Origin of the sequence: Streptacidiphilus sp. MAP12-16, assembly GCF_041262165.1 — a bacterium.
Taxonomy (GTDB): Bacteria; Actinomycetota; Actinomycetes; order Streptomycetales; family Streptomycetaceae; genus Streptacidiphilus.
Genome location: NZ_JBGCBY010000002.1, coordinates 171,835 through 287,177, shown reverse-complemented (window position 1 = coordinate 287,177; position 115,343 = coordinate 171,835). Strand labels below are relative to the sequence as shown.

The 115,343-nt window shown below is 69.5% G+C and carries 97 protein-coding genes and 1 pseudogene (2 of these 98 only partly in view); 39 read left to right on the top strand and 59 right to left on the bottom strand.

The window, feature by feature from the left end; genetic code table 11:
* Window positions 1–761, bottom strand: partial view of a DUF1996 domain-containing protein gene (locus ABIA33_RS03285; RefSeq protein ID WP_370076703.1) — the 5' portion only. It extends 214 nt beyond the left edge of the window; the window shows 761 of its 975 coding nt (coding positions 1–761); the start codon lies at window positions 759–761; its stop codon lies beyond the left edge, outside the window.
* A gap of 180 nt (window positions 762–941) precedes the next feature.
* On the opposite strand from ABIA33_RS03285, the gene ABIA33_RS03280 reads away from it, so the two are divergent.
* The 7 genes from ABIA33_RS03280 to ABIA33_RS03250 all read left to right on the top strand — a co-directional run bounded on the left by ABIA33_RS03280 (window position 942) and on the right by ABIA33_RS03250 (window position 7,700).
* Window positions 942–1,955: an Rv2578c family radical SAM protein gene (locus ABIA33_RS03280; RefSeq protein WP_370076701.1), complete on the top strand. Its 1,014-nt coding sequence runs from the start codon at window positions 942–944 to the stop codon at window positions 1,953–1,955.
* Window positions 1,956–2,000: 45 nt separating this feature from the next.
* Window positions 2,001–4,070 carry a SpoIIE family protein phosphatase gene (locus ABIA33_RS03275; RefSeq protein WP_370076699.1) on the top strand — a complete coding sequence of 690 codons (2,070 nt, stop codon included), beginning with the start codon at window positions 2,001–2,003 and terminating at the stop codon, window positions 4,068–4,070.
* Window positions 4,071–4,358: 288 nt separating this feature from the next.
* The gene (locus tag ABIA33_RS03270; protein ID WP_370076697.1) at window positions 4,359–4,985 is read left to right on the top strand and encodes a TetR/AcrR family transcriptional regulator; all 627 of its coding nucleotides are present in this window, start codon (window positions 4,359–4,361) and stop codon (window positions 4,983–4,985) included.
* A complete protein-coding gene (locus ABIA33_RS03265) occupies window positions 4,982–5,704 on the top strand; it encodes a VC0807 family protein (protein ID WP_370076695.1) in 723 nt (240 codons plus the stop codon). Before ABIA33_RS03270 ends, ABIA33_RS03265 begins: the two co-directional genes overlap by 4 nt.
* 80 nt (window positions 5,705–5,784) lie before the next feature.
* Window positions 5,785–6,156, top strand: a complete 372-nt coding sequence (locus tag ABIA33_RS03260) for a hypothetical protein (protein ID WP_370076693.1) — start codon at window positions 5,785–5,787, stop codon at window positions 6,154–6,156.
* A 90-nt stretch (window positions 6,157–6,246) separates the two neighbouring features.
* A complete protein-coding gene (locus tag ABIA33_RS03255; RefSeq protein ID WP_370076691.1) occupies window positions 6,247–6,891 on the top strand; it encodes an ABC transporter ATP-binding protein in 645 nt (214 codons plus the stop codon).
* Window positions 6,892–6,902: 11 nt separating this feature from the next.
* A complete protein-coding gene (locus ABIA33_RS03250; RefSeq protein ID WP_370076689.1) occupies window positions 6,903–7,700 on the top strand; it encodes an ABC transporter permease in 798 nt (265 codons plus the stop codon).
* A gap of 56 nt (window positions 7,701–7,756) precedes the next feature.
* Here the strand turns inward: ABIA33_RS03250 and ABIA33_RS03245 are convergent, their stop codons facing one another.
* On the bottom strand, window positions 7,757–9,220 hold the full coding sequence (locus ABIA33_RS03245) for an FAD-dependent monooxygenase (protein ID WP_370076687.1): 1,464 nt from the start codon (window positions 9,218–9,220) through the stop codon (window positions 7,757–7,759).
* A 277-nt stretch (window positions 9,221–9,497) separates the two neighbouring features.
* Here ABIA33_RS03245 and ABIA33_RS03240 point away from each other — a divergent pair, with 277 nt between their 5' ends.
* On the top strand, window positions 9,498–10,298 hold the full coding sequence (locus ABIA33_RS03240) for an SDR family NAD(P)-dependent oxidoreductase (RefSeq protein ID WP_370076685.1): 801 nt from the start codon (window positions 9,498–9,500) through the stop codon (window positions 10,296–10,298).
* Window positions 10,299–10,465: 167 nt separating this feature from the next.
* On the opposite strand, the gene poxB is transcribed toward ABIA33_RS03240, so the two are convergent.
* The 4 genes from poxB to ABIA33_RS03220 form a co-directional block, all read right to left on the bottom strand.
* Window positions 10,466–12,202 (bottom strand): ubiquinone-dependent pyruvate dehydrogenase, encoded by a 1,737-nt coding sequence (poxB, locus tag ABIA33_RS03235; protein ID WP_370076684.1) that lies wholly within the window; start codon window positions 12,200–12,202, stop codon window positions 10,466–10,468.
* Window positions 12,203–12,333: 131 nt separating this feature from the next.
* Entirely contained in the window at window positions 12,334–13,089 is a 756-nt protein-coding gene (locus tag ABIA33_RS03230) for an NADPH-dependent F420 reductase (RefSeq protein WP_370076681.1), read from the bottom strand.
* Window positions 13,082–14,185 carry an LLM class flavin-dependent oxidoreductase gene (locus tag ABIA33_RS03225; RefSeq protein ID WP_370076679.1) on the bottom strand — a complete coding sequence of 368 codons (1,104 nt, stop codon included), beginning with the start codon at window positions 14,183–14,185 and terminating at the stop codon, window positions 13,082–13,084. Before ABIA33_RS03225 ends, ABIA33_RS03230 begins: the two co-directional genes overlap by 8 nt.
* 63 nt (window positions 14,186–14,248) lie before the next feature.
* Window positions 14,249–14,884, bottom strand: coding sequence for an FMN-dependent NADH-azoreductase (locus tag ABIA33_RS03220; protein ID WP_370076677.1), 636 nt, complete (start codon window positions 14,882–14,884; stop codon window positions 14,249–14,251).
* 125 nt (window positions 14,885–15,009) lie between these two features.
* Between ABIA33_RS03220 and ABIA33_RS03215 the strand changes: the two genes are divergently transcribed.
* The 3 genes from ABIA33_RS03215 to ABIA33_RS03205 all read left to right on the top strand — a co-directional run bounded on the left by ABIA33_RS03215 (window position 15,010) and on the right by ABIA33_RS03205 (window position 17,034).
* Window positions 15,010–15,624: a TetR/AcrR family transcriptional regulator gene (locus tag ABIA33_RS03215; protein ID WP_370076674.1), complete on the top strand. Its 615-nt coding sequence runs from the start codon at window positions 15,010–15,012 to the stop codon at window positions 15,622–15,624.
* Between the two features lie 59 nt (window positions 15,625–15,683).
* Entirely contained in the window at window positions 15,684–16,253 is a 570-nt protein-coding gene (locus ABIA33_RS03210; RefSeq protein WP_370076672.1) for a GNAT family N-acetyltransferase, read from the top strand.
* Window positions 16,254–16,395: 142 nt separating this feature from the next.
* Window positions 16,396–17,034, top strand: coding sequence for a TetR/AcrR family transcriptional regulator (locus tag ABIA33_RS03205; protein WP_370076670.1), 639 nt, complete (start codon window positions 16,396–16,398; stop codon window positions 17,032–17,034).
* 11 nt (window positions 17,035–17,045) lie between these two features.
* On the opposite strand, the gene ABIA33_RS03200 is transcribed toward ABIA33_RS03205, so the two are convergent.
* Window positions 17,046–17,840 carry a hypothetical protein gene (locus ABIA33_RS03200; RefSeq protein ID WP_370076668.1) on the bottom strand — a complete coding sequence of 265 codons (795 nt, stop codon included), beginning with the start codon at window positions 17,838–17,840 and terminating at the stop codon, window positions 17,046–17,048.
* Between the two features lie 210 nt (window positions 17,841–18,050).
* Here ABIA33_RS03200 and ABIA33_RS03195 point away from each other — a divergent pair, with 210 nt between their 5' ends.
* Entirely contained in the window at window positions 18,051–18,782 is a 732-nt protein-coding gene (locus tag ABIA33_RS03195; protein ID WP_370076666.1) for a hypothetical protein, read from the top strand.
* A 571-nt stretch (window positions 18,783–19,353) separates the two neighbouring features.
* Window positions 19,354–20,577, top strand: coding sequence for a hypothetical protein (locus tag ABIA33_RS03190; protein ID WP_370076664.1), 1,224 nt, complete (start codon window positions 19,354–19,356; stop codon window positions 20,575–20,577).
* 62 nt (window positions 20,578–20,639) lie between these two features.
* Here the strand turns inward: ABIA33_RS03190 and ABIA33_RS03185 are convergent, their stop codons facing one another.
* Window positions 20,640–21,116, bottom strand: coding sequence for an Lrp/AsnC family transcriptional regulator (locus ABIA33_RS03185; RefSeq protein WP_370076662.1), 477 nt, complete (start codon window positions 21,114–21,116; stop codon window positions 20,640–20,642).
* A 174-nt stretch (window positions 21,117–21,290) separates the two neighbouring features.
* Between ABIA33_RS03185 and ABIA33_RS03180 the strand changes: the two genes are divergently transcribed.
* Window positions 21,291–22,568: an ArgE/DapE family deacylase gene (locus ABIA33_RS03180; protein ID WP_370076660.1), complete on the top strand. Its 1,278-nt coding sequence runs from the start codon at window positions 21,291–21,293 to the stop codon at window positions 22,566–22,568.
* A gap of 49 nt (window positions 22,569–22,617) precedes the next feature.
* Here ABIA33_RS03180 and ABIA33_RS03175 read toward each other — a convergent pair whose 3' ends face one another.
* A complete protein-coding gene (locus tag ABIA33_RS03175; RefSeq protein WP_370076658.1) occupies window positions 22,618–24,282 on the bottom strand; it encodes an FAD-binding oxidoreductase in 1,665 nt (554 codons plus the stop codon).
* A 358-nt stretch (window positions 24,283–24,640) separates the two neighbouring features.
* Window positions 24,641–25,282, bottom strand: a complete 642-nt coding sequence (locus tag ABIA33_RS03170; protein ID WP_370076656.1) for a TetR/AcrR family transcriptional regulator — start codon at window positions 25,280–25,282, stop codon at window positions 24,641–24,643.
* Window positions 25,283–25,385: 103 nt separating this feature from the next.
* Here ABIA33_RS03170 and ABIA33_RS03165 point away from each other — a divergent pair, with 103 nt between their 5' ends.
* The gene (locus tag ABIA33_RS03165) at window positions 25,386–26,087 is read left to right on the top strand and encodes an SDR family oxidoreductase (RefSeq protein ID WP_370076654.1); all 702 of its coding nucleotides are present in this window, start codon (window positions 25,386–25,388) and stop codon (window positions 26,085–26,087) included.
* Window positions 26,088–26,134: 47 nt separating this feature from the next.
* On the opposite strand, the gene ABIA33_RS03160 is transcribed toward ABIA33_RS03165, so the two are convergent.
* The gene (locus ABIA33_RS03160; RefSeq protein ID WP_370076652.1) at window positions 26,135–26,893 is read right to left on the bottom strand and encodes a GntR family transcriptional regulator; all 759 of its coding nucleotides are present in this window, start codon (window positions 26,891–26,893) and stop codon (window positions 26,135–26,137) included.
* 203 nt (window positions 26,894–27,096) lie between these two features.
* Here ABIA33_RS03160 and ABIA33_RS03155 point away from each other — a divergent pair, with 203 nt between their 5' ends.
* The gene (locus tag ABIA33_RS03155; RefSeq protein ID WP_370076650.1) at window positions 27,097–28,191 is read left to right on the top strand and encodes an SIS domain-containing protein; all 1,095 of its coding nucleotides are present in this window, start codon (window positions 27,097–27,099) and stop codon (window positions 28,189–28,191) included.
* A gap of 56 nt (window positions 28,192–28,247) precedes the next feature.
* On the opposite strand, the gene ABIA33_RS03150 is transcribed toward ABIA33_RS03155, so the two are convergent.
* A complete protein-coding gene (locus ABIA33_RS03150; protein ID WP_370076648.1) occupies window positions 28,248–29,399 on the bottom strand; it encodes an ROK family transcriptional regulator in 1,152 nt (383 codons plus the stop codon).
* Between the two features lie 322 nt (window positions 29,400–29,721).
* Here ABIA33_RS03150 and ABIA33_RS03145 point away from each other — a divergent pair, with 322 nt between their 5' ends.
* The 7 genes from ABIA33_RS03145 (at window position 29,722) to ABIA33_RS03115 (ending at window position 37,935) form a co-directional block, all read left to right on the top strand.
* Window positions 29,722–30,648: an N-acetylglucosamine kinase gene (locus ABIA33_RS03145; protein WP_370076646.1), complete on the top strand. Its 927-nt coding sequence runs from the start codon at window positions 29,722–29,724 to the stop codon at window positions 30,646–30,648.
* On the top strand, window positions 30,645–31,985 hold the full coding sequence (locus ABIA33_RS03140) for an extracellular solute-binding protein (protein ID WP_370076644.1): 1,341 nt from the start codon (window positions 30,645–30,647) through the stop codon (window positions 31,983–31,985). Before ABIA33_RS03145 ends, ABIA33_RS03140 begins: the two co-directional genes overlap by 4 nt.
* A 2-nt stretch (window positions 31,986–31,987) precedes the next feature.
* Window positions 31,988–32,941, top strand: a complete 954-nt coding sequence (locus ABIA33_RS03135; RefSeq protein ID WP_370076642.1) for a carbohydrate ABC transporter permease — start codon at window positions 31,988–31,990, stop codon at window positions 32,939–32,941.
* Window positions 32,938–33,783, top strand: coding sequence for a carbohydrate ABC transporter permease (locus ABIA33_RS03130; RefSeq protein ID WP_370076640.1), 846 nt, complete (start codon window positions 32,938–32,940; stop codon window positions 33,781–33,783). The genes ABIA33_RS03135 and ABIA33_RS03130 overlap by 4 nt, the downstream gene beginning before the upstream one ends.
* Window positions 33,784–33,900: 117 nt before the next feature.
* Entirely contained in the window at window positions 33,901–35,361 is a 1,461-nt protein-coding gene (locus ABIA33_RS03125; RefSeq protein ID WP_370076638.1) for an aldehyde dehydrogenase family protein, read from the top strand.
* A 26-nt stretch (window positions 35,362–35,387) separates the two neighbouring features.
* Entirely contained in the window at window positions 35,388–37,361 is a 1,974-nt protein-coding gene (locus ABIA33_RS03120; RefSeq protein WP_370076636.1) for a primary-amine oxidase, read from the top strand.
* Between the two features lie 58 nt (window positions 37,362–37,419).
* On the top strand, window positions 37,420–37,935 hold the full coding sequence (locus ABIA33_RS03115; RefSeq protein WP_370076634.1) for a hypothetical protein: 516 nt from the start codon (window positions 37,420–37,422) through the stop codon (window positions 37,933–37,935).
* 48 nt (window positions 37,936–37,983) lie between these two features.
* Here the strand turns inward: ABIA33_RS03115 and ABIA33_RS03110 are convergent, their stop codons facing one another.
* Window positions 37,984–40,266 (bottom strand): ricin-type beta-trefoil lectin domain protein, encoded by a 2,283-nt coding sequence (locus ABIA33_RS03110; protein WP_370076632.1) that lies wholly within the window; start codon window positions 40,264–40,266, stop codon window positions 37,984–37,986.
* A 338-nt stretch (window positions 40,267–40,604) separates the two neighbouring features.
* Between ABIA33_RS03110 and ABIA33_RS03105 the strand changes: the two genes are divergently transcribed.
* Window positions 40,605–40,904, top strand: coding sequence for a hypothetical protein (locus ABIA33_RS03105; protein WP_370076630.1), 300 nt, complete (start codon window positions 40,605–40,607; stop codon window positions 40,902–40,904).
* A 21-nt stretch (window positions 40,905–40,925) separates the two neighbouring features.
* Here the strand turns inward: ABIA33_RS03105 and ABIA33_RS03100 are convergent, their stop codons facing one another.
* The 7 genes from ABIA33_RS03100 to ABIA33_RS03070 form a co-directional block, all read right to left on the bottom strand.
* On the bottom strand, window positions 40,926–41,840 hold the full coding sequence (locus ABIA33_RS03100; RefSeq protein WP_370076628.1) for a carbohydrate ABC transporter permease: 915 nt from the start codon (window positions 41,838–41,840) through the stop codon (window positions 40,926–40,928).
* Window positions 41,837–42,763, bottom strand: coding sequence for a carbohydrate ABC transporter permease (locus tag ABIA33_RS03095; protein WP_370076626.1), 927 nt, complete (start codon window positions 42,761–42,763; stop codon window positions 41,837–41,839). Before ABIA33_RS03095 ends, ABIA33_RS03100 begins: the two co-directional genes overlap by 4 nt.
* A complete protein-coding gene (locus ABIA33_RS03090) occupies window positions 42,760–44,145 on the bottom strand; it encodes an ABC transporter substrate-binding protein (RefSeq protein ID WP_370076623.1) in 1,386 nt (461 codons plus the stop codon). Before ABIA33_RS03090 ends, ABIA33_RS03095 begins: the two co-directional genes overlap by 4 nt.
* Before the next feature lie 55 nt (window positions 44,146–44,200).
* Window positions 44,201–45,301 (bottom strand): enolase C-terminal domain-like protein, encoded by a 1,101-nt coding sequence (locus ABIA33_RS03085; protein WP_370076621.1) that lies wholly within the window; start codon window positions 45,299–45,301, stop codon window positions 44,201–44,203.
* A gap of 48 nt (window positions 45,302–45,349) precedes the next feature.
* Entirely contained in the window at window positions 45,350–48,397 is a 3,048-nt protein-coding gene (locus ABIA33_RS03080) for a discoidin domain-containing protein (RefSeq protein WP_370076917.1), read from the bottom strand.
* 370 nt (window positions 48,398–48,767) lie between these two features.
* Window positions 48,768–49,604: a FadR/GntR family transcriptional regulator gene (locus ABIA33_RS03075; protein WP_370076619.1), complete on the bottom strand. Its 837-nt coding sequence runs from the start codon at window positions 49,602–49,604 to the stop codon at window positions 48,768–48,770.
* Between the two features lie 295 nt (window positions 49,605–49,899).
* Window positions 49,900–53,844 carry a Pls/PosA family non-ribosomal peptide synthetase gene (locus ABIA33_RS03070; protein ID WP_370076617.1) on the bottom strand — a complete coding sequence of 1,315 codons (3,945 nt, stop codon included), beginning with the start codon at window positions 53,842–53,844 and terminating at the stop codon, window positions 49,900–49,902.
* Window positions 53,845–54,767: 923 nt separating this feature from the next.
* On the opposite strand from ABIA33_RS03070, the gene ABIA33_RS03065 reads away from it, so the two are divergent.
* Window positions 54,768–55,874, top strand: a complete 1,107-nt coding sequence (locus tag ABIA33_RS03065; protein WP_370076615.1) for a ricin-type beta-trefoil lectin domain protein — start codon at window positions 54,768–54,770, stop codon at window positions 55,872–55,874.
* 226 nt (window positions 55,875–56,100) lie between these two features.
* Window positions 56,101–59,319 (top strand): glycoside hydrolase family 3 C-terminal domain-containing protein, encoded by a 3,219-nt coding sequence (locus tag ABIA33_RS03060; RefSeq protein WP_370076613.1) that lies wholly within the window; start codon window positions 56,101–56,103, stop codon window positions 59,317–59,319.
* Between the two features lie 88 nt (window positions 59,320–59,407).
* Here ABIA33_RS03060 and ABIA33_RS03055 read toward each other — a convergent pair whose 3' ends face one another.
* From ABIA33_RS03055 to ABIA33_RS03040, 4 genes are all read right to left on the bottom strand, one after another.
* Window positions 59,408–59,968 (bottom strand): isochorismatase family protein, encoded by a 561-nt coding sequence (locus ABIA33_RS03055; RefSeq protein ID WP_370076611.1) that lies wholly within the window; start codon window positions 59,966–59,968, stop codon window positions 59,408–59,410.
* Window positions 59,969–59,999: 31 nt separating this feature from the next.
* Window positions 60,000–60,284 (bottom strand): hypothetical protein, encoded by a 285-nt coding sequence (locus tag ABIA33_RS03050; RefSeq protein ID WP_370076609.1) that lies wholly within the window; start codon window positions 60,282–60,284, stop codon window positions 60,000–60,002.
* Between the two features lie 42 nt (window positions 60,285–60,326).
* Window positions 60,327–60,560 (bottom strand): hypothetical protein, encoded by a 234-nt coding sequence (locus tag ABIA33_RS03045; RefSeq protein ID WP_370076607.1) that lies wholly within the window; start codon window positions 60,558–60,560, stop codon window positions 60,327–60,329.
* A 316-nt stretch (window positions 60,561–60,876) separates the two neighbouring features.
* On the bottom strand, window positions 60,877–61,080 hold the full coding sequence (locus tag ABIA33_RS03040) for a hypothetical protein (protein WP_370076605.1): 204 nt from the start codon (window positions 61,078–61,080) through the stop codon (window positions 60,877–60,879).
* Between the two features lie 310 nt (window positions 61,081–61,390).
* Between ABIA33_RS03040 and ABIA33_RS03035 the strand changes: the two genes are divergently transcribed.
* Window positions 61,391–61,825, top strand: a complete 435-nt coding sequence (locus ABIA33_RS03035) for a cupin domain-containing protein (RefSeq protein ID WP_370076603.1) — start codon at window positions 61,391–61,393, stop codon at window positions 61,823–61,825.
* Between the two features lie 102 nt (window positions 61,826–61,927).
* Here the strand turns inward: ABIA33_RS03035 and ABIA33_RS03030 are convergent, their stop codons facing one another.
* The 3 genes from ABIA33_RS03030 to ABIA33_RS03020 form a co-directional block, all read right to left on the bottom strand.
* The gene (locus ABIA33_RS03030) at window positions 61,928–62,143 is read right to left on the bottom strand and encodes a hypothetical protein (protein WP_370076601.1); all 216 of its coding nucleotides are present in this window, start codon (window positions 62,141–62,143) and stop codon (window positions 61,928–61,930) included.
* Window positions 62,144–62,299: 156 nt separating this feature from the next.
* Window positions 62,300–62,581, bottom strand: a complete 282-nt coding sequence (locus ABIA33_RS03025; RefSeq protein ID WP_370076599.1) for a hypothetical protein — start codon at window positions 62,579–62,581, stop codon at window positions 62,300–62,302.
* 214 nt (window positions 62,582–62,795) lie between these two features.
* Window positions 62,796–63,542, bottom strand: coding sequence for an IclR family transcriptional regulator (locus tag ABIA33_RS03020; protein ID WP_370076597.1), 747 nt, complete (start codon window positions 63,540–63,542; stop codon window positions 62,796–62,798).
* A gap of 383 nt (window positions 63,543–63,925) precedes the next feature.
* Between ABIA33_RS03020 and ABIA33_RS03015 the strand changes: the two genes are divergently transcribed.
* Window positions 63,926–65,359, top strand: a complete 1,434-nt coding sequence (locus tag ABIA33_RS03015) for a GntP family permease (protein ID WP_370076595.1) — start codon at window positions 63,926–63,928, stop codon at window positions 65,357–65,359.
* Between the two features lie 171 nt (window positions 65,360–65,530).
* Here ABIA33_RS03015 and ABIA33_RS03010 read toward each other — a convergent pair whose 3' ends face one another.
* Both ABIA33_RS03010 and ABIA33_RS03005 read right to left on the bottom strand, forming a co-directional pair.
* Window positions 65,531–67,312 carry an ABC transporter ATP-binding protein gene (locus tag ABIA33_RS03010; protein WP_370076593.1) on the bottom strand — a complete coding sequence of 594 codons (1,782 nt, stop codon included), beginning with the start codon at window positions 67,310–67,312 and terminating at the stop codon, window positions 65,531–65,533.
* The gene (locus tag ABIA33_RS03005; RefSeq protein ID WP_370076591.1) at window positions 67,309–69,195 is read right to left on the bottom strand and encodes an ABC transporter transmembrane domain-containing protein; all 1,887 of its coding nucleotides are present in this window, start codon (window positions 69,193–69,195) and stop codon (window positions 67,309–67,311) included. Before ABIA33_RS03005 ends, ABIA33_RS03010 begins: the two co-directional genes overlap by 4 nt.
* Window positions 69,196–69,722: 527 nt before the next feature.
* Here ABIA33_RS03005 and ABIA33_RS03000 point away from each other — a divergent pair.
* Complete coding sequence (locus tag ABIA33_RS03000) at window positions 69,723–70,499, top strand: class I SAM-dependent methyltransferase (RefSeq protein ID WP_370076589.1); 777 nt, start codon at window positions 69,723–69,725, stop codon at window positions 70,497–70,499.
* Between the two features lie 292 nt (window positions 70,500–70,791).
* Window positions 70,792–72,039: a cation:proton antiporter gene (locus ABIA33_RS02995; protein ID WP_370076587.1), complete on the top strand. Its 1,248-nt coding sequence runs from the start codon at window positions 70,792–70,794 to the stop codon at window positions 72,037–72,039.
* Window positions 72,040–72,111: 72 nt separating this feature from the next.
* Here the strand turns inward: ABIA33_RS02995 and ABIA33_RS02990 are convergent, their stop codons facing one another.
* On the bottom strand, window positions 72,112–72,498 hold the full coding sequence (locus tag ABIA33_RS02990) for a MerR family transcriptional regulator (RefSeq protein WP_370076585.1): 387 nt from the start codon (window positions 72,496–72,498) through the stop codon (window positions 72,112–72,114).
* 109 nt (window positions 72,499–72,607) lie between these two features.
* Between ABIA33_RS02990 and ABIA33_RS02985 the strand changes: the two genes are divergently transcribed.
* A complete protein-coding gene (locus ABIA33_RS02985) occupies window positions 72,608–73,678 on the top strand; it encodes an alkene reductase (protein WP_370076583.1) in 1,071 nt (356 codons plus the stop codon).
* 279 nt (window positions 73,679–73,957) lie between these two features.
* Here ABIA33_RS02985 and ABIA33_RS02980 read toward each other — a convergent pair whose 3' ends face one another.
* From ABIA33_RS02980 to ABIA33_RS02965, 4 genes are all read right to left on the bottom strand, one after another.
* The gene (locus ABIA33_RS02980) at window positions 73,958–74,212 is read right to left on the bottom strand and encodes a Smr/MutS family protein (RefSeq protein WP_370076581.1); all 255 of its coding nucleotides are present in this window, start codon (window positions 74,210–74,212) and stop codon (window positions 73,958–73,960) included.
* Window positions 74,213–74,424: 212 nt separating this feature from the next.
* Window positions 74,425–75,051, bottom strand: a complete 627-nt coding sequence (locus tag ABIA33_RS02975; RefSeq protein WP_370076579.1) for a hypothetical protein — start codon at window positions 75,049–75,051, stop codon at window positions 74,425–74,427.
* 418 nt (window positions 75,052–75,469) lie between these two features.
* Entirely contained in the window at window positions 75,470–77,182 is a 1,713-nt protein-coding gene (locus tag ABIA33_RS02970; protein ID WP_370076577.1) for an NAD-dependent malic enzyme, read from the bottom strand.
* A gap of 167 nt (window positions 77,183–77,349) precedes the next feature.
* Complete coding sequence (locus ABIA33_RS02965; protein WP_370076575.1) at window positions 77,350–79,341, bottom strand: hypothetical protein; 1,992 nt, start codon at window positions 79,339–79,341, stop codon at window positions 77,350–77,352.
* 409 nt (window positions 79,342–79,750) lie between these two features.
* Between ABIA33_RS02965 and ABIA33_RS02960 the strand changes: the two genes are divergently transcribed.
* On the top strand, window positions 79,751–80,353 hold the full coding sequence (locus ABIA33_RS02960) for a GNAT family N-acetyltransferase (protein ID WP_370076573.1): 603 nt from the start codon (window positions 79,751–79,753) through the stop codon (window positions 80,351–80,353).
* 140 nt (window positions 80,354–80,493) lie between these two features.
* Here the strand turns inward: ABIA33_RS02960 and ABIA33_RS02955 are convergent, their stop codons facing one another.
* Window positions 80,494–80,949 (bottom strand): hypothetical protein, encoded by a 456-nt coding sequence (locus tag ABIA33_RS02955; protein ID WP_370076571.1) that lies wholly within the window; start codon window positions 80,947–80,949, stop codon window positions 80,494–80,496.
* A gap of 315 nt (window positions 80,950–81,264) precedes the next feature.
* Between ABIA33_RS02955 and ABIA33_RS02950 the strand changes: the two genes are divergently transcribed.
* Complete coding sequence (locus ABIA33_RS02950; protein WP_370076569.1) at window positions 81,265–81,387, top strand: hypothetical protein; 123 nt, start codon at window positions 81,265–81,267, stop codon at window positions 81,385–81,387.
* A 13-nt stretch (window positions 81,388–81,400) separates the two neighbouring features.
* On the opposite strand, the gene rho is transcribed toward ABIA33_RS02950, so the two are convergent.
* From rho to ABIA33_RS02925, 5 genes and pseudogenes are all read right to left on the bottom strand, one after another.
* A complete protein-coding gene (gene rho / locus ABIA33_RS02945) occupies window positions 81,401–83,197 on the bottom strand; it encodes a transcription termination factor Rho (RefSeq protein WP_370076567.1) in 1,797 nt (598 codons plus the stop codon).
* Window positions 83,198–83,675: 478 nt separating this feature from the next.
* Entirely contained in the window at window positions 83,676–84,014 is a 339-nt protein-coding gene (locus tag ABIA33_RS02940; protein WP_370076565.1) for an RNA polymerase-binding protein RbpA, read from the bottom strand.
* A 444-nt stretch (window positions 84,015–84,458) separates the two neighbouring features.
* Window positions 84,459–84,863 (bottom strand): annotated as a pseudogene (locus tag ABIA33_RS02935) (transcriptional regulator); the annotation flags it as partial.
* Window positions 84,864–85,033: 170 nt separating this feature from the next.
* Complete coding sequence (locus ABIA33_RS02930; RefSeq protein WP_370076563.1) at window positions 85,034–87,598, bottom strand: discoidin domain-containing protein; 2,565 nt, start codon at window positions 87,596–87,598, stop codon at window positions 85,034–85,036.
* Window positions 87,599–88,367: 769 nt separating this feature from the next.
* Window positions 88,368–88,871 (bottom strand): MarR family winged helix-turn-helix transcriptional regulator, encoded by a 504-nt coding sequence (locus tag ABIA33_RS02925; RefSeq protein ID WP_370076561.1) that lies wholly within the window; start codon window positions 88,869–88,871, stop codon window positions 88,368–88,370.
* A gap of 91 nt (window positions 88,872–88,962) precedes the next feature.
* On the opposite strand from ABIA33_RS02925, the gene ABIA33_RS02920 reads away from it, so the two are divergent.
* Window positions 88,963–90,459 (top strand): MFS transporter, encoded by a 1,497-nt coding sequence (locus ABIA33_RS02920; protein WP_370076559.1) that lies wholly within the window; start codon window positions 88,963–88,965, stop codon window positions 90,457–90,459.
* Between the two features lie 194 nt (window positions 90,460–90,653).
* Here ABIA33_RS02920 and ABIA33_RS02915 read toward each other — a convergent pair whose 3' ends face one another.
* Both ABIA33_RS02915 and ABIA33_RS02910 read right to left on the bottom strand, forming a co-directional pair.
* Window positions 90,654–91,298, bottom strand: coding sequence for a LuxR C-terminal-related transcriptional regulator (locus ABIA33_RS02915; RefSeq protein WP_370076557.1), 645 nt, complete (start codon window positions 91,296–91,298; stop codon window positions 90,654–90,656).
* Window positions 91,286–92,437, bottom strand: a complete 1,152-nt coding sequence (locus ABIA33_RS02910; RefSeq protein WP_370076555.1) for a histidine kinase — start codon at window positions 92,435–92,437, stop codon at window positions 91,286–91,288. Before ABIA33_RS02910 ends, ABIA33_RS02915 begins: the two co-directional genes overlap by 13 nt.
* Before the next feature lie 170 nt (window positions 92,438–92,607).
* Here ABIA33_RS02910 and ABIA33_RS02905 point away from each other — a divergent pair, with 170 nt between their 5' ends.
* The gene (locus tag ABIA33_RS02905; RefSeq protein WP_370076553.1) at window positions 92,608–92,808 is read left to right on the top strand and encodes a hypothetical protein; all 201 of its coding nucleotides are present in this window, start codon (window positions 92,608–92,610) and stop codon (window positions 92,806–92,808) included.
* 94 nt (window positions 92,809–92,902) lie between these two features.
* Here the strand turns inward: ABIA33_RS02905 and ABIA33_RS02900 are convergent, their stop codons facing one another.
* Window positions 92,903–94,696, bottom strand: coding sequence for an adenylyl cyclase (locus ABIA33_RS02900; protein ID WP_370076551.1), 1,794 nt, complete (start codon window positions 94,694–94,696; stop codon window positions 92,903–92,905).
* Window positions 94,697–95,032: 336 nt separating this feature from the next.
* On the opposite strand from ABIA33_RS02900, the gene ABIA33_RS02895 reads away from it, so the two are divergent.
* A complete protein-coding gene (locus ABIA33_RS02895; RefSeq protein ID WP_370076549.1) occupies window positions 95,033–95,671 on the top strand; it encodes a hypothetical protein in 639 nt (212 codons plus the stop codon).
* 44 nt (window positions 95,672–95,715) lie between these two features.
* Here the strand turns inward: ABIA33_RS02895 and ABIA33_RS02890 are convergent, their stop codons facing one another.
* The 13 genes from ABIA33_RS02890 to ABIA33_RS02830 all read right to left on the bottom strand — a co-directional run bounded on the left by ABIA33_RS02890 (window position 95,716) and on the right by ABIA33_RS02830 (window position 109,018).
* The gene (locus ABIA33_RS02890; RefSeq protein WP_370076547.1) at window positions 95,716–96,087 is read right to left on the bottom strand and encodes a hypothetical protein; all 372 of its coding nucleotides are present in this window, start codon (window positions 96,085–96,087) and stop codon (window positions 95,716–95,718) included.
* Window positions 96,088–96,134: 47 nt separating this feature from the next.
* Window positions 96,135–96,968, bottom strand: coding sequence for a M55 family metallopeptidase (locus tag ABIA33_RS02885; RefSeq protein ID WP_370076545.1), 834 nt, complete (start codon window positions 96,966–96,968; stop codon window positions 96,135–96,137).
* A gap of 88 nt (window positions 96,969–97,056) precedes the next feature.
* Window positions 97,057–98,163 carry an ABC transporter ATP-binding protein gene (locus ABIA33_RS02880; protein ID WP_370076543.1) on the bottom strand — a complete coding sequence of 369 codons (1,107 nt, stop codon included), beginning with the start codon at window positions 98,161–98,163 and terminating at the stop codon, window positions 97,057–97,059.
* A complete protein-coding gene (locus ABIA33_RS02875) occupies window positions 98,124–99,146 on the bottom strand; it encodes an ABC transporter ATP-binding protein (protein ID WP_370076541.1) in 1,023 nt (340 codons plus the stop codon). The genes ABIA33_RS02880 and ABIA33_RS02875 overlap by 40 nt, the downstream gene beginning before the upstream one ends.
* Window positions 99,143–100,087 (bottom strand): ABC transporter permease, encoded by a 945-nt coding sequence (locus ABIA33_RS02870; RefSeq protein WP_370076539.1) that lies wholly within the window; start codon window positions 100,085–100,087, stop codon window positions 99,143–99,145. Before ABIA33_RS02870 ends, ABIA33_RS02875 begins: the two co-directional genes overlap by 4 nt.
* On the bottom strand, window positions 100,084–101,121 hold the full coding sequence (locus ABIA33_RS02865) for an ABC transporter permease (RefSeq protein ID WP_370076537.1): 1,038 nt from the start codon (window positions 101,119–101,121) through the stop codon (window positions 100,084–100,086). Before ABIA33_RS02865 ends, ABIA33_RS02870 begins: the two co-directional genes overlap by 4 nt.
* A 10-nt stretch (window positions 101,122–101,131) precedes the next feature.
* A complete protein-coding gene (locus ABIA33_RS02860; RefSeq protein WP_370076535.1) occupies window positions 101,132–102,982 on the bottom strand; it encodes an ABC transporter substrate-binding protein in 1,851 nt (616 codons plus the stop codon).
* A 296-nt stretch (window positions 102,983–103,278) separates the two neighbouring features.
* On the bottom strand, window positions 103,279–103,719 hold the full coding sequence (locus ABIA33_RS02855) for an OsmC family protein (RefSeq protein ID WP_370076532.1): 441 nt from the start codon (window positions 103,717–103,719) through the stop codon (window positions 103,279–103,281).
* A gap of 134 nt (window positions 103,720–103,853) precedes the next feature.
* Complete coding sequence (locus ABIA33_RS02850) at window positions 103,854–105,401, bottom strand: sigma-70 family RNA polymerase sigma factor (RefSeq protein ID WP_370076530.1); 1,548 nt, start codon at window positions 105,399–105,401, stop codon at window positions 103,854–103,856.
* A gap of 85 nt (window positions 105,402–105,486) precedes the next feature.
* Window positions 105,487–106,311 carry an alpha/beta fold hydrolase gene (locus tag ABIA33_RS02845; protein WP_370076528.1) on the bottom strand — a complete coding sequence of 275 codons (825 nt, stop codon included), beginning with the start codon at window positions 106,309–106,311 and terminating at the stop codon, window positions 105,487–105,489.
* A 129-nt stretch (window positions 106,312–106,440) separates the two neighbouring features.
* On the bottom strand, window positions 106,441–107,187 hold the full coding sequence (locus ABIA33_RS02840) for an SOS response-associated peptidase (protein ID WP_370076526.1): 747 nt from the start codon (window positions 107,185–107,187) through the stop codon (window positions 106,441–106,443).
* A 107-nt stretch (window positions 107,188–107,294) separates the two neighbouring features.
* Window positions 107,295–108,626, bottom strand: coding sequence for an RNA polymerase sigma factor (locus tag ABIA33_RS02835; RefSeq protein ID WP_370076915.1), 1,332 nt, complete (start codon window positions 108,624–108,626; stop codon window positions 107,295–107,297).
* Window positions 108,599–109,018, bottom strand: coding sequence for a YciI family protein (locus ABIA33_RS02830; protein WP_370076524.1), 420 nt, complete (start codon window positions 109,016–109,018; stop codon window positions 108,599–108,601). Before ABIA33_RS02830 ends, ABIA33_RS02835 begins: the two co-directional genes overlap by 28 nt.
* A 391-nt stretch (window positions 109,019–109,409) precedes the next feature.
* Here ABIA33_RS02830 and ABIA33_RS02825 point away from each other — a divergent pair, with 391 nt between their 5' ends.
* From ABIA33_RS02825 to ABIA33_RS02815, 3 genes are all read left to right on the top strand, one after another.
* Complete coding sequence (locus tag ABIA33_RS02825) at window positions 109,410–110,243, top strand: aldo/keto reductase (protein ID WP_370076522.1); 834 nt, start codon at window positions 109,410–109,412, stop codon at window positions 110,241–110,243.
* Window positions 110,244–110,617: 374 nt separating this feature from the next.
* Window positions 110,618–111,133, top strand: coding sequence for a SigE family RNA polymerase sigma factor (locus tag ABIA33_RS02820; protein WP_370076520.1), 516 nt, complete (start codon window positions 110,618–110,620; stop codon window positions 111,131–111,133).
* Window positions 111,134–111,183: 50 nt separating this feature from the next.
* Window positions 111,184–112,377, top strand: a complete 1,194-nt coding sequence (locus ABIA33_RS02815; RefSeq protein WP_370076518.1) for a hypothetical protein — start codon at window positions 111,184–111,186, stop codon at window positions 112,375–112,377.
* 257 nt (window positions 112,378–112,634) lie between these two features.
* Here the strand turns inward: ABIA33_RS02815 and ABIA33_RS02810 are convergent, their stop codons facing one another.
* The 3 genes from ABIA33_RS02810 to ABIA33_RS02800 all read right to left on the bottom strand — a co-directional run.
* Entirely contained in the window at window positions 112,635–113,315 is a 681-nt protein-coding gene (locus ABIA33_RS02810) for a hypothetical protein (RefSeq protein WP_370076516.1), read from the bottom strand.
* A gap of 395 nt (window positions 113,316–113,710) precedes the next feature.
* Complete coding sequence (locus ABIA33_RS02805) at window positions 113,711–114,781, bottom strand: hypothetical protein (RefSeq protein ID WP_370076514.1); 1,071 nt, start codon at window positions 114,779–114,781, stop codon at window positions 113,711–113,713.
* Window positions 114,782–114,933: 152 nt separating this feature from the next.
* On the bottom strand, window positions 114,934–115,343 hold the end of the coding sequence (locus ABIA33_RS02800) for a glycoside hydrolase family 19 protein (RefSeq protein WP_370076512.1). 673 nt of this gene lie beyond the right edge of the window; only the last 410 of its 1,083 coding nucleotides appear in the window; the start codon falls outside the window, past its right edge; its stop codon occupies window positions 114,934–114,936.

The following is a 115,343-nucleotide window of genomic DNA, read 5'->3' as shown; positions in this document are numbered from 1 at the left end:
GCCGGGAAGACCACATGGGCACGGTGGTCGGGGCTGTCGGTGGAGCGCCCGTCCCAGCAGCTGGGGAAATCCAGGGTGCGCGTCAGGCTGCTGCCGCTCGGGCAGAGCGGGTAGCGGCCGGTGACGCGCCCTGGGAAACCGGCGCAGCCCCACTCGGCCCTGGCGTTCGTTCCGCCGTCGGTCGCCGCCACCGGGTCACCCGTCAGCAGGCGGAGGAAGCGGGGCATGGGGACGACCTCGCTCACCGGATTGCCCAGGAACTCCACCTGCACGGCGGCCGGGGTGAGGATCTCTCCGACGTTGTGGTGGACGCCGCCACCCACGGACGAGGTGTCGGTGCCGGGCCGGTCCGTCCGGCGCAGCACCGGCCAGTAGAAGGTGGAGCGGTCCCCGTCCGTGCAGGTGGTACCGGCAGCGGCCAGAGTGGCGTCGGTCGACACGGCGGTGGTGGACAGGTTGCCCACGTAGTCGTGCACATGATGCGCGCCGCCCACGACTCCCGGCGAGATCACCACGTTGTCCGCGTTGCGGTGCAGGCCGTTCTCGTTGCGCCCGCAGTCCTCGGCGTACGAGCCGGTGGATGCGCCAGGCCCGAAAGCGGGGGCGGGCGGCGCGGCAGGAACGGAGGCGATCGCGACGTAGTCGGCGGAGATGTCCGCACTCCGACGCACCGTGAGACCGCCGGCCCCGGAGGTGAGGTGGAACGCCGCCAGCCCCAGACCCAGGACCAGGGAGAGCAGGATGCCCAGCGGAAGGATCACCTTCCCGAACTGTCGGTCACCGTGTCGGGCACCCATGAGCACGAGCAGAGTCTCTCAAGACTGCACAACATGTCCAAGTCCGATCCGGCCAGGACGGCTCGCGGGCACCTGCATCGACGCATATTCGATTATGTGTTCTATTATAGTTGCTGGTACTGGCCACGAACACCGGGAGGCAGCATGCGCTGGGCGAACCTGGGCTCTGACCAGGGCACCGCCGCGCTCTTCGGCGTGGACGTGGTGTCGCGAACGTTCGATACCCCCGAGTTCAGCGGGATCACCTTCCACGAGGTGCGCGCCCGGTCCATCGTGAACCGCGTCCCGAGCGCCTCGCAGGTGCCCTTCTCCTGGACCATCAACCCCTACCGCGGCTGCAGTCACGCCTGCGTCTACTGCTTCGCCCGCAACACGCACAGCTACCTGGACCTGGACACCGGCCACGACTTCGACACCCAGATTGTGGTCAAGGTGAACGCGCCCGAACTCCTGCGCCGCGAACTCACCGCACCCCGCTGGCAGGGCGGCCACATAGCCATGGGCACCAATGTCGACTGCTACCAGCGCGCCGAGGGCCGCTACCGGCTCATGCCAGGCATCATCAGCGCACTGCGCGACTACGCCAACCCCTTCTCCATCCTCACCAAAGGCACCCTGATCCTGCGCGACCTGCCGCTGCTGGCGCAGGCAGCGGCGGTGACAGAGGTACGCACCGCAGTCTCGGTGGGGTTCACCGATCCGCAGCTGTGGCATGACGTCGAGCCGGGCACTCCCGCGCCCCGGGCTCGGCTGGACGCCTGCCGAACACTCAATGCGAGCGGGATCCCGTGCGGGGTGCTGATGGCTCCGGTGCTGCCCTTCCTGTCCGACACACCGGAGCAGTTGGATGCGACGGTGCGCGCCATCGCGACCTCCGGCGCGACGTCGGTGACACCGCTGGTGCTGAACCTGCGGCCGGGGGCCCGGGAGTGGTACTTCTCCTGGCTCGCCCGCCGGCACCCGCACCTGGTCCCCCGCTACGAGCGCCTGTACCACCACAGTGCCTACGCACCCACCTGGTACCAGCAGCGGGTCACCCGCCAGGTGCGCGAACTGTCAGCCGCCCACGGGTTGGCGCCGATGCTGAGCGAAACCCCCTCCCCGCGTCCGGTACCCGAGCCGGCCGCGCCCACGCCGACTCAGCTGTCCTTGCTGTGAGTACGCCGATTTGTTGGCCGGCAGGGGTGGAGTCATGCTGATCCCATGGACCCGAGCGGCGGGGACGAAGACGATCACGCCCTGGTGGAGTGGGCGTTCCGCCAGGCCTCCATGTCGATATCGGTCTTCGACGTCGAACAGCGGTACCTGCGGCTGAACGACATGGCCTGCGAGGTGATGGGGGTCGGCGAGGGGGTTCTGCGCGGACGGATCTTCCCCGCAGGCGTCCCGGAGGACGTAAGCCAGCTGGGCACTCTGCGGGCGCTGCGCGACGTGGCTGCGACGGGCAAGCCGGTGCACTACGAGAGCTACACCCGCGCGCCCTCCGGAATCCGCGAGCACGCCTGGAACCTGGAGATGTGGCCGATACGGGATCCGACCGGAATGGTGTGCGCGGTCGGGATGGCCGCGTTCGACAGCAGCGAGCAGCACTGGGCACGCCAACGTCTGGCCGTGCTGGACGAGGCAGCGGTCTCGATCGGCACGACCCTGGACCTGGGCCGAACCGCGCAGGAACTCGCCGAGCTCGTCGTCCCGCGATTCGCCGACTTCACCAGCGTCGACCTGCTCGAGGGGGTGATGCGTGGCGAGGAGCCCGCGACCGACCCTCTGGACGCGACGGTCGTACTGCGCCGGGTGGCGCATCTGTCGACCGTGGAGGGGACCCCGGAGGCCGTCATCGGCCTCGGCGCCAGCGACACCTACCCGCCCTACTCGCCACCCGCCCGGGCCCTGCATTCAGGACGGGCGGTACTCAGCGGAAGCGGGGACCCGGACTTCGATCGGTGGATGGCGAGCGCGCCGGCCCGGGCGGAGAAGATCCGCGGCTTCACCGTCACCTCCCTGATGGCAGTGCCGCTGATCGCCCGCGGCACCACGCTCGGCGTCGCGGTGCTGCTGCGCACCCGGCCGGACGCTTTCAACGAGGACGACTTCACCCTGGCGAAGGAGCTCACCAGCCGCGCCGCCGTCTGCGTCGACAACGCCCGCCGCTACACCCGCGAGCGCATCACCGCGCTCACCCTGCAGGAAAGCCTGCTGCCGCACGGCCCCACCCGGCAGTCCGCAGTCGAGGTCGCCTGCCGCTACCTGCCGACCGACTCGCTGGCCGGCATCGGCGGGGACTGGTTCGACATCATCCCGCTCTCGGGTGCCCGGGTCGCCCTCGTGGTCGGTGACGTGGTCGGGCACGGCCTCCACGCGTCCGCGAACATGGGCAGGCTCCGCACCGCGGTGCACACGCTCGCCGACGTCGACCTGCCCCCGGACGAACTCCTGGCCCACCTCGACGATCTGGTCGTGCGGCTCGGCGGCGACGCGGAGAGCGGCGACCAGGTCGGCAGTGGCGAGACGGGCGCGAGCTGCCTGTACGCCGTCTACGACCCGGCGTCGCAGATGCTGACCGTCGCCAGCGCCGGCCATCCGCCTCCCGTCCTGGTGCTGCCCGACGGCACCACCGACGTCGTCGACATCACACCTGGGCCGGTGTTGGGCGTGGGTGGACTGCCCTTCGAAACCACAGAGCTCCAACTGCCCGAGGGCAGTCTTGTCGCGCTCTATTCGGACGGTCTGGTCGCGGCCACGGATCGCGACCCGGACCTCGGGATCGCCCGGCTGCGCCAGGCGCTCACCGGCCCCCGCGCCTCGCTGGAGGCCCACTGCGACCAGGTGCTCGCAGCTCTGCTCCCGGAACACCCCGCCGACGACGTCGCACTGGTGCTGGCGCGCACCGCGGCGCTGGACTCCGACCACGTCCGGGTCTGGGACCTGGCCCCCGACTTCGCCGGTGTCGCCGAGGCCCGCAGGAACGCCGCCGCCCAGCTCGACGCCTGGGGCCTGACCGAGATCGCCTTCGTCACCGAACTGGTCGTCAGCGAGCTGGTCACCAACGCGATCCGCTACGGCGCCGAGCCCATCCAACTCCGGCTCATCTACGACCGCTCGCTCATCTGCGAGGTCTCGGACGGCAACTCCACCTCCCCGCACCTGCGCCGCGCCCGGGTCTTCGACGAGGGCGGCCGGGGCCTGCTCCTGGTCGCCCAGCTCACCAACCGCTGGGGTACCCGCCATACCGCGACCGGCAAGACGATCTGGACCGAGCAGACTCCGAACTAGGGTCTGTCCGGCCGATCTTCGCCGCTGCGGGCACCAGCGGCTCCGCCGCGGGGCGCTGCCTCGCAAGGCGGCGGAGCGCCCTTCGTAGCGGAGCTACCAGGGCGGTGCGCCAACGCGGCGAGGTGCCGTCACGCGGCGGAGCCGCGTGGCGTCACACTGCGGCGGTGGGCGCCCGCGAAGATCGGCCGGACAGACCCTGGGCCGGGCTGTGGCGATGTTCACCCGTTTCATCGGTGCGAGCCGACTTGCTCCTTGCATGTGCTTACCTGACCGACGCATAATTTACTCATGCGAGTAACCCAGCAGGGCGGCGTACCGCGCCGATCGCTCACGGCGACCGCGCGACGTGCGCAGATCATGGCCGCCACCATCGACACGATCGCCGAACTCGGCTACAGCCAGGCGTCGTTCGCACGCATCGCCGAGCGGGCAGGCCTGTCCAGTACGCGACTGATCTCGTACCACTTCGCCGGCAAGTCCGAGCTCATCGGCGCGGTCGTCGCCGACACGTACACCACCATGGGCCGGTTCATGGCCGAGCGCATGGCGGACCGGACCGACGCGCGCGGTGCCCTGCGCGCCTACATCAGCGGCGTGGTGGAGTTCATCGCGACCCATCCCGCCCAGATGAAGGCGCTGATGGCGATCTTCCTCGACTTCCGCGACGACGAGGGCGGCCGCTCCTACGACGCGGGCACCGAGCAGGACGTGCTCGGACACCTGCAGGGCATCCTGCGCGCCGGGCAACGAGGCGGCGAGTTCCGCGACTTCGACACCTACGTGATGGCCGCGACCATCCAGCGCTCCGTCGACGGGCTGCCGTTCATGCTGCAGAGCCGTCCCGACCTCGACCTCGCCGCCTACGGCGAGGAGCTTGTCACGCTGTTCGACCGGGCCACCCGGAGCGAGCGGTGAACGCGCCGCGCCGCGAGCGGCCCCAACGCGGGGGGCGCGGCTACACGGCCGTGAACCTGCTGGTCGACCTGGTGGTGCCGGTCGGGCTGTACTACGGGCTGCGCGCGGCGGGCATGGGCATCTACCTCACGCTGGTCATCTCCTCCGCGGTGCCGGCGGCGGCCGCCGGCTACCGACTGCTGCGCGAGCGCCGCGTCGACGGGCTCGCCGTGTACACCCTGACCATCATGCTGCTGGGCACCGCCGTTTCCCTGCTGACCGGCAGTACCCGCTTCCTGCTGGCGAAGGAGGGCTGGCTCACGGGGGTCAGCGCGCTGTGGTTCCTCGTCTCGGTCAGGGCGGAGCGGCCGCTGGCGTTCCTGTTCAGCCGCCCCTTGCTGCAGAACCACCCGCGCATGCCCCGCGAGTCCTGGGACGTGCTCTGGGAGCGGCTGCCCGGGTTCCGCCGGATCTGGAGGATCTCCTCGGTGCTGTGGGGCGTCGGGCTGCTGGCCGACTCAGTGGTCCGGGTCGTGATGGCCTACACCCTCTCCCCTGACCTGGTTCCCGGGCTGGGCAGCGCCCTGTACGGCGTCACCTCTCTCGTCCTCGTCGCGGTCACGAACATCTACTACCTCGTGGTCGGGCTCTACGACCGGCGGTCCGCGCTGTACGCGCCGCTCGCCGCCACCGCGCAGGGCCCGGACGCGCCCCTGGTCCTGCCACCGGGCCGTTCCTGACCGGCCCCCGGTGGACGCGTTTCCCGCGATGGCGTCTGGTTGGCCTACCGTCGGTGTACCGCATCGAGAGGGGGAACCGAATGCCATCCCACCGCCCGGCCACCGCACTGGTAGCGCTCCCGCTGATTCTGCTGGCGGGCTGCGCCGCCGGCGGCAGCCCGAGGAGCACCGCCGCCGACCCGGTCGGCGACTGCGCCGTCTCGGTGGCGTACTGGACCCGCCAACTGCTCTCCCCCGGCGGCGATGAGGGCCTCGACTACCAGGAGATGGGCCTCTCCGACGGCGAGTACACGATCGTCCGCGCGCTGGTCCCGACCACCCGCCCGGTCGCCCTCAGCAAGGGCCTCCAAGCCGCTCAGAGCTTCGCCCTCGACCAGGCCCGCCCCCGCTGCCGCGCCTACCTCGCCGCCCTGCCCACGGCCTCCGCGACCCTCAACGGCTGGGCCCCGTAGCCTCACCCGATCAAGTGACGCGGGCGTCGGCAACGCTACGGCCGGCCTCCAGGCTCGTTAGGGCAGGCATGGCTCTGGAGGCGGTGGAGGATGCCGGAGAACGACCCTGTTCTGCGCATGCGTGACGTGCACAAGAGCTACCGGCGGCGCCCGGTGCTGCGCGGAGCGAGCCTGGATCTGTCCGCCGGTCGCCTGGTCGGCATCGTCGGGGAGAACGGCTCCGGAAAGAGCACGCTGCTACGGATCCTGGTGGGCGAACTGGCCTCGGACAGCGGGAGGGTCGAGTGCCGAGGACAGCTGGGCTACTGCCCGCAGAACGCGGTCCTGCACCAAGCCTTCACCGTCGACCAGCATCTGCGCTACTTCCAGGTCGCCTACGGCCTTGCCGGCCTGGACCGGGCGTTGGAGCTGCTGGAGACGCTCCGCTTCTCCAGGTACCGGCACGCCCGTCTGGGAACGCTCAGCGGCGGAACGCGACAGAAACTGAACCTGACCGTCGCCCTCATGCACGACCCCCAGGTACTCCTTCTGGACGAGCCGTACCAGGGGTTCGACTGGGAGATGTACCTGCGCTTCTGGGAGGTCGCCGAAGAGTTGCGTGACCGCGGCCGCTCGGTGCTGGTGGTCTCCCACCTGGCCTATGACACCGAACGCCTGGACGCGGTGTACCGATTGGACGGCGGGACGCTGAAGGCGGAGCCGGTCGGCGTCGACGCCCGTACGGGTGGCGCATGAGGCGGGGTTGGTTGTGCTTCGGCACCGCGCTGCGCTTCGCGCTCCTCGAGCAACTGCGCAACCGCCTGGCACTGGTGCTGGTGGTCTTCTTCGTCCCGTTGTGGCTCTCGCTGGCCTACAACGTGACCGCTCAGACCCCGGTGCGCTTCTTCGTGCGAGCGGCCGACCGCAGCATGACCCTCGACGGGAACGTCCTCACTCAGCTCTCGGGTGCATTGCACGCCCTGGCACTGATCGTCGGCTTCATGATGTTCCTCGCCACCTCCCAGTCCGCCGACTTTGACCACCGGCTGGTGATGGCCGGCTATCCGCGACTGTGCCTGGTGCTGGCCAAGTACACCGCGCTGCTGGCCACCGCGGCTGCGGTCGCCGCCTACGCCACCGCGTGGGTGCGGGCGTTCTGGCAGCCCGAGGAAACGGGCCTGCTCGCCGCCGCGTTGTTCGTCGGTGCGCTGATCTACGGAGGCGTCGGCATCATGCTCGCCGCCGTGCTGCGCAGCGAGCTCGCCGGGATGTTCCTGGTCATCATGGTCAGCTTCATCGACGTGGGCGTGCAGAACCCGATCGCCAACCCGGTGGCCGACAGCCCCGCCCTGCGTTACCTGCCGACCTACGGTGCGATGCAGTCCGCCGTCACCGCTGCGGGGCTGCACCTGCTGCCCTGGCGCTTCCTCGCCCTGGGCCTGTGCTGGGCGGTGGGCACGGCCGCGGTCGGCACGGGCGCATTCGCCGTACGCACCCGACGCCGCACCGGCGTCGACGACACAGGGACCCGCCATCGGACTCCGGCTGCCCGGCGAAACGTCTGACGGCCGGCCGGAGTCCGATGCGCGTAGCTGACGCACCCCAGGGCCGCCGAGGCCGGTCAGGGCCCTGCCTCACTTCTGGATCTCGGTGTCAGCCCGCACAACGCCAGCTCCGCGGTGGTGATCGGCGCCCCGGCTCGCGCCGCCACCCGTCCCGGGCCACGTAGTACGCGGAGCACCACTTCGGGCCTGACCATGGTGGTCATCGGGGCGGACAGCGTGGTGACATCCATCAGAGCCCGCGTCACCACGGGGTTCGTCGTGGCGACCAGCCTGAGCCGCTGGAAGTAGCCGCGCAGCAACTGGGCGGCGACCGACGGCCGCGCGCCGATGGCGCCGGGGAAGTTGATGTCCTCGCCCGTGGCCAGATCCCAGGCGCCTCCGGCCGCACGACCGATCGACTGCTGGACGCGCCGGGCCAGGCCCGGGGACCCCAGGTCCCGCTCCCGCAGGACCTCGCGCAGCGCGGCGGCGCTCTGGGCGGCCACGGACATGCCCTGCCCGTACACCGGGTTGTAGGTGGCGACGGCATCGCCCATGGAGATGAACCCGTCCGGCCAGGAAGGCAGGCGCTCGAAGAAACGGCGGCGGTTGACGGTGCTGCGGGTGAAGTGAACCTCGGTGAGGGGCTCCGCGCGAGCGATCAGGTCGGCGACGATCTGATCGCCGAGGCCGCGCGCGAACGGTTCGAAGTCCGCAGGGTTCCGCGTGGGTTCACCCCCGCGGGTTCCGGAGAGGGTGACCAGCCAGCGGCCGTTCTCGATCGGGACCAGCGTCGCGCCCTGCCCCGGGCGGGGCGTGGCGGAATGGGGAAGGACGCTGACGAGCGGGAAATCCTCGGTGCCGGAGGGCGCCCGGAAGACCTGGCTGGCGTAGACCGTCCCCGAGTCGACGGTCTCCTCCGAGACGGCAGGCAGTCCGAGTTCCGTCAGCCGGCGTGCGGCCTGGGAGCCCCGACCCGAGGCGTCGACGACGAGATCTGCTTCGAGCCGCTCAGAGCCGTCCGCCCCCTGCCTGCGGACCCGTACGCCGGTGACCCGGCCCGGGTCGCCGAGGAGCGCGACGGCTTCGGTCCCCTCGGACAGCGTGATACGAGGGCGGGCCAGCACCTGTCCGCGGACGACCAGATCGAGCAGATCGCGGGTGCACGCCATGGCGAACTGCATCTCGGGCCAGCGGGGCATCCAGCCGACCTGCGTCAGCACCACCATGCCTGTCGGCAGTGCGATCCGATGCGCACCCGCGCCCGCCCAACGCTCGATGATGCCGGGCAGAAGCGTCTCGACAGCCCGCGCGCCACCGGACATCAACAGGTGGGCGTGGCGGGCCTGCGGCAGCCCCTTGCGCGGCCGGGCCTGGTCAGGCAGCAGGTCCCGATCGACGACCACCACTTCGTCGGCATGGTCCGTGAGCACGGCTGCGGCCAGTATTCCGGCCATGCCGCCGCCCAGCACCACCGCCCGGCGGGGCCGGGAGGCGCGGCCGGTGCGTTCGGCGGCGCCGCTGCTGTTCGTCTCGCTCATGACCCGCTCTCTCCACAGCTGGAATCTCTTACGGACGGTCGTGCCCAGGACCGGCTCAGCTCCCCACGGCATCGGCCCGCGGGCCACCGTTCGTTGATTGCCTCATGCCTGGTCCAACGACGAGCTTTTCCCAATGGTGCGGGTGAGTTTGCAGACGAACCACTCGACCTGGCGGCGGCCGAGGGCGGACACGCGTTCCTCCGGTACACCTGCCCGTGCCTCTCGGCGCGGACACATCCGCTTTCCCTGACGCCTGCTTTCGGGTGAGGCTGTGCCCATGGACATGAGTTCGGAGCAAGGGGTACAGGTTCCGGTCGCTGTGGTGACCGGTGCCGCGCAGGGCATCGGCCGCCAGATCGCCGAGGCTCTCGCTGGTGAGGGCTACGCGCTGGTCCTGGCCGACATCAAGGAACCGGTGGAGACGCTGGCGGCCGTGCGGGGCATGGGGGCGGAGTCGGTCGCGGTGGTCGGCGACATCGCCTCGGAGGCCTACGCGGATGCGCTCGCCGAGGGAGTGCACAAGCAGTTCGGCCGGGTCGACGTCCTGGTCAACAACGCGGGCGTCTCGCTGCTGACCCCGGCCGAGGCGACCTCCGTCGAGCAGTGGCGGCGAGTCCTGGAGGTCAACCTCACCGGCCCGTTCCTGCTCTGCCGGGCCCTGGGGAGGATGATGCTCGAGGCGGGCAGTGGCTCGATCGTCAACATCGCTTCGATCGCGGGGCTGCACGGGGTCGCCGACCGGGCCGCGTACAACGCGAGCAAGCACGGCCTGATCGGTCTCACCCGGACCCTGGCCGCGGAGTGGGGCGGTCGCGGGATCCGGGTCAACGCCGTGTGCCCGGGCTGGGTGAAGACCGAGATGGACGCCGCGGACCAGGCGTCCGGCGGCTACACGGACTCGGACATCGTGGAGCGGGTGCCCATGGCGCGTTTCGCCGCCCCTGGGGATATCGCTCAGGCCGTCGCCTTCCTCGCCGACCCAGCGCGCAGCGGCTTCGTGAACGGCATCGCCCTACCGGTCGACGGAGGCTGGACGGCCGACGCGAGCTGGACCTCCCTGCGGCTGCGCAAACGCTGACCTCGTCGCCCGCACGCCGCCCCCTGGCAGTCCACCAGGCCATCCGGGGCGGCGAGTCCGGGGCGGCCGCCCCCGCCACAGCCGCTCATCTCGCCAACACCCTTGCGCCCGCTCCCCCCTGTCCGGCCTCCGCCGCGCCAGGCGCAGCGCACGGCTGCCTCGCCACGTCACTCCAAGCTGAGTTCCCGCAGGTTGGTCTTGGCCAGCTCCACGAGCTCATTGCCGCGGCCGGACAGGATCGTGCGGGTGGCGAACAAGGTGAACCCCTTGACCTGCTCATATGTGATCTTCGGGGGCAGTGACAGTTCTTGTCGGGCCGTCAGGACGTCCACCAGGGCGGGTCCGTTGTGGGCGAACGCTGCTCGCAGGGCGTCGTCGAGCTGGTCGGCGCGCTCCACTCGGGCGCCGAAGAGCCCCACGGCGCGTGCTACCTCGCTCAGGTCCGGGTTGTCGAGCTGAGTGCCGTAGTTGACGAAACCGGCTGCCTTCATCTCCAACTCGACGAAGGAGAGCGCCGAGTTGTTGAAGACCACCAGCTTCACCGGCAGGTTGAGCTGACGCAGTGTGATCAGCTCGCCGAGCAGCATGGCCAGGCCCCCGTCGCCGGAAAGCGCGATCACCTGGCGGTCCGGATGGCTGGCCTGGATCCCGATGGCGTGCGGCAGCGCATTGGCCATCGTGCCGTGGTTGAACGACCCGATCAGCTGCCGCTGTCCGTTCATCCGCAGATAGCGCGCCGCCCATACGGTCGGTGTGCCGACGTCCGCGGTGAATGCCGCGTCCTGAGCGGCCAGCTCGTCGATCGCTGCGGCGACGGTCTGGGGGTGCAGCGGGGAGTCCGTGGGCTTGGCTTCGGCCAGTCGGTCCAGACGGGCACGGGCCCGGCGGTAGTGGCCGACCATCCGGTCCAGGTGCTCGGAATCCGACTTCGGTTTGAGCAGGGGCAGCAGCGCTTCGCCGGTGTCCTTCACCGTTCCGACCAGCGGCACGTCGACCGGTGTGCGCCGCCCGATCTGCTCGCCGCGGATGTCCACCTGCACCACGGGGACGCCCTGCGGATAGAACGGCCGGTAGGGAAAGTCGGTGCCGAGCATCAGCAGCGCGTCGCAGTGCTCCATCGCCCGGTACCCGGAGCTGAAGCCGATCAGTCCGGTCAGGCCGACGTCGTACGGGTTGTCGTATCCGAGAAAGCCCAGACCCCGCAGGGTGGTCACGATGGGGGCCTTCAGTGCGGCCGCCAGCGCGATCGCCTCGTCGTGCGCACCCTCGCAACCGGCGCCGGCCAGGATCGTCACCCGGCTGGCCGCGTTGAGCACGTCCGCCGCGCGGGCGAGCGAACTGTTGTCGGGCCTGATGATGCAGCCGGCCTTGGTCACGCCGTGGATCGGGCCCCGGGAGGGTGCGTCGGCGAGGAACAGCTCGCCGGGAATGGCCAGCACGGACACGCCGCGGCGCTCGACGGCCGTACGCATCGCGATCTCCAGCAGCCGGGGCAGCTGCTCGGGGACGCTCACCATCTCGCAGTACACGCTGCACTCGCGGAAGAGCTCCTGCGGGTGCGTCTCCTGGAAGTAACCGCCCCCGATCTCCTCACGGGGAATGTGCGCGGCGATCACGAGCACCGGTACGCGGCTGCGCTGCGCGTCGAACAGGCCGTTGATCAGGTGCAGGTTCCCGGGCCCGCAGCTGCCTGCCACGACCGCGAGCTGCCCGGTCACACCCGCCTCGCCCGCGGCCGCGAGAGCGGCTGCCTCCTCGTGTCGCACATGCGCCCACATGATCTCCCCGTCGCGGCGCAGGGCATCGGTGAATCCGTTCAGCGAGTCCCCCGGCAGGCCGTAGACGCGCTGCACGCCGGATGCCCTGAGCGTGGCGACGATGACATCCGCGACTGTGGTGGCCATTCGTACTCCTCGGACTCGGTGCCCACGAAGCCGCGAGCGCTGCGCTGGGTCAACGACCGAAGGACGCGTCCAGACCAGCATGGACCGCCGTGACCGGTGCCGCCTGTCGGCCCGGCCCGTCGGGCCCCAGGTCAACCACTCGCTCCCAGTGCCGCCATGGCCGGAGACTTGCGTCCGCCGCCAACGGCCTGCTGGAGGTCGACCACACCGTCGACACCTCCGTATGGTCGCGACGACGCATCGGGCGAGAGCAGACTGGACAGCTCGCCGGCACTGCAGGCGACTCCGAATACGGATCCGCCTGGCTCCAGGGCCGGGCCCGCTTTGAGCGGCCCGGCGTCGACAGCGTCGAATCCGAGTCGATCGATGAGCTGCATGACCGCGAGTACCGCGGCGCGGTCATCGCCGACCGCAGCGATCGCGATGCGGTCCGGCGCTCCGCGCGGACGCCTGCCCTCTTCGAACTCGTGGTAGCCGAGCTGATTGAGGCTCTTGACCACGCGCGCCGACCGGAACCGCTCCTGGACGACAACGCTCGTACCGGCCGGCGCCGCGGCGAGTTCCTCGTCGACGCCGTCGATCGGTTCCCAGTAGTTCATGGCGTCGATGAGGATCTTGTCGGCGAAGAGATCGCGAGGTAGCTCACGGAACCGGTGTGTGGGTACGGCCAGGACGACGAGGCCTGCGTGACGCACGACCTCGTCGGTCGAGGCGGCGCGGGCGCCGGGGGCGAGCACGTCGAGGGTCAGCGCGATGCCTTCGGCGTCTCCTGACCCCGACATGGCGACGTCGTACCCGGCCGAGATCGCCGCGCGGGCGATGGTTGTGCCCACCTTGCCGGCGCCGACGATGCCCAGGCGCAGATCACCGGTCTGAGCGCTAGTCACGGGAACCCGCTCGCTTCGCCGCCTCCACGCGCTGATCGGACGGAACCGGCTGAACCGTCGGTTCCTCGAGCAGTTCCCGAACCCGGGGAATCACCTCGCGGCCGTACAGTTCGATCGACGCCGCCCGGAGCTCCCGCTGAAGCCGTCCGATGTCGTACTTGAGATCGAAGCGGCTCAGACCCAGGGCACGGATGCTCGCGGCGATCTTCGCCGCGACCGTCTCCGGCGACCCGACGAAGAGCGCTCCCTCGGCGATCTCCGCCTCGTACTGGCGGGCGGACGGCGGCGAGAACCCTCGCTCCCGCGAGGCCATGTCCATGACCGCGTTCCACTGCGGCCAGTAGGCCGACCGGGCCTCCTCGTCCGTCCTGGCCACGAATCCGAGCGAGTGCATACCGACCGGCAGCGGCGAGTGCCCGAACTGGTCGAGAGCGCGCTTGTACAGGTCGACGTAGGGTGCGAACCGGGTTGGGCGCCCGCCGATGATGGCCAGCATCAGCGGCAGGCCGTAGCGGGCAGCCCTGATCACCGACTGTGGGGTGCCGCCGACGCCGACCCAGGTGGGGATGCCGCCGGGCGCTACCGCCGGGTGGACGTGCTGGTCGGTGAGCGGGGGCCGGACGGTGCCGGACCAGGTGACGGGCTGATCCCGGAGCAGACGCGTGAGGAGGTCGAGTTTCTCCTCGAAGAGCGTCTCGTAGTCGGCCAGATCGAACCCGAACAGCGGGAACGACTCCGTCGAGGAGGCCCGGCCGACGATGAGTTGTGCACGGCCGTTCGACACCGCGTCGAGGGTCGCGAACTCGGTGTACAGCCTCACCGGGTCCTGGGTGCTCAGCACCGTCACGGACGTGCCGAGTCGGATGCGTTCGGTTCGGCCGGCGATCGCCGCGAGGATCACGTGACCCGCCGAATCGACGTGCTGGGGCCGGTAGTGCTCGCCGATGTTGTACGAGTCGATCCCGACCGCTTCAGCGAGCACCGCTTCGTCGATCATCAGGCGCACGGTCTCGGCGTCGCTCAGCAGGCGCCCGGACGACTCGTTACTCACCTCCCCGAACGAGTCCAGCCCGAACTCGATGTCCTTGGTGTTCATCGCTAGCTCCTCGTCTCCGGCGTGAACGCCGGGATATGCCTTTCGTTCGGCGGGTTTCGCCGGCTATTCGGCGGCCAGGATGCGGCCGGTGTCGCGGGCGGCGGCCTTGGCTTCGGTGTGCAGTTGGGCGGCCACGTCCTTGAGGCCTTCCAAGGCGGGGTTGATGGCGGCGAGCGTGAGTTCGCGCTCGATGACCGTCAGGTCGGCCTGCCAGTAGTCGCCGAGGATGCGCCGCAGGTAGGGGGTGGAGTGGTCCCAGCCCTCGCGGGGCGTGCCGGGTCCGTAGCCGCCGCCGCGGACGGTGACCAGCGCGGTGGGCTTGTCCTTGAGCAGGCCGGCGGCGGCCGGTCCGGCTCCGGCGACGACAAGGTCGATCCAGGTCTTGAAGTGCTGGGAGACGCCGAAGTTGTAGAGCGGGACCGCCAGCAGGACGGCATTGGCGTCGGTGAGCTCCGCCGCCAGATCGGCGGCAAGGGCCAAGGCGTCGCGCTGGGCCTGGGTGCGCTCGCCTTCGGGCGTGAAGCCGGCGGTGGTCGCGAGCGTCCAGGCGTCGGCCGGCAGCGGGTCGGTGCCCAAATTGCGGCGGACGACCGGCTCACCGGGGCGAGCGGCGGTCCACTCCGCTTCCAGCAGGTCGGCGAGCTCGGCGCCGGCCGAGGTGCCGGGCAGGATGCTGGCGTCCAGACGGAACAGGCTCATCAGGGTTTCTCCAGTTCAGCGCGCTCGCCCGGGACGGTCCCGGTCGCATGTCGGCGGTGTCGCCGCATGGAAAGCACAAACGGACTTTACCCCGCTTAGTATTCCGGGTCGGTAGAGTGAGGCCCGTGGACCGAACCGTCTTGCCCGTGGGAGCGCCGCGCGCCGAGCGCGCCGACGCCGTACGCAATCGGCTGCATCTGCTGGCCACGGCACGGGAGATGCTCTCCGAGCAGGGCGCGGACAGGCTGACCATGGACGCGCTGGCCGAACGGGCAGACCTGGGCAAGGGGACGGTGTTCCGCCGGTTCGGCACCCGCGCGGGGATCTTCCAGGCGCTGCTGGACCACGACGAGCGGGCCTTCCAGGAGCAGGTACTCGGCGGGCTGCCGCCGCTGGGCCCGGGCGCTACGCCACTGGACCGTCTGATCGCCTACGGCCGGGCCCGGGTCGGATTCCTGGTAGGTCACCGCGAGATCGCCCGCGCCGCCCTCGACGGCAGCCAACCTGTACCAGCAGGAGCAGAGACCCCCCTGTCCCAGATGCACATCCGCATGCTGCTCGGGCAGATGCACCTCGGCGCCGCCGACCTCGACATGCTGGCCGTCCAGCTCACCGCCGCCCTCGACGGCCCGCTTCTGCTCTACCTGTCGGCCGCCGAGCTCACCGAAGCCGCCACCCGGAGCGAGGAGCGGATCGCACAGGGCTGGCAGGACCTCGTACAGCGCGTGTGCCGTTCCTGATCGACAGGCCGGTGGACAATCCGTTCGAGGCGGCGCGGCACGGCTGGGATGCTCGGCCCATGCTGCTCGAGACTGCCCGACTCCGGCTCCGCCACTTCCGGTCGGAGGACACGGCTGCGTTCGCCGCGTATCGCTCGAACCCGGCGGTCGCCCGCTATCAGGGGTGGACCGCACCGGTGTCGCCGGAGTCCGCGGCCGCTCTTGTGCGGGAGTTCGCCGGTGGAGACCCCGGGCAGCCCGGGTGGTTCCAGTACGCGGTCGAGCTCAGGACCGACGGCTGCCTGGTGGGTGACCTGGGTGTGAATCTGCACGAGAACGGGATGCAGGCCGAGTTGGGCTTCACACTCGCTTCGGAGCGGCAGGGGCGCGGGTATGCCACCGAGGCGGTGCGCGAAGTGCTGCGGGACCTCTTCGAGCGGCGCGGCCTGCACCGTCTGTCCGCGGAGTGCGACGCCCGCAATCTGGACTCCGCACGGCTCCTGGAGCGGGTGGGTTTCCAGCAGGAGGGGCGGCGCCCCGCGAACACCTGGATCAAGGGCGAGTGGACCGACGACCTGCTGTTCGGTCTGCTCGCCGAACGCTGGAGGCAACTGGCAACCCCGGCACGGCCGGTGAGACCACTCGGTTGACGCAGCCCCAGCACGGTCCCACTCGGGATCGAGGCCGGGGCTGAGGCAGGGACCGAGGCAGGGGCAGCCTGCGCAAAATTATGCAAGTAGACTCTCATCATCAGAGCTGACTTGCTATTGCCTCATGCCGAAGGTCGAACCGATGAGACCGCAGAACACGACCGGCCGCACCAACCAGAAACTGCGCACCCACGCCGCGATCCTGCAGGCGGCGGTCGAACTGATGCGGACCGGCCGCGAGGTGAGCATGCCGGAGGTCGCCAAGGCCGCCCTGGTGTCCGAGGCCACGGCCTATCGCTACTTCCCCGACCTGGCCAGCCTGCTGCAGGAGGCGATGGCCGGGCAGTGGCCCACCCCGGACCAGGCGCTCGAAGCCGTCGCGGACTCTTCCGACCCGGTCGAGCGCGTCGCCGCCGCGACCGAGCACCTGCTACGCCTCGTCCTCGCGTACCAGGGCGCGACCCGAGCCATGATCGCAGCCACCATCACTCGCCCCGCGACCACCACCGCCCGGCCCGCCCTGCGCTTCGGCCTGATCGACCAGGCACTCGCCCCCCTGGCCGACACCCTCGGTGCCACCGCCCCCGCCGCCCTGGCACAGCTGAAGAACGACCTCGCCGTCGTCATCAGCGCCGAAGCCCTGTTCACCCTGACCGACCTGTGCGGACTGGGCCCCGAAGACGCCATCTCCAGCGCCGTCCACACCGCGACCACCCTGACCAGAGCAGCCCTACCGGAACATGCCACCACCACCAGCGCGCGCCAGGTCGCACAACACTGAAACAGGATCACTCACGGAATCGACCCCGGCCCCGGCACCGGCACCACCGCGTCCGCGCCGTCGCGAGCGGCGCGCAACAGGCGGTTGACGTTGAGGTTGTGCGTGACCAACCCGAACGCCGCCGCCGAGGCGAGGCCCAGGCCGAACAGGCCGAGCAGCGCGCCCGCCGTGACGCGTCCCGCAGTGAGCGGGGCATAGGCCCAGTAGGGATCGTCGGTACGGACCCTGATCATGACCTTGCTTCCCGGCGTCGCGGTCAGCGGCAAGTGGCCGTCGTGGACGGCGATCCCGTCCGCGGTCCAACTGCCGGTGCAGACCAGCGGATGGTGGCCCTGGCCCTGGTCACGATGACACTCGGCCACAGTGGCGGTGGCACTCGCCGTCGCGACCACGAGCGGGGCGAATGTGTCCGTCGCGAACATCAGCAGAAGCGTGCCGAGCGCCAGGCCGAAGGCCGCGAAGCAGCCGACTCCGACCCGTCTGGGCCCGGTTCCGGGACCAGCCCTGGTTCCGGTCTGGCGCAGGAAGATCCCCGTCAGGACCGCCCGGAGCACCGAGATCGGCACAAGCAGCAGAGGCGCAAGGATCTGCGCGGCGGTCACCCAGGTGCTGGACGAGACGAACGAGGCGAGCTGGGCCGTGACGCTCAGCGGAAGCAGCACCCAAAACGGAAGGGCCAGTACCCGTCGGGCGTTGCGTGCCCGTCGGGCGGCCGGCGCCATGCGCCGGTAGTCGGGCAGCCGGCGGTCGGGCAGAGCGGGCGCCTGCGGAACAACTACGGCACGCGCCCGTTGCGGCGTGGTCACGGTCACTCCTTGGTCGTGCTCCCGGGCGGCCTGTTCGCGAACCACTCCTGCATCAGCCCGAGAAGAGTAAGCACACGCGTCCGCCCCGCACTCGCCCGGGGCTGAGCGTCGGTGCAGCACACTCGCCGAGCACCGAGAGCGAGTCGCTCCCCCACCCTGTGCCGAATATTGTTCGAACTCACGTTCAAGGATGCTGCTAACGTGTCGTCTGTGGCGAAACTCAACCAGATCATCGCAGTCGAAAAGGGCGTCAAGGCCAAGGCTCAGCAGGAACTGACGAGTGCTCACCAGGACGTCCAGAAGCCGGCGTTGCTCACCGGAATCTCCCGGACCTACCAGCCCAAGGACGAAGAGGGCGAACAACTGCCGCCCGAGTCCACTCGGGTGCAGCTCCAGGCCGAGGACGTGCTGCGTGACACGGCAACCGCCCTCACTCGCCTGTTCGACGTCACCGCCACCAAGGACTGGGCGAACTGCACGGCCCGCGCCGACATCACCGTCGAGGGACGGGTGCTGTTGCGCGACGTGCCCGTGTCCTACCTGCTCTTCCTGGAGAAGCAGCTCGTCGACCTGTACACCTTCGTCCGCAAGCTCCCGGTACTCGACGCTGCGGAGTCGTGGTCGCAGGACCCTTCGACGGACTGGTGGAAGACCGAGACGGTCCGCACCATCCGCACCAAGAAGGTGCCGCGCAACCACGTCAAGGCCGAGGCCACCGAAAAGCACCCGGCCCAGGTCGAGGTCTACTACGAGGACATTCCGGTCGGCTACTGGACGACCGTGAAGTTCTCCGGAGCACTCCCGGCCCGGCGGGTCAACCAGCTCACCGAGCGCGTCGAGAGACTCCAACAGGCCGTCAAGTACGCGCGCGAGGAAGCCAACGGGACCGAGATCGAAGACGAGCGCGTCGGTGACGCGGTCTTCGGCTACCTTTTCGGCTAGTGTCATGGAATCCCGTCGCCGTCGAGCGACGGGTGCGCGAGGAGCGCAAGCTGAAACTGAGGCTTGTCGTGACGAACGCGGGAAAAGTGGAGGTTCGACTCCTCCCCCGGGCACCACGCGCCCGGGTAGCCCAAGCAGGCAGAGGCACCCGCGATCAATCTCAGACTCTTGCTCCAGCTTCAGCATTCGCCGCCGATCGCCGGATCGACCGGGCGCGGGCCTGGCCGTCGGATGCTGGTTCAAATCCAGCCCGTTGCGCTCTCAGCACCACCCCATGCAACGGTAGTTCAATGGTAGAACACGACGACATGAGACTGATCCGCACCCTTTAACGTGCCGGCGTGCACAGTATGGGCGGCAAACTCAGGGCTCGGGAACTGGCTACGTTCCCGGGCCCGCTCCTTTGCGGCGGAACACGCGCCCCCGGCCGGGCGGACCGGACAGCTGGGCTCGGGGCGACCGGTCCCTGACGGCATCCGGGGCTACCGGCCGACGTCAGGTCTGGGCCGACTGCTAGAATGAACGCGTTGGCCTTCGGCGTGCCCCGTGCGTGCGTCTGGAGGCTTTTTTCATGCCTTCTGACACGTCCGCGCCCACCGCCCCTGCCATCACCGCCAGTTATCGCGACCTGCTCCGTAACAGCGAGTTCGCCGGCCTGTACGCCAGCTTCACGTTGACGGTCGGCGCGAGCACCTTGTCGGGGTTCGCACTCAGCACACTCGTCAACCACCAGACCGGCTCGCCGTTCCTGACGGCCGTGAGCATGTACGGTGCCACGTTCGCGACGGTGCTCGGTGCGTTGACGCTGATGTCGGTCGCGGACGGGAACCGTCCTCGCCGGACCATCGTCGCGCTCCAGTTCGTCTCCCTGGTGGGTGTTACGGCCCAGGCGATCCCGGGGCTGACGTTGGCTGCCCGGTTCGGCTTGCTGCTGGTGCTGGGGTTCTTCCAGTCGCTCGGGACCGGAACGCGGATGGGGTTGCTCTCCGAGGTTGTGCCGACATCCGTGTATGCGCTGGCACGTTCACTGATGAACATCACCTCGGGTGGCATGGCGATCCTCGGCTACGCCATCAGCGCCGTGCTGCTGCGGGTCCTGAGCCCGCAAGGGGTCTTCATCGTCGCCGCAGGCCTGACCGGGCTCGCGCTTGCCGTGGTGACGACCACCATTCGAGAACACTCGATCCGTCTCACCGCTCGCCCCGGACTGCGCCAGACCTGGACGACGAACCTCGCGCTCTTCTCCCACTCCGGCCAGCGGGCGCTACTGCTGAACCTGTGGGTCCCCAATGGTCTGATAGTCGGCTGCGAGGCTCTGTTCCTCTCCTACGACCCGGGCCATGCCGGCATCCTCCTGGCCGCCGGATCGGCGGGCATGCTGCTCGGGGACCTGACCGTCGGCCGGCTGCTCACCACCGACCAGCGACGCCGTTACGCCTTCGCCCTGCGGCTGCTGCTCGCTGCCCCTTACCTGCTGTTTGCGATCCACCCGCCCGTCCTGGTCGCGGCAGCCGCGGTGTTCGCTGCCAGTATCGGGTTCGCCGCCACTCTGCCCCTGCAGGAGCAGCTTCTCGACCTGACACCCGACCCGGTCCGTGGCCAGGTCCAGGGCGTTGAGTCCGCCGGCCGGATGACCTGGCAGGGCCTCGGCGCCGCGATCGCCGGCGGCACCGCCCAGCAGTTCGCCCCCGGCACCGCGATCACCGCCATCGCCGCAGTCTCCGTCGCCATCACCATCGTCTCCCGGCCGTACGTGGTCCGCGCCCGCTCCGCGTACGGGGTAGGGCCCAACTAGCGTCGGCCACACACACTCTTGCCTCGGTTCAGCGGCCGGCCCCGGTGGGGGTAATCGGCCGGCTAGGACTGACTCCGGTCCCCCGCCGACTCCCTCTCGCGCCACATGCTCGGCCGTTTGATCAGCCGGGACAGCACGATGACGCTTTCGGTGCGGTCGATCGCGGGGACCTCGCGAACCCGCTGAATCGCCTGTTCCAGGTGCGGGATGTCCCTTGCCAGCATGTGCACGATGGCGTCCGCGGCGCCGGAGACCGTGTACGCCTCGACGACTTCGGGAATCTGCTCCAGGCCCTGCCGCAGGTCCGCGGGGGAAGGGTTGTCCTTGCAGTAGACCTCGACGAAGGCCTCGGTCTGCCAGCCCAGCGTCTGGGTGTCGATGACCGCAGTGAATCCGTGGATGGCACCACTGGCGACGAGGCGGTCGAGTCGCCGCTTGGCGGCGGGCGCGGACAGCCCAGCCGCAGCCCCGATCTCCGCGTAGGTACTCCGAGCGTTGCGGAGAACACAACGGATGATGCCTTCGTCGATGCTGTCCATGCTCAGCCTCCGCCAAACTGCCGCACCTCGTATCGGCGCAAGAAATCACCGGGGCCGATTGATACACGCAGGAAATCAATGCAGATCAGCAAGAAATAGCAATTGATTGCGCTGCTGACCGACCCTAGCATCTGGGAATGGCTCCACGGCCTCGACCCGACAGGAAGGACCACGATGACCTCCGTGCTCAGTGCCGAGGAGTCGTCCGCACTGGCGGCGATCGACGAGTCCGCCATAGGCACGATGCTGCTCGACCTGCTCGCGGTCCCGAGCGTGACCGGGAGCGCCGCGGAGTCCGAATTGCAACACCGGCTCGCCCGGCACCTCGACCGGCTCGGGCTCGAGGTCGATCTGTGGTCGATGGATCTGCCCGCGCTGCGCGCCGACCCCCGCTTTCCGGGCAGTGAGGCACCACGCGAGGAGGCGTGGGGCCTGGTGGCCACCACTCCGGACAGTGCCGACGGGCCGACAATGATCCTGCAGGGCCACGTGGATGTGGTGCCGGCAGGCGACCCGTCGCAGTGGGACGGCGATCCGTTCGTACCGAGGGTGGTGGGGGACGTCGTCCACGGCCGTGGCGCCTGCGACATGAAGGCCGGGCTCGTGGCCAACCTCGCCGCCCTGGCCGCGGTCCGTGCGAGCGGAGCGAGGCTGCGCGGCCGGATAGCGGTGCACTGCGTCGTCGGTGAGGAGGACGGCGGGCTTGGATCCTTCGGCACGCTCCAGCGCGGGCACACCGGTGATTCCTGCATCATCACCGAACCGACCGGCGGAACGCTGGTAACCGCGAACGCTGGCGCGCTGACCTTCCGTATCGACGTGCCCGGCCGGGCCGCGCACGCCAGCACCCGCGACGCCGGGGTCAACGCCATCGACGCCTACGGGCCGATCCACCAGGCTCTGATCGGGCTGGAGACCCTGCGCAACGTCGATCCCGACCCGCTGATGGCGGAGTACCCGATCCCGTATGCGCTGTCCGTCGGCACCCTCCGGGCCGGCGACTGGGCCAGCAGCGTCCCGGACCTGCTGGTCGCCGAAGGCAGACTGGGGGTCAAGCTCGACGAGGATCCACAGGCCGCCCGCGCCGCATTCAACGCCTGCGTGGCCGAAGCCTGCGCGGGCGACCCATGGTTGCGGGAGCATCCGGCGGTCGTGACCTGGTCCGGGGGGCAGTTCGCCAGCGGCCGACTGCAGACCGGCCATCCCTTGCGTGAGCTCATCCAGGATGCGCACGCCGATGTCACAGGCGGTGGCCCCCGGCTGCGCGAGCGCGGCGCGCCCTATGGAAGCGACCTGAGGCTCTACACCGCAGCCGGCATACCCGCCCTTCATTTTGGACCGGGCGACGTGCGCCTGGCTCACAGCCCGCAGGAACACGTCTCGCTCGCGGACGTCATCGAAGCGACCCGCGTACTGGTACTCGCGGTGCTACGCACCGTCGGGACCACGTGACTGACGGCGGCGGGTCAGCTGCGTCGGGGTCAGTTGGGCTCAACTGGGGTCAGTTGGGCACCACGATGGACTGCTTGTGGTGGAAGCGGTTCTGCGGATCCCAGATGTGCTTCGCCAACTGGAGCCGCGGGTAGTTCGCCTTGTAATAGAGCCGGGGATACAGCGGCGCCGGATCCGTCGCGATTCCGAGGTCGACGTCCGGGTAGTTGACGAAAGCGCCATCAGTCCCGAGGTCGTGGGCCGCCTCACTGATCTCCGGTACGCCGCCCGTCTCCTCGTAGACGCCCTGGTAGAAGCCCTTGATGAATTCCAGATGGGCCGCGTCCTGGGCGGGAATGGTCCAGTACGTCTGGTACTGCAGCTTCATGATGGAGTCTCGCTGCGGAACGGCTGTGGCACACGGATCGACGGCGTTGGTGCGACATCCGTACGAGTCGACCTGGACCAGGGTCTGGGTCAGGTCCACCCCCGGGGCGTCGGTGGTCAGCCAGGTCCAGATGCCCGCGATGTTCTGGTCCGAGAAGGGCTTGCGATGGTACGCGGACTTGTACTTGCCGCGCTGGTTGGGGCCCGAGCCGTTGACCGTCATCGTCTCCTGGAACCAGGGCATCTGGCGGCGCCGCTCCGGAGAGGGCAGGCCCGGAGAGGGCAGGAACAGGCCGGGCGCCGTCTGGACGTTCGCCGGAGTGGTCAGACCGGCCTCCATCGCTTGGAGGAATGCGTCGAGCGGGCCGGTGTCCTCGCCGAACCAGTGGCTGGACAGGGCGATGTTGCCATTCGTCTTGTGGGTGAGCTTCAGGATGCTGAACAGGTCCTGGTAGACCTGCTCGTCCGGACCGCTGTGCGCGGCGAAGAACTCGCCGAAGTTCGTCAGAAGCCTGGTGAAGTCGTCCGGCTTCTTCAGGATCTCGGCCCAGGGCCAGGCGATGCTGCTGAGCCAGACCCGCGCCGGGGGCCTCGGCAGGGTCTCGGCGAAGTAGTAGCGCATGACGACGCCGAAGTTCCCTCCGCCGCCGCCGGTGTGCGCCCAGAACAGGTTCGCGGTGTCCGAGCCCCCAGGGTCCGACCGGTGCGCGCTGGTCACCTCGACCCGGCCGTCCTTGACCGTGACGACATCCACCTGAACCAGGTAGTCGACGGTCAGTCCGTCGCGCCGACTGAGTACTCCGTACCCACCGCCGCAGATGTGGCCGCCCACACCCACGGAGTAGCAGGACCCGGCCGGGACCGTCACGCCGTACCTGCGGAAGAGTTCGGTGTACATGTCCCAGATGGTGGCGCCCGACTCCACGCAGTAGGCGGTCCGGCCGTACTTGTCCTTCGTGCGGAATACGCCTTTCATGGTGCTCATGTCGAGAATCGCACCACCGGTGTTCTCCACGAAGTCCTCGTAGCAGTGGCCGCCGCCGCGTACCGTGGGCCGTAGGTCTCGCCGGAGAGCTTCACGTACTGCGGATACCGCGTCCGCGTCGCTGGTGATCAGCTGAATGTAGCGCGGCTCGCTCGTCCACCGCTGATTGAATCCCTGACTGAGGGTTTCGTACCGTCCGTCTCCCGGGAAGACGCGCAGGTCTCCGGGGTCGATCGGGTCGGCCGGCAGCGAGACAGCGGGTTCCGCCCGGGCGGGCACCACCCCGAGCGCACCGATGGAAACCCCGGCAGCGACCGAGCCTGCGGCTCCCAGGAGTCCGCGCCGGGAAACGTCGCGATCCATGTATTGACTCGCTTTCACCAGATGTGGAGCTGGGATAGTCAGACAGGAAGATTGGCTGTCCGCGTCACCAGCGGAAGCAATTCGCTGACGGCATTTCAATTGCCGACAAATCTCCGCAATTTGACGCTACCCAGGGCTCCATCAGCCCTCGCTCCGACACTCCGGACCGCCCTCGAAGTTTCACCGGTAGGCATTGACGAGGTCCGCGGCCTGATCGCGACGCCGGCTGCTGTGTTGCGCAGCCGTGCCGTGGCCCGGACCCGCGGCAGGAGACCGCTCGGGCGCAGACAGGGGTATCCACGACGTCACACGGCGAGTCTCACGGTGCGTCGTGACGCGCGGGGACGGCAGCCGATCCTCAGGCGACTCCGGCCGCGTCCAGCAGGACGGTGGCCGTGGCCACCGCCAGGCCGTCCAGGGGTTGGGCCTGCACGACAGTCCGGGCACTGGATCCATCGAAGACGACGGTGAGTTGACGGGCCAGCAGTTCGGGGTCCGGGGCGCCGGCGCGCTGGGCTTCCTCGCGGAAGAAGCCGGTAAGCGCGTCCTTGAAGTGGCGGGCCACCACACTGGCGGGGTGCTCGGGGTCCTTGAGCTCGACCGCGGTGGCCACGAAGGGGCAGCCCTGGTAGCCCGGTGACCCCGACACGGACTCCAGTTGCTCGAAGACGTGCAGGATCCGGGCACGCGGCGGCCGGTCATCCGCGGTGGGGGTCATCAGGTTCTGGTAGGAGGGGGCCGCGCGTTCGAGGCTCGCGGCCAGGACGTCGTCCTTGCTCGTGAAGAACTGGTACATCGACCGCTTGGACACCCCGGCCGCCCGGCACAGCGCCTCGACTCCCACGTTGACGCCTTCCCGGTAGAAGAGCTTCGCCGCGGCGTCGAGCAGCCGCTCACGAGGTGGGGCCGTGGGAGACACGGGCGTCGTCGTCGAAGCGTTGGCGGTCGCGGTGCCGGCGGTCGCGGTGCTGGCGGTCGCGGTGCCCGGGGTCGAGGTCATGCCCATAAGGCTACGCCGCTGCTTGCCGATGGAAACCGATCGGTTTACTGTGAGCTGGAAACCGATCGGTTTCAGCATCGACCGCAGCACCGGGAGAACACCCATGACCGCAATCGCAGGTTCGACCGTCCTGGTCACCGGAGGCAGCCGGGGTATCGGCAAAGCCCTGGTCGAGGCCCTGTACGCCCGCGGCGCCAAGAAGGTCTACGCCACCGCCCGCGACCCCAGGAGCGTCACCCACCCCGACGCGGTCGCACTGGCGCTGGAGGTCACCGACCCGGCATCGGTGGCAGCCGCCGCCGAGCAGGCGCCCGACGTCACCATCCTGATCAACAACGCCGGCGCGGCTGTCGGAGCCTCGTTCCTGACCTCGCCGGTGGAGGAGGTGCGGCGCGAGTTCGAGACCAACTTCTACGGCCCGCTCCAGACGACCCGCGCCTTTGTCCCGATCATCGAGGCCAACGGCGGGGGCCATCTGCTCAACGTGCACTCCGTCCTGTCCTGGATCGCCCTCGCGGGTTCCTACAGCGCATCCAAGGCCGCGTTCTGGTCCCAGACCAACTCGCTGCGTCTGGACCTGCAGCCCCGCTGCATCGGGGTCACCGGCCTGCACGTCGGCTATGTCGACACCGACATGGCGGCGCACGTCGACGGCCCCAAGACCTCGCCGCACAGCGTCGCCGAGCAGGCGCTGGCCGGCATCGAGGCGAACGCCTACGAGGTACTGGCCGACGATCTGTCCCGCCAGGTCAAGGCCGGACTCTCCGCCGACCCCGGCGCCCTGTACCCACAACTCGCACACTGAGAAGCCGTCTCCAGCGAGCCGCTGGAACGCGCTACGCGCGCTCTGTGTCAACGGGATTGGAGTGTCGTGCGGAGTCGGTACCGCTCTCCGCTGTACTCGAGAGTCGAGAGCAGGATGGGCCGCTGCTCACGGGTGTAGATCGCCTGGTCGAGCACCAGGACGGGGGAGCCAACCTCGATGTGCAGGTGCTGGGCGAGGGCCTCGTCGGCGATGCGGGCTTCGATGGTCGCCTCGGAGTGGTCCGGTTCGACTCCTCGGCTGCGCAGTTCGTCGAACAGCGAGGCGACTTCGAAATCGACGTGGTCGAGTCCAGGGGCGAGGTCAGCCGGTACCAGCGTGCGATCGACCGCGATCCTCACCTCGTTGAGCAGTCGGACGCGGTCGAGGTGAAGTACGGGGGTGCCGGCCGGGACGGCGAGCCGGTCCGCCTGGTCGAGCGAGGCCGGGCGCACTTCCTGTCGCAACACGATGGAACCGGGCCTCATCTGCTTGCGGTGGGCGGTGGCGGTAAAGGACTCAAGGTCGTTGGGCCAGTCCCGCGATGACGCCGGGGAGGCGACAAACCAGCCGCGGCCGTGTGACGCCGCTACGACACCTCGATCCACGAGGTGCGACAGCGCCTTGCGCAGGGTGATGCGTGAGATCCCGAGTTGTGCGCACAGTTCTCGCTCGGGCGGGAGTTTGGCTCCCTCGCCGAGTCCGCGCTTCTCGACATCCTCGAGGATCACGGCGACGGCCTGCTCCCACAAGGTCTCGGGGCCGGCATTCCGCTGGAGCGCGCGGGCTGAGGCGGTGTCGTCGCGCACGGTCGAGGCCTCCGGGAGTCGGGCGGGATCCGGCCGGTTGCCTGCCAGATTCCACACGGCCGGGAGGTACCAGATGCCGTCGAATGCAGCATGAGGCGAATCCGCTATCGAAAGGTATCACTGCATACCACTATTGACCACATGGGTACCACTGCATACCTTTAGGTTCCGGGTAGCAGGGGCGAACGAGAGGAACCACCACCATGTCCGGCACGCGGATCTCATTTCTCACGGGGCAGGCCGACCAACCGGAGGCCCTGGAACGGGTCGTCACCCACCTGCGCAGACAGCTCGACGGCGCCCCCGCCGACCTGCTGCGCCGCGCCCGGCGTCCGCTCTTCGCCGGGATAGGGGCCTCGTACGCCGCGCTGGCGGTGCCGGTCGCCCTGCTGCGCGCCCATGGCGTCGCCTCCCAACGGGTGCTCGCCAGCGAGATCACGCAGGGGACGACCGGCTTCGACGTCGACGTGCTGATCGGGGTGTCGCAGGGCGGCCGCAGCTCGGAGACCATCGCGGCCTTCAAGGAGGCCAACGCGGTCCCGCGGGTTGCCGTGCTGAACGTGGTGCCGTCCCCGTTGGGCGAACTCGCAGAGGTGACCGTCGACTTGGGCAACGAGCCGGACTCGTACGCCTCCACGATCGGGTTCACCGCAACGGTCGTCGCCCTGGACCTGATCGCCGGGGTGATCACCGGCAGGGATGCGGCGGAGGACCCCTGGGACGGCATCGCAGAACTGGGCCGCGCCGTGCGCGAGCAGGCGGTGGGCGTGATCGACCTGCTGCGGGTGCCGGCCGCCCGCTGCGTGGCCGCCGACGTGGTTGCCGCGGGAGCCTCTCGGGCCTCGGCGGAAGAGGGCGCCCTGCTGCTGCGCGAGGTGGTCCGGATGCCGGCCTCCGCCTGCGTCACCAGGAACTACCTGCACGGCGAGATGGAGTCGGCGGGCCAGACCCTGCATGTGGTGTTCGGCGACGGCCGGGAGGTCGAGCTCGCGCGCTCGCTCTCGGACGCCGGGCACGTCACTCTGCTCGTCACGACCCGCTCGGTCGAACCAGGCGGGCAGCTCAACGTGGTGCGACTGCCCGAGACGGCGTCGAGCGCGCGCGTCGTCCTGGAGACCGTCGTCGTCCAGGAGCTGGTCGCGGCGCTGAGCGAGGAACGGGGCGTGCCGATCGAGTCCTTCGTCTTCGCCAACTCCGACACCAAGGAGGGTGGCGTCGACCTGGCGGACTTCACCGCCGCCGCTGCTGGCGCGCCGTCGGACTCGGACTCGGACCCGGTTGCAGTCGAGACTGTCTGACGGTAACTCAGGGTCCGCACCAGGGCTCCGCCGACTCCTGTCCCGGGCCCGTCGGGTCAACCGGTGATCCGGTCCAGTGCCCTGTCGATCGCGGTGTGGACCGCGCCGAGCAAGGTGGCGTGGTCGCCGAGCGCGCCAACAGTCACCTCGGTGTCCCAGGCCAGTGCCTGGATGGTCCGGCGGACCTCGGGGACGACCAACTGGTTCTGGCCGACCCCGCCGCCGAGGACGATGAGCCCGGGGTCGATGACCGAGAGAACCGCCACAGCCAGGCGGCCGATGTCGCGCGCATGCTGGTCGACCATGTGGCGGGCGTCGGCGTCGCCGTGGGCCGCGGCGTCGAAGAGGGCCTGCGCGTCGCGGGGCGCCGGCCCGCGACGCTCGGGCCAGGCCGCGGCGCAGCGTTGCATCAGGGCGTCCGAGCCCAGGTACTCCTCAAGCCCGGCGCGCCGGGGCACCGCACCCGGCGCCCACGGGAACGGTGCCATGGCCACCTCCCCCGCCGCAGCGTGGGCTCCGCGGAGCAGGCGGTTGCCGACGACGATGCCGACGCCGATCTTCACGCCGATCTGCAGGTAGGCGAACATCTCGTGGTCGCGGGCGACGCCGATCCGGTGCTCGGCGATCGCTGCGCAGTTGACGTTGTTCTCGACCAGTACCGGCACGTCGGCCGGGACCGGCAGCAGCGTCGCGAGCTGCTGGCCGTCCAGGAGTTGAGCGGAGCCGGTGTGGTACATCGGCAGCGTGGGTGCCGCGACCACCGCGGCGAGTAGCGGTCCGCTGCTGTCGCCGACGTCGGCGCGTACGAGCTCGGTCAGTTCGACGGCAGCTCGTGTTGCCGCTTCGGTCACGTTGAGGTTGTGCGCGGACAACACGTGGGTACGCGAGGTGATCTGGCCGCCGCCGAGGCCGTGGGCGGCCACCTGCACGCGCGTGGCGCCGACTTCGATGCCGAGGACGTGGCCGGCCGCCGGAGAAACGGAGTACAGCATCGCGCTGCGGCCGGTCGGCCCTCGTGACGTGCCGCGGCTCTCCACGAGGTCCAGTTTGAGCAGGTCCGCGATCGCCACGGACATGGTGACCTTCGACAGTCCGAGGGCCTCGCCGAGCGCCGGCCTGCTCGCGGGGTCTCCCACGGCCAGGGCGCGAAAGACAGCGCGGGCACTGTCGGTCAGTTCGTAGCGCTCCGTGGTCGGCGCCGTGCTCATCCGCTACCTCTCCGTCGGCAAGTCGCCGGTAACCGCAACGTTACCCAGCCGGTCTTGTCGCTCCATCACTGCATTAGTTAACCTGGCGAACGTCCAGCCTTGCTGAGGCATCCCCGAGAGAGGGGCGGGCATCCAGTCCGGCCAGCGCGCAGGAGCAAGAGTATCCCCTCTTGAGCTGCATTGACCACGGAATGACAATCCGTGAAGCCTGTCTGGCCGAAGAAGTGTCGACATGCTCCTGTGCCGACGCATAGCAACTGAGAGTTCGGTGAAAGATCTTATGTTGCCTCTAGCAGCCCAGGGAGCGCCCGCCCGCGCGGAGGTGGTAGGCATCGATATCGGCGGCACAAAGACCCATCTCGCGATCGGGTACCCGGAAGCCGTCCACGACGAGAGGACCGTCCCCACCTCGTCCTGGCGCACCCGCTCGCCGCAGCAGGACGCGGCGGCACTGGCCCACCAGGTGCGCGACTGCTTCGGCGAGCAAGCCCTGAGCCTGCCGCTCGCGGTGGGTGCGCACGGCTGCGACTCCACCGCCCAGTGCCGGGCCATGGAGCAGGAGCTGGCGGCGCATCTCTCCGGCCCGGTCAGGGTGGTCAACGACGCGGAGCTGATGCCCTGGTCGATGGGCGTGTCCGCGGGCATCGGCGTGGTCTCCGGTACGGGAGCGATCGCGGTCGCCCGCGACCCCGCGGGAAACCTGGTGACCTCCGGAGGCTGGGGCTGGCTGCTCGGCGACGAGGGCGGCGCCTCGGGTATCGTCCGCGAGGCGACCCGCGCCGTGCTGGCCGAACTGGACGCCGACCGACCCCGGGACCCGCTCGTCGTTCGCCTGCTGGCGAGTCTCGGTGCGGGCGACGGAGCCGAGCTGGCGATGGCGCTGACGCTGTCGAACTCCGCGGACTCCTGGGGCAGCCACGCCGGCGAGGTGTTCGCCGCCGCCGACGAGGGCTCACCGGTCGCCCTGCGGGTGATCGACGAGGCGGCGGTGCACCTGGCATCGCTGGTCCAGCGGTTGCTCGAGCGCGGCATCGCCGCCGACCAGGTGGTCGCCGGAGGAGCGGTCATCCAGGCCCAGCCGCGCCTGCGGACGCGATTCGTCGACCTGCTCGCGGAACGGCTCCCCGAGGTCACCGTGTCCGTCCTGGACCGACCGCCGGTCATGGGCGCGCTCGCCCTGGCAGCGGCGCCCGCCCACTCCAACCCCGTCTCCACCATCGCGATCACCCTTTCGGAGGCCCGCTCATGAACGCTCCCCTGACCAGTCCCCTGACCAGTTCCCTCGAAGGTCCCGGCTTCCCCTCCCGCCGCCGCTTCCTGGTCGGCGGCCTGGCCGCCGGCGCCACCACTGTGCTGGCGGCCTGCAGCGTGACCGGCGTCGCCGCGCCCAAGGGCAGCTCCGGCAAGGGCACCGGCGTGGTCAACGTGCTGTTCATGCAGCAGGCCGGCTACAGCACCAAGGACATCGACGCGATGACGGCCGGCTTCGTCAAGCAGAACCCCGACATCAAGATCGTCCCTGCTTTCGTGGCCTACGAGGCGCTGCACGACAAGACCGTCACCGCCGCCGCGGCCGGCACCTACGACGTGGTGCTGATCGACGTGATCTGGCCGGCCGAGTTCGGCAGCAAGTCCATCGTCGCCGACGTGACCTCCCGCTACCCCGCGTCCTGGCAGCAGTCCATGCTCGGCGGCGCGCTGCTCACCGCCGAGTACGACCACAAGTTCTACGGCGTGCCCTGGGGCATGGACACCAAATTCTTCTACTACAACGAGGCGCTGCTCACCAAGGCTCACGTCGACCCGGCTTCGCTGGAGACCTGGACCGGGGTACTCGACGCCGCCCGCGCTCTCAAGCGCACCGGCACCGTGCAGTACCCGCTCGCCTGGAGTTGGTCCCAGGCCGAGGCGATCATGTGCGACTACACCCAGCTGGTCGGAGCTTTCGGCGGCAGCTTCCTGGACGCTTCCGGCAAGCTGGCCATCAACCAGGGCGGCGCCGTCGAGGCCCTGGACTGGATGCGGAAGACCATCGTCGACGGCCTCAGCAACCCCGCCTCCACCACCTTCCTGGAGCAGGACGTGGAGAAGACCATGAACAACGGCCAGGCGGCCATGGGCCTGAACTGGACCTACTACCTGGGCTCGTCCAACACCCCGGCCAACTCCAAGGTCGTCGGGCAGATCCACGTGGCACAGACCCCGGCCGGCCCCACCGGCAAGCGCCCCGGCGTCAACGGCGCGATGGCGCTGTCCGTCTCGGCCGGCAGCAAGAACCAGGACGCCGCCTGGAAGTACATCGAGTGGCTCACCGCCGAAGCCCAGGTCGACCCCTTCGCCATGGACACTCTGCCGGTCTGGCGGTCCTCCTTCAGCACCCCCTCGGTGACCGCCAACGCCCCCGCGACCTTCGCCGCCGCCGCCAAGCAACTGGACGACATGATCGTGCGCCCGCAGGTGGTCAACTACAACGCCATCTCGAAGATCATCCAGGTCGAGCTTCAGAACGCCCTGCTCGGCCGGAAGACCTCGCAGAAGGCGCTGGACGACGCAGTCGCGTCCGCGGCCCCGCTGATGGCGAGCTGACCGTGACCCTCGTTCAGCAGGACCGCACGGGCAGGACGCAGGACGCCCCGGCGCGTCCCGGCAGACTCCGAAGGCCTGCCTCGCAGGGACGGCTCGCAGCGCTGCTGCTGCTTCCTGCGGCCGTCGTGGTGTTCGGCATCATCCTGTACCCGATCGCCCGTACCATCCTGATCTCCTTCTTCGACGTCAACAGCGCGGTGGCGACCACCACGCCGTTCGCCGGGGTGCGCAACTACACGGAGATCTTCACCAGCGCCGACTTCTGGGCCTCGATGGGACGGACCGTCTACTTCACGGTCGCCTCCACCACCCTGGAACTCGCCCTGGGCCTCGGCCTGGCCCTGCTGATGGACCAGAAGCTGAGGATGCGCTGGCTGTTCCGCGCCATCGTGGTGCTGCCCTGGGCGCTGCCGACCGTCGTCAACGGCGCGATGTGGCGCGGCGTCCTCAACGCCCAGTACGGCTCCCTCAACGCCCTGCTGACCCAACTGCATCTTATTACCGCCTACCACTCCTGGCTCGGCACCCCGACCAGCGCGCTCAACATGCTGGTGCTCGCCGACGTCTGGAAGACCACCCCCCTGGTGGCGTTCTTCCTGCTCACCGGACTCCAGTCGATACCCAGGGAGATCTACGAGAGCGCCCGTGTGGACGGCGCCGGATCGCTGCGCGCGTTCTGGTCGATCACCGCACCACTGCTGATCCCCAGCGTCTCGGTGGTCCTGGTGCTGCGCACCATCGACGCCTTCAAGGTCTTCGACCTCGTCTACGTCCTCACCGGTGGCGGACCCGCCAACGGCACCCAGACGATCGCCTACTACACCTACGTCCAGGCCTTCTCGGACCAGCGGTTCGGCTTCGGCTCCGCACTGGCGAACGTGATCGTGGTCTGCATCCTGCTGCTCTGCGCGGTCTATCTGCGCGCACTGCGGCGCAACGAGATGAGCCTGATGTGAAAGCCAGCAAGCGCTTCCAGTTCTTCATCCACGCCGCCGCGGTGGTGGTTTCGCTGGTCATCCTGGCGCCCTTCCTCTGGATGGTCACCGCCAGCGTCACGCCCCCCGGAGCTCTGACCGCCCGTCCCTACCACTGGATTCCGCAGCACCTGGACTTCAGCCGCTACACCCAGATCCTCCACGGCCACGGCCAGGACGTCGCGGGCGCGTTCAGGAACTCGGTGGTCAACTCGACCATCGTCGCCACCGGAACGGTGGTGCTCTCGATGGCGGTCGGGCTCTTCGGCGCCTACGCCTTCGCCATGCTCCGGTTCCGGTTCCGCCGGGCCACCATGATGGTGTTCCTGGCCACCTACATGCTGCCGCCGATCGCGCTGCTGGTGCCGCTGTACCTCACCATGAGCGCGCTCGGGCTGCTGGACACCGACCTCGGCCTGATCATCATCTACTGCTCCTACGTCACGCCGTTCGTGCTGTGGATCCTGAGCAACTACTTCGTCACCATCCCGGCCGAGTTGGAGGAGGCGGCCCGAGTGGACGGCTGCTCCAGGATGGGTGCGCTGTTCCGGGTCATCCTGCCGGCCGCCCGGCCCGGGCTGTTCGCGACCATCATGTTCGCCTTCATCCTGGCCTGGGACGAGTTCCTCTACGCCCTGATCTTCACCTCGACCGGCGCCAAGACCATCCCGGTGGCGATCGCGGACTTCACCGGCCGCTACAGCACCGACTTCGGCCTGGTGGCGGCGGGCGGCCTGATCGCCTCCGTGCCGCCGGTGCTGCTCGCCATCGCCTTCCAGCGCTTCGTCGTCGGCGGACTCTCCGCCGGCGCCGTCAAGGGGTGACCGCTGCGGGCCACAGGATCACTCGGCCCGCAGCCACCCGTCAGTCCCAGCACATGCAGGGCATTCCGCGCTCCCCCGGCCACTCCAGCGGGAAAGCGCTTACCTCAGGAGCCGAGTATGGAACAGCATGACCACCCCTGGTCCGGCACCATCTTCGTCGACGGGAGCTTCCGGAAGCCCGAGGGCGGCGGGCTGCTCGACATCCGCGACAAGTCCAGCGACGAGGTGCTCGCCACCGCCGGCAGCGCCTCGATCGCCGACGTGGACACGGCCGTCGCCTCGGCCGTCACCGCCCAGCGCGACTGGGCCGCGCGCAGCTACGCCGAGCGCGCGGCGGTCCTGCGCAGCGTCGCAGCGGTACTCGAACGCTCCACCGGGATCCGCGAGCTGATCATGCGTGAGACCGGCAGCATCGGCGGCAAGGCGGACTACGAGATCGCCGCAGCGGTCAGCGAGCTGACCGAAGCGGCCGCGCTCGCGTCCCGGCCGGTGGGGGAAGTGCTGCAGACCAGCCACGCCGGCCGCCTCTCGCTCTGCGAGCGCCTCCCGGTCGGCCTGGTCGCGGCGATCACCCCGTGGAACTTCCCACTGGTACTCGGCATGCGGGTGATCGCCCCGGCGCTGGCCTTGGGCAATGCCGTGCTGCTCAAGCCCTCCCCGGAGACCCCCGGCTGCGGCGGGCTCGCCATCGCCGAACTGTTCGCACAGGCCGGAGCGCCGCGGGGCATCCTCCAGGTGCTGCCCGGCGGCGAGGAGGTAGGACGCCGACTCGTCGAGCACCCGGACATTGCCATGGTCCACTTCACCGGCTCGACCACGGTCGGACGTGAGATCGCCCGCGCCACCGGTTCGCTGCTCAAGAAGACCTCGCTGGAACTCGGCGGCAACAACGCCCTGGTGATCCTGGACGACGCGGACGTGGACCAGGCCGCCATGATCGGGGCCTGGTCCAGCTTCCACTACCAGGGCCAGACCTGCATCAGCGCCGGACGGCACATCGTCGACCGTGCAGTGGCCGACGCCTACATCCGCAACCTCACCGACCGGGCGGCGGCCATCACCGTCGGCGACCCGTTCCGGCAGCAGACCGGGCTCGGCCCGATCATCAACGACGCCCAACTCGCCCGGGCCCGCCGACTGCTGGGCGACGCGGTCGCGGGCGGGGCCCGGGTCCTCACCGGCGGGAGCAACGACGGCCGGTTCTTCCGCCCCACCGTCGTAGTGGACGTGGACCCGGCGTCCGCACTGTGGACGGAGGAGATCTTCGCCCCCATCGCGCCGATCGGCATCGTCGACGGCGTCGACGAAGCCGTCGCGCTCGCCAACGACACCCGCTACGGGCTGGTCAGCTCCGTTCTCGGCGCGGACGTGCACCGCGCCGGGGAGGTCGCCCGGCGGCTCGACTGCGCCATGGTCCACGTCAACGACGCCACCCCGCAGGACGAGGCGCTCGCCCCGTTCGGCGGGATCGGCGACTCGGGCCTCGGTGGCCGGGCCGGCGGCGACGCCAACCTGGAGGAGTTCACCGAGCTCCGGTGGCGCACCCTCTCCAGCAGCCCGGTGCACTACCCCTACTGACCGCCGCACCGAGAAGGAGACCGGACATGACGGATCTCAGGAGACATGTCGTGAACACCCCCTCAGGAGTCTTTGACCTCGCAGCGCGCCATCCGCTCGACCCGGTCAGCGCCGAGGAGTTCGGCGCCGGCCGCTCCATCCTCGCCGAGCACGGAGCGCTGGGTCCGAACACCCGGTTCGCCTACTTCGGGCTGGAGGAGCAGCCGAAGGACGCCGTCCTCGCCCACAAGGCGGGTGACCCCGCGCAACGCTCACTGCGCGCCCTGCTGATCGACGCGGTCACCGGCGAGTCCGCCGACGTGGTGGTCTCGCTCGGCGACGGCAGCATCACCTCGAACCGGCCGATCGACCCCGCCGTCGACGGCCAGGTACCCATCCTTGAGCAGGACTTCGTCCGGGCGGAGGAGGTCGTGCACGCCGACGAGGGCTGGCGCGCGGCGATGGCCCGGCGCGGTCTCACCGACGTCACCAAGATCCGGGCCTGCCCGCTGACGGCCGGGTCCTACGGTCTCGAGGGCGAGCACGGGCGGCGCATCGTCCGGGTGCTGGCCTTCCTGCAGACCGACGACCAGGACCTCGCCTGGGCGCATCCGGTGGACGGCGTGGCCGCGTATGTGGACCTGCTGGAAGGGCGCGTGCTCAAGCTCGTCGACGAACTCGACCTGGCGGTGCCCGCGCAGTCCGGCAACTACGACCTCCCCGAGATCAGCGGCCCGCCCCGGACCGGCCTCAAGCCGATCGAGATCACCCAGCCCGAAGGGCCCAGCTTCACCCTCGACGGCAACACGCTGGAGTGGCAGAACTGGTCCCTGCGCGTCGGCTTTGACTCCCGCGAGGGACTGACCCTGCACCAGATCGGCTACGACCAGGACGGCCGACGCCGCCCGATCGTCTACCGCGCCTCCGTACCGGAGATGGTGGTGCCCTACGGCGACCCGGGCCCCACCCGCTACTGGCAGAACTACTTCGACAGCGGCGAGTACCTGATCGGCCGTCTCGCCAACTCCCTTGAGCTGGGCTGCGACTGCCTCGGCGAGATCCGCTACCTCGACGCCGTCGTGGCCGACGACCACGGGCAGCCACGTAGCATCCGCAATGCGATCTGCATCCACGAGGAGGACGTCGGAATCCTCTGGAAGCACACCGACATCTTCAGCGGTTCGGCGCAGACCCGCCGCCAGCGCCGCCTGGTGATCTCCTTCTTCTCCACCGTCGGCAACTACGACTACGGCTTCTACTGGTACTTCTACCTCGACGGCACCATCGAGTTGGAGGTCAAGCTGACGGGCATCCTGTTCACCTCCGCCTACCGGGGCGGGGACTGGCCCTACGCGACCGAGGTGGCACCCGGCCTGGGAGCGCCCGGCCACCAGCACCTGTTCAGTGCCCGCCTGGACATGATGGTCGACGGCACCGGCAACACCGTCGAGGAGATCGACGTGCACGGGCTCCCCGTCGGCCCCGACAACCCGCACGGCAACGCGCTGACTCGAACCATCACCCCGCTGCGGCGTGAGTCGGAGGCAGGTCGCCTCAACGCACCGGAACGTGCACGAGTCTGGCGGGTCGTCAACCCCTCGGTCGCCAACAGCCTGGGCCAGCCGGTGGGCTTCACCCTGTTCCCCCAGCCCAACCCCACGCTGCTCGCCCACCCGGAGTCCTCACTCCACGGCCGCGCCGGGTTCGCCACCAGGAACCTCTGGGTGACGAGGTACGACCCGGCGCACCGCTACCCGGCGGGCGACCTGGTCAACCAGCACCCGGGCGGTGCGGGCATCCCCGAGTTCACCGCCGAGGACCGTGACCTCGTCGACACCGACCTGGTGCTCTGGCACACCTTCGGGCCCACGCACTTCCCGCGGCCCGAGGACTGGCCGGTGATGCCCGTGGACCGCTGCGGTTTCACCCTCAAGCCCTCGGGCTTCTTCGACCGCAACCCAACCCTCGACGTGCCGGCCCCGGCCAACAGGCACTGCCACACCGACCCCGCAGGCCACTGAGCGGCACCGCGCTCACGGTCACCGACAGCACCGGCCGACGCCCGTCAGGAGAGGCACCATGCATCTGCTGACAGCGTCGGTCGGTGTGGCCGGTGCCTTGCTCTGTCTGGCAGTTCACCTGCCGGGGCGGCTCCGCTGCTGGGGACCGCACGCAATCGCGCTGGCAGTGATGCTGTTGATGCTCCTGGGCGGCCCCACCGCGGCCGTACTGCTCGGGGCCGCCGCCCTGGCGGGGGCGGCAGCGTGGACAACGCTCGCCGCCCCGCCTCACGGCCGCCGGGCCGCCGCCGCCGTGGACCTCGCCGCGATGGCCCTCGTCTCCGCGTGCACCGCCCTGCCCGCCAACGCTCTGTCCCTTCGACCGATGCCGGGCATGCCGATGCCGCCCCACCCCCTCGGCCCGGGCTTCGCCCTCCTTCTCATCGCCTGTTGGGCAGCGACCCGCTCCTCGCTCCGTCTCGCCCCCCTTCTCGGTCGCATCCCCCCTCCCGCGTCCGCGCGGACAGCCGGGACCCTGCTCCGGGACCTGGGGAGCGCCGCGATGATCACCAGCATGGCCGCGATGCTCGTCTGAGGCAGCGTCCAGACCCGAGAGGACGGCCCGACCGAGGCGGCAGTGACGCTAGTTGGGCAGGTTCCACTGCTGGTTGGCGCCGTCTCCGCAGGACCAGATCTGCAGCCGGGTGCCGTTGGCGGAGCTGATGCCGGTGGCGTCCAGGCACTTGCTGGAGCCGGCGTTGACGAGTTCGCCGTTGCTCTGGTGGGTCCACTGCTGGGTGGTGGTGCCGTTGCAGTCGTACAGCTGCACGGTGGAGCCGTTGGCGGTGCCCCCTGCCGTGACGTCCATGCACTTGCCGAGCGCCTGCAGCGAGCCGTTGGACCCGACGGTCCAGGTCTGCGCAGCGGTGCCGTTGCAGTCGTACAGTTGGACGGCGGTGCCGTTGCTGCTGTTCGCCCCCGCGATGTCGACGCACTTACCGCCGTAGCCGGTGATCGCGCCGGTGGGTGTGGTCGGCGGCGGGGGCGTACTGCTGCCGCTGCCGGGTCCCGGGCCCGCCGGCGGAAGTCCGACCGGCGTGGGGAAGGCGGTCAGGACCGGCGTGCTGGTCCAGCCGGTGTTGCCGCCGCCCAGGTTGAAGGCGAAGGTGCCCGCGGTGTTGTTGGGGTAGCCGTAGTCGTAACTCCCGGCGATTCCTATGCTGGAGGCTGACAGGCTGCTGACCGAGGCCGACCCGGTGGTCTCGGCCTGGAAGACGGTGGTCCCGGTCCAACCGACCGTGTTGTTGCTGAGGCTCAGGCCGGTCACCGCATGGCCCCGGCCGCTGCCGTCCACCATCTCGAAGGCGCTGTAAGGGCTGTCCTGGACGCTGTTGCCGCTGACGTTGACCGCGACGTTCGTGATGGCCGAGTCGTAGGCGTCAAAGCGCATGGCCCCAGTCGCGTGGCCCCAGTTGGGGTTGAGCGCCCCGGTTCGGATCAGGGTGTTGCCGGACACCGTGACGGTTCCGGACAGGGGCGTGAACGGGGTGAGGAACTGCTGGTTGGACACAGCGATTCCGCTGCCGAGGGCGTTGGTGTCGGCTACCACGTTGTTGGTGACGGAGTTGTTCGAGCCGCCGTAGACAGCGATGCCGTTGGCGAGAGTGGGCTGGACGACGGTGTTGCCGCTGAGCGTGATGCCGGTGTCGGCGGCGGGGTAGGACCACAGGGCCAGGCCGTCATCACCGGTATTGCGCAGGAAGTTGTTCCTGACCGTGTCGTTGCCGGCGTTGCCGTTGAAGTTCAGGCCGTCCGCGTCCGTGGACAGGATGACGCTGTTCTCCACCGTCAGTCCGTAGTTGCCGTACCGGAGCCAGAACCCGACGTTGGTGTCCTGGATCCAGAGCCCGTTGACCGTCGACCCGGTACCCAGGGATCCGTTGACGGCGTTGGCGCTGCTGTCGTCATGGCGGCCCACGGTGGAGCCGAGGATCGCGAAGCCGCTCAGATTGACCGGACCCGGGACCGTGGCGGGGTTGTTGATGAACTCGTTGGACCTGATCTGGGAGTACCAACTGCCGGCGCCCTCGATGGTGGCCTTGTTCATCTGCAGGGCGGAGGTGATCCGGAAGGTGCCCGCTGGGATCCAGACGGGGACGTTCGCAGCCGCGGCGGCGGCGATGGCCGTGCGAAACGCGTTGGTGGAGTCGCCGCTGCCGGAGGGGTCCGCGCCGTCGCTGACGACCGAGACGGATCCGGCGGGCTGGCTGACGGGTGCGGGCACGTCGTAGAAGTCGGCGACGTCGATCGTGTACGGCCGCGCGTTGTCAGCCGCGTCGACCTGGAACCTCACCGTTGAGCCGGCGGCCAGTGTGGAGGGCAGTTTCAGGCGTGCGTCGTCGTAGAACTTGTGGGTCTTGCTGCCCGCGATGCCGCTGGTGCTGATGTAGCTGTAAGCGGAGGTGAGCGGGAGCTCACTGCTGAGCTTGGTGCCGTTGACGTAGACCGAGAGGGTGCCGGAGGTCCCTTGTGGCAACGCGTAGTGAAGGTCCACGGCATTGGCCGGCGCGGTGAGTGTGAACTGCACGTACCGGCCCTGCGTGGTGAGCTGGACGGCTTGTCGTCCTGAGGCTTCGGTGGCCAGGTCGCCCTGGACGTAGTCCGGGCCGATCACCGTGCCGTTGGTGGTCGCCTGCTGCCCCTCGGCCTCGTACTCGGTCAGGCCCGGCAGTGCGGCCCCGGCACGGGTTGCCGCGCCGGCCGCGAACGGCGTCAGCGCGCTGGGAGCCAGTGCGGCTGAGGCCTGGTGCGCCGGCGCCGTGAGGAACACGCCGAGCATGGCTGCAGCCACAGCCGTGGCGCCCGCCAGTATCCGCGCTCGCCGGGTCTGCGGTAGCAGGGCGTGCTTCAAGCGGTGGTGCGCCATCGGTTGCGCCCTTCCTGAGAGGGACGTGGGGTGTCCCGGCACGCTGTGTGGGGGCGGAGATGCCGCCGAGCCGGCGTCAGTTGACTACTGACTGACGGCCCATCATCAGATGGACTTCGTTCAAGTCTTGATTGAACTCAAATCGCGTGATCACGTCAATGGTCTGGTCCACTAGCCTGGCGTCGATCGCCGTCAAGGCACAAGAAATGGCAGGTCAGAACGCATGTAAAGAACTCGTGCAGGAAACTGAGGTAGGTGCATGACCGCGACCTCGGCTGGGAGGGCTCCCAAGCGCGGGCGAGGGCAACCAGATCGCCAAGACCGCCGAGACCCAGGCCATGACCCCGGTCGGGTCCGGGCTGCTGGCCCTGGACGAGGACGGCACCGCCAGTTCCGCCGACTACTACCTGCGCCTGACCAACGACGGCGGCCGGATGCTCAAGGGCCAGATCGCCCTAACCGCCACCCGCCCCACCCAGCCCGTCGCCTCCGGCGGAGGGACGACGCTCGCGGTGGTCACCTTCTGTTCGCAGGCCGACAGCAAGTACGTCACCGCGGAGAGCGCGGGCGCGCAGCCACTGATCGCCAACCGCACCGCGATCGGCCTCTGGGAGCAGTTCACCCTCATCACCGACTGACGACGGCGCGGGGTGGTCACCTCACTCCTTGGTCGCGCCGGCGAGCATGCCGGAGACGAGCGTGCGCTGGGAGAACAGGAACAGGACCAGCACCGGCAGGATGGCGATGATGATGGCCAGCGCCAGCTCCGGGACGGTGATGTTCAGGCCCGCGCCGGCGACGGGGTTGAACGACGGCGTGGAGGACAGCAGTTGGTTCAGTCCGACCTGGATGGGGAACTCGTTGCTGTCGGGCAGCACCAGGTAGGGCAGGAAGAAGTTGTTCCAGTTGCCGACGAAGCTGAAGAAGGCGACCAGTCCGATGACGGGCTTGGCCAGCGGCAGGGCGATATGCGTGAAGATCTGCCATTCCGAGCAGCCGTCGATCCGGGCGGCCGCCAGTATCTCCCGAGGAAGACTGGTCGCGAAGTAGATGTAGACCAGGTAGACGCCGAACGGGTAGAACGAGAACGGCAGGATGATCGACCACACCGTGCCGATCAGGTGGAACTTGTTGAGTTCCAGGAAGATCGGCAGGACCAGGGTCGCCGACGGCATGATCATGGTCACCAGGGTGACCATGAGCAGCGTCTTGCGGCCGCGGAACTTCGTCAGGGCCAGGGCGTAACCGGCCGGCACGCTGGTGGCGAGCGTCAGCAGCAGCGAAGCACCGGAGTAGACGGCGGAGTTCTTCAGCCACACCAGCAGCGCGCCGTTCTGGAACGAGGTGAGGTGCTTCCACGCGGCGCCGATCTGGCTGAAGGAGCCGAACGACAGCGGCGGGTCGCTGACGATCTGTCCCGCGGTCTTCGACGGGGCCAGCAGCAGCCAGATCACCGGCAGGACGAAGAAGACCAGCAGCAGGCCCAGCAGGAGGACGACGACGGCCGTCGAGAGCACGCGCCCGGGCGCTCCGGGCCGCCTCGCCGTAGGTGAGTCGAAGGTAATGCCTGTCATGTCTCATCCACCTTGAACATGTCCGAGCGCCTCACCAGCAGGCCCGCTCCGATGAGGCCGAGGGCCAGCAGGAAGACCGAGATCGCGGCGGCGCCGTTGAAGTCGCCCTGCTGGAAGGCGAAGACGTAGGCCAGCTGGTTGGGGGACCAGGTCGGGGTGACCCGGCCCAGGCTCGCCGTCTGCAGCAGTTGCGGTTCGACGAAGAGCTGCGTGCCGGCGGCGAAGGCGAGGATCGCCATATAGGCGATCCATTGCCGGATCATCGGGATCTGGATGTGCCAGGCGGTCTTCCACGGCCCGGCCCCGTCCATCCGGGCGGCCTCGAGGACCTCGTCGGGGATGTTGTTCAAGGCCCCGTACATCACCACGATCCAGCCGCCGGCCCCGGTCCAGAAGGCGATCAGGACGAAGATCACCGGCAGGTTGCCGGGCGTCAGCACCGCGGCGAAGCTGTGGAATCCGAGCGAGTCCAGCAGCCAGGAGACCGGGCTGACGGCCGGGTCGAGCATGAACAGCCACACCAGCACACTGGCGACACCGGCCAGCGCGCCGGGGATGTAGAAGAGGAAGCGGAAGAGGGCCGAGAGACCCGGCCGCATCCTGCCCCGGAGCACCACGGCCACCAGGACGGTCAGGCCCACCAGCACGACCAGCCACATGGCCAGGTAGAGCAGCATGTCGGTGAAGGCGGGGACGAACCGGTAGTCCTGGGCCACCTTGACGAACTGGTTGATGCCGGTGAACTGGCCCCGGTCATTGGTCAGCGAGAGGTAGAACGCGTACACCGTGGGGAAGACGCCGAAGGCGAGCAGCAGGACCGCGTAGCCTCCGACGAAGAAGTAGCCCGCAAGGCCGCCCCGCCGCCGCGGAACACCGCGGCGGCGGGCGGTTGCTGTGACGCGCCGGGATTCCAGCAACGTCATTGGGTGGTCACCTTGTATCCCACGGACTTCGCCTCGTCGGCGATGGCCGTCTGCCAGGCGGGCAGGGTCGCGGTCAGGGTCTTGCCCGAGGTCAGCGCCGGCAGCACGATGCTGGACCAGGCGGTGGCGTCGTTGAACTTGGTGTTGGACCAGCCGGTCCAGACTTCGTTGGCAGCCTGCTTGAAGGCACTGCTCACGTCGGTGGCGAAGTACTTCTTGTTGTCGGGGTTCGCCAGCCATGCGTCGGCCGCCGGCCCGTACGCCGGGTAGGTCGGGGCCGTCGCCTGGTTGGCGTCGGACGTGGTCAGCCAGGTGGCCAGGGCGGTGGACGCCTTCAGGTTGGTGCTGTGCGAGGAGACCATCCACACGCCGCCGCCGACGTTGCCGGTGGCCGCGGTGGTCTCACCGTTCCAGGTCAGCGGCGCGGCCGCGGCGATCTGCCCGGCGGGGGTCTTGAACGCCGAGTTGAACAGGTACTGGCCGTACCAGGAGGGCCCGTTGGCCATCAGCACCTTGCTGCCGCTGTCCTTGGCGAAGCCCTGGCTGAAGAAGCCCTGGGTGCTGACGGACTTGGCGGCGATGAGCGTGTCGAGCAGGTTGGCCATCCGGGTGCAGTTGGGGCTGGACAGGTTGGTGCGCAGGGTGTCCGGCGTGACCAGGTCGAAGGCCGGGCACTGGCTGGACCAGAAGTACGACTCCTGCGAGTTGGTGTCGCCGACCGAGCCGACCAGGTAGCCGGGGTGGTCCTTGGCCACCTTCTGGCCGAGGGCCTGGTACTGCTCCCAGGTGGTGGGCACGGTGTAGCCGAACTGCTCCATCAGCGTCTTGTTGTACCAGAGCACCACCTGCGCGATGTCGTTGCGCAGGCAGTAGGTGTGGCCGTTGTACTGGCACGGGGAGAGCGAGCCCTTGGCGAAGTTGTCCAGGGTGCTCTGCGGAACCAGGCTCTGGTCCAGCGGCGCGGCGAACGCGGTCGCGCCGGGCTTGGTCGGCGCGGAGGCCCAGGTGACGTCGGTCGGCGTGCCGAAGACGACGTCGGGCCAGCCGCTCCCGGTGCGGTCGAAGAGCTGGATCTTCGTCTGGAGGTACGTCGATCCGTCGGCGCCGCCGTCGTAGGTGACGATGTTCAGCTTCACGTCGGGGTGCGACTTCTGGTAGGCCTGCACCGCCGGGAGCCGGGTCGAGTCGGCCCAGACGGTGACCGTCGACGCCGGGTCCTGGGTGACCGGCTTGAAGCCGGCGGCCGACGACGCCGAGGCGGTCGTCGGGGTGGCGCTGGCGCACCCGGCGAGGGCGGTGAGCGCGGAGACCGCCAGTACGGCGATGGAGCCACGGACCGCGGTCCGGCGGGAGCCGGCTCTCAGGAAGCTCGGGGTTCTCATGGTGGTGGTGCCTTTCTCGTTCTCAGGCTCTGTCCGGGTGGGGGGTGGGCCTGCGTCAGTTCGCGGATGCCTCGACGAACTGCTGCAGTTCCTTGCCGTAGTCGTTCTCACGCGGCAGCGCGATACCGGGGCCGACCGGTGCGTGCACCAGACCCTGGTCGTCGACATGCCGCTCCCGGGTGACGGTGGTGGAGGTCACCAGGGACTCGTAGTAGGTCGTGTTGGAGATCGCCATGCAGAGGTGGTGGTTGGGGATGTCCGAACCGTGCACCTCGGCGCGCAGGCGGTAGGCGTCGGCGAGGTGCGCGGTGCGCATAGCGCCGGTGATGCCGCCGCGGAGCGTGGTGCCCACGCGCACACCGAAGGTCGCGGCCCCCATCGCGATGAAGTCGGCGGAGTTCATGTGCGCACCGTCCGAGGTCTCGGCGACCAGGAGCGGCACGGAGACCGATTCCGCGAGCCGCTTGTAGGCGGTGATGCTGAACTCGCGCATCGGCTCCTCGTACCAGAGGTAGTCCGCCTCGGACACGGCCCGCCCCAGGTAGACGGCGTCCGGCAGGTCGAAGCCGGCCGAGCCGTCGTACATCAGGGGCACGTCGGGGCCCACGTGTTCGCGCAGGGCGACGCACAGGTCGGCGTCCCGGCGGGCGTCGCCCCAGGCGTGGAGCTTGATGCCCCGGTAGCCCAGGGCCAGGCACTGGTCGGCGACGTCGAGGAACTCCTCGGTGGTCGTGAAGGTGGAGGTGGAGGCGTAGGCGGGTATGGCCTCGCGGAATCCGCCCAGGACCTGCCAGACCGGCTGGCCGCTGACGCGTCCGGCCAGATCCCACAGGGCGATGTCGATCAGGCCCAGGGCCGGGAGCGGGAGTTCCTGGATGCGGTCGAGCTCCCACACCCGGTCCCAGAGCCATTCGCGCTGGAACGGGTCCTGTCCGACCAGTTCCTCGCGGAAGACCCGTTCCACCAGGTCCTCGAGCATCACGGCGGCTCCCGGCCGGGCGAACAGCGCCACGCCCTCGGCGCCCTCGTCGGTTCCGATCCGCAGGACCGCACCGTCCCCCACCGCTGGGCTGCCGCCCAATCCGTTCCGCCACTGGAAGGGGGGATTCGCTGCGGGGACGCCGATCCGGTGGGCTTCGACATGAGTGATCTTCATGCTGGCTTTCTGTTCGTCGGGCAGGGCACTGACGATGCCTGGCGGGGGTCAGAAACCGCCGTACGCCTGGATCTCGTAGATGCTGCCGCCGTTGTAGTTGGATCCGGTGACGGTGAGCCGCAGGTAGCGGGCGGACACCGGGGCCGGGGCGAAGGAGTAGTTGGTCTGCGAGGTGGTGGGTGCGGCGGTGTGGTCGTCGAGGGCGGACCAGGTGACGCCGTCGCTGGAGTACTCCAGGAGGTACTGGTAGCCGCTGGGCTTCTCGAAGGTGGTGACCACGCTGGAGACCGAGGTGACCGTGCCGAGGTCGACCTGGATCCAGGAGGGGTCGGGCAGGCCGAGTCCCTGAGCCCAACGGGTGGTCAGGTCGCCGTCGACGGCCAGCTCCGGGGTGTTGGGCGTGGAGTAGGAGGAGACGGTGACTGGGGCCTTGAGGGCGAGGTCGTGGTCGGCGGGCATGGTGACGGTGGCCGCCGGGCTGGGCGGGGACGCGTTGAGCGCCGCGTCGCGGGCCACGACCGTGAAGGTGTAGGCGGTCTGCGGGCTCAGGCCGGTGACCCGGTCGCTGGTCCGGTCGGTGACGGCGATCCGCTTGCCGTCCTGGTACAGCTCGTAGGTGGTCACGCCGACGTTGTCGGTCGCCGCCGGCCAGCTCAGGTCGGCCACGCTGGGGAGCAGGGGGGTGACCGTCGGCTGCCCGGGGGCGGTCGGCGGCGTGGTGTCGGTGCTGGGCGGCAGCGGCGTGCCGTACGCCTGGATCTCGTAGATGCTGCCGCCGTTGTAGTTCGACCCGGTGATGGTCAGCCGGAGGTAGCGGCCGGCGATCGCGGGTGAGGCCGGGGAGTAGTTGGTCGCCTCGGTGGTGGCGCCGCCGGTGTGGTCGTCCAGCGTGGTCCAGTGGTACTCGTCGGGCGAGACCTCGATGCGGTACTTGTAGCCGCTGGACTTCTCGAAGGTGGTGATCACCCCGGTGAGGTCGTACTGGGCGCCGAGGTCGACCTGGATCCAGGACGGGTCGGGCAGGCCCAGGCCCTGGGCCCAGCGGGTGGACAGGTCGCCGTCCACCGCGAGCCCCGGGGTGTTGGGGTCGGAGTAGGACGAGGCGGTGACCGGCTTGTTGAGCGCCAGGTCGCCGCCGGACGGCATGGTCACCACGAGGGGTGCGCTCGGACCGGACTCGTTGCCCGCCGCGTCCCGCGCGGTCACCGTGAAGGTGTAGGTGGCCCCCGCGGTCAGGCCGGACAGCCGCACTCCGGTGCCGGAGGAGGCGCTGAGGAGGGCGCCGTTCTGGTACACCGAGTAGCCGGTGACGCCGGTGTCGTCGGTGGAGGCCGGCCAGCTGAGGTCGGCCACGGTCGGGAAGGAGGTCGTGGCGGAGGGCTTGCCCGGCACCGTCGGGGCGGTGCGGTCGGTGCTGCCCGGAGCCGGGTCCAGGTACTGGTAGGCGGGCTGGAGGCCGGCGTTGTCCACGATCGAGGCGGGCAGTTGGTCGCAACCGGACAGCGTGGTGTTGCCGGTGATCGTGTCGTTGGTGCTGTTGGCCTGCGTGGTGTACGCGGGCTGGGTGGTGAAGTTGTCCTGGGCCTTGATGTCCATACCGTGGTTCATCAGCAGCCACTGGTAGGACACGTCGCAGAGGGCGTTCTGGGTGGTGGTCCAGTAACGGCTGCCCTCGTCCTGGTAGATGGCGCCGTAGGCCGGGGCAGGGACGCCGTGGATGTAGTTCCCGGAGACGACGCCGCCGGGGTCGGAGCTGAGGGTGTAGATCGCACCGCCGTCCGACTGGGACTTCATGATGTCGCTGATCTCGTTGTCGCTGACCACGTTGTTCTGGCTGGTGGTCGGTGTGGTGTAGACGGGGACGCCGGAGTTGCCCGGGTAGTTGGTGTCACCGCCCTGGTCGGTCAGGCCCCAGCCCCAGCCGACGGAGATGCCGCTGTAGGGCAGGTCGTAGACCTTGTTGTGGGTGACAGCGGTGTGGTCGGTGTAACCGACGAGGATGCCGACCGACCCGTGGTACTGGTCGGCCACGTTGGTGACGACGTTGTCGTCGACCGTGTTGTCCTTGGTGATCGACCGCGTGTCACTGGGATGGGCGTCGATGACGTCCGTGCCGCCGACCTGGATGCCGGTGGCGGCGATCTCCTTGAAGACGTTGCCGGTGATCCGGGTGCTCTGGGTTCCGGTGTTGAGGTTCAGCCCGACCGCGCCGAGATGAGTGAACGTGTTGCCGGTGAAGGACACCGAGTGCCCATAGTTCACGTTCACCGCGCCCGGGGTCTTCACCCAGTTCAGCCGGGTGGAGTCGAAGGTGGGGTTGTTGCCGCCGACGATGCGGAAGCCCGCCTGGCCCTCCACCAGGCCGTCGGCGGAGCTGGGCGCGAGCCAGGTCGCGTAGGAGAAGGTGATGCCCTGGAAGCCGACGTTGCTGACCGGGCTGCCGAGGGTTCCGTTCAGATCCACCAGGTCCTGGACCTGCGGCACGGTCACCGTCGCGGTGGCGAGGTTCTGGCCGGCCTTGGGCATGTAGTAGAGGTCGCCGGAGCTGTGGTCGAGGTACCACTCCCCCGGGGTGTCCAGCAGTTCGCGGGCGTTCTCCAACCAGGTCGGGTTCTGGATCTCCTCGCCCTGGTGCAGGTTGGCGTTGTGGAAGCAGGGCTGCTGCATCGTCATCGTGGTGCCGACGATCGACTGGACCGGGCAGCGGTAGAGCATCCACCCCCAGGCGCTCACCACCTCCAGGTTCGACTGGTTCTTCCAGTTGTCCATGCTGGTGTCGGTGATGGTGTAGCCGGTCGAGGTCTTGGTGAAACCCGCGGGGTTGTTGCCACTCTTGGCGCGGGTCTCCAACTCGCCGTTGACGTACAGCTGGCGGGTGTCGATGGTCCCGACGTGTGCCTTGTAGACGTTGTGCGCCGGATCGGCCAGGGTCCACCCGGTGACGGGGGTCCCGCCGCTGACGACCGGGGCGGCTCCGGGTGCGGCCTGGTAGACGATGCTGTGGCCGTTGCTGCCCGAGTCCGCGCTGGTCAGCGCAAGTGTGCTGGTCAGCCGGTAGGTCCCGCTCTCCAGCTGGACGTGGATGTCCCGCTGCATGTGCTGGTTGATGGTGCGCACATAGTTCCTCGCCTCTGTCAGCGTTCGGAACGGGTGCGACCGGGTGCCGGCGCCGCGGTCGTAGCCCGCGGTCGGGGAGACATAGACCTCGATGGCCGAGGCGGTCGCCCTGGTGCCGCCGGGCGTGGACGGGCTCTGGGCCGAGGCCGCGCCGACCGGCGCGGCCAGCACCGCGAGCGATATGCCCGCGACGGTGGTTCTCCGCGTCAACGCGCGGAAAAGGGCAGGAAATTTCGTCACTGAAATCCCAATCGACTGCCGGGGTGGGGTCGGGACGCCCGCACAGGGGCGTCCCGTCAGACAGGCGTGATACGTGCGTAGGGTGCGACGGTGCGGGCAGGGTGCTCCGCTACGAGGCGGACGTCTCCTGGGACGGCTGCTGCTGAGAAGGGGTAGCGTCTGCCGCCGGCTTGGTGGTGAGGTTGAACACGCGGTCGCGGATCCTGCGTTCGAACTGCTGCTGGGTGGTGCCGATGTGCGCGGCCATCAGCTCCGCCGCCGTCTCCACCTCGCCGGCCGCGATGGCCGCGGTGATGGCGAGGTGCTGGTTGCCCGCGACCTCCAGTGAACCGGGCACGTCCCCGTGGAAGAGCAGGACGTCCGACTGCGACATCAGGCGTCGGATGTTGGCGACGCTCGACCGCAGGAAGACGTTGTGGGCGGCGACGCTGACGGAGTCGTGGAACAGGGCGTCGGCGCGGGCGAACTCCACAGCATCCACCGCCTTTCCGGCGGTCAGCGACAGTTCGGCGTTCTCCCGCATCGCACGGACCTCGATCGGGGTGGCGAGGGTCGCGGCGCGCCGCGCCGTCTCCGACTCGATCAGCCGCCGGTAGTCCAGCAGCATCAGGACGTGCTCCATGCTGGTGGGCTGGAAGTGTGCGAGCTGGTCGTCGGTCAGAGCTCCGGGCGACGCGGCGACGAAGATCCCGGCGCCCTTGCGGACGCTGAGCCTGCCGATCGCCGCCAGGACCTTGACCGCCTCCCGGGTGACATTGCGAGTCGCACCGAGGATCTGCGCCAGCCCCTGTTCGGTCGGCAACCGGTCGCCCGGCATCAGGTCCTGCTCGGCGATGTAGCCGAGTAGTTGTTCCGCCACCAACTCGTACCCAGGACGGTAACGGTCCGACCCGTCGTCCGCCTCGTCCGGCCCGCCCGGCCCGCCCTTGGCCGTCCCTGACACCACGCGACCTCCTCGCATTCTGATGAACCAGATCTATTTTCGCCGCCACTATGGCACTGGCCGGTCTGCCAGGGAAGCCTCTCCACGACTTTTTGTCGTACAGCAGGAAAAACTGGCGGACAAAGGTGGCAAATCATTCCATCAGGTGCGGGTCATTGCGCGGCGGATCTGCCAGATACATGTGGTCCTTCCATCCACATGAAGCAGAAACTTCAAGGCACTCACCCTGTCAACACCACAGGCCGACCGCCCCGCCCGAGGGCGGAGGGGTCGGCCTGTAGCGCGGCGTGGACCGGTGTCAGCCCACCGGGGTGATGGGCGTGCCCTGCCAGCGGCTGTTCCCCGGCACCCGCTCGCCCGCCATCACCAACGACCCGGCCCCGACGCTGGCGGCCTCACCGACCGCGCTGCCCGGCAGCACTATGCTGTGCGGGCCCAGGGCACTCCCACGGCCCAGGACCACCGGCTCCAGTCGCATCACGCGGTCGTGAAACAGGTGCGTCTGAAGAACGCAACCCCGGTTCACCACAGCGCCGTCAGCGACCTCGATCAGATCGGGCTCCGGGAACCAGTGGGTCTCGCACCACACCCCGCGGCCGATCCGAGCGCCCACGCTGCGCAGCCACCAGTTCAGCACGGGAGTTCCCATCGCGGGCTGGACCAGCCACGGTCCGGCCAGCATCTCCACAAAGACGTCCCACAGCTCGTTGCGCCACACGAAGGCGCTCCACAGCGGATGGCGTGCCGCCACGAAGCGGCCCATCAGGATCCACTTCGCCGCCGTCGTGATCGCCCCCGCGACCACTCCGGCAGCGCACATCAGGAACCCGCCGGCCAGGATCGCCCAACCTGACCCCGCCAGGTCCCAGACGGTCAGCATCGCGTACGCCAGGCCGAGTTGGAGCATCCCGGACAGCAGCAGCGGGACCGCTCGGCCCAGCTCCACGATCATCCGGGCGGTGCGCAGCGAACGCGGCGGTGCGAAGGTTCGAGCCGGGTCGTGGTGTTCGGCTACACGACGCAGTTCCATGGCCGGACGTCCCAGCCAGGACGAACCGTCCGGCACCTCGGTGGGCGTGTCGGACAGCACCCCGATCAGCGCGCGGTCGCCCACCGTACGGTCAGGACCGACGATGCCGGAGTTGCCGACGAAGGCCGTGTCACCCACCCGCGAGTGTCCCAGCCGCACCCAGCCGCCACGCGCCTCGTACGACGCGGCCAGCACGTCATCCGCGAGGAACGCCCGGTCACCGACCTGCAGCAGCTTCGGCAGGGTCAGCACCGTCGACACCTCGACGGACCGGCCGATCCGCGCGCCCAGGATGCGCAGCCACACCGGCGTGAGCAGGCTCGCGTAGAGGGGGAACAGCGCACCCCTGGCCAGTCCCATCAGATCGTGGGTCAACCACGCGGCCCAGGCCGGCGCGCTGTCCACCGGGTAGGTGCCGGGCGACAGCCAACGCCCGACCAGCCGGACGGTCAGGGCGATCAGCAGCGCCTCGCTGAACATTCCGAGCAGCACCAGCGGCGGCAACCACAACAGCAGTTGGGACACGGCAACCCCGCCCGCGCCGGAGAGCGCCACCAGCACCGCCAGCGCGGGTACGGCGGCAACGGCGACGAGCAAGCCGCGCAGACCCGGCGTCAGGACGTACGCGAGCGACCAGGCCCGCGACCGCTTCGTGTGTGGCGTCGGCCAGCTCGTGTGTGACGGCTGCGGTTGTGCGGGGGATCCACCCCAGCACTCACCGGACGGGACGTGCGTGCCTTCCGTCACCGTGCTCCCGGCCAGCACCGCGGCACCGCCTCCGACCTGTGCGCCGGGCAGCAGCGTGGCACGTGCGCCCACGCTCGCTCCCGCGCCGACGGTCACCGTGCCGACCCGGAGTGTGCCGCCGTCGATCCACCATCCGGCGATGTCCGCCTCCGGCTCCACGCTGGAGCCGTCGCCGAACTCCGCAAGCCCGGTTGTCGGCGGCAGCGCGCCCAGGTCGACGCCCTTGCCTACCTTGCAGCCCAGCATCCGGGCGTACCAGGCGGCCAGTGGCGTGCCGGTCAGCGCGCCGAGGCCGATGGCAGCCACGAACCGGTCCGCAGCCCAGAGCCGCAGGTGCCGTACGCCGCCGCGCGGGTAGTCACCTGGGCTGAGCCGTCCGCGCAGCACGCGTACTCCGGCCGCGGCGATCACGGCTCGGGTGGGGGCGAGGTACAGCGCCAGCCACGGTGGGATCAGCAGCCACCAGGACATCGTCGGTAGCCACGAAGTGAACCCGAAGGCCTGGAGCACGTTGCCGGTCAGCCCGATGGACAGCACCCAGCGCAGTGCGGTGAGGCTCAGCAGTGCCGGCTGAAGCGCGGTTTGGACCCATCCGGTCCACCACGGCGTCCGCGTACCGGCATGGGACCTGCTGTGGGTCCTGGCCACGGCCGGGGTTCCGTGTTCCGCAGCCCCGACCGACGGCGGGGCGAGGGCGGGCTCGCAGGCCACCAGGCGAGAGCGCAGTGCCCTCGGAGTCGGATTCCGGTACAGGTCCGCCACCGACACATCGGGGAAGCGTTCGCGGAGTGCGGACACCAGTCGCGCAGCGGCCAGGCTCGTGCCTCCGAAGTCGAAGAAGTCGTCGTCCAACCCGGCCTCGCTGCCCATCAGTTCACCCCAGACCCCGAGCAGCCACCCGGTGGCCTCGTCCTGCGGGGTCGAGTCGCCGGCCCGGTCGTCAGCCGCAGCGCGGGCCGCAGCTACGGCTGCGGTCCGCTCAGCGGGCAGCGGCCAGGGCAGGGCGTCGCGGTCGGCTTTGCCGGAGCCTCGGATGGGGAACTCGGCCAGTACCGCAAGGCGCGGGACAAGGGCGGAGGGCAACTGCTCGCACAGTCGCCGGGCGGCGTCCACCCGATCGAAGCGTGCCACTTGGCCGTCCGACGGGGCCACGTAGCCGACGAGAACGTCCAGTCCACCGGCGGTCCGCCGGACCATGGCCGCGGCGGCTGCCACTCCGGGCAGGTCGAGCAACGCGGCCTCGATCTCGCCGAGTTCGATTCGTCGTCCGCCGATCTTGACCTGGTTGTCGGCTCGGCCGACGAACAGCAGCCCCTGCGGGTCGGCCCGCACCAGGTCTCCGCTGCGGTAGGCCCGCGGCCAGCCCAGCGAGGGCAGGGGCGCGAACCGCTCCGCGTCCTTGACCTGGTCCAGGTAACGACCGAGGCCGACCCCGGCGATCACGAGCTCGCCGGTCTCACCCCAGCCCACCGGTTCGCCGTCCGGGGCGACCACGGCCAACTCCCAGCCGTCCAACGGCAGGCCGATCCTGACCGGTTCACCGTCGACCAACCGGGTCGCGCAGGAAACCACAGTCGCCTCGGTCGGGCCGTAGGTGTTCCACACCTCACGTCCGTCGTGAGCGAAGCGCCGCACCACCTCCGGGGGACATGCCTCACCACCGACGATCAGAAGTCGGACCTCGGCCAGCATCTCCCGGGACCAGAGCGCGGCCAGGGTGGGGACCGTGGAGACTACGCTGATCCGCCTGTCCTGCAGCCACGGTCCGAGGTCCGCGCCGGTTCGTACCAACGAGCGCGGGGCGGGCACCAGGCAGGCGCCGTGCCGCCAGGCCAGCCACATCTCCTCGCACGAGGCGTCGAACGCCACCGAGAGCCCAGCCAGGACCCGGTCGCCCGGACCGATCGGCGCGTTCTGCAGGAAGAGCCGGGCCTCGGCGTCCACAAACGCCGCGGCCGAGCGGTGGCTTACCGCCACACCCTTGGGCTTTCCGGTCGAGCCGGAGGTGAAGATGATCCAGGCGTCGTCCTGCGGACCCGGCGTGCCGTCCCGGCCACCCGGTACGACTCCAGGACTGAGGGTGAGTTCGTGTCCCGCGCCGAACACCGCGCAGACCCCGGCCTCACTCCAGACCAGCGCAGCCCGTTCCTCCGGGTCCTCCGCGTCCACCGGCACGTATGCGGCGCCGACAGTGAGGACCGCGAGAATCGCCGTGTACAGGGCCGCGCCGCCTGACGGCATACGGACCCCGACCCGGTCGCCCACTCCGACACCAGCGGCACGCAGTAGCTGCACCACCCGGGCCACCTCGCGGCCGAGGTCCGAATAGGTGTGGGCTACATCTCCGTCGTCCAGGGCGATCCCGTTCGGCCACGTGGCGATCGAGTGGTCGAGAATGTCGATCAAGGTCCGCGCCGGTGCCGCCGCAACCGACGGATACACCGCCCTGCGCGTCCCCAGTATCATGACTCGGGAGTCAATTCCCATGGATTCCTTTTCCTGCAGATGAATCTGGGGTTTCACTTTCCTCCCACCCGGAACGTCGGCTAATGAATACTCCACAGCTGGCACTCCTTCAGAAGTTGCTTCTGCCGATCTTCGGCAACGGACGAATAGTAGGCACGTCGGTCTGTGGCGACCTTATGTACACCATGTGTAAGTTATTTGTTGAAATAGCAACCATAATTTCAACGGCTCTGACCTGCTACTTTGATCATCCAAGCAAGCAGCACAGGGCTGGCCTCCATCGTTTCTCACGGTTTATACAGAATCCATTGAGATGATTCGACACCTCAGGTTCACCTGGCTGCGGCACGGCGTTACGGCCGTGGCGCCGCCCGCACAGCGGACCGGGCACTGGCGGCGATGAATCGCACAAGGAGAACAACATCGGGCCGACCGGAAAAATAGGAAAACCGATCGCGGGCCTGGAGGCGGGCGGCTGCGACTGCCCTGCGTTCAGCTAGTTGAGGCGATACGGGGACGGCGGGAGCCCAGTGGGGCTTTGCGTTCAGATCCTGAATCAATGGCCCCCCGACTGCCCTCCAGCCAAGAAGGTGCTGCAAAATTGGTCCAGACCTTGACCGTGGCATCTCAGGCGAGTTCAATCACACCCGAGAGCCCGCATCTGGGCCGTCGTCAGCGGGCGAATCGGATGGGTTTACACCTTTTAGCTGGGCCCTTGTCCTCAGTTCCTTCTCGGGGAAGCATCGCGGCGACGCGCCGTGGGAGCGCTCCAACCGAGCCGTATCGACGCGTTTGGTGCGCTCCCGGGCCCCGTGGAGGCATCCCCTCACAGAAGGGTTGTGTTCATGTTGCGAAGTCTCCCGGGCCGCTTCCGGGCCGCCTTGACCGTATTAGCGGGTTGTATCGCGCTGGTCGCTCCCACCATGACCGTGCAGACGGCTGACGCCGCAGCAGCCGTCGTCAACTGCCAGCCGCAGGGCTCGCTCAGCCTGGCCGGTGGCGAGTACACCCTCCAGAACAACGAGTGGAACTCCACCGCGCCGCAGTGCGTGACCGCGACGACCGGGACCGCGTGGTCGGTGAGCACCGCCAACTTCAACCTGTCCGGCGGCGCGCCCGCGACCTACCCCTCGATCTACAAGGGCTGCCACTGGGGCGCCTGCACCACAGGCAGCAACCTCCCGATCCAGGTGAGCAAGCTGGGGAGCGCCACCTCCTCCTGGTCGACGGTGCAGCCGGCCTCCGGCGCCTACGACGTGGCGTACGACCTGTGGACGAACTCAACGCCCACGACCGGTGGCCAGCCCGACGACAGTGAGATCATGATCTGGCTCAACAGCCGAGGCGGAGTCGCACCGTTCGGCTCGAAGACCGCCACCGCGTCCATCAGCGGCCTCAACTGGGACGTCTACACCGGGCGTCAGGCCGCCTGGAACATCGTGTCGTACGTCCTGCAGGGCGGTGCCACCTCGGTCACCAACCTCGACGTCAAGGCGATGATCAACGACTCCGTCGGCCGGGGAACGACCGGGGCCAACGCGTACCTGATCGACGCCGAGGCGGGATTCGAGATCTGGCAGGGCGGTCAGGGCCTGGCCACCAACTCCTTCTCCTTCAACGCGACCCAGGGCACCAGCGGCACCGGACCCATCGGCCAGATCACCGGCTTCGGCGGCAAGTGCGTCGATGTCGCGGCCGCGGCGAACGCCAACGGGACGCCGATCCAGCTCTACACCTGCAACGGCACGGCGGCACAGTCCTGGACGGTGGGCACCGACGGAACCGTCCGCGCGCTGGGCAAGTGCCTGGACGTCACCGCGGCCGGCACCGCCAACGGCACCAAGGTCCAGCTCTACGACTGCAACGGCACCTCCGCCCAGCAGTGGCACTCCGGCGCGAACGGTTCGTTGGTCAACACCGGCTCGGGCCGCTGCCTCGACGCCAGCGGCAACAGCTCGGCCGACGGTACCCGCCTCCAGATCTGGGACTGCACGGGCGGTGCCAACCAGCAGTGGGCCCTGCCGAGTTGACGGATGCTCACGCGGGCCGGACCTTCGGCCCGCAGGCCGGCCCGACAGCGAACGTGCCGCCAGTGCGCCGCTGAGTCGCCCTGAGCACCGCCGCCCACCACCCCCACCCCCACGCGGCGGTTGCCCATCCCCCACCACAGCCTCGGGCACGGGACCGCATCCCGTGCCCGAGGGCCCGCTCGCACCCGGAACAGGCGCTCCGGTGCGGCAGATGCTTGGAGGCATCATGCGCAAGTTCCGGACATCGGCGAGAAAACGAACGTCCTACCTGGCCACCCTGGCCATGGCGGCAGGCGGTTCCGGCCTCCTCGGCGTGGTCGCCCCCGTGTCGCCTGCCAGTGCTGCTCCCTCAACCGCGACGCCTGCGGCCGCAGCGGCCGCGTGTCCCTGGGTGCACTCCACCGCCCCGATCCCGCAGCGGGTCAGCCAACTGCTCGCGCAGATGTCCACGGCCCAGAAGGTGACCCTGGCCACCGGGGCGAGCGGCTCCAGCTATGTCGGCTTCACTCCGGCCATCGGCTCGCTGTGCATACCGGCGATGAACCTGGAGGACGGCCCGGCCGGGGTCGCCGACGGGATGAACGGCGTCACCCAACTCCCCGCCCCGGTCAACGTGGCGTCGACCTGGGACACCGCGGCCGAGCAGACCTACGGGCGGGTCATCGGCTCGGAGGAGGCAGCCAAGGGCACGACCGTGGACCTCGGCCCGACCATCAACATCACCCGCGACCCGCGCTGGGGCCGCGCCTTCGAATCGATGGGCGAGGACCCGTACCTCAACGGCCAGCTCGGCGCCGCCGACATCCGCGGTGTGCAGTCCACCGGAGTGATGGCCCAGGTCAAGCACCTGGCCGTGTACAACCAGGAGACCAACCGGAACACGCCATCCGACAATGCGGTGATCAGCAACCGCGCGATGCAGGAGATCTACCTGCCCGCGTTCCAGGACTCGGTGCAACAGGGCGCGGCCTCCTCGGTGATGTGCTCGTACAGCACCGTCAACGGCACCTACGCCTGTCAGAACCCCTACCTGCTCAGCACCGTGCTGCGCCAGCAGTTCGGCTTCACCGGTTTCGTCACCTCGGACTGGGGCGCCACCCACGCCACCGCGGCTTCCGCGAACGCCGGTCTGAACCAGGACATGCCCGGCAACGACGGCTTCTACGGCAGCGCTCTGCAGAGCGCCGTCGCCAATGGCTCCGTCAGCCAGGCCACGCTCAACTCCCTGACCTCGGGCATCCTGACCCAGATGTTCGCCTTCGGCCAGTTCGACAGGGCCCCGACCGGCTCGCCCGCGCAGACCGCCACCACACCGGCCGCCCAGAGCACGGGCACCCAGCTTGCCGAAGAGGGCACTGTCCTGCTCAAGAACAGCGGCAGTGTGCTGCCGCTGGGATCGTCCACCGGGTCGGTAGCGGTGATCGGCGCCGACGCGTCGACCTCCCCGCAGAGCGCCGGCGGCGGCAGCGCGGCCGTCAACTCCAGTGGCACTGTCACCCCCCTGCAGGGGATCACCTCGCGCGCCGCGGGCAGCGGAGTCACCGTGAACTACAACGACGGCTCCTCCACCAGCTCGGCCGCCTCGCTCGCCGCCTCCTCCGGCGTGGCGGTCGTCTTCGTCAGCGACTTCGAGAGCGAGGGCAGCGACCTGGGCGGCATCGACCTGCCGAGCGCCGCGAACTCCCTGATCTCCGCCGTCGCCGCAGCCAACCCCAACACGGTCGTGGTGCTCAACACCGGCTCGGCGGTGACCATGCCCTGGATCGGCTCGGTCAAGGGCGTGCTGGAGGGCTGGTACCCGGGCCAGGGCGACGGCACCGCCGTCGCCTCCCTTCTCTTCGGCGACAGCAGCCCCTCCGGCCACCTGCCGGTGACCTTCCCCGCCTCCCTGTCCCAGCTGCCGGCCCACACAGCGGCCCAGTGGCCCGGCACCAACGGCACCGTGCAGTACTCCGAGGGCGTGGACGTCGGCTACCGGTACTACGACGCCAACCACCTGACCCCGCTGTTCCCCTTCGGCTTCGGCCTGTCCTACACCAGCTTCGGCTTCAGCAACCTGCACGTCGGCACGCTGGCGGCAGGCGGTGCCGCCACGGTCACCGCGACCGTCACCAACACCGGCTCGCGGGCGGGCGCCGACGTCGCCCAGCTCTACGTCACTCAGCCGACGGCGTCCGGTGAACCCCCGAAGCAGCTCCAGGGGTTCACCCGGGTCGACCTCCAGCCGGGGGCCAGCCAGACCGTCAGTTTCCCACTCACCGACCGGAACCTGCGGTACTACAACGCCACGTCCGACGCCTGGGCCACCAGCACCGGAAATTACGGCATAGCGGTCGGCGACTCGGCGGCGAACCTGCCACTGTCCGGGACGCTGTCCGTCACCGCGGCGCAGCTCGGCCAGCCGCTGACCGTCACGGCCCCGGGTCCGCAGGAGGGCCTGGCCGGCTCTCCGGTGTCCGTACAGGTGTCGGCGAACGACGTCACCGGCGGCCAGACGCCCGCCTTCAGCGCGACCGGGCTGCCCGCGGGCACCTCGATCTCCACTGCGGGACTCATCACCGGCACGCCGACGACAGCGGGCACAAACACCGTCACCCTCACCGCCCAGGACGCCGCCGGTGCGCTGGCCTCGACCACGTTCCTGTGGACGGTGGTCCCGGCCGACGCGACCGCAGCCACCCCGCTGGTCGGATTGGGCGGCCTCTGCCTGGATCTGGCCGGTGACAACAACACCGACGGCTCCAAGGTCGAGATCTACACCTGCAACGGCACCAACGGCCAGGAATGGACCGAGGCGTCGAACGGCACGGTGCAGGCAGCCGGCAAGTGCCTGGACGTGGCGTCGGCCGGTACCGCCGACGGCACCCTGGTCGACCTCTACACCTGCAACGGCACCGGCGCCCAGGTCTGGCAACCCCAGCCCGGCGGCGCCCTGCTCAACCCCGCGTCCGGCAAGTGCCTGACCGATCCCAACTCCTCCACCACGGTCGGCACCCAGGTGACCATCTCCACCTGCAACGGCGGCGCGAACCAGGTCTGGAACCCCCCGTCGGCGTCGACCGGCGGCTCCGGGGGTCAGGTCACCGGGTACGCGGGGCTCTGCCTCGACGTGGCGGGCGCCAACACCGCCGACAAGACCAAGGTCGACGTCTACACCTGCAACGGCACCAACGCCCAGCAGTGGACCGTCTCCGGCGGCACCCTGCAGGCGCTGGGCAAGTGCCTGGACGTCAATGCCGCCGGTACCGCCGACGGCACCCTGGTCGACCTCTACACCTGCAACGGCACCGGCGCCCAGGTCTGGCAGCCCCAGCCCGGCGGCGCCCTGCTCAACCCCGCCTCCGGCAAGTGCCTCGACGACACGGGTTCCTCCACCACCCCCGGCACTCAGGTCCAGATCTGGTCCTGCACCGGTGCGTCCAACCAGTCCTGGACACTGCCTTAGACCGACCGGCAGACAGGGTGCGGGCGACTCGGTCCGCCCCTGTCTGGTCGAGCCGCTGCGAGACGTTCCCGTCCGCGGCGCACAGGCCTCAGGACGTGCCGCCGAAGTCGACGTTCTTGGTGTCGACGGTCCCGGCCGTCCGCCCCGGCGCCGTCTGGTAGGTCCAGTACAGGTTCGTGTGCGCGATCACCTGGTCCGGCGGCGGCGCGCCCCATGCCGTCTGGTCCTCCGTCGTGTGGGCGTCACTGACAAGGGTCACGTCGTACCCCCTGACGAGCGCGCCATGGAGCGTCGAGCGGATGCACGCATCGGTCTGTGCGCCGACGACGACGAGTCGCCCGACTCGGTGGCCCGACAGCACCGCCTCGAGGGTGGTGTCCTCGAAGCAGTCGCCGTAGCTCTTCTCGACGTGCGGCTCGGCGTCGTCCGGAGTCAGCTCGGGGACGATCCGCCAGTCGTCGCTCCCCCTCGCCACGTGCTCGTCGGAGTGCTGAACCCAGACGATGGGGATCCGTTCCCGCCGCGCCTTGTCGACCAGGCTGCCGACGTTCGTGACGACCGCGTCGCGCTCGTGAGCCCCCTCGACGACGCCGTTCTGCACGTCGACGACGAGGAGCGCGGTGTTCGGCCGGTTTTCGAGTGTGGTCATGGTCTCCTCTTACCCACAGCGCCTGACTGCTTCAACTGTTGCGGAGAGCCGCGTCACAGCGCGCGCAAACCCAGCCTTCGAGGTTCTGCGGGTACCAGGTCGCGCTGGGTTGCTCGGGCTGATAGCCGTGCCGCTCCATGGCTCGGGCATCCGCGCCGCACAGCGTCCGCTCCGGCGGATCCTCGGGGACAGAATCCTCGATGACAGAGGGGTCCGTTCGCGCGGCGTGAAGGGCGCGAATGCCGCCCGGCGCCCAGTTGCCTCCGCCGCTTGGCACCTCGAGGGGCTCGGTCTCCATCAACACGACGATGCTCATGTCTCCACGATCCGCCGGGGAGAGTGGACGTGCATCCGGTGCTCAGTCCGGTGATCGGCGTGCATTGCCCCGAATCCATGCCGCCAGTTCGCGGGCGGTCTCGACCGTGCAGTCGATGCCCACCGACGCACCGAGCAGGCTGTGCACCGACGGCGCGACCTTGAACCCTGCGATCTTCAACGCGTCGATGAGCGCCTGCTGCGCCGCGGTGGCGTCGTCCTCGCGCTGGTGCCGGTCGTCCGCCTCCTGCCGGTACATCTCCGGCGACTGTGTCATGGCGCGGGTGCTCGCCGCATTCGACGGGGTTGGGCGGCGGGCGTCCGTGTGTTCATCCATCGCGATCACGACCTCAGCGACTCGGGGGACGACGTTCACGCTACTCCGCTGCGGCCACCAGCGCGGCACCCTCCTCGGCGTCCACTCCTTCGGGTGGGTGACGGCTCACATCGATCTGGCCGGCATTCGCGGGGCGACGGAGTGGCGCATGACGAGGTGCGTGCGCGCCCTCGGCGCACTACGCGACCGGCCCGTCGCCGGAGCGTCGACCGGCCGTCAAAGGGGCCCGGTGCGCCGCATCGGGGGCGGCCGGGAGTCATCGACCTTTGACCCATCGGGAAACCTGCCTGGACTTTGCCTCCGGATCCAGCCGCGCCTTGTACGCCTCGAACACCGCTCCCGGCGAGAGGGTCTTCCCGCCGGCGACCTCGTCTCGTGCCTTGTCGATGGCCTCCTCCAGCTCCATGCCGCTACCGGTGAACTGAAGAACCCGATCACAGACGTCATCAAGAGTGGCCACAATGCCTCCTGCCGAGCGGACCCCATGGCGCCACTTCACCACTCGCCGCCACGTGCCGCCGCCGGTGACTACCCCCCAGCAAGGTCCAGGTGTACCCACCGTGTGCGCCGTCGCCGGATTGCGACAGGATCAGATCAGGGCCATGCCGTGTCCGGGCGCCGGCATCGCCGCAGTCTGCCGATCGGGTCGGCCGCGTCCAGCCGCCGAACCGTGGCGTCATAGTCAAGACTGGTGATGCTTCCCTGCCTTCGGGCTGCAACCCCGCGCAGCCCGTACGGAACTGTCACCCTCCGCACCGAAGGACACGCATATGAGCAGCTCATTCCGTGTGGCGCTGGCTGGAGTCACAGGCGCCGCGCTGGCGCTCGTCGGCGGTAGCGCGTACGCGACTCCACCCGGCCCGGGTGTCACTGGCAAGGTCATCGCCCAGACCACCGTGAACGGCACCGACTACATCCTGCGAGAGATCACACTGCCCCCCGGTCAGAGCACCGGCTGGCACTATCACGACGGGACCCTGTACGGCATCGTCAAGCACGGCACGCTGAGCCACTTCAATGCCACATGCGCGTCCGACGGGGTGTACCGCGCCGGCAGCACCATTCTCGAAGCCGGCGGAGCCGACCACGTACACATCGGCCGCAATCTCGGCACTGCGCCGGTCGTGCTGGATGTGCTCTATGTCCTCCCCCACGGCGCGCCCTTCTCCGAGGATGCCCCCAATCCGGGATGCCCGTTCCAGTGATCACGCTCGTGCCGACCAAGCATGAGCGCTCGTCGGCATGAGCTCATCCATCGCGTAGGGACCGCGCTGTTCGTTCCGCCGCGCCCGGACGATGCCGGACGCTCAGGCCCACACGTCGGGGCCGCCGCGGCGCCAGCCGACCTGCTCCGGATCAAGCGGATCCAGATCCTCCAGCCCGGCGCGGCGGGCGAACTCGATCACGTCCGCCAGCCTGTACGCCCTGCCGACAGGCCGGTGCCGGATCTCGACGCGCCGGAACGGCGAGTCCCCGTAGACGGGCGGGAACACGATGACCGGCGGATCAGTGGGCAGATCCATGACCCCATCGTCCGTCCGGACGGTGTCACCCGCACAGCGGTCATATTCGAGCCTGCTCGCGGAGCGGATGGAAGTCTCGTCGCGCCCGTGACGGACCCGCAGCGGCCAGTCACGCCGCGCGGGACCGCCGACTCACCTGATCACCCGGGCTATGAATCAGCCCGGGGTGTTGGGCAGGTCCGGAACGCAGAACAGGCCCTCGAGGTAACGGAAGACCAGGTGGTACCCGTTGAGGCACCAGCCCTGGCCCGGGTCCTTGTCGAACGGGATGCCGTTGTAGATGCCGCCCGAACAGTACGCCCGGGCCGCGCTGTTGTAGCCGCCGAAGAAGCCGCCGTTGTTGAAGCACTGGTCGGCGGTGACCGTGGTCGGGGCGGCGGCGACCGCGGCGGTGGCGGTGGCCACCGGAGCGATCGAAAGGGTGACTGCCATGGCCATGACAGTCAGAGTACGGTGACGCATCGTGAACTCCTCGGGATGGGAGGGGATTTGGCCCGTTGCCCCGCTCATGCTTCCCCGTCGCTACCGGTACGCCAACCCCGGCCCCCGCTGCCGGACCCCCAACCTGCCCCCTATCGCACCGGGGGATTTCCTCCGGCCACGCAGCCCAAGGCCACGGGTCACCGATCGTCAAAGCGCCAGAGCACTGATGTCATGACGGTGCCAGTCCGCAGTCCGCAGACACCTCGTCCGCTGCCTGGCGCAGTCGTGGCAGGAGTTCCAGGACCTCCTCGTAGGGCAGTACCACATCGGGTACCGAGATCGAGATCGCGGCAACGACCCTGCCGGTGACGTCGCGCACGGGAGCGGCCAGGCAGTTGATGAACGACTCGTGCTCGGCTCGGTCCTGTGCCCAGCCCTGCTCGGCCACGACGCGCAGTTCGGCGAGGAGCGCCCGTGGGTCGGTGATGGTGTTGGGGGTGTGCGGGGTGTACTCGACAGCGGCCACGACACGGCGGCGCTGGGGTTCGGGCAGGTCGGCGAGAAGCACTTTGGAGACCGCGGCGCAGTGCAGCGGTGCGCGCAGGCCGATCCGGGAGTACATCCGTACCGGATGTCGGGAGTCGTACTTGTCGACGTACACCACTTCGCCACCCTCGTAGGTCGCGAGGTGGACGGTCTGACCGGTCTCCGCGTTGAGTTCGCGCAGCCGTGGCGCCGCCACGCCGCGGATGCCGCGTTGCTCCAGGGCCAGCCCGGCGAGGGCGAACAGCTGAGGTCCGAGCCGGTAGCGGTAGGCAGAGTCGCGCTGCACCAGGCGCTCCTCCTCCATCGGGCGCAGCAGCCGCAGCGCGGTGGTCTTGTGAACGTCGACGGTGGCGGCGAGTTCTTCCAGCGTCCGTTCGCCGTCGCCCAGTTCGCGCAGCAGCCGCATGGCTCGGGCGACGGTCTGACTCATCGGGCTACTCCGTACGGGCCGGTGGTGGAAGCGGGTCCAGGGTCAAGGGCGAGCGGGGTGACCTGCCTCCGGGACGTGTCGTCGAATTCATGACAAGGAAAGCGTTGACCGCCGTCGGTCTCTGAGGTTAGATCACCGCAAGCACATTATGCAATGACCGCTGCATATGTTGCAACTCTCCAGGTGGAGGCGGGTAGAACCAGATCGTGCCATGGCAGACGAGCACGGAAACCGGGAGTCGAGCGGCTGGCCACGGCACTGACTCAACGGACGCGTGCGCCCGACGTCGCACCCACGCAGGCATCAGGCCCCGTTGGCCACCGGCTTTCCATTCACCACGTCAGAGGCCCACCCCATCCCCACGCACGCGGAGGAACACGCCCATGCACCACGGCCTTGCCCACTGGCTGCACCACGAGACCAGTGGCCTGCTCACCCTGTGCGCGATATCCATCGCCCTCCTCCTCATCCTGATCGTCAAGGTCAGGATCGAGCCCTTCGTCGCACTGATCGTGAGCGGTCTTGTTCTCGGCCTCGCCGCGGGTCTGCCGGTCACCCAGATCGTCGGCACGCCGCTCGCCAGTAAGAACTCCCTGCTGGAGGCCGGGTTCGCGGGCATTCTGGGCCACAGCGCCGCCATCGTCGGACTCGGCACCGTGCTCGGCGCGCTGCTGGAGGCCTCTGGTGGCGCCGATGTGATCACCCGCGCGCTGAACCGGGTCTTCGGTCCCACGCGCGCGTCGCTGGCGATGGGCCTGACCGGTCTGATCTTCGGCATCCCGGTCTTCTTCGACGTGGGCATCTTCGTGCTCGCGCCGCTGGTGTACGTGGCAGCCAAGCGCGGTGGCGGCTCACTGCTGCGGTACGCCCTGCCGATGCTCGCCGGCCTGTCGATGACCCACGCGTTCCTGCCGCCACACCCGGGACCGGTAGCCGTCACCGGCGCGCTCGGCATCAACCTGGGCTGGATGATTGTCATCGGGCTGGCCTGCGGCCTGCCCGCGTTCGCGGCGGCCGGTCTGCTGTGGCCGAGCTGGATCGGCAGACGGATCATCGTGCAGGTGCCGGAGGAGTTCCTCGCGGCGGCGGAGGAGACCGGCGCCGAGCCGGAAGCGGAACCCGAAACACCCGCCGTGGACCGCGATGAACCCGCGCTCGGCACCGTCCTGCTGTTGATCGTGATTCCGCTGGTCCTGATCCTGTGCTCGACCTTCGGCACGGTGTACCTGGGCAAGCACAATCCGGCCCTACCAGTGCTCACCTTCCTCGGTACGCCTACGGTTGCCCTTACGATCTCCGTGCTGCTGGCCGGGTGGCTGCTCGGTACCCGTCGCGGTATGACCCGCCGGGAAGTCTCCGACCTCAGCCTGCACTCGCTGCGCCCGGTGGGGATGATCCTGCTGGTCATCGGATCCGGCAGCTTCTTCGGGGCGGTGATCTCGGCGACGGGCGTAGGCACGGCACTGGCGACCTCGCTCTCCTCGGCCGGACTGCCGCTCATCGTGCTGGCCTACGTGATCAGCTGCGGCATGCGCCTGGCACAGGGCTCGGCGACGGTTGCGCTGGTGACCACTGGCGGCATCGTGGCTCCGCTGGTGAAGGGCCACGGCTTCTCCCAACCTCACCTCGCCCTGATCGCGGTCGCGATCTCGGCCGGGTCGATCATCGCCTCGCACGTCAATGACGGCGGATTCTGGATCGTCTCGCGTTACTTCAACCTGTCGGTCAAGGACACCCTCAGGACCTGGACGGTGCTGGAGACCGTTCTCTCGGTGACCGGCTTCGCGGCGGCCGCGCTGCTGAGCACGGTGATCTGACGAGGAAGTCATGGCCCCGCCAACGGCGCGGCCCCTCGGCCGCACGAGAGCAGGCGTGGGACGTCGGTCGGGCCGATGTCCCACGCCTGCGCCTCAGGTCACTTCTTGGCGGGCAGGACTGCGACCCTCCACAGGGCCGCACCGAACAAGATCGCGCCGACCAGGAGGAGCTCAGTCCGTTGCCTCGTCCCGCCAGGACTGCCACAGCGCGGCGTAGGGACCGCCTGCTGCGATCAGCTCGGGATGGCTGCCGAACTCGGTGATCCGGCCGTCCTCCACGACTGCGATGCGGTCGGCGTCGTGGGCGGTGTGCAGGCGGTGGGCGATGGCGATGACCGTGCGCCCGTCCAGCACCCGGGCCAGCGAGCGCTCCAGGTGCCGGGCGGCGCGCGGGTCCAGCAGCGAGGTGGCCTCGTCCAGGACCAGGGTGTGCGGGTCGGCGAGGACCAGCCTGGCCAGGGCCAGTTGCTGGGCCTGCGGCGGGGTCAACTGGGTGCCGCCGCCGGAGCCGACCTCGGTGTCCAGGCCTTCGGGCAGCGCCTCGAACCACTGCCCGGCGTCCACCGCGTCCAGCGCGCCGCGCAGTTCCTGGTCGTCCGCATCGGGGCGGGCCAGCCGCAGGTTGTCGCGCAGCGTCCCGACGAAGACGTGGTGCTCCTGGTTGACCAGGGCGACCTGGGCCCTGACCCGCTCGGGCGGCATCACCGCGAGCCGCGCCCCGCCGAGGGTGACCTCTCCGGTACGCGGGGCGTAGATCCCGGCGAGCAGCCGCCCCAGTGTGGACTTGCCCGCGCCGGACGGGCCGACCAGGGCGATCCGCTGCCCCGGTGCCACCGCGAGGGTGATCCCGTGCAGCACGTCTGCGCCTTCGCGGTAGCCGAAGCGGACCCGGTCGGCGTTCACGGTACGGCCCTGCGGGTGCAGCGAGTCGTCGGTGTCCGCGTCGGGGACCTCCCGCACTCCGACCAGCCGAGCCATCGAGGCCTGTCCGATCTGCAGCTCGTCGTACCAACGCAGGATCATGTCGACCGGGCCGATGAGAAGTTGCGCGTAGAGCACCCCGGTGGTGAGCCGCCCGGGGGTGACCCAGCCGTGCAGGGTGAACAGTCCGCCCAGGGTGAGGGTGGAGACCAGGCAGAGGATGTAGGGGAAGTCGACGCTCGGGAAGAAGACGGAGCGCAGCCACAGGGTGTAGCGGGCCCAGTCGATCCAGTGCCGGATTTTCGCATCGGTCAGGGCGACCCGGTCGTCGCCGAGGCGCAGCGCCTCCACGGTCTGCCCCGCGTCCACGGTCTCGGCCAGCACCGTGTTGATGGCGGCGTAGGAGGCGGACTCGTCCCGGTAGGCCTGCGGGGCGCGCCGGTAGTACCAGCGGCAGCCCACCAGCAGCACCGGCGCACCGATCAGCGCGGTCGCGGCCAGCAGCGGCGAGGTCACCACCAGGGCGCCCAGGATCAGCACCAGCGAGACGACGGCGACCGAGAGCTCCGGCAGCGCGTCGCGCACCGAGGTGGCGAGCCGGTCGACGTCGGTGGTCGCCCTGGACACCAGGTCGCCGGTCCCGGCGCGTTCGAGCACCCCGGGCGGCAGGCCGACCGAGCGGACCAGGAAGTCCTCGCGCAGGTCCGCGAGGATCTCCTCGCCGAGGATGCCGCCGCGCAGCCGGGAGAGACCGGTGAAGACGGCCTGCACCAGCAGCGCCGCCAGGTAGAACAAGGCGGACCTGGCGATGTAGTCCTCGGTGCTGCCCGCGGTCAGGTTCTGCACCAGCCGGCCGAGCACCCAGGGGCCGACCAGTGCGGCGGCGGCCCCGATCGCGTGCAGGCCGACCACCGCGCCGAAGCCGCGGCGATGCCGCACGGCGAGCAGCCGCAGATAGCCGCGCACAGCGGCGGGCGAGCCGACCGGGAGCATGGTCGCGGTCTGTTCCGCCGGACGTTCCGGGGCCTTCATCGTTTCTCCTCGGCTCGTACGGAAGCGGACATGGATGCGAAAGGCGAGGCGGACACGGGTGCTGCCGAGGATGCTGACGCGGAGCTCGCGGCCGCGACCGGCTCCTCGCGGGTGACCACGGCCCGGTACTCGGCCTGACTGTGCATCAGCTCACGATGGGTGCCCTGGCCGGCGACGCGGCCTTGCTGGAGCAGGACGACGCGGTCCGCCCGGTCAAGGATCAGCGGACTGGTCGCGAAGACCACGGTGGTACGTCCCTTGCGGAGTTCGGCGATCCCTGCCGCCACCCGGCTCTCGGTGTGCGAGTCGACGGCGCTGGTGGGTTCGTCCAGCACCAGCACGGGCGGGTCGGCGACCAGCGCGCGGGCCAGCGCCAGGCGTTGCCGCTGGCCGCCGGACAGCGAACGACCGCGCTCGGTGATCCGGGCCCGCATCGGGTCGCCCCCGGCCGAGGGCGAGGCGTCCACGAGGGCGTCCAGGACGTCCTCGGCGCAGGCGGCGGCGAGGGCGGCGGCCGGGGCGATCCGGCCCGATCTGGGAATGTCGAGGAGCTCGGCGAGGGTGCCCGAGAGCAGTACCGGGTCCTTGTCGTGGACCAGGACGGCGGCCCGGGCCGACTCCAGCGGCAGCGTGTCCAGCGCCCGGCCACCGAGGGTCGCCGAGGCGGGCCGGGACGCGGAGTCCGCGCCGTCGACGGGGACGTGGCCGCCGAGCCGGGCCGCGACGGCTCCGGCCAGGTCGGGGTCGCCGCAGACGACGGCGGTGAGCCGGCCCGCGTAGGCGGTCAGTCCGGTGGCCGGGTCGTGCAGGTCGGCCCGCTCGGGAGCGGTCAGCGCCGCCGCCGTACCCTCCGCCGAACCGTCTCCGGTTTCGCCGCCCAGCTGCTCGTCGCGCTGTACGGCGAGCACGCGTACGGCACGGGCCGCCGCGACCCTGGCCGCCGTCCAGGCCTCGGCGGTCTCGCCGAGGATCCGCAGCGGTCCGGCGAGGAAGGCGCAGGCGCCGTAGACGGCGACGAGTTCGCCGACGCCGATCCGTCCCGACACCACCAGGTGGGCTCCGTACCAGGTGGTACCGACCACGAACATGCCCGGCAGCAGCACCTGCTGAGCCTGCATCAGGGACCAGGTGCGGGCGGTGCGCACGGCGGCGGCGCGCACCTTCTGGGAGGCGGCGCGGTAGCGGTCGAGGAACAGCTCCTCACCGCCGATTCCGCGCAGCACGCGCAGCCCGGCGACGGTGTCGGCCGCCAGTTCGGCGGCCTTTCCGCCGAGTTCACGCTGACGGGTGAAGCGGGCCTCGAGCGGGCGCAGCAGCGGCCAGACCGAGACGGCCAGGACCGGGACCCCGAGCAGCACGGCCAGGCCGAGCTGCGGTTCGCGCCAGAGTACGGCGGCGGAGACGCCGAGCCAGACCACCAGGGCGGCACCGCAGCGGGAGGAGACCTCGACGAACCAGCCGATCTTCTCGACGTCACCGGAGCTGACGGCGACGATCTCGCCTGTGGCGATGCGACGGGAGAGCCCGGCGCCGAGCGTGGACGCCTGGCGGGCGACCAGCTGGCGGACCTGGGAGGCGGCGGTGACCCAGTTCCAGACGGCCTGGCGGTGCAGCAGCAGCGAGCCGGCGCACTGGAGCACCCCGAGGGTGAGAGCGCCGGCCCCGGCGAACCAGAGCTGACGCGCATGGTGGTCGATGGCCGCCTGGATGCCGATGCCGACCAGGAAGGGCGTTGCGGCCTGGGACCCCATCAGCAGGGTTCCCCAGAGCACGGACAGCAGTTGGCCCTTGCGCTGGGAGCGTCCCAACCAGGCCAGCAGGCGCAGCGACGAGCGCAGGTCGGGGCTGCCCGGATCGGGCATGGGAAGGTGCAACAGAGACATGACGCTCCGTCAGATCGAGGTGCGGGCGGGCTGGAGCCGCGCTCCCGAAGGGGTCGCTCAGTGGAGGCCACCACGAGGACACAGGGCGCGGGCGATGACGTCACGTCAGGGTGTACGCATACCCCGTGACGATCCGGCATCGCTCGCGGCCCTGCAAGCGAATTAATTCAGGCGGTTGCCGGATCGGAGGCCGAGGCCAGAGGCGGCGGGTGGCCTGATCGCCAGGAGGCGATCGCCGCGAGCAGCGCGTGGACTTCTGTCCGTCGATCCCTGCTTGCACACCAACGGCTCTGTCCGCGTCGCCGTGTGCGCTGGCTGCCAGCACACTCGGGGATGAGGGTACGCACACGAAAGGATCAGTTCATGGGTATCGGGCGCCTTGCGGTGCTGTCGCTCGCGGCTGACCGAGAACGTCCAGGTAACGGCGCCTAGCGATGCATTTCCGTGAGCACGGAGACCCGGATGCACCAGGTCCGGGCGCGGAGGAGGCGGCCGCTGCGTACGGCCAGGCGCTTTTCGAACCTGAGGTGAGCGGTGAGGCCGAGCGCATCGACCTCGGCGCGCTCGCGTACGACTGGGTCAGCAAGGCACGCCTGCGCTCCCTCGGTGTCGGCCCGGGATGGCGCTGCCTGGATGTCGGAGCGGGCACCGGCAGCCTCGCCCGGTGGCTGGTGCGTGAGCCGCGCGTCGACGAGGTCGTCGCGGTCGATCGCGACGTTCGCTTCCTGACGACCCATCCGACTCACGGCGTCACGCCGCTGACCGCGGATGTCACCGCAGCGGACTTCGCTCCCGGCCGCTTCGACCTCGTCCATGCACGTTTCCTGCTCATGCACCTGAGGCAGCACCAGGATGTACTCGCCCGGCTGGCGGATCTGGTGGCGCCCGGCGGATGGCTGGTCATCGCCGACGCCATCGACCTCACCACGGATCACCTGCCCGACAGCCCCTACCGGGCAGCGATGCGCGCCATGTGGCGGGGCCTCAGGGACACCATCGGCACGGACGTGTCCTGGACACCCGAGTATCCCCGCCGCCTCCAGGCAGCCGGTCTGCAGGAGGTGGGTGCGGAGATCTACATCCCCCCGCTGACCGCGGGCCAGCCGATCTCCGCCTTCTGGGCGCAGACCTGGGACCGGATGCGCGAAGCCATGCTCGCCACCGGTCTGGTCGACGAGCTTCAGCTCGAGGCCGCAGTCGACTCATTGTCGTCACCCGCCTTCGCCGCCCTGTCTCCAGGGATGATCATCGGCTGGGGCAGGAGGCAAGGAGCTCGGTCGGGAGGCACAGGCAGCGCCGCGTGATCCGTTCGCGGACATCGCCCGGTGGGACCAACCCGACCTGCGGCGGCGGCCGAGGCACAGCACCATTGCGGGCAGGGACGGCGCTGCTGGTTGGCCATCAGACTCGGTGCGTCGACCCGTGTCGGTGAGGCCCGAGCTCCGCGTCCGGTCCCGGTTCCGGTTCCGCGTCCGGTCCCGGTTCCGGTTCCGGTCCCGGTCCCGGTTCCGGTCCCACCATCGTCGGGTACGGCGGCACGGTCCGGTCTCGCACCGGGGGAAGACGGGTGCGCGTGTGATCGCGCTGGTTGTCTGCATGGGAACGCTCTTCGCCTGGTCCCTGGTGGCCGGCCGGCTCAGCCGATGGAGCGTCACGGCACCGGTCGCGATGACGGCCGCAGGCGTGGTGTTGACCTCCGGGCCTCATCCCCTGGTGCGAATCAGCCTGACCACCACCAACGCCGAGCACGCTGTGGAGATCGTTCTCGCTGTCCTGCTCTTCATCGACGCCACCGCAGTGCCGGCCGGGATCATCCACACCATGCGCCGCCTGCTGACCCGGCTGCTGCTCCTCGCCCTACCGCTGACCCTGGGCGCCAGCGTGCTTGTGGGCGGTCTGCTGTTTCCGGCCGGCCGTTGGTGGCTGGCCGCTCTGTTCGCCACGGTGACCGTGCCCATCGACCTGGCGCCGGCCGCCGAGCTGATTCGCGACGAACGGCTGCCGTCGTGGCTGCGCGGACTCCTCACCGTGGAGAGCGGTCTGAACGACGGCATCGTCGCCCCGGTCTTCCTGCTCTGCCTGGCCGGCGCCGAGGCGCACAGCAACACCGCCCAGTCCGCCTCGGATGCGCTGGCGAGCGCGCTCCACGCGCTGCTGTGGGCGGTGGTCGCGGGCGCGGTGGTCGGCAGGCCCGGCGGTTGGCTGCTGCGGCGCTCCTGGAAGGCGGGCTGGACCCGGCCCGCCGCCATCCGGCTGGGGATCGTCGCGCTGCCGCTGGCGGCCTACGCGCTGGCGAATGTATTCCACGGCAACGGCTTTGTGGCCGCGTTCGTGGCCGGCATGTGCTTCACGCCGGACGCGCGGGCACTGCCGCCCAAGGCACTGCACCTGCTGGAGGACACCGGGACCCTGCTTTCGCTGGCGCTGTGGTTCGTCTTCGGGCAGCTCGTCACCGAGGCCTTCACCGGCGAGTTCGACGCAAGGGTGGTGGCATACGCGGCGCTGTCGCTGACCGTGGTGCGGATCGTCCCCGTCCTGCTGTGCCTCGCCGGCTCCGGCCTGGCCCGCGCGGACCGGCTGCTGCTGGCCTGGCTGGGGCCGCGCGGGCTGGCCTCCATGGTCTTCGGCCTGCTCGCCTTCATCAGTCTCGCCCCCCGCGACCCGCACGCCGCCGACCTGGTCGGCCAGGTGATGACGATGACCGTGCTGATGAGCCTGGCAGTGCACGGGCTGACGTACGGCAAGCTCGCCGACCGCTACGCGACGGCGCGCGAGCGGGCCCGGGAAGCCGCAGCCGGACCGGATGCCACGCCGGGCCCGGATCCGCAGGCGGATCCCTCGTGACCCGGCGGTCTCGGGCGCGAGTGGGAGGGCGTTCCAGGCCGGTGTGCCGCGCGCCCGTGCCGGGCCGTTCGTTCATGAGGCTGTGCTGTTCCCCGGAGAACAGTGGCGGCCTGTGGCCCCAACCGTGGTGACAGTAGCGATGATGCCGTCGAGCCGGTCCCGGGTGTTCACCAGATCGCTGATCCGCGCGTCAATGCGGTCTCTTTCGGCTGTCAACCGGCCGAGTAGCTCAATCGTCACCTCGCCGGTCAGGGTGCACGGCAGCAGTTCCACGAGTGTCCTGCTCGGCAGCCCAGCGGCGTACAGCTGCTGAATCCACTGGACCCGGTCGACCGCGCTGTCGGGATACTGCCGCTGCCCGCTCGGGCTGCGCACGGAGGCCAGCAGGTTCTGCTCCTCGTAGTACCGCAGCGCCCGCACGCTCACGCCCGCCTTGGCGGCGAGCTCGCCGATGCGCATAGCGCCCCCTCGATGACCTCGATCACACTTCTTGCCTCTGACGTCAGCGTCAGGTTTTAGCGTAACCCACGAACCACTCACGCTTCCCTGGCAAGCAAAGGACGCAACCATGACCAGCTTGTTCGACAGCTACCAGCTCGGTGCCCTCAGGCTGCCCAACCGCTTCGTGATGGCCCCGATGACCCGGGCCCGGGCTACGCCGGACGGCCTGCCGGTCGCGTCACTGGCGGTCTACTACGCCCAGCGGGCCACCGCCGGGCTGATCATCAGCGAAGGGGTGCAGCCGAGCCTGCAGGGCCAGTCGAACCCCTACACCCCCGGACTGCACAGCGATGAGCAGGTCGCCGCGTGGCGGCCGGTGACCGCCGCAGTGCACGCCAACGGTGGAAGGATCTTCGCTCAGCTCATGCACTCCGGACGGGTCGGGCACCCCGAGGTCGTCGGCTACCACCCCGTCGCGCCGTCCGCGATCGCGCTGAAGGCCGAACTGTTCACCGGCCCCAAGGGACTGCTGCCCGCTCCTGTCCCGCGCGCCCTCTCGACGCAGCAAGTCCGTGGCGAGGTGCAGGTGTTCGCCGATGCGGCACGTCGCGCCATCGACGCCGGATTCGACGGCATCGAGCTGCACGGTGCCAACGGCTACCTGATCCAGCAGTTCCTGTCCTCCAACGCCAACCAGCGCACCGACGCCTACGGCGGTTCCGTCACCGGCCGCATCCGCTTCGCTGTCGAGGTGGCCGAGGCGGTCAGCGATGCCATCGGCCCCGACCGCGTCGGCATCCGTCTGTCCCCGGGAGGCCAGGTCTGGGACATGGTCGAAGACGACGTCCCGCAGTTGTACGCAGCCCTGATCGACGGGCTGGCCCCGCTCGGTCTTGCCTACGTCCATGCGGTGGCCACCGCCGGGGACGATCTGCTCATCGCGCTGCGCAAGGCATGGCCGAACGCGTTCATCGTCAACCCGTCCCAGCAGATCGGCGGGGAGCCGGCCAACCAGGCGCTCGGCGAGCGCTGGCTCGCCCACGGCGCGGACCTGATCAGCTACGGCCGCGCCTACCTCGCCAACCCTGACCTGGTCGAGCGGTTCCGCATCGGGATGCCACTGCGCGAAGCTGCCCCGGAAACCTTCTTCCAGGGCGGCGACAGCGGATACATCGACTACCCCAGCTACCAGCACTGACCTACCGCGCGGCGCGAACACGCGCCGACCGCGTGCGGTTCAGTCTCGCGACCATCGGCGCAACGATGAGCTGCACCAGCGTCAGCTGACCTCGGTGGTCGGCAGCAGCGGCGATCGAGGGCCATCGCCGCTGCTGCCCATGTCACCCTGGACGTGCGTCAGCGGACACGCTGCTGCACCGGCCCCGCGAGCCGGTCGCGCTCGGCGTCGGCGGGCGAGAGCGATCGCGACTGTTGCGTCCTGTTCCCTGCGTCGGGACCCACGACGGTGAGCTGCCGACTACCGCTGGTCGCGGAAGTGGACGAGAACACGTCCCTCGTTGCCTGGAGCCGATTCGCGGCTGAGGTAGAGCTTCCTGATGTGCTTCTGGTCGAGAAAGGCGAGCACTCGCCGCTTCAGCTGGCCCGAGCCCTTGCCGGGGATGATCTCGACCACGGATTCGCCGGAGCGCGCCGCTGTGAAGAGGAACTGACGCAGGGCGAGTTCGATATCGCGGTTGTTGCGGTAGATCGGGTGCAGATCCAGGCTCAGCATCCGGCATCGCCACCGGGCGCCGCAGGCTGGTTGTCAACGATCACCGTCGCACCCTAACCCCGTACGCCCTGCTGCACCAGGAGCTGGCCACAGGCGTGCGTTGAGCAGCCGTCGGGAACGTCAGAGCGGACCCGCGCAGTGTGAACGCGGTTCAACGCCGGCTGCCTCGGCGCGGCGGGCTCTTGTCCAGAGAGCGCGTCTGCGTCCTACCCTCAGCGCGGATCAGGCCGATCGATGTTCCAGTGGCGACCGGCCGACATCGCCCATTCCGTGTCTGCGCTCTCCTTGACGGGACTGCTCGACAGCCCCATCCGAGTGATCACCCGCTGCCCGCCTTCGACATCGCCGTACAACACGTCGACCCAGAACGGCTCGCCGCCGGTGACGCAGTGGCGCAGGTACCCGAACTCCGGGCCGTCCGGATCCCGCACCGCCGCCTGGCAGAACCCTCCCTCACCGGGGGCAACGTAGATATCGCGGGTGAGGCGGTGGAACTGCGACGGCGCACGGTGCTCCCCGACCGGGTCGGACGGCAGATCCCAACCGTGCAGGACGGCCATTCCCCGGCCGGCGTTCCGCAGGGACAGCACGAGGTAAGCCGCGTCCTCGCTCATCTCCAGCGCCGCGTGCCCCCCGCGAACCGCGACCCAGCGCCCGTCGAGGAAATGCACCTTCTGCACCGGATCCGTCCAGCCCGACGGAACCAGGATCGGGCGCAGACCTTCGAGCAGTCCTCGCTCAGCACTGCGGGCGGCCATCATGGCGGAGCGAGTCGAGAAGAACGTGGCCACGGCGAGCGCCGTGGTCCCCCCGGCGGTCGCCAGGTCGGCGATCGTCACCCAGTCGGTGGCACTCATGCGCCAGTTGGCTCCACTTCCACATGTGGTATTCGTCCGCATCTGCGCAACGCGGACACCCGGATACCCTCACCGACCTCCGACAGAGATGAGGCACGCCTCGAAGTAAGATCGACCGGCAATTGGAGGGCGGCGTCGCGTGCAAGGGGGCACCTCCCGCCCGAAGGGTGGGGGAGGCTCTCGCCTGACCGGGTTGTCGTCAGTCGCCAATGCTCCGCAGTGACTCCTTCCTCCGCCCCGCCCAGACTCGGCCCTCGACCCGCTCCTTCACCCACCCTCCATTTGCCGGTCGGTCTAAGCCGGCCCGGAAACCACCTCGATCAGAATGCATAGGTTGTAGTGGCACGGTAAGTCGGGACAGCAACAACGGCATCCTGCGACGCACGTGCGCGGGGGGCGGTCAGACGGCCTGGATCGGCGCGTAGCGGGGCTGCCACATGGCTGTGCGGACGCGCTCTTCGATCCGGTCGTCGACGCTTCGGCGGGCGACTCCGTCATGGGCGGCGGCGCGCGCGACGGCCACGGCCACAGCGGCGGAAGTGTCGCGCAGCTGCTGCGTCGGGGGCAGGATCGGTGCGCCGGGTGTGGTCGGGTCGGCCAGGGCGGCAACCGCGTGGGCGGCTGCGGTGAGCATGCCGTCCGTGATCCGGGCGGCGCGCGACACGATGGCGCCCAGGCCGAGACCGGGGAAGATCAGCGCGTTGTTGGCCTGTCCGATCTGGTAAGTGACGCCGTGGTAGGTGACCGGATCGAACGGGCTGCCGGTGGCCACCAGAGCCCGACCCTGGGTCCAGGCGAGCAGATCGGCGGGCACTGCCTCGGCCAGCGGGGTGGGGTTGGACATCGGCAGGATGATGGGCCGCTCGGTATGGGCGGCCATCTCCCGGACGATCGGTTCGGTGAACGCGCCGCCGCGACCGGAGGTGCCGAGGAGGATGGTCGGCCGGACCCGGGCCACCACCTCGGCCAGGGCGATTCCGCCCAGCGCCGGGTCACGGGTCCAGTCGGCGACCTCGTCCGCAGGGCGGGCGTACGGCGCCTGCGCGTCGCGCAGGTCGGTCATGTCATCGGTGATCAGGCCATACCGGTCCACGGCCCAGAACCGCCGGGCCGCCTCGTCCGGGGTCAGGCCGGCCGCGACCAGGGCGCCGCGGAGCTGGTCGGCCACGCCCATGCCTCCAGTGCCCGCGCCGAACACCACGATCCGCTGCTCCCGCAGCGGCGTGCCGTTGGTCTTGACCCCGGAGAGTACGGCGGCCAGGTTCATCGCGCCGGTGCCCTGCATGTCGTCGTTGAAGGTCAGTACCTCGTCGCGGTACCGCTCGAGGATGCGCCTGGCGTTCTCGGCGCCGAAGTCCTCCCAGTGCAGCAGCGCCTGGGGGAAGAGTGTGCTCGCAGCGGTCACATAGGCATCGATGAAGGCGTCGTAGGTCTTCCGTTCCACCCGCGGGTGCCGGTTGCCCAGGTACAGCGGGTCGTCCAGCAGTTCCTTGCGGTTGGTGCCCACGTCGAGCATCACAGCGAGGGTTCGTGCAGGGTCGATGCCTGCGGCGGCGGTGTACACGGCGAGCTTGCCCACAGCGATGTCGATGCCACCGACGCCCCAGTCCCCGATGCCCAGGATCGCTTCGGCATCCGTGGCCACGATCAGGTCGAGGTCGTCGGCTGCGAGGCCGGACCCGCGCAGGGCACGCTCGATATCCTCGGGCGAGTCCACAGAGAGGTAGATCCCGCGCGGGCGACGGTACTCGTTGCTGTACCGCTGGATGGCCGTGCCCACGGTCGGGGTGTACACGATCGGCAGCATCTCGGTGAGGTGGTCGCCGACGAGGCGGTAGAAAAGCACCTCGTTGCGGTCGTGCAGCGCGGTCAGGTAGACGTTCTTGGCCAGGTCACTCGGCTGGGCGAGGTACTGGGCGTAGGCGCGGGTGGCCTGCTGGTCCAGGTCGAGCGTTCGAGGTGGCAGCAGACCGATCAGGTCGAGCGCGCGCCGCTCCGCCTCGGTGAACGCGGTGCCCCGGTTCAGCCGGGGGTCGGCCAGTACCGCCTGGCCGCGCGCCGTCGTCTCCCAGCGTCCGTGCTCGGCGTTCCAGGTGGTGGGATTGGCACGCATGGCTGTCTCCTTCGGATTGACGGTCCGGCCTCGCCGCGTCGGTGTGCAGGGCGAACCGGATGAGTGTCACCCTCCTGGCTGCCCAATGACAGAGGTAGACCACAGGCTGGTCGGCCGGCGCCCGGTCTCGGTGGTTCAGCCGGAACGCGGGCGCAGTGGCGAGCGGTTCAGGGCTGCCGTGGGGCGCCGATGAGGGGCGTGCGGACGGGGGCCGCGAGCCCGACGAAGACGACCAGTTGATGTCCGCCCGGGTTGGTCTGCAGCGGAACCGTCTGCCAGTTGTTGACGACCCACACATTGCCGGACGGGTCGATCTGCACGCCCGTGTTACGGACCAGGCCATCGCTGGTGTACCCGTTGGGCGGCGAGATCGGCTGTCCGGTCCGGTGGCCGGGCGGGCACAACGACAGGCGTGCTCCGCACAGCTCGGCCAGGCGTTGGCCGCCGAAGTTCGCCACCCACACGTTGTCGTGCCCGTCGACAGCGATCCCCCACGGCAGCACGAGTCCGCGGTTGGTGAACGGCTTCGCGGCAACGGTTCCGTCGGGCCGGACCATGGTCACCGACGCGCCGGCGCCCTGCGCGCTGGTCTGCGCCGTCGCGGCCAACCCTGCGGCCGTGGCGCCTGCGCAGGGCACGACGACCATGCCGCTGTTGGACACCCACAGGTTGCCCAGGCTGTCCGAGGCGATCCCCAGGGGCCGCCTGATGCCTCCGCCGGTGACGGAACGGACTGGTCTGCCGTCACGGGACAGCATCAGCACGCTGTCGTTGCCGTTGCCGGTCACCCAAGCCCGGCCGGCGGTGTCGATGGCGATGTCGAAAGGCGTCACCGCACGGCCGCCCAGCCCGATGTTCCGAGCCAGTTCGGGACGGCCGTCGGGGATCCGGATCACACTGCTGTTTCCGCAACTGGCGATCCAGATGTTCCCGGACCTGTCCGAAACCGTCCCCTGGGGTTGAACGATGTTCCCGAAGCGCCATCCGTCCCCCGGCGAGACGGCGGTTCCCCGGCCGGTGAACTCCGAGACGCTTCGGAAGTACCGACTGGCGTCGAGGCCGCACTCGGACCCCTGGAAGCCGAAGTTCCCCGCCCAGACCCTTCCCTTCGGATCCAGCGTGATTCCGAAGCCCGCACCGTACAGACCCCCACCGCTGTAGGGGGCGCCCGGCGCGTCAGCGCCGGTCGGCGTGAACTTCAGGAGGGTCCTGCCGCCGCAGACCGAGGCGTGAGGATCCGCGGCGTACTCGTAGTTGTTGGTCACCCAGGCATTGCCGTGCGCGTCGAAGGCGATGTTGCCCGGGCCGTCGAGCTCGTGGCCGTTGCCGTCGTAGCGCAGCGCCAGCGTCCAGGCGTCGGGCCTGCCCGACAGCGCGGGCTCGTACAGCGGCCTGGCCGCCGCCAGCGCGAAGAGGCCGTCTACGTGGTTGCCGGGTGTGCGCGCGATATCGGCGAAGGCCTGAAGGGTGTCCCGGGGCCGGGCCTCTCCCGGCGGCTGCGCCAACCGGAACAGCGTCCCGCAGGTCTGCCCAGCCACGCACCCCGCAAGGATGTTGGCGAGAGAGTTGAAGCTGCGCAGGGTCGAGGTGAGAGAACCGTTGGGTGCGGCCGCGAGCAGAGGCGCGACGTCCCCGGTGCCGCTGTCGCTCAGATTGTGCGAGATCGCGGCGGCGTTCTGGAGTCCGGGGTAGCTTCCGGAGATCGCACCGGCCCGAGTGAACTGCGCCATCGCGTAGGCCGCCGCGACCGTCGTCCGCTCGTTGATCACGACGTCGGGCCGGTCGCCCGGCGCACCGAGCACGGTTGTCAACCTGACGACTGCCGTGCCCCCGTGTTCCGTGGCGTCTTTGCGCCGGCTGACGTCAGCGGTCACGTACAGGACCGCTCGGGAGTCAGCAGGCGGACGGTAGGAGAGATGAAACCACCCGTCCGGGTCGCTCCGTGCGCTGGCCAGCGCCACCGCAGCCGCACCCGGACGGTCTCCGGCGCGATACAGCGTCACCTCGGCGGAATCGATCGGCGTTCCGCCGCTGCGGACGACTCCGCACTGCGTGATCTGCCCGAGGCCCCGCAGCTCCCCTCCCGTGCCGGCGAACGAGTTGCCGGCGGAGAGGGAGAGGGCGACTGCGAGCAGGACTACGACTCCACGTCGGCGCATTGCGGCTCCGTTCCCTCGAAGACATCAGGAGCATCCCTGCGGACGCCGTGTGCGGGCCGCGGAGTGGAGGGGGCATGCGCCAAAATGTCGCCGGGGACAGCGGGGCGCCCTCGGCGGCGCGCGAGGCCGGCGCGCCGATTAATCACACCGAGGGACCGCAACACGCCCTTTTGGCGGCACCACCGAACCTGCCTCGTGGCTTCGGTGGATGCGCAGGGCCCCGGCGGTGCGTATGAGATGGAACCCGCTCTCGCACCACGCGGTGACCAGTTCAGCCGGTGCGGGCCGGGTGGTAAAGGCCAACGGGACGGATAAACTGCGAAGGCCCCATCCATCCAGGTGAGTGGCGAATCGCCTCAAGGCAGCGGCCACGGCCGAAGCTCTCCCTTGAAAGCAGGCGTAGCGCTATATGTCCAGCAACGAGCACCATGTCACCATCGAGGGATCCCGCGTCCTTACTCACCGGCTGACGTTGCGGCCGTGGGCGATCGAGGACGCCGAGGCGGCGCTGGCTGTCTACGGGGCCGAGGATGTGACCCGGTGGCTGGCCCCGGCCATGACGCGCGTTCCGGACGTGGCGGCGATGCGGGAACTTCTGGGCTGCTGGATGGCGAACGGCGAAGTCCTGGAGCGTCCGGCTGGGCGCTGGGCCGTGGAGCTGCGTGAGAGCGGCGAACTGATCGGCGGCGCGGCGCTGTTGCCGCTTCCGCCCTACGGTGTCGACCTGGAGATCGGGTGGCAGCTGTCCCCGTCGGCCTGGGGCAAGGGCTTGGCCGCAGAGGCAGGACATGGACTGGCGCACTACGCCTTCGAGTCGGGCCTCGACGAGTTGTTCGCGGTGGTACGGCCCCACAACGAGAGAGGCACCGCGACGGCCCGCCGCGTCGGAATGGAATGGGTCGGCGAAACGGAGAAGTACTACGACCTGCGCCTGCAGGTCTACCGTCTCCGCAAGGCAGACGTCGACGTACCGGCACCTCCGCAGCAGGACCACCGCAGCGGCGCTCTCTGAGCCGGGCCGTCCGGGCGGTCCGGCTGTTACTTCTTGACGCTCCCTCTGATACCGCCGTCGCCGAATGGGCCGTGCTGGGCGCGAAGTTCGCCAGATCGAGGACACGATGGGGGTTCGTATCCGCAGGGCCGCGGCCCGCGTTACCGGGCGCCGGCGCCGACGGACTCGCGATACTCGTCGGCCACGGTCGCGGCCCTGCGCGCGGAAAGGATCGCGGTGAGAGCCATGGTCAGCAGGACCGCCTCGACGACGACACTGGCCAGGCCGAGCGGCTCGGTCCAGTTGCCGCGGTCGTCGCTGTAGCCGGGCAGTCCGGGGCCGCGGGACAGGATGTAGCCCACCAGCGGGCCGGCCGCGACGCCGGCGGTCAGCAGCCACTCGAAGGGGTGCATCCGGATCCGACTCCCCGTCAGGATCAGCAGTGCGCAGAGCACGCCGGCGGCCTCCAGGAGGTAGTAGCCCGCCCCCACGTAGCCCGGAGTCTTGTTGCCCGGGAAGCCGCCCTGGTCCTGGACGTGGATCCAGGCCACGGCCAGGCACAGAGTGGCGGCGACCCTCCGGGCAAGCGACGAGCGACCAGTTTTCGATGTGCTCATGACAAAGTCCTCCTGACGTGTCGGACTACGAGCGTTTCCCACGCGCCGCGCGCAAGAACCGCGAGACGTGGAACGTGCCCCATTGGAACCAGGGCTCGCGTCTCACGAGAACGACGGCAAGCCCCAGGGTCCGGTCACCGTGTTACGCGCGTGGATAGTTGACGTGCACAGGCCATTAACGATGGCGGGCCACTGCTGCCCCGTGCGATCCTGCGGGCCGAACTCGGTGTCGACGACAGCAAACTGCGGGCCCACAGCCCGACGCATGGGACGTACCGGCATCGGACGGTTCGATCTAAGGGTACGAGGCTACGGGTGTCCGTCTTCCCGCTCACCGGTGTGTTGCTCGGCAGCCGTCCGGAAGCATGGGGCGACGATGACGGTTGGCGCAAGCCGGCCGGGGCCACCGCTGCCCGCGCGAGCCTCGCCTCCGACTGAGGCGGGCCACGCCTCAGTCTTTGCCCGCGGATGTGGTTGCGGCGATCTGGGTCAGGAACTCGACGTTGCTCTTCGTCTTCTTCATCCTGTCCTGGAGCAGTTCGATGGCCTGCTGCGCGTCGAGGGCGTTCAGGACGCGGCGGAGCTTCCAGGTGATGGCGAGTTCTTCGGCACCCAGGAGGAGTTCCTCCTTGCGGGTGCCGGACGGGTCGATGTCGACTGCGGGGAAGATGCGCCTGTCAGCGAGCTTGCGGTCGAGCCGCAGCTCCATGTTGCCGGTGCCCTTGAACTCCTCGAAGATCAGATCGTCCATGCGGGAGCCGGTGTCGACCAGCGCGGTGGCGATGATGGTCAGCGAGCCGCCGTTCTCGATGTTGCGGGCCGCGCCGAAGAACTTCTTCGGCGGGTAGAGCGCAGCGGCGTCGATGCCGCCGGACAGGATGCGGCCCGAGGTAGGGGCGGCGAGGTTGTAGGCGCGGCCCAGACGGGTGATCGAGTCCAGCAGGAGGACCACGTCGTGGCCCAGCTCCACCAGGCGCTTCGCACGCTCGATGGCGAGTTCGGCAACAGCGATGTGGTCCTGGGCGGGGCGGTCGAAGGTGGAGGAGATGACCTCGCCCTTGACCGAACGGGTCATGTCGGTGACCTCTTCCGGACGCTCGTCGACCAGGACGACCATCAGGTGGCACTCGGGGTTGTTCTGGGTGATCGCGTTGGCGATCGCCTGCATGATCATCGTCTTGCCGGTCTTCGGCTGAGCCACGATCAGACCGCGCTGGCCCTTGCCGATCGGCGTCACCAGGTCGATGATCCGGGTCGTGATGACATCCGGATCGGTCTCCAGACGGAGCCGCTCCTGCGGGTACAGCGGGGTGAGCTTGTTGAACTCCGGGCGGTTGCGGCCGTTGTCGGGCTCGCCGCCGTTCACTGAGTCCAGACGCACCAGTGCGTTGAGCTTCTCGCGGCGCTCGCCGTCCTTGGGCTGGCGCACCGCGCCGGTGATCGTGTCGCCTTTGCGCAGACCGTGCCTACGGACCTGCGCCAAGGACAGGTAGACGTCGTCCGGACCGGGCAGGTAGCTGGATGTCCGCAGAAACGCGTGACTGTCGTTGATGTCCAGGACTCCGGCGGCGGGCATCAGCACCTCGTCGTCGGTGGTCCGCGACTCCGGCAGGACGTCGAAGCCGTCCCGCCGGTTGCGGCGGTTTCGCTCGGGGCGGGACCGAGCGCCCACCGCTTCTTTGGGCGATCCGCCCGTGTCCTTGGGCGATCCGTTCTGCGTGCTCTGGCTCTGGGCGCGTTGCCCGGCCTCGCGACGACCGCCGTCCGGGTCGCTACGGTCAGCACGCTTACGGCGCTCACCGCGATCGTTGCCGACCGTAGCCGGAGCAGGCGAGGAGTCGGCGGTCCGGGCTACGCGCGCAGCGGCCCGAACCGGGATGTCGATCTGCGGCTCGGCTGCACTCGAGCGGATGGGGATCGAGGCTGCGGGGTACTCCTCGGCCGGAGCCTGCAGCACGGCGCGAGCGCTGGCGGCCTCAGCGGGACGGGTCGTCCGCTGCGGGGCGGATACCGGGGCCAGCAGCGGGTCGCCGCCGTTCGCGGCCTTGATCGCTTCGATCAGGTCGCTCTTGCGCAGTCGGCCGGCGCCGCTGACGCCGAGGGCGGTGGCGAGCTGCTGAAGCTCGGCGAGCACCAAAGAGTTCAGCCCGGTGCCCGTGGTCCGACGGCGCTTCGGCACAGCGGCCGCGTCTGCGTCCGACGCATCAGCGTCCCGACGCGCGCCCATCAGATGGGTGGTAACACTCACGAAAGGTCCTTCTGTGGATGGAAGTTGGATGGACACACTGGGCGCACTCCACCACGGCACTCAGCTGTAGCGGGCCGTTCTGGCAGGTCGTTGCTGCTCACGTGTCCCATGGAAGGGGAAGGGCTTGAGTCGATTCGCTCAAGAGAAGCGATCTGTCCTATGGCCGCGTCGATCGACGCCATGCCATGTAGTCGCGGCGAGGCCGACCTTACGGGACCCGGCCGACGCGAGGGTGGACACTCGCCCGAACGTGAACACTCCTGGCAGGAAAGAACCTCTGCCGTGACGTTCAAGCCTGGATGCACTGGATCGCATCGCGGGCAGAAACTGTGTGTCTACCTTTCATGGTAGCAGCATGTGGTCCGCACGGTCGAGGCCGGCTCGTGGACACCCTGAACCCACGGCCGGACACCGGTTGGACGGGCTGATGCGAGCGCGATGCAGGGCAGGGAGCACCGGCCGCATGATTGGTGGATGGTCAGATCGTTCCGCGGAGTTTGGCCAGTGCCTCGTTCAACAGGATCTCGCCGTCTTCCTGGCTGCGGCGCTGCCGGACGTAGCCAAGGTGCGTCTTGTAGGGCGTGACGCCGAGGGGAGCCGGAGCGTTGTCCGGGTCGGGACCGGCGGGCAGGCCGCACTTGGGGCAGTCCCAGACCTCAGGGACTACTGCCTCGACCGAGAAGCTGGGCCGGATGTGATGGCCGTTGCCGCACCAGAACGAGACGACCATGCGAGGAGCGAGGTCGCCGCGCTCGGACTCCCCCATCGGTCCCGAGCCGATTCGGGCACCTCTGATGCCAGTACGTCCATGCGCCATTGTCGTTCTCCTCGGCCAGATGGTCCACGCCTCGGTGTGCGGCGAGCGCCCAGCCTACGGCCCCCGGTCGAGCGCCACCGACCAGGGCCCTGTGACCGTGCCGCGCTTCGACTCCCCCTGCGTCGCCTGGCCACTGCCCCAAAGCCCGCGGCGCCGGTCTGAGCCTCTGTCAGATGGTGTCCGAGTTGTTGCAACTACTCCTCGCAGCCTGGGTGGGCGCCTGCCCACCTGCCACCGGGACATACCCGCACAGAACCTGACCTAGCCCTCCGTGCAGGCACGCCGTCAGCGCCTCGGCTGCGGCCCAGCGCTCAGGACTGGCGGGCGGGTACGGACCAGAAGTCGCACAGGTAGACCACTACCGAGCAGGCGAGGATGAGGGCTGAGCGCAGCGCCACCACGCGGAACGGTCCGAGCGTGGATGACGTGCGGTTGACGCGGCCGCTAGCCGACGAGTGTCTGGGTGCCGAGGACGGCGAGGAGCGCAAGCCGTTCGGCGTCCTCGGTGTCGGGCTCGGCGGTGTAGATCACGATGCGCAGGTCGCTGCCCGCGACGCTGAGCGCGTCGCAATCCGGCGTCAAGGCGCCCACCTGCGGGTGATCGGTGGTCTTGCGCGACGCCGCGTGCCGGCCCACGGTTCCGGAATCCCACAGCTCGGCGAACCGGTCACTGTTCGCGCGCAGCTCCGCGACCAGGCGCCGCAGCCGCTGGTCTGCCGGATACCGGCTCGCCGTCGCACGCAACGTGGAGACCTGCGCGGCCTCGATCTCGCGCCGGGACTGCGGTGCGTGGCGGACGCGGCTGCCCGAGCCGAGGAAGTTGCGCCACACCGCGTTGCGGGGAGACCCGGTCGCGCCGGCACCGCACCGTGTGCCCAAACTCCGTGGTCGCCATGACACCCACAGTGCACCGCCCCGCTGGGATCTTCCTGGTACTGGCAGCGTCACGGCCTCCGGCCGACAGAGTGATCACACCCGGATGCGTGGCCGGCCTCGGCCGCGCATCCGGGTGCTCGCCACTACTTGGCGCCGTACACGGCGAGTTCGCTGATCGCCATCTGCCCGCCGGTCTGGCCCGAGTCGTTCGGGCGATCGGCGATGACCCGGACATAGCGAGCGGTGACGGGCGCGTCCAGCTGGACGCCAGTCGTGCCGCCGGCACTGTCGGTGCGGTGCGCGACCGTCCAGAACGTCGAGCCGTCGAGGGAGACGTCGACATGGAAGGCCGTCGCGTACGTGGCGACGGGCGTCAGGACAGACACCACGTCGATCGACTGCGGCTGCTGGAGGTCCAGCTGCAGCGACCACCGGTAGCGTCCCGAAGCCTGCGCGAAGGTCGACGGGTCGCCGTCGACCCCGAGCGCCGGCGTGGAGTTCGGCTGCATGTCGGCCTGGGTTCCGTCGATGAACAGCGCCTGGGCAGGGGCTTTGAGCGCGATGTTGTTGCTGCCCTGGGTAGCGGCGTACGCACCGATCTCGCTGATCGCCATCTGGTCCCCTCGCTGGCCCCAGTTGTCCGGCTTGTCGGCGACGACACGCAGGTACCGGGCAGTCAGTGGCGTGGTGAACTCGACGGGGACGCTGCCCCAACCGCTGTTGTGGACGGTGCCGACGGTGGTCCAAGTGGTGGCGTCGGTCGAGGCGTCCACGTGGAAGTCGGTGGCGAAGTGCGCCTGCGGCATACCGACCGTGACGTATCCCAGGGTCTGAGCCTGCTGCAGGTCGACGACGAGCTGCCACCGGAACTGTCCGCTGGCTTGCACGTACGTGGCGGGGTCGCCGTCCGTTGCGTACGTCAGCTGTGACTCCGGCTGCAGCTGCGCGGTGCTGCCGTCGAGGAACTGCGCCACGACCGGCTTGTGGGCCGCGAGGTTGGTCGGTGCCACACCCGCCGGCGGTGCCGCGATACCCGCGTATGCCGTCCCAAGGCCGGCGTTGGCCAGCACGGATGCCGGCACGCCGACGCCGGAGGAGGAGACTTGGGTGTTGGATCCGACGGTGGCGTTGCTCGGGTTGCCGCAGGGCCAGTCGGGTGTGAGGTTCTCGACATAGTTACCGGTGAAGGAGAAGTCACCGTAGGGAGTGGTGGTCCCCTCCTTGCATCCGCCCATGGAGGGGGTGTTGTTGCCATAGGCGGCGTTGCCGGTCATGGTCACGTACTGGCTGCCGCCGTCGGTGTAGATGGCGTGACCGCCTCCCCCGGCGCCGCGTATGACGTTGCCGCTGATGACCAGGCCGCCGGCGAGCGAGGTGCCTTCCTGCCCGAGCACATAGACGCCGCCGCCGTCGGAGCGCTGCTGCATGTAGTCGAAGACGAGATTGTTGGTGATCTTGTTGCCGGACGTCCTGGTGGCTGTGCGGCCCCAGCCCCAGTTCGAACTGATGCCGCTGTAGGGAACGTTGTTGATCTGGTTGTGGGTGATGGTGTCGTTCACGGTGTAGCCCTGGAAGATGCCGACGCCTCCGGTGTACTCGACGGCGACGTTGTGGATCCAGTTGTCGGCGACGGTGTTGCCGGTCGGCAGGACGGTGACGTCGGCGGGGTTCGCGTCGGTGCCGTTGCCGATCTCGACGCCGTTCCCGGAGATGTCGGTGAAGACGTTCCCGGTCACCGAGGAGTTGTCGACGCTCTGGCCGAGCTGGAGGCCGGCGGCGCCGAGGTGCTGGAACGTGTTGCCGTCCAACGTAAGTCCGTCGGTGTGGTCGAACGTCACGTTGCCCGGGGTCATCGTCCAGTTGCCGTAGGGGCAGGTTCCCGGATTGGTGCTGGAGAAGCGGTCGCACGTGCCCTGCGTCTGCCAGGCGTTCGCACCGGTGAGGCGCATGTTGGCCTGGACTTCGGAGAAGCCGTCCGTTGTGTTCGGGGAGGTCCAGCCCCCGTAGGCGACGGTGATGCCGCGGATGGCGAGGCCACGCAGCGGATTCGACACGGTGCCGTGGCCCGTGACCACGTTCTGCAGGCGCGGGATCTCGACGTCAGCGGTGCTCATCTGCTGGCCCTCACGGGGCAGGTAGTAGACGGTGTGAGCCGACGTGTCGAGGTAGAACTCCCCCGGGTTGTTCAGCAGTTCCTTCGCGTTCTCGATGGAGCTCGGCAGGTCGGCGTTCACGCCGTACTGCTTCTTCGTGGAGTTGTCGAAGCACGGCTGCTGCATCGTGACGGTGGTCCCCGACACCGACGCGACTCCGCAACGCATCTGCGTCCAGCCGACGTTGTAGACGAACTCGACGTTGGAGATGTTCTGCCAGCCGGCGAGGGTCGTGTTGGAGGTCGTGTAGCCCGTGGCCGTGCGGGTGAAGCTGGCGGGCGCCGATCCGGACGCGCGGTTCGCGCGAACACCATCGACGTAGAGCTGCCGGGTGTCGGTACCCGCCGGCACCGTCGCGCTCCACACGCCGTTGGACGCCTGGCTCCACCCGGTGACCTGCTGGCCGCCGCTGAGAACCGGGTGGGCGCCGGGAGCTGCCTGGTAACTGACGGTGTGTCCGCCGGTCGCGGAGTCGCCCGCTGCGGGATCGAACGTGAGCGGGCCGTCGAGTCGGTACGTCCCGTCGGCCAGCACGACGCTGATGTCCGTGGTCATCGTGCTTGTCGCCTGTCGGACCATGCCCTGCGCTGTCAGCAGTGCGCACGGGGCCTGGGTCGAGCAGGCGGATCCCTGTCCGTTCGGGGCGACGGAGTAGACGACGGGGGCCGTTGCGGCTGAGGCGGGAGACGCGCCGACACCAATGGCGGTGCCCGCGACGAGCGTTGGCAGTACGCCGATGGCTGTCCGGAGTGCGGCCCAGCGCCGGGAACGTCGATGCATGGATTCTCCGAGTGGGGAGTTGGGGGTGTGATGACCTTGCTGAGGAGGGGGTGGTTGGGGATTTCGGGCTTCGCCCTGGCGTCGGAACACTCGCTCATCGAGCTCGTCGAGCATGGCGCCCTCGGCAGATGAATCAGATCCATGGGCTCTTGACTGACCTAGCGCGCCACTATGACACTTGTGTATCGCCAAGGGAAGACCTGCATCAACTCTCGCTTGGGCACGGCGCTTTCGCGCTGCAAAGGTGCATGTGGGGACAGTTCCACCCACCTTCCGCACCAGAAGACTCGGATGCATAGCATCCACTACGGCAAATGAAGCTGATTCTTAACGGCCCAACCAGGACACGTCGCCACTGCAGTTCGAGGAGAACGCGTCGGACCGTGCGGCCGCGAACGCGCTCCGCAGCGGGATCGACTGGCAATACGCCCCGGGCCAGGACGCTCGGGGGTCCGACCCCTCGGCGCTTCGCGGCCGGCCCGTTGGGTGCCGATACATCATCAGGTCAGATCAGGGCCTTGATCGTTGATCTCCCGCAGCTCCGTCAGACAGAGGGCCCGACCTCAACAGCTGCTTCGGCGTGAGTGACGAAGTCGTCGACCAGCCGATGGAAGAGCTTGGCGAGCTTCCGCAGGTCCTCGGGCGACCAGTCCGCCAGGGCCATCTCCATGCCCCGGCGGCTCGCCTCTCGCATGCGCTCGACGGCGGCCAGGCCGGCGTCGGTCAGCTGGATGCGATGGGCACGACTGTCGTCCTGGTCCGGGACGCGGATCACGTAGCCATCCTTCTCCAGTTGCCGCAGTTGCCGGCTGACATGCGAGGCTTCCACGGAAAGCTGGACCGCCAGCACTCCTGGCCGAAGCGGCTCGCTCTCGGCGATGTGCCGCAGGATCGAGGCGGCGGCCCGGTCGAGCGACAGTCCGGCCATGGCCATCAGACGCTCGTGCTGCCGCACCCGACCGGCCAGGTACGTGACGCGGGTGAGGGCCTGCTCGATCTCGATCAGGTCCGTCGAGACGGGTGCAGCGGATGACGGCGGCGTGGACATACGACCACCGTAACAGTTACTTGCCTTAGTCAAGCAATCTAGTTATCGTTGCGTGAGTTAAGCAATCCTTCACCTCGACGGAGGCCCTGCCGTGTCCGATGCCCTTGCCCCATCCGCCGAGGCCGGGGGTTCAGCCCCGCCGAAGTCGAACGCCGTGGTGGCGGTGCTCGCCCTCGCCGGGATCGTCGTCCCGCTGATGCAGACCCTGGTGATCCCAATCATCCCGGAACTGCCGAAGTACCTTCACGCCTCGGCGTCGAACACCATCTGGGCGGTCACCGCCACCCTGCTCGCCGCGGCCGTCGCCACCCCCGTCGTCGGCCGCCTGGGCGACATGTTCGGCAAGCACCGCATGCTGCTGGTCAGCATCGTCCTGCTGGTGACCGGATCGGTGGTCTGCGCGCTGAGCGATTCCCTGGTCCCGATGATCGCCGGCCGGACCCTGCAGGGCCTGGCCGCCGCCGTCGTCCCGCTCGGCATCAGCATCATGCGCGACGAGCTGCCCGCCGAACGGCTCGCCGGATCCACCGCGCTGATGGGCGCCTCACTGGGTGTGGGCGGTGCGCTGGGTCTGCCCGCCGCCGCCTTGATCGCCGACCGCTTCGACTGGCACATGCTGTTCTGGATCTCGGCCGCCCTCGGCGTCGTCGCCTTCGTGCTCGTCCTCGTGGTCGTACCGGAGTCGAAGGTACGCACCGGCGGACGCTTCGACCTGATCGGCTCCCTCGGCATGGCGGCGGGACTGGTGTCCCTGCTGCTGGCCGTCTCGAAGGGCGCCGACTGGGGTTGGACCAGTGCCACCACCCTCGGCCTGCTCGCCACCGCGGTCATCGTGCTGCTGGTGTGGGGCTGGTTCGAACTGCGCACCGCGCAGCCGCTGGTGGACCTGCGCACCACCGCCCGCCGCCAGGTGCTGTTCACCAACCTCGCCTCGGTGGCGTTCGGCTTCTCGATGTTCGCGCTGTCCCTGGTCCTGCCGCAGCTGCTGCAGCTGCCCAAGGCCACCGGCTACGGCCTCGGCAGATCCATGCTGACGGTCGGCCTGGTCATGGCACCGATGGGCCTGGTGATGATGGCCATGGCACCGCTGTCCGCGGTCATCTCCAAGACCAAGGGGCCCAAGACCACTCTGATGCTCGGTGCCCTCATCGTCGCCGCCGGCTACGGCCTGAACATCGTGCTGATGTCCCAGATCTGGCACCTCGTCCTGGTCTCCTGCGTCATCGGCGCCGGCATCGGCTTCGCCTACGGCGCCATGCCCTCGCTCATCATGGGCGCCGTGCCCACGTCCGAGTCGGCCGCTGCCAACAGCCTCAACACCCTGATGCGGTCCATCGGCACCTCGATCGCCAGCGCCGTCGCCGGTGTCGTCCTGGCGCAGATGACCACCACCTTCGGCACCACCGCGCTGCCCTCCGAGAACGGCTTCAAGGTCGTCATGGCCATCGGCGCCGGCGCCGCCCTCCTGGCCTTCGCCCTCGCTTCCTGCCTCCCGCGTCACCGCGCCGACGCCGCGCACACGGCGTCCGCCGCCACAGAGCCGGGCGGGCAGGCCGAGACCGCGGAGGTGTCCACGGCGAAGGCGTAACACCCCCCGCGCGGACGGAGTGCCCGCGGAACACCGAGCGCCAGGCGGTCGCCGTCCTGCTCCCACGGGACGGCGACCGCTTGGCGCCTGGCGCGTGCGCGATCGACGATGTCGGTGCCTTCTCGCTGCCGCTGCGGGCGGCGCTGCGGGGGGTCCGGGCGGGGCGGCAACTGGCGTCGTTCCCCGTCGAGTTGTTACGAGTTGTTCAGGTACGCCAGCACCGCCAGCACCCGCCGATGCCCGCTGTCGCTCGGTGGCAGCCCCAGTTTCAGGAAGACGTTGCCGATGTGCTTGCTGACCGATCGTTCCGTGACGACCAGGGTCCTGGCGATGGTCGTGTTGTCGTGGCCCTCGGCCATCATCTTGAGGACCTCGCGCTCGCGCGGAGTCAGCGAGTCGAGGGGTGAGTCCCGGCGGCGGGTGAGGAGTTCGGTCACGACCTCGGGGTCCAGTGCCGTGCCACCGGCTGCGACCCGGTCCAACGCGTCCAGGAACTCGTCAACCCGGCCCACCCGGTCCTTGAGCAGGTAGCCGACCCCGCTCGCACCGCCGCCCAGCAGCTCGGAGGCGTACGACTCCTCGACGTACTGTGAGAGCACGAGCACCGGCAGGCCGGGGATCTCCTCACGCGCCGCCAGCGCCGCACGCAGGCCCTCGTCGCGGAAGCTGGGTGGCATCCGGACGTCGAGCACGGCGGCGTCCGGACGGTGGGTGAGCAGCGCGGGCAGCACCTCGGGCCCGCTGCCCGCCACCGCCACGACCTGGTGCCCGGCAGAGGTGAGCAGCAGTACCAGCCCTTCCCGTAGCAGGGCGTTGTCCTCGGCGATCACCACACGCACGGCAGTTCCACTTCGATCACAGTCGGGCCCCCGACGGGGCTGGTCACGGTGAAGGTTCCGTCGAGTGCGGCGACCCGGCGCTGCATGCCGAGCATCCCGGAGCCGCTTGCCTCGTCGGCGCCACCCCGGCCCTCGTCTCGGGCAGAGACCGTCAATCCGCCCGGAGCGCGGGCGAGTCGGACCTCGGCTCGGTCGGAGCCGCTGTGCTTCGCCGCGTTCGTCAACGCCTCGGCCACCACGAAGTACGCGGCCGCCTCGATCGCCGCAGGGGCCCGTGGCCCGTCCTCCAGGCCGTCCACACGCACGGTGACGTCGAGTCCGCTGCTCGCGGCGAGCGCCCGTACGGCTCCGACGAGACCGCGGTCGGTGAGGATCGGCGGGTGGATGGCGCGCACGACGTGCCGCAGCTCCGCCAGCGCCTCCTCGGCCTGGTCCTGCGCGTCGTCGAGGAGCTTGCGCGCGGCCTCCGGGTCGCGGTCGTAGGCGCGCTTCGCGAGGCCGATCCGCATGGACAGCGATACCAGCCGCGCCTGCGTGCCGTCGTGCAGGTCCCGCTCGATACGGCGCAGCTCGGCGCCGTGCGCGGCCACCGCGCCCGCCCGGGTCGCGGTGAGCTCCTCGACGCGCTCGGCGAGCCGGGCCTTCGGAGAGGGTTTGAGCAGGGCGGTCGACCACGCCGCGTCGAGGTCCGCAAGACGGCTGATCAGTGGGAGTACGGCTGCCTCTCGGCCCAGCAGTCCGCACCGCACGCCGTCGACGAGCAGGCCCACCGGCCACAGCGGCAACGCCAGGTACCCGAGGCAGCCGTAGCCGTAGTAGGCGACCATCCAGCGCAGATCGGTGAACGTGCCGGGGTCGTGGGTCGCCGTGCGCAGCCGCTCGCGGAGCGGCCCCTGGATGGGCAGATAGGCCTCGGGGATCTCCCGGCCGGTCCACGCGGCCACCTGGTGCCGTTTGGCCCCGGCGATCCGGCGGATCAGCAGCACCGTCTCGGGCAGCATCCAGGCACCGACCACCGCGACCGTGGCGATGGCGGTGATCAGCAGCACGGTGATGAAGATGAGCGAGCCGAAGGCCATCCCCGCGGCCATGGCCAACTGGACCGTGGCCCGCGTAGCCTCCCGCACCGTCTTCCGCATGGTGATCAGGTTAGGCGAACCGCCGCACGGACGCGGGTGAGCAGGCAGCCGAACCGATGGTGTAGCGGGCTACACCATCGGTTCGGGAGTGCACTCCCTCGTGGCGGCGAGCGAACGACGGAATCGTTGATCTCGGAAGTTCACAGCCCCCTCCCAGAAGGAAACCCCTCATGAAGTCGCTGCTCTCGAAGAAGCCGGTGCTCTGGTTCCTGTTCCTGTTCAACCTCGTCGTCGCCGCGGTCGCCCCCTTCGTCGTCCATGGCGTCCAGGGCATCGCGACCTCCATCGGTATGGGCGTCGTGGCCCTCGGCGCCGGGCTCGGCCTCCGTATGGGCGGCGGGCAGCGACAGCAGCAGGGGCAACGGGCCTGACGGACACCGGGGTAGCGGCGCAGGTTCCCGGGCCCTACGTGTGCGGGCCCGGGAACCCTGACCCGATCTGGCGACCGAACTCCAGCTCGGGACGCTACTTGGTGAGGCCGTTTGAGTAGCCGTTCAGGTAATAGGTGCCGAAGCCGTTCTGCACCGGGTCGCCACTGTTGTTGATGCAGTGCAGGATGCCGCCGCCGCCCGGGCCGTTGAGGCAGACGGTCATCAGGTCGGTGAAGGCGACGCCGGGTGTGTCGGGGACCTCGTAGGCGCGATCGGTGTAGATGTTGGCCTGCAGGTCGAAGAAGCAGTAGCTACCCAGTCCCCAGGCCAGGTGGTCGGTGACCGAGTCGGCGACCTTGTAGGCGGCGTAACCGTTGGTGGTGCCGTGGCGCCAGGCGGACTGCGTGGGGACGTCGTACGGGTGCTCGTTCTGGAAGAAGTACGTGCGGCCGTGGTTGCCGCGCCAGAGCACCTCGTACTTCTGGTAGTGCTCGACGGCGAGACCGTAGGCGGTGACCCGGTCGCCGTTGACCAGGAAACCGGTGTCGGCCGGGTTGACCGACCAGCCGACGGTGCCGTTCAGGCCGTGGTCAGCGCGCCAGAGCCAGATGTTGTCGCAGATCACGTCGTTGCTGTCGAGCTGGATGCTGACGGTGGCGCCGCCGGCGAGGGCGCCACCGATGCGAGCGTAGACGTCGAACAGCACGGTGGGGTCGGCGGCGTGGCTGGTGTGGCTGCGGCCGTGGCCGACGCGGAGGAGGACGGGCGAGTCGGCGGAGGCCGCCTCGAGGAGCACACCGGCGACGGAGACGCCACCGACATCGGCGACCTCAATGAGAGAAGTGCCGTGCGTGGCCTGGAGGGTGGCCAGGCCCAGGCCGAGGACGACGGTGCCGGGGCGGGTTACCCGGATGGGGGCGGAGAGGGAGTAGACGCCGGGGGTGAGCAGGAGGTGGCGGCCCCGGGCAAGGGCGTCGTTGATGGTGTCGGCGGAGTCGCCGGGCCTTGCCACGTGGAAGCGGGACAGCGGGATGCTGTGCCCGGCGGCCAGGCCGGCCGCCCAGGTCGTACCGGCGGAGTCGCGGCGCAGGGCGGGGACGAAGACGCGGTAGGAGCCGCCAGCGGCGATGGTGAGGAAGGGCTTCTCCCGGACGGCCGGGGTCCGGTCGACCACGGTCCAGGCCGGGTTGGGGAAGTGCTGGGCCGGAGCGCCCTGGGTGCCGACGAAGACCATGTTCCAGTTGGAGCCGGTCCAGCTGCCGAAGGTGTCGTTGCGGGACAGCCACTGCTGCTGGGAACCCGATTCCACCTGGCCGTCCACCACGCTGTCGGCCAGGAAACCGCCGCTGGACCAGCGGTTGCCGGGCGGGCTGGGCCACAGCGTCATGTTGCCCTTGATGTGGGCGCGGCGCATCGGGCCGGCCTGGGCAACCGCCCACCGCTCCAGACCGTCCGGCGGGACGATGCACAGGTTCTCGGCGGCGCGCCAGAAGTTCTGAGTGCCGTTGCCGCCCAACCACTGGGCGTCGACCGTGACATGACCGTTGATCACGACGTCGTCCGGGGAGGCGCCGAGCCCGAGGACATGGGTGTAGAAACCGACGTTGATGTCGACCTTGTAGGTGCCGGGCTTGAAGGCCAAGGCGTACCGCTCGGTGCCGAACTGGTTGGACTGCTGGGTGTTGAACACGGCGTCGACCTGGGCCTGGATCGACGCATCGCTCATCGAGGGGTCAAAAACTATGACGTTGGGGCCGAGCTCAGCGCCGCCGAGGGCGGGCGACGAGGCGAAAGCCGAGCCGGTGCCGAGTGTGCCGACCACAGGCAGCGTGGCGGCCAGGGCGGCCGTACCGCGCAGCAGGGTACGGCGGCTAGGGGTGACGGGCATTGCGCTCTCCCTGGAGGTGGTGGGTGGGGAGGGTGTTGCGGGTGTCCTGGGGAGCGCAAGAGAGCGCTCTCTCGAAGGGAGTCAAGCACCGGGACTGAAGCAGCGTCAATAGCTTGTAGGCACGAGGGGTTGGGCATCGCACCTGTGTTCAATCGGTGAAGACGGAGGACCCTATGGGGCTCAACACGTCATCTCTGCAGATGAGGTACACGAGCCGCGTTCAGCTCTCGGTGCGAGTCGCCGCAGCGGCGCGTAGCCACGCGAGTTCGCACCGGCTGATGAGGCATGAGCGGGATCCTGCCGGGCAGGGGTCCAGGGGCGGGGAGGTGAGCGATCGTGGGTGTTCCGGTACTGGGCCGCGAGGCAGGCGCGATTCATGAGCGCACGTCACCTGTACGCACCATCGCCGCAGGGCTACTCGTGGCGTGCTACGCCGTTGCCTGCGCGTGGTCGTTGTGGAGCCGCGTGCACGCGATCGAGTTCTTCGCACTGGCCAGCGTAGCCTCGGCAGGCTTCGTCATCGTCAGCTCGACGGGCCGCGTCGTGGCGGGGATCCTCGCGGACCTGCTCGCAAGTGGCGTCGCCGTAGTGCTGCCTGGCATCGGAGAGGTCGCCGACGCAATCGCCGCCGTAGTCGCCGTATCCGTGATGTCGCGCAAGTTCCTGCGCTTCCTCAAAACGCTTCCCTATGGGCTGGCCTGCTGCGGGCTCTACCTCGGGCTGTGGTCGACGGGGCGTCATATATCTTCCGCATTCGGAACGGAAGGCGAAGGCCACCCCGCTGCATTCCGGATCCTCACGGCCGTGCTGGTCACGATCGGAGGACTACTGTACCTGTTCCTGATCACCAGACTCGCGCTGTGGGCAGGCGGTGAATGGACAGCAGCCGTGTTCTACACCATCGGGTACCCCTGGGTGCTGCTCATGTTCGTCGTCACGTATTTCATTCCCGACGCGTCACGGCATGAGGCTTGAACGCTGGACAGCACTCAGGGGACCCGGGTTCTGGCGCGAGATCGTCAGCGGCGCGAGCGGCGTCGTGGGAGAGAAGTGGAAGTCGCAACCCCGGACAGATGCAGGGCAAGCAGCGTCAGGCCGAGCAGCAGCAGGCTCGTCGGAGAGAACACAGCGTCCACGGCGATACTCGCAGCATTGATCACAAAGGCAATGCCGAACACGACGGCGGCAGCTATTCCGAGCATGAAGACCTCTTTCGATGCGGATGCGCGCGAGCAAAGGATTCGCCGCTGAAACCACACCTGCCCGGACAACGGGAATTGATGTGCAGTCCGGGCCATCGGCTTCACAGTGCGAGCCTGGGTCCTGCGACACCGCAGCCCCGCGCCTGCCGAGAATGTCATGTCATCAAGGTCATCGGTGCCGCCGTGCATGCCCCGGCCTCAACGAGCTGCGGGACCTGCGCGGCCGAAGCCGAAGCTCAGCCGTAGTTGACCTCTACTGCTGCCGCAGCGACCGTCGTGACGGTCTTGAACGTCCGAATCATCGCGAAAGCTGTGTCGGCTGTGAACGCGACCCGCCGCACATCGGTCCGGCGCACGGTCGGCACCGCGGCCACTGCCGCCGCAAGGTGCGAGGCGTCGAAATCGACCGCGACCTCGAAAGTCCGTCCGGTGACCGGCTCTTCGCGCACGGCCAGGACGGCCGCCTGCTTCGCCGCTTCCCGGATCAGTTTGGAGGTCACTGCGGGGGGACGGCAGACCGCCGCGTAGCGGGTCACGCAGTCCTTCACGGTGGCGGTGACGGCGCCCGGCGCGTAGCCCTGGGCGTCCTTGCAGGTCAGGTCGTCACCGGTGACCAGCGTCACGGGAACGCCGAACTCGGCCGCGACAAGGGAGTTGAGGTATCCCTCGCTGGCTGCGACGCCGTCCACCCAGACTCCGGTGATCGAGTTGGCCAGGTACGTATGGGCGAGCACGCCCTCAGCCCCGGCGCCGGTGTGGTAGCCGACGAACGCCACACCGGTCACATCCCGGTGCTGGACGCCTTCGACCATGGTCAGGTCCTTGTGCCGGCCGGTGAGCATCTCCCCGCGCGGGTCGAGGTCCTCCAGCAGCAGGTTCCGCATGGTGGCGTGGGCCTCGTTGACCAGTACGGACGTGGCGCCGCCGTCGAAGAATCCCGCGATCGCCGCATTCACGTCCGAGGTGAACATGCTTCGGCAGCGCTGCCAGGCGGGGTTCCCCGGTTCGCAGTCGGCGGGCCAGGTGACACCGGTGGCGCCCTCCATGTCGGCAGAGATCAAGATTCTCATGAGCCAAAGGTCAGCACGACGGAGTTGGCAGGGTCACCCGGGGCGGCGACGGTGTCGCCGGGCCGGAACGCGGGTGCGCGCAGCAGGGTCACACGGTCTCCGCAAGAGCGGTGGAGCGGAGCAGGTGGCAGGCGGCGTGGGAGGTGTCGGCCGCCAGGACGGGCGGGTCGCGGCGGTCGCAGGTGGCGGCGGCGCGATCGTGCTCAGGCGCGGCGGCCCAGCGGCGGCAGCGCGGATGGAAGCGGCAGCCCGCCGGGATCGCGGTCGGGTCCGGCGGCTCGCCGCTCAGCAGTGTCGGGCGCCAGTCCTCGCTCCCGCTCGGAACCACGGACAGCAACGCCTGGGTGTAGGGGTGCTTCGGGCGCAGCAGCACCTCCTCGACGGTGCCCTGCTCCACGACCCGGCCCAGGTACATCACGGCCACGCGGTCGGCGATGTTCCAGGCCAGGCCCAGGTCGTGGCTGACCACCAGGGCCGAGAGGCCCAGTTCGTCGCGTAGGTGCAGGATGAGCTTGAGGATCTCCCCGCGCACCGAGGCGTCGAGCGACGCCACCGGCTCGTCGGCGACGATCACCGACGGGTTGAGGGCCAGCACGCCTGCGATGACCACACGCTGCTGCTGCCCGCCTGACAGTTCGTGGGGGTAGCGGCCGACGAAGTCCTCCGGCGGGCGCAGCCCGGCCTGGGCCAGCGCGTGCTGGACCGTCTCGGGGAGCCGGTCGGTGAGCCCGTGCAGGCGGGGCCCCAGCGCCACCGCGTCGTAGACGTTCTGCTTGGGGTTCAGCGCGCCGCCCGGGTCCTGGAGGACCAGCTGGGTGTGGCGGCGGTACTGCTTGAGTGCCTTGGCGGAGTAGCCGAGCGGCGTGCCCTGGTAGAGCACCTGACCGCCGGTCGGCTTGACCAGCCCGACGAGGGCCCGGGCGAGCGTCGACTTGCCGCAGCCGGACTCGCCGATCAGGGCGACGATCTCGCCCTTGCCGACGCGCAGGTTGACGTCGTCGACCGCGCGCGCGGGGCCCCGGCCCCGGGAGCCCGGGTAGACCACGGACAGGTCGCGCGCCTCCAGTGCGGCGACGTCCGGTGTGGCGATGTCCGGTGCAGCGACGTCCAGTGCGGCAACGTGCAGCGCGGCAGCCTCCGGGCTGGGGTTGACGGTCACGAGGTGCCTCTGTGCTCGGGCCGGACGTGCAGGCATGCGGCGGAGCGGCCGAGGCCGGCCGGCCGCAGCAGCATCTCCCCCGTGCGGCAGGACGCTTCGGCCTCGGAGCAGCGCGGCGCGAACGCGCAGCCGGTGCCGATCTCCGACGGTCGCGGTGGGTCGCCGGCCAGGCCCGCAGGGGCGCGCCTGGAGGCCGGGTCGCCGATCGTCGGGAATGCCCGGGACAGGGCCAGGGTGTAGGGGTGCAGTGGCGCTTCGAGCACCTGCCGGGAGGGGCCGAGCTCGACGATCCGCCCGGCGTACATCACGGCCAGCCGGTCGCAGGTGTGGGCGAGCAGCGACAGATCGTGGGTGATCATGATGACCGCGATCCGCGCCTCGCGGACCCGCTCGGCCAGCAGCTCCAGGATCTGCGCCTGCACCATGACGTCCAGAGCGGTGGTCGGTTCGTCGGCGATGATCAGATCCGGGCGGCAGGCCAGCGCCATGGCGATCATCACCCGCTGCCGCTGTCCGCCGGAGAACTCGTGCGGATAGCTACGCATGCGCCGGGAGGGGATGCCGACACTGTCGAGCAGCTCGGCGGCGCGGCGCTCGGCCTCCCTCGTGCCGAGCCCGTCGTGCAGGACCATCGGTTCGACGATCTGGTCCAGCACGGTCCGCGCAGGGTTGAGCGCGCTCATCGCGCCCTGGAACACCACCGACGCCCCTGCCCAGCGCACCGCGCGCAGCCGGGACCAGGTCGTCGTCAGCAGGTTCTCGCCGTCGAACAGCACCTCACCGGTGACCTTCGCCGCGTCGCCGTGCAGGCGCAGCAGGCTCAGCGCCATCGTCGACTTGCCGCAGCCGGACTCCCCGGCGACGCCGAGGGTGTCGCCGGGTGCGAGGGCGAAGCTGACGCCGCGCACCGCCGGAACGGCCAAGCCGCCCTGCTGGTAGGTGACGTGGAGGTCGCGGACCTCCAGCAGGGGGCTGCGGGTCATCACCGGATCGTCGGTCATCGCCGTGTCCGTCGTCATCGTTTCCTCTCCGTGCGCGGGTCGAGCACGTACTCCACCGCGCGCCCGGTGAGCGTGAATCCGAGGACGACGGCCAGGATCGCCAGGCCCGGCGGCAGCAGATACCACCACGCGTCGGCGGTGAACGCTCCGCCGAAGAAGGCGTCGTGGATCATCTCGCCCCAGGTGACGCCGGCCGGGCTGCCGAGGCCGAGAAAGGTGAGCGTCGCCTCGGAGAGCAGCGCCCCGGTGACGGTCAGCGTGCTGGACACCAGGATCAGCGGCATCACGTTGGGCAGCACCTGGCGCAGCATGATCTGCCAGTTCCCGGCGCCGAGGGCGCGGGCCCGTTCGACGAACGGCCGTGCCTCGACGGCAAGCGTCTGGGCGCGGAGCAGGCGGGCGGTCGCCGTCCAGGAGGTGGCGGCGATCGCGATGGTGATCGAGGTCGTGCCCTGGCCCAGCACCGCGGCGAGCGAGATCGCGAGCGGCAGGCCCGGCAGCGCGATGAACCAGTCGGTGACGTGCATCAGGGCGCGCCCGAGGAAACCGCCGTAGTGTCCGGCGACGATCCCCACGGCGCTGCCGAAGACGACCGTCAGCACAGTGGCGATGACGCCGATCTGCAGTGACTCCCGGGAACCCCAGATGAGCAGGTCCAGGACGCTGCGGCCCGCCTGGTCGGTGCCGAACGGGTACGCGGCACTGGGCGGCGCGAGCAGCGGGCCGTTCACCCTGGTCACGTCCAGCTGCTCCGGGCCGATGAAGGCCGGCGCGGTCAGGGCCAGCAGTGAGAACAGGACCAGAATCCCGAGCCCGGCCAGACCGGAGGGACGGCGCCGGAAGGCGCGCGCGAAGCGGCGCGCACCGGCGAACCTGGGCGGGACGGCGGCGGCCGGCTCCCGCGTGGTGGCGTCGGGTGCGGTGGCATTGGGTGCGGTGGTTGTCTGCGCGGCGGTCACTGGGCGCGCACCCGGGGGTCGAGGAACCGGTAGACCAGGTCGGCCAGCAGATTCATGAGGATCACACTCGCACTGAAGACGATGAAGGTGCCCTGCAGCAGCGGCAGGTCGGGGATTTTCAGGGCCTCGTAGGTCAGGTCGCCGAGCCCCGGCCAGGAGAAGACGGCCTCGACCGTGACCGCCCCGCTGATCAGCCCCCCGAGATGCATGAAGATCATCGTCACCGAGGGCAGCAGTGCGTTGGGCAGGGCGTGGTGGCGGCGCACCGAGGCGTCGGGCAGGCCCTTCGCCCGCGCGGTCAGCAGGTAGGGGCTGCCCTTCTCCGCGATGATCGAGGAGCGCATGATCGTCACATACTGCGCGTAGACGACCAGGACCATCGTCAGCGCCGGCAGCACCAGGTGCCGGGCGACGTCCAGACAGTGCGTCATACCGGTCTGCGGCAGGGTCGGATCGCTCATCCCGGCGGTGGGCAGGAACCCGTGGATCGGTCCGATCCCAACGCTGAAGACGATCAGCAGGATCATCCCGAGCCAGAACGTCGGCACCGACCACAGCGTCAGCGCCGTGGCGGAGGTGAACCGGTCGAACACGCTTCCCGCCCGCCATCCGCTGCGCATGCCGAGCCAGAGCCCGAGCACCACGGAGACTGCGAAGGAGGTGCCCATCAGCAGCAGGGTCGGACCGACCCGACTGGCCACCAGTGAGGCCACTGACTGCTGGTACTCCCAGGAGTAGCCGAGGTGTCCGTGCAGGGTGTCGTTGACGTAGCTGAGGAACCGTTCCCACATCGGCCTGTCCACGCCGAGCTGGATGCGCAGCTGGGCCAGTTGGGCGTCGCTGACCGGTCGGCCCCGGGTCATGCTGCGGACCGGGTCGGCAGGCATCACGTTGAACAGGACGAAGCCGATGACGAGAGTAACCGCGAAGCTGACGGCCGCGGCGGCGAGTTTGCTGATGAGGTAGCCGGGCCGCGGCACCCGGAACGGCCGACCGGAGCGGGGTTCAGGTGCCGCAACGGCTGGCTCGGCCACGGCGGCAGGGCTACTCACGGTCGTCCGCCCCGGCGCGGCGACGGAGGATGACGCCGCCGGCTCCGAGCACGACCAAGGCTCCGGCGAGGCCCAGCCACACGCCGGTGCTGCCGCCACCGGAGGAGGCGCTCCGGGCCACCGGGGCCGCTTTGAGGTAGCTCCAGAAGCTGGTCTGCGCCGGGTAGAAGCCGTCGACCCCCTCCTTGCCGGTGATCAGACCGCTGACCCTCGAGGAGGCCGCGATCTTGTCCGTGGCGTAGTAGAGCAACTGGTCCACGTCGGCCTGGTAGAGGATGTCCTGCACCTGGCCGACCAGCTGGGCGCGCTGCGCCGGGTCGAAGATGCTCGCCTGCTGCGAGAACAGCTTGTCGTAGGCAGGGTCGCAGAAGAAGGCGTCGGTGTTGCCGCCGGTGCCGTCGTCGTTGGGAAGCGTCGAGCAGCTCTGGATGCCGAGCAGGTAGGTCGGGTCGGGGCCGGTGGTCCAGGAGTCCATCAGCATGTCCCAGTCGCCCTTGCCCAGATCGCTGTTGAGCGCGGTCATGCTCATCGGCTGGATGACGACCTTGACGCCGATGGCCTTGAGCCAGCCCGCCAGGTAGGTGGAGATGGCCGCGTCGCTGGAGCTGTCGGAGTGGATGCCCAGGCGCAGGTTGAGCGGCTTGCCGGTCTTCGGGCCGACGCGGATGCCGTCCGGGCCGAGCCTGTAGCCTGCGGCGTCGAGCATCTTGTTCGCGGCGGCCGGGGCGTAGGGCTGCTCCTCCCCCGCCGACGGCTTCCAGCTCCACTGCGGCCAGGCGGGCGGCAGGTAGCCCGCGGCGACCTGACCCTGGCCGTCGATAACCTTGGCCAGCAGCGTCTTCTTGTCGATGGCCTGGGCGATGGCCCGGCGCATGGTCGGGTCGGTCAGGGCCGGGTTGCCGGTGCCGATCGCCTTGCCGGTCCGCGTCCTGGCGCCGGGGTTCAGCTCCACCCCGGTCCAGCCGTTGCCGACGGCCTGTGCGGTCTGCACGCCGCCGACGTGCCGCAGGGACGTGAACTGGGTCGCGTTGACGCCGTTGATGTAGTCCAGCTGACCAGCCTTCAGCGCCGCCACCGCGGCGTCGGACGCCTTGTAGAGCTGCTCGATCAGCTGGTCGTATTTTGGTGCGCCGAGGATGAAGGACTTGTTGGCATCGAGCTTGGCGTACTGGGCGGTCCTGTAGTCGGTGAGGACCCAGGGTCCGTAGCCGACGACCGGGAAGGTGTCGTTCTTGTAGTCCTTGAGATTCGCGGCGTGCGACTGCCAGATGTGCTTCGGCACGATCTGGATGCCGGAGACCGGGATGCTCACGTAGGTGACGTTGGCTTGCGGCTGCTTGGTCTTGATGACCAGCGTGGTGGCGTCCGGTGCGGTCACCGAGGCGAAGTTGGCCACCAGCGTGCCGTTCGCCGTTCCGGCGACGGTGTTGGTCCTGATCAGGTTGAACGTCCATGCGGCGTCGTCAGCTGTCAGAGGCTTCCCATCGCTCCACCTGAGCCCGTCGCGGATCTTGAAGGACCAGGTCAGGTGGTCCGACGACAGGGCCCAGGAGGAGGCCAGGTACGGCCCGGGGACGCCGTTCTCGTCGATCGCGGTCAGCGTCGGGTAGATGCTGCCGAGGATGTCGAGGGAGCCGTTGAAGAAGGCAGTGAAGGGGTTGAGGGTGTCCACGCCCGATCTGTCCATCGCGACGCGCAGCGTGGTGCGGGACGTGGCGCTCGCCGAGCGGTGAGCCGTGGCGCTCGCCGCCGCGGTGAGGGCGGCGGGGCCGGCCAGGAGCACCCCGCCAACGCAGGCCGCGGCCAGGACCGCGCGGACTCTTCCGCTTTCGCGCACAACCATGTCTTATCTCCGTGGGGGGCGAGGGCGATCGGCGCCGCACGTACCGGACCGTTCAGCTCCTCAACACAGGGGGACGTCCAAGGCGATCCTGGCCCCCACGGTCACGGGCTGCCCCCCGGACGCGGCTGTCGGAGGCAGCCCCTCACCCGGACAGCCGCACGCACCCTCCACCGACAGGCACCGGCCGCCGTGTCGCCGGCCGCGTATCGCCGGTCGTGGGCCGCGGGCCAGGTCTGGGCTCGCCCTGGCCGCGTGATTCGCGCCGTCACCCTCACCCCGGACGGCAGCTCCTGGGGTCAGGCGTCCGCGACCGTCGCGGTGACGTGCGTACCGATCTCCACCGTGCGGCTGACCGTGCAGAGCCGGTCGTGGGAAGTCTTGACCGCCCGGGGGAGGATCGCGCGGGCGCGATCACCGGGTTCGCCGTCCGGGAAGGTGACGGAGAAGGTGACCACGAGGTCCGTCATCCGGTTGCCGAGCTCGTCACTGATCTTGTTGCCGCTCACGGTGACGGCGAATCCGGTGGGCTCCGCGTGGCGGCCGGTGGCGACGTCGACGTCGGCCGCGGTGCAGCCCCCGATCGCGGCGAGCAACAGCTCGACCGGGGTGAAGTCGGTGCCGCCCTGGGGATCGGAACTGGTGCCGAAGCTGATCGTGCCGCCGCGAACGTTTGTCGCGGTGAAGTGGCCGGTGCTGGTCCGCTTGATGCTGACGAGGCGCTGGGTGTTTTCGGTCATGCCGACGACACTAGTGTCGCGCTGCGTGGCCCCGGTGGATGTCAGCCCCGTCGAGGTTGGACCTTGTTCGCGGACGCTGTTCCGGAGCGACGGGACGGGACCTGCGACAAGGGATCACTGCAGGATCCATCCGGTTAGGCCCAGGGGGCGACAGCAGAGAAGGAACTGCTGGCCCGGAACGCGTCCGTGTTGTCGGAAGGGTCGAGCCAAAGTTCGAAGTTGGCACGATGGTGGAGGTAGCGGCCGGGGTAGTTGTACGACTCCAGGGAAACCGACCCGATGGCGGAACCGGTGCGCACGCAGAAGGTGGTGTCCTTCTTGAAGATGGCGGAGCCGTCGTTGACGTCCAGTCGGGCGCGGAAGGCGAAGTGCCGCAGGTACCTGCCCGTGGCGTCCTTGAACGAGTAGCAGTGGCGGTCGGCCAGCCCCGCGACGATGGTGAAGGTGCTCTGCCGCCTGGTCCCGACGGGACTGCCGGCACCGACCGGATGGAGGAAGCCGAGAACCCCGGCCTCGGACAGGTAGCGGCCGGGCTGGTCGACCGACCGGAGAGCATGGCTGCCCATCGGCAGCGCCGCGTTCACCGGTGCCGGCGTGCCGGATGCCACGGGGGTCGGCGCCCCCGACGGCCTCGGCAGCACCGGCACGGCCGTCGGCGCCGAGACCGCCGCGGTGTGCTGGCGCGCGGGCGGGTGGGGCCTGGTGGCGGCATACACCACTGCGCCGCAGCCCGCGAGGACCAGTGCTGACGTGGTCACCGTCGCCAGCGGTTTGGCCGCCAACCGACCCAGTAGGTGGCCCGCCCGGCTCGAACCACCGTGCGCACCTGAGAGCCCGGATGCCAGTCCCCCACCCGAGGCCGCCGCTATCAGCTTCAGCAGCACCGGCCCGGCGAGGCCGACCGGTAGCGGCACCAGCGCGAACCTGGCCAGCAGCCCTTCCGTGGGCACCAGGTCCGACACGCTGAACAGGCATTGCGGGCAGTCGCGGACATGACGGGCCAACCTCTTGCGCCACAGCGCGGACGGCCTCCCGTCCCAGGGGGTCACCAGCGCGGACAGGTCCGCGCAGCGCGGCGAGGCAACCAGCGCCCGCACCACAGTCCGTGCGCTCTCCAGGCGCTCCTTGACTCGCTGTACGCGGACGGCGGCATGTGGTGGCGCAAGCTCGCAGGCTGCCGCCAGATCATTGCGGGTCAGCTCGCCGGCGGCCTCCAGCCACCACAGCGAGAGCACCTCGCGCTCCTCGTCCTCCAGCCAGCGAGTGGCCTCCACCGCCTCACGCCGCTGTCCCGACAGTGCAAGGCGAAGAATCGTCAGATCGGCGAAGTCGGCGCTCGGATCCGCTGCGTCGACTTCCGCCTCCGGCAGACCCGGACGCGGCCGAGCCTGCCGACCGCGCCAATGGTCGCGTATCTGCCGAACAGTTATGGCGACAAGCCAGGAGCGGAAGCGTTCCGGATCGCGCAGGCCGGGCAGCCCGTCCAGGGCCCGCATCATCGTCTCCTGGACGACGTCGTCGACATCGGCGTGCCCGTCCAGCGCCCGCCCGACGATGTTGTAGACCAAGGGCAGATACCCCTGCACCAACTGCTCCATCGCCTGCTGGTCACCGGCTCGCGCCGCCTCCACCACCGCCCCGTCCGGTGGCTGCCGCCGGTCCTGCGAGAGCAACCGCTCCACCTCGTCCCAACGTCTGGCCCCGATGTGCTGACTGTTCAGCAGTGTGCCAGGGACACGCGCGGCGCTGCCCGTCGGGCTCCATGTGTCATTCGCCGTCGGGCTTGACCTCGGTGTCGACGAATTCGCCGATGGCGCCGAAGACCGAGCCAGGCTGCTCGATGTGCGGGAAGTGCCCGGCCTCCGGGATCGACCTGAAGGTCGCGCGGGGGAACGAGTCGGCCAGAGCTCGCCCGTAGCCGAGCGGGACGATGCCGTCCTGCTCGCCGGCGAGCACGAGCACCGGGACGGTGACCCGGTGCAAGCGGCCGCGCAGCTTCGGGTCGTAGCAGAACGGGTCGCCCGCGTACACCGCCAAGGCGCGCTGGTTGGCGGCCATCCCGGCCTTCTGGTCGTCGCTGAGCGCTGAGAAGTCGGGCCGCAGCTCCGGCTTGAAGAAGGCCAGCTCGCCGGTCTTGACCGGTCCGAGGTTCGCCGGGTTCGCGATCTCCAGCGGCGGCTCGGGCTCGATGCCGGTCGAACCCAGCAGGACCAGCGCGGTGATCCGGCCGTGGTTGTCGCGCAGTCCCATCTCAGCGGCTATCCAGCCGCCGACCGAGTTGCCGGCCACCATGACGCTGGTCAGGCCGAGTTCGTCGATCAGGTCCAGGTAGGCCGAGGCCAGATCGGCGACCGAGTCGAACGACTCCGGCCTGGGCGCACCGTCGAACCCGGGGTGGATCGGCACCACCACGTAGGCGTGCTGGGACATCGCGGCCGCGAACCCGGCGACGGAACGCGGCCCCGCCCCGCCGTGAAGCACCAGCGCCCCGGTGCCGTCGCCGGGGGCGCCGTACTCGGTGATGGTGACGGTCAGGCCGTTGCGCAGGTTGATCGTGCGGGTCGTGCTGGTAGGAGCAGCGGTGCTGGTCATGATGGGGTGCCCTTATCCTATTGCTGCTTACTCTCTTTGCGAGAGCCGACTCTCATTAAGGTAGGACACCCTTCGGTACTTATGCAAGTCAACTCTCATCTTGAGAACTCCATCGTGTGCAACGCCACATCAGGCCCCGTTGTCGGATGTGGGCGCGTCGTTCAGGAGTTGGGGGCCGTTGTTGCGGACGCTGTTGACCGCGGCGGACACCGGGCGTGCCCCAAGGTGGCCGGCTGCGGGCGCGGTCAGCAGCGCGCGCAGTTCGTGGGGGTCCTGGTGGGTGGGGTCGAGCCAGGATTCGAAGTCGGCGGGCGCGATGGTCAGGGGCATGCGGGGATGGATGCGGCCAGCGGCGTCCTTGGCCTCGGTGGTAATCACGGTGCAGGTGGTCCACCACGCCGCCGGATCGTCCTCGGCCGCGGCCGGGTCGCGCCAGAACTCATACAGCCCCGCCATCGCCATCACCGAGCCGTCCTCGGGGGTGATGAACCACGGTTGCTTGCGGGCCTTGGCGGTCTCGGTGGCGGGGATGGCCTGCCACTCGTAGTAGCCGTCGGCCGGCAGCAGGCACCGGCGCTTGGCGAAGGGCCGACGGTAGGCCGGCTTCTCGTGCACCGTCTCCAGCCGCGCGTTGATCATCTTTGCGCCGACGTTCAGACTCTTCGCCCAGGACGGCACCAGCCCCCACCGCAGCGGCCGTAGCTGCCGTTGCAGCTCGCCGGTCTCCCGGTCCGGCCGTTCCAGCACGCCCCACACCGAGTCGGTCGGGGCCACGTTCCAGCTGGGCTCGAGAATCTGCTCCGGCTCCCAGCGGGTCACCTGGAACAGCCCGACCAGATCCTGCGGACTGCGAGTGGAAACGTATCGGCCACACATACGCACCACCTTGCCACGCAGCAGGACCTTGGGCTGACATCCACGGAGTTTTCCGCCCCGAACTGCGATCCGCCGGTGCGCTGCGATGGAGCCCCGGCGGACCGATATCAGGCCAGCGCAGCCGCCTTGCGCAGCAGCACCGACCGCTCGCGGACGTTGCGGCACAGTCGGGCGGCGAGCTCCAGCTCGGCCCGTGCCTCGGCGGTCCGGCCGAGCCGGACGAGCAGCTCGCCGCGCACGCTCGGGAGCAGGTACGACCCCGACAGGCGGTCGGAGGCGACCAGCTCGTCCACAATGGACAGCGCCTGCTGTGGTCCGTTCGCCATCGCGACGGCGACGGCCCGGTTGAGTTCGACGACCGGTGACGGAGCCACGCGGCCGAGCGCCTCATAGAGGAGCACGACCCGCTCCCAGTCGGTCTCCGGCACCGAGGATGCCGACGCGTGGCACGCGGCGATCGCTGCCTGCAGCCCGTACGGTCCGAGGCCGCGCCCGACCGCCGAGGCCCGGCCGATCGCGGCCAGACCGCGACGGATCGCCGACCGGTCCCACAGGCGCCGGTCCTGATCCTCCAGGAGCACCGCCTCGCCATCGGGCCCGGTGCGTGCGGGAAAGCGCGCGGCGGTGAGCTCGAACAGGGCGAGCAGCCCATACACCTCCGGCTCATCGGGCAGCAACGCGGCCAGCATCCGGGCCAGCCGGATCGCCTCATAGGCGAGGTCGGGGCGCAGCAGGCGGTCACCGGTCGTCGCCGTCGAGCCCTCTGTGAAGATCACGTACAGCACGCTCAGGACACCGCCGAGGCGCTCGCGCCGTTCCTCTGACGGCGGCAGCTCGAACGGCACCCCTGCCGCGGCGATCGTCTTCTTCGCCCGCGTGATCCGTGCCTGGACCGTCGGCACGGGCACGAGAAAGGCCCTGGCGATCTCCTCGCTCGCCAGGCCGCCGACCACGCGCAGGGTCAGGGCCACGCGGGCCTCGGGCGAGAGCACCGGATGGCAGGCCACGAACATCAGCGCGAGGACGTCGTCGTCGACCCGGTCGGGATCCCACGGCAGATCGTCCGACCGGTCCCCCAGGACCACCGCGCCCGAGTTCGCCTCACCCTCGGCAAGCTGGCCGGCGAACATGGCGTACCGCTCGTCGAGTGCCGAGCGGCGGCGGAAGCTGTCGATGGCGCGCCGCCGCGCGGTTGCGAGCAGCCAGCCCACCGGGTTCGCCGGCGCACCGTCGCGTGACCAGGTGACGAGCGCCTCAGCCACCGCCTCCTGCGCGACATCCTCGGCGAGCTCGAAGTCCCCGGTGTAGCGGGCCAGCGCAGCGACGATCCGTGCGGACTCGATCCGCCAGACGGCCTCGACGGCCCGCCGCGCCGACTCGGTGTTCGGCGGGCCGCCGATGGCCTCGGGCATCAGAGCTGGCCGGTCCGCTCGCGCCAGGCCCGCTCCTTGGTGATCCACTCGTTGTCCTGCGGGAACTCGTCGATACCCGGCACACGGCGGATCTCGCACTTCGAGCCGGCGATCGCCGGGAGTCGCTTGGCCCACTCGACGGCCTCCTCCTTCGAAGCCACGTCGATCACGTAGAAGCCGCCGAACAGCTCCTTGGTCTCGCCGTACGGACCGTCGGTGACCACCGGCGTCTCGCCGCTGAAGTCGACCACGACGCCCTGCGCCGGGTCGTCCAGGCCCTCCGCGGCGACGAGGACACCAGCCCGGATCAGCTCCTCATTGAAGCGACCCACCGTCTCGAGCATCTGCTCGAAGGGCGTCTCCATCATCTTCGCGACGGATTCGTCCGTGCCTCGCATGATCAGCATGTACTTCGACATCTTCGATCTCCTTGATATCGGGGTCGCTTCTCGACCCTCTCACCCCTAGGTCGAACGGGGCAGCCGCGGATCGACACGACAGACGGACACGGGCCTTTTTTACCTTTCGAACTCACTCACGCCGCCGACGGCGGCGCCAACAGCGCGCTCGGGGTTGCCGTGATCGGCCGGATCGTCTTTGGGCGGCTCGACCCCGGGGGACCACGGCGTAGCCGACGCGTCCACGGCCCGGGCCGGCGGCCCTCACCCCTCGCGGCGGGTCGGGGACTGCAGAGAGTGGTCTCCGTCTTCTGGGGGAGCCGAGGGGACAAGGCCCCGCCGCTGTTGCAGTCTGGACGCGGGGGTCGGTACGCGCAGAACGGTACATCCGCGGACAAGGCAAGGAGCGATCGTGAACGCAGTTCCCACCGTCAGGCTGAACAACGGGGTCCAGATCCCCCAGCTCGGCTTTGGCGTCTTCCAGATCAAGCCCGCCGACACGGTGGCGGCCACCCTCGCCGCACTGGAGGTCGGCTACCGCCACATCGACACCGCGGAGATGTACGGAAACGAGAAGGAGGTCGGCCAGGCGGTCCGTGAGTCCGGTCTGGCCCGCGAGGACGTTTTCGTCACCAGCAAGCTCAACAACGGCTTCCACGCCCGCGATGCCGCACTCAAGGCCTTCGACCGGAGCCTGGCCGACTTGGGCTTCGACTACCTGGACCTGTTTCTGGTGCACTGGCCGCTGCCGGGCGTCGGCGATTTCGTCGAGACCTGGAAGGCCATGATCGAGATCTACGGCTCCGGGCGCGCCAAGGCCATCGGCGTGTCCAACTTCCAGACGAACCATCTGCGTCGTCTGCTCCAGGAGACCGAGATCGTTCCAGCCGCCAACCAGATCGAGGTTCATCCCTATCTGACCCAGGACGAGGTGCGTGCCTTCGACGCAGAGCACGGCATCGCCACCGAGGCCTGGTCCCCGATCGCGCAGGGCAAGGTCCTCGACGACCCGGTCATCTCCCGGATCGCCCAGCGACTGAGCCGCTCCACTGCCCAGGTCACCCTGCGCTGGCACCTCCAGCGCGGCGACATCGTGTTCCCCAAGTCGGTCACCCGCTCCCGGATCGAGGAGAACTTCGCGCTGTTCGACTTCGAGTTGACCGACGACGACATGGCCGCCATCTCCGGGCTGAACCGCAACGAGCGCACCGGGCCGGACCCGGACACTTTCAACTACATTCCTTGAGCCACAGGTTGACGTGAGGCCCTGGGTCAGGAACGAACTGCCACAACACGCTGCGCCGCCGCCCGCAGAGCCGGCGGCGGCGCCACGTTCCCGAATCCGCCCCTCGCCAGCCTGGCTCCGCTTCCGCATCGAGCCAGCTGACGTTGCGTCAGCCCCGCTCACCAAGCCAAGCTTCCATCGGCGTCAGAAGCGAGCGGCGCGCACAGCCGATTTCGGGCCGTGACCACGGCGCGGCAACGCGCCACATGAACCTGACTGAGTCCAACGGACTGGTTCGAAGCCATGAAAAAAAGAAGAACGGGGTCGCGCATAACGAGCGGGGTGGGTCAGAGCGTCGAAGGAGTGTGAAGGGGAGCAACGGCGAGGGGACGCGAGTGGGTAAGGGAAGCGCGGCGGACGAGGGGTACCTGGAGTTCTCCGCCGGGCGGATCGGGCATCTCTACCGCTCGGCCTGCCTGCTGACCGGTGGTGACACCCATCTCGCGGAGGACCTGGTCCAGGAGACCCTGGGCCGGATCTTCGTCCGCTGGCGGCACGTATCGGCAGCTGACAATCCCGTTGCGTATGCACAGACGATGCTGGTGCACACATTCCTGTCCTGGCGTCGGCTGCGTCGCAGCAGCGAGCAGCCCATCGCCTCCCCTCCCGAGTCTCCCGGCGACGGCGACGACGACGTGGCCCTGCGCGTGACCCTGCTCGCGGCCTTGGCTCAACTCTCGGCCCGGGACCGGGCAGTACTGGTGCTCCGGTACTGGGAGGACCGGAGCGTCGAGGAGACCGCAGCCGCGCTGCGGCTCAGCCCCGGAGCGATCCGTGCCCACGCGCTCCGCGCGCTCGCCCGGCTACGAGCTCAACTCGGTGACGACCTCTCGATATTCGTCGGGAGCTGATCCCGCGTACACGACCACGCTCTCGACCGACGAGGAAACGGCGGTTTGCCATGGATACAGAGTTTGAAGATCGGATCGGCCAGGCCTTTCGCCGGGCGGGTCAGGGATACGACATCGAGCCCCAACCACTACTCGCCCGCGGTCTGCGCCGTGGACACTCTCTGCGCCGACGGCGCGTCGGATACACCGTGGTCGGTACCGTCGCAGCTCTGGCCCTGGTCGGCGGGGTCCCGGCCCTCTTTTTCGGGAGGACGGACGGCCCGAAGCAGGTCGCCGTCACCACTGGAGGGTCGCCTTCCTTCAGCGGTCAGCAGATCCTCGATCTGCTCAAGCGCGCACTGCCGCCAGGGCAGATCAGCCAGGCGTGGGCCAAGGGGGCGGGTGGCGGCCGACCGGCCGACTTCGGGGTGCAGGCCCATCTGATCTTCGACGACGGCCATGGTGCGGCCTCGCTGGACCTCGGCTCCGCCCCGACGAGTAACGGTAATGTGCTCGCCGCGACTACCTGTTCTCCCGACAACCCCCCTGTTGGTGGGACCTGTGAACAGACCACGCTTGCCGACGGCTCCACTGTGGCCATCGAGAAGATCAGCTACGGTGGCTCAGCAGGCAAGCCGGCTTCGCTCCAGTGGAACGTGAGCCTGGTGACCCGCAAGGGCGAACACCTCTGGCTCGACGAGAACAACTCCACGGTCGGGGGACCCGGCGCCAAGACCACGCGATCGGCCCCGCCGCTCTCGGCGGCGCAACTCACCGCGCTCGTCGAGGACCGCGACTGGTCGCGGCTGTTCGCCGCTCTGCGCACGGCCCGTCCGGACCACCAGCCGTCCCAGGCGCAAGTGCTCGCGACGCTTCGCCAGGTCCTTCCCCCCGGGGTCCATCCCGGAGGGAACAACGCGATGAACCAGGAAGGGTCCGCCGCCGTACCGGTGAATGCCCTCGGTTCGGACCAACTCTCCGTCAATGTCCAGCGCTGGCCGGGCGATGCTCGCAGTGAGATCGCGGCCGCAAACTTCGCGGGTGCGAACAGGCTCGCCGACGGCACCTTGACGGCAGTCGACCACCGGCCCGCCCGCCCCGATGCCGGGATCGCCACCTGGGAGGTCCGGGTACTCCGTCCTGACGGAACCATGGTCTCGCTCACGGAGGAGCAAATGGAGCCGGGCCGCCCCACGGCGGCCGGGCCGACACTGTCCCTGGATCAGCTCAAGGCCATGGCCATGAGCCCGAAGTGGACCGGGTGACCCGGGCTACTGGACCTGCCACACGCTGCACCGCCGCGCTGCCGCACAGGGCGGACCTGCAGAACCGCGTGAGTGCCCCGGCACCGGGGCGCTCAGGCACACGAGTCGGCGTCCCGGCCACACTGCCATGGCGACTGTCAGGGCACTTCAGGCGGTGTCAGCCCCGCCGAACCAACGACCGCCCCAGCACCACGAGCCGAGGGATGAACGGCCGTCGGCGCCGGGCCATCCCCGGGCGTGCGTACGTGCGGAGTGCTTCAGGGGGCTCGCACACTGCTCGCCACCCGCAGCAGTTCGTCCGGCGACAGCGCCGTGTGCTGCGGGTCGTAGCTGACCAGGGTGAAGGTGCTGCGGCCGTCGGTCCACGTGACGGCACGTTCGGAGGCGGTGTCGCAGAGCAGCAGTCCACCGTGGCCGTTGACGGAGGTCGTTGCACTGACGCAGGCGCTCGAGGTGGAGTCCTGGGTGCTCACCGTCCCGGACGGGGAGGGGGAAGCCAGAGGAGGGCACGTGCGCTCGGCCGACGGCCGGCATCCGGCGGCCGGTGCGGTGGCGGCGAGGGTCTGGGTGATGCTCAGGGTCGGCTCGCTGCCGGGCGTCGCGTAGTAGCGCGTCCAGGCGGGCCCGGTCGTGACGGCAGGGTCGAAGGGTCGGGGCTCCCAGGGCGCGCCGCTCGTGGAGAAGACCTGCGGGAGATCCGGCGTCGCTGAGAATCCCGCCGGGAGGTAACCGACGGCGGCAAGCCGGGAAGCGGGGAAAGGCGCGATAGCCGACCCCGTGACAGCCTCCGCGAGCTGTCGGGCTCCGAGCGGCGCCTGGAGCGTGACGCTGATCTGCCGGTCGGCCTCGCCGCACTGATGGCTCGTGTCCGCGATGCCGATCTGCAGGACCACGCCGACACTGCCGGACGTCTCGCGTACCGCAAGGCGCGGCTCCACCTCTTGGCATGGGGCCCACCGCACCGGCGCGGTGAGAGTGCGGCCGTCAGCGCTGACCAGGACTTGACTGAACACTGCCCCGTCATAGGGGTAGTCCCCGCTTGACCTCAGCACGGCGACCGCCGCCACGGACGCGCACAGGACCAGGGCGCACACTGCGTAGCGGGCTCTTCGGAGCCGGGTTGATGGCACTTGCTCGCTCCAAGGTCGTTGATCGGGCCCCTTCGGTTCGGCTCCCCGCGGTTCGCTTCGGTTCCCCCGGCCGCCGGGCTCGCTTCAGCGCGGCTTCGGCGTGCCGGTCTTTGTGGTGCCGCAGGCCAGCACGGCCTTGACGGCGGTCACGCCGGGCCGCGCCGATCACCACCATCCAGCGCATCGGCGGACGAGGGCCAAACTCAGGCACGGCGCGGCTCGTTTCCTAATGGCTTGACGTGGCGGAAGTACTGAGCGGTCTCGTCGGGCGCGAGGACGCGTTCCAGGCGGAGGTCGGCGACCATGTTCGGGAAGAACCTCCCGGCGGGCCAACTCCGTTGGTACGGCGCCTTGTCGAGGACGAGGAGGCGCACTCCGTCGACGACCGGTATGTCGCGCGGTGTCCCCTCGTTCCAGATCCACGAGCCGTCGGGAGCCACCAGGTTGAACGAGCCGACGGTGACAGGTCGGTGTTCCACAGCGACGTTCTTGTCGCGGCAAAGGTCCGCAGCCTTGGCCGTGGGCCCTTGTCCTGGCACGTGTCCGCCATTGATCAGCACGTCACCGAGGAGCGTGTGCAGTTGGAAGTTGTCACCGATGCCCGTCAATCGCAGCGCGTATCCGATGCCGGACTCGCGGTGCAGTGCGACCAGCGGCTCGTCATCGAGTACGAGGAGCGAGTAGTACAGACAGCGGAGCATGTCCGCTCCACCCAGTTCCTTGGTCGCGGCGATCAGGTCGGACCGCTGGTTCTGGTTCAGGGCCCGGCGAACCGGGCTGTGCGAGAGCATCGCCACGGCGGCCCGCTCCCAGTCGTGAAGGTTGGCCCACGCCGCCACGGCCGTGCGCACCCCGGGTGTGGCGTAGCCGCCGAGCCGTTCCACGACGGAGGCGGCCTCGCTGCCGCTCAGAGTGAGCTCCAGGGGGTCCTCGTCCCCGTCACTGACCGCTGCCCACTGTTCGCGGAAGCGCGCGGCGTCGTGAAGCGTGGTCAGCGCAGCAGTCAGCAGCGGCGTGGCGCACGCCACCGGGTCCGCTCCTCGCTCGACGCAGGCGCCGGTCAGCACCGCGAGCATCCCGCGCGGCTCAGGCGGGAACCGCTCGACGAGCGCCGCCAGCCGAGGCCCAGCCGCTACCAGTTCCTTGTCCTTTGCGGTGCGTATCGACCCGAGTACAGCATTGAACGCCGCCTCGCTCCGCGCCGCATCCTGCGCGTCGACGGCCACCGTCAGTGCATCGACGTCTTTAACGAGTGAGGACTTCCGGAAGATCACGGCGGAACCCTAGCGGTCGCGCTGCTTCTCCCGTGCACGGGCCCCTGGGCAAGGTCACATACCCTGAGAGTCCGCCCATGCCTCAGCTCCGGGTTGCCTGAGCCAAGGCATGGGCGCCGGCCTCGGGTGCGCTCCTGGCGTCCCCGGCGTGGTCAGCAGGTCAGGTTGCTGCCTGCGGGCACTCCCAGGATCTGGGTGAACTGCTGGTACAGGGCAACTCGGTCCTGCATCTCGGCAGTGTTGTTGCCATTGCATTCCAGGCTGCCGTTGATGCTGCGGATCGTCTGGCCGAAGCCCGCGCCGTTGACCATGGCGTTGTGCGCGGTCATGGTGCCCGGGCCGTTCTGGGTGTCCCAGTACCAGAGCCCGGTCTTCCAGGCGACAGCCGCGTCTGTCTGTACCGCGTTCGGGTTGTCGAGCAGGTCGATGCCGAGGGCGTCGCCCGCCGCCTTGTAGTTGAAGTTCCAGCTGAGCTGCATCGGACCGCGTCCGTAGTACGCCGACTGGCCCGCGGGGCAGCCGTACGACTGGCTCCGGTCGCAGTACGTCGAGTAGTTCGCGG

Excerpts from the sequence above, each read along its gene's own strand:
- ABIA33_RS02990 (WP_370076585.1), bottom strand. The coding sequence starts at position 72,498 with ATGCGCATCGGCGAGCTCGCCGCCAAGGCGGGCGTGAGCGTGCGGGCG.
- ABIA33_RS02985 (WP_370076583.1), top strand. The coding sequence starts at position 72,608 with ATGACCAGCTTGTTCGACAGCTACCAGCTCGGTGCCCTCAGGCTGCCC.
- ABIA33_RS03155 (WP_370076650.1), top strand. The coding sequence starts at position 27,097 with ATGTCCGGCACGCGGATCTCATTTCTCACGGGGCAGGCCGACCAACCG.
- ABIA33_RS03090 (WP_370076623.1), bottom strand. The coding sequence starts at position 44,145 with ATGAGAACCCCGAGCTTCCTGAGAGCCGGCTCCCGCCGGACCGCGGTC.
- ABIA33_RS02830 (WP_370076524.1), bottom strand. The coding sequence starts at position 109,018 with ATGTCGAAGTACATGCTGATCATGCGAGGCACGGACGAATCCGTCGCG.
- ABIA33_RS03180 (WP_370076660.1), top strand. The coding sequence starts at position 21,291 with ATGACCTCCGTGCTCAGTGCCGAGGAGTCGTCCGCACTGGCGGCGATC.
- ABIA33_RS03170 (WP_370076656.1), bottom strand. The coding sequence starts at position 25,282 with ATGACCTCGACCCCGGGCACCGCGACCGCCAGCACCGCGACCGCCGGC.
- ABIA33_RS02860 (WP_370076535.1), bottom strand. The coding sequence starts at position 102,982 with ATGGTTGTGCGCGAAAGCGGAAGAGTCCGCGCGGTCCTGGCCGCGGCC.
- ABIA33_RS03140 (WP_370076644.1), top strand. The coding sequence starts at position 30,645 with ATGAACGCTCCCCTGACCAGTCCCCTGACCAGTTCCCTCGAAGGTCCC.
- ABIA33_RS03120 (WP_370076636.1), top strand. The coding sequence starts at position 35,388 with ATGACGGATCTCAGGAGACATGTCGTGAACACCCCCTCAGGAGTCTTT.
- ABIA33_RS03060 (WP_370076613.1), top strand. The coding sequence starts at position 56,101 with ATGCGCAAGTTCCGGACATCGGCGAGAAAACGAACGTCCTACCTGGCC.
- ABIA33_RS02910 (WP_370076555.1), bottom strand. The coding sequence starts at position 92,437 with ATGCGGAAGACGGTGCGGGAGGCTACGCGGGCCACGGTCCAGTTGGCC.
- ABIA33_RS03025 (WP_370076599.1), bottom strand. The coding sequence starts at position 62,581 with ATGGCCATGGCAGTCACCCTTTCGATCGCTCCGGTGGCCACCGCCACC.
- ABIA33_RS03065 (WP_370076615.1), top strand. The coding sequence starts at position 54,768 with ATGACCGTGCAGACGGCTGACGCCGCAGCAGCCGTCGTCAACTGCCAG.
- ABIA33_RS03270 (WP_370076697.1), top strand. The coding sequence starts at position 4,359 with ATGCGAGTAACCCAGCAGGGCGGCGTACCGCGCCGATCGCTCACGGCG.
- poxB (WP_370076684.1), bottom strand. The coding sequence starts at position 12,202 with ATGGCCACCACAGTCGCGGATGTCATCGTCGCCACGCTCAGGGCATCC.
- ABIA33_RS02845 (WP_370076528.1), bottom strand. The coding sequence starts at position 106,311 with ATGACCAGCACCGCTGCTCCTACCAGCACGACCCGCACGATCAACCTG.
- ABIA33_RS03225 (WP_370076679.1), bottom strand. The coding sequence starts at position 14,185 with ATGAACACCAAGGACATCGAGTTCGGGCTGGACTCGTTCGGGGAGGTG.
- ABIA33_RS03100 (WP_370076628.1), bottom strand. The coding sequence starts at position 41,840 with ATGACAGGCATTACCTTCGACTCACCTACGGCGAGGCGGCCCGGAGCG.
- ABIA33_RS03165 (WP_370076654.1), top strand. The coding sequence starts at position 25,386 with ATGACCGCAATCGCAGGTTCGACCGTCCTGGTCACCGGAGGCAGCCGG.
- ABIA33_RS02840 (WP_370076526.1), bottom strand. The coding sequence starts at position 107,187 with ATGTGTGGCCGATACGTTTCCACTCGCAGTCCGCAGGATCTGGTCGGG.
- ABIA33_RS02885 (WP_370076545.1), bottom strand. The coding sequence starts at position 96,968 with ATGAGAATCTTGATCTCTGCCGACATGGAGGGCGCCACCGGTGTCACC.
- ABIA33_RS03055 (WP_370076611.1), bottom strand. The coding sequence starts at position 59,968 with ATGACCACACTCGAAAACCGGCCGAACACCGCGCTCCTCGTCGTCGAC.
- ABIA33_RS03115 (WP_370076634.1), top strand. The coding sequence starts at position 37,420 with ATGCATCTGCTGACAGCGTCGGTCGGTGTGGCCGGTGCCTTGCTCTGT.
- ABIA33_RS02980 (WP_370076581.1), bottom strand. The coding sequence starts at position 74,212 with ATGCTGAGCCTGGATCTGCACCCGATCTACCGCAACAACCGCGATATC.
- ABIA33_RS02940 (WP_370076565.1), bottom strand. The coding sequence starts at position 84,014 with ATGGCGCATGGACGTACTGGCATCAGAGGTGCCCGAATCGGCTCGGGA.
- ABIA33_RS03175 (WP_370076658.1), bottom strand. The coding sequence starts at position 24,282 with ATGGATCGCGACGTTTCCCGGCGCGGACTCCTGGGAGCCGCAGGCTCG.
- ABIA33_RS03255 (WP_370076691.1), top strand. The coding sequence starts at position 6,247 with ATGCCGGAGAACGACCCTGTTCTGCGCATGCGTGACGTGCACAAGAGC.
- ABIA33_RS03190 (WP_370076664.1), top strand. The coding sequence starts at position 19,354 with ATGCCTTCTGACACGTCCGCGCCCACCGCCCCTGCCATCACCGCCAGT.
- ABIA33_RS02955 (WP_370076571.1), bottom strand. The coding sequence starts at position 80,949 with ATGAGCACATCGAAAACTGGTCGCTCGTCGCTTGCCCGGAGGGTCGCC.
- ABIA33_RS03125 (WP_370076638.1), top strand. The coding sequence starts at position 33,901 with ATGGAACAGCATGACCACCCCTGGTCCGGCACCATCTTCGTCGACGGG.
- ABIA33_RS03010 (WP_370076593.1), bottom strand. The coding sequence starts at position 67,312 with ATGAAGGCCCCGGAACGTCCGGCGGAACAGACCGCGACCATGCTCCCG.
- ABIA33_RS03035 (WP_370076603.1), top strand. The coding sequence starts at position 61,391 with ATGAGCAGCTCATTCCGTGTGGCGCTGGCTGGAGTCACAGGCGCCGCG.
- ABIA33_RS03095 (WP_370076626.1), bottom strand. The coding sequence starts at position 42,763 with ATGACGTTGCTGGAATCCCGGCGCGTCACAGCAACCGCCCGCCGCCGC.
- ABIA33_RS03150 (WP_370076648.1), bottom strand. The coding sequence starts at position 29,399 with ATGAGCACGGCGCCGACCACGGAGCGCTACGAACTGACCGACAGTGCC.
- ABIA33_RS03240 (WP_370076685.1), top strand. The coding sequence starts at position 9,498 with ATGGACATGAGTTCGGAGCAAGGGGTACAGGTTCCGGTCGCTGTGGTG.
- ABIA33_RS03015 (WP_370076595.1), top strand. The coding sequence starts at position 63,926 with ATGCACCACGGCCTTGCCCACTGGCTGCACCACGAGACCAGTGGCCTG.
- ABIA33_RS03210 (WP_370076672.1), top strand. The coding sequence starts at position 15,684 with ATGCTGCTCGAGACTGCCCGACTCCGGCTCCGCCACTTCCGGTCGGAG.
- ABIA33_RS03110 (WP_370076632.1), bottom strand. The coding sequence starts at position 40,266 with ATGGCGCACCACCGCTTGAAGCACGCCCTGCTACCGCAGACCCGGCGA.
- ABIA33_RS03005 (WP_370076591.1), bottom strand. The coding sequence starts at position 69,195 with ATGTCTCTGTTGCACCTTCCCATGCCCGATCCGGGCAGCCCCGACCTG.
- ABIA33_RS03020 (WP_370076597.1), bottom strand. The coding sequence starts at position 63,542 with ATGAGTCAGACCGTCGCCCGAGCCATGCGGCTGCTGCGCGAACTGGGC.
- ABIA33_RS02875 (WP_370076541.1), bottom strand. The coding sequence starts at position 99,146 with ATGACGACGGACACGGCGATGACCGACGATCCGGTGATGACCCGCAGC.
- ABIA33_RS03185 (WP_370076662.1), bottom strand. The coding sequence starts at position 21,116 with ATGGACAGCATCGACGAAGGCATCATCCGTTGTGTTCTCCGCAACGCT.
- ABIA33_RS02960 (WP_370076573.1), top strand. The coding sequence starts at position 79,751 with ATGTCCAGCAACGAGCACCATGTCACCATCGAGGGATCCCGCGTCCTT.
- ABIA33_RS03070 (WP_370076617.1), bottom strand. The coding sequence starts at position 53,844 with ATGATACTGGGGACGCGCAGGGCGGTGTATCCGTCGGTTGCGGCGGCA.
- ABIA33_RS02815 (WP_370076518.1), top strand. The coding sequence starts at position 111,184 with ATGGATACAGAGTTTGAAGATCGGATCGGCCAGGCCTTTCGCCGGGCG.
- ABIA33_RS03050 (WP_370076609.1), bottom strand. The coding sequence starts at position 60,284 with ATGAGCATCGTCGTGTTGATGGAGACCGAGCCCCTCGAGGTGCCAAGC.
- ABIA33_RS03280 (WP_370076701.1), top strand. The coding sequence starts at position 942 with ATGCGCTGGGCGAACCTGGGCTCTGACCAGGGCACCGCCGCGCTCTTC.
- ABIA33_RS02855 (WP_370076532.1), bottom strand. The coding sequence starts at position 103,719 with ATGACCGAAAACACCCAGCGCCTCGTCAGCATCAAGCGGACCAGCACC.
- ABIA33_RS02995 (WP_370076587.1), top strand. The coding sequence starts at position 70,792 with ATGGGAACGCTCTTCGCCTGGTCCCTGGTGGCCGGCCGGCTCAGCCGA.
- ABIA33_RS02970 (WP_370076577.1), bottom strand. The coding sequence starts at position 77,182 with ATGCGTGCCAATCCCACCACCTGGAACGCCGAGCACGGACGCTGGGAG.
- ABIA33_RS03220 (WP_370076677.1), bottom strand. The coding sequence starts at position 14,884 with ATGAGCCTGTTCCGTCTGGACGCCAGCATCCTGCCCGGCACCTCGGCC.
- ABIA33_RS03045 (WP_370076607.1), bottom strand. The coding sequence starts at position 60,560 with ATGACACAGTCGCCGGAGATGTACCGGCAGGAGGCGGACGACCGGCAC.
- ABIA33_RS02880 (WP_370076543.1), bottom strand. The coding sequence starts at position 98,163 with ATGCCTGCACGTCCGGCCCGAGCACAGAGGCACCTCGTGACCGTCAAC.
- ABIA33_RS03085 (WP_370076621.1), bottom strand. The coding sequence starts at position 45,301 with ATGAAGATCACTCATGTCGAAGCCCACCGGATCGGCGTCCCCGCAGCG.
- ABIA33_RS02930 (WP_370076563.1), bottom strand. The coding sequence starts at position 87,598 with ATGACCACGGACATCAGCGTCGTGCTGGCCGACGGGACGTACCGACTC.
- ABIA33_RS03205 (WP_370076670.1), top strand. The coding sequence starts at position 16,396 with ATGAGACCGCAGAACACGACCGGCCGCACCAACCAGAAACTGCGCACC.
- ABIA33_RS02890 (WP_370076547.1), bottom strand. The coding sequence starts at position 96,087 with ATGCACGGCGGCACCGATGACCTTGATGACATGACATTCTCGGCAGGC.
- ABIA33_RS02925 (WP_370076561.1), bottom strand. The coding sequence starts at position 88,871 with ATGTCCACGCCGCCGTCATCCGCTGCACCCGTCTCGACGGACCTGATC.
- ABIA33_RS02900 (WP_370076551.1), bottom strand. The coding sequence starts at position 94,696 with ATGCCCGTCACCCCTAGCCGCCGTACCCTGCTGCGCGGTACGGCCGCC.
- ABIA33_RS03260 (WP_370076693.1), top strand. The coding sequence starts at position 5,785 with ATGCCATCCCACCGCCCGGCCACCGCACTGGTAGCGCTCCCGCTGATT.
- ABIA33_RS03030 (WP_370076601.1), bottom strand. The coding sequence starts at position 62,143 with ATGGATCTGCCCACTGATCCGCCGGTCATCGTGTTCCCGCCCGTCTAC.
- ABIA33_RS03275 (WP_370076699.1), top strand. The coding sequence starts at position 2,001 with ATGGACCCGAGCGGCGGGGACGAAGACGATCACGCCCTGGTGGAGTGG.
- ABIA33_RS02905 (WP_370076553.1), top strand. The coding sequence starts at position 92,608 with ATGAAGTCGCTGCTCTCGAAGAAGCCGGTGCTCTGGTTCCTGTTCCTG.
- ABIA33_RS03105 (WP_370076630.1), top strand. The coding sequence starts at position 40,605 with ATGACCCCGGTCGGGTCCGGGCTGCTGGCCCTGGACGAGGACGGCACC.
- ABIA33_RS03080 (WP_370076917.1), bottom strand. The coding sequence starts at position 48,397 with ATGCAGCGGGACATCCACGTCCAGCTGGAGAGCGGGACCTACCGGCTG.
- ABIA33_RS03245 (WP_370076687.1), bottom strand. The coding sequence starts at position 9,220 with ATGAGCGAGACGAACAGCAGCGGCGCCGCCGAACGCACCGGCCGCGCC.
- ABIA33_RS02965 (WP_370076575.1), bottom strand. The coding sequence starts at position 79,341 with ATGCGCCGACGTGGAGTCGTAGTCCTGCTCGCAGTCGCCCTCTCCCTC.